Genomic DNA, 110,952 nt, shown 5'->3' with positions numbered 1-110,952 from the left:
CTTATAAATTAGGGAGGAATAGCTCCGATACGTATACTATAAAAGGTAGATGTGACCTGGATGTGAACATGGAGTGAAAGAGAGAGGGAGTTTCAAATAAAAGATAGAAAGAACAAAAAATAAGACCATCACATATAGGATGGTCAAGGAAGGGGACAATTTATGTCAATTTAATTAGGGATGGAAGCTATTCAAAGACACTGGGGAATGTCTTATAAATTAGGGAGGAACAGCTCCGATACGTATACTATAAAAGGTAGATGTGACCCTCGTGTGAATTTGGAGTGAAAGATATGGGGATTTGAAAAGGGATAAAATAGTTGTTGTAAGAGTTATAGTATAAGTGGAGATATAATAGAGAATATTCTTTTGTAAAACGATAGGAATCTGAATATAAATAAAAGTTGAAATCTATGAAAAAAAGGATTATGCTCAACTATATTATAAGAATATAAGGTTTATCCCGCTACTTGTAGGCTCTTAAAGAGTCTTTATTTATGAGGGGATAAAAGCTTCACTTGATAAAGGGAGTTAGTGATATGGAAGTAGCAAAAAAACAAGGGTTGTATAATCGCCTTGTACGATTAAATCCACCACAAATTTTAGCATTAGGCTTTTTTTGTTTAATTGTGGTCGGAGGATTGTTATTAAAGTTACCGTTTGCAACGAAAGTACATATTAGTTGGGTAGATGCTTTCTTTACAGCTACGTCGGCAGCGACTGTAACCGGTTTAGGTGTTGTAGATACTGCAAGTACGTTTACGATGTTTGGTGAAATTGTTATTATGTTTTTAATTCAAACGGGTGGTCTCGGTCTTATGACGATTGCCATTTTAATAGTTTGGGTATTAGGTAAAAAAATCGGTTTACGCCACCGGTTATTAATTGGAGAAGCATTTAATCAAACAAATATTGGTGGTCTTGTGAAATTAGTGAAACGTGTCTTTATTTTTTCTATTTGTATTGAGCTAATTGGAGTTATCTTTTTATCGATTCGCTTTATTCCAGAGTTTGGTTTTGGAAAAGGTTTATACTATAGTATTTTTCACGTTATTGCGTCATATAATAATGCTGGCTTTGCGCTTTGGCCAGATAATTTAACAAGATATGTAGGAGATCCTATTATTAATATTGGGATTTGTTCTTTAATTGTAATAGGAGGATTAGGGTTTACGGTATTAATTGATATATGGTATAGCCGTAGTTTCCGAAAATTATCACTGCACTCCAAAATCATGATTGTTGGAACGATAGCACTTAATGTTATTGCGATGATTGTGATTTTTGTATTGGAATATAATAATGTGAAGACTTTGGGACACTTATCTTTAAATGAAAAGTTATGGGCTTCGTTCTTCCAAGGAATTACACCTCGTACAGCCGGTTTTAACACGGTAGATTATGGGGGGATGGAAGAGTCATCGATACTATTTACGATGGTATTAATGTTTATTGGTGCGGGAAGTGTATCGACAGGCGGTGGGATTAAGTTAACGACATTTGTTATTTTAATTACATCAGTTCTTTCTTTCTTTAGAAAGAAAGAGGATTTTGTTTTATTTCAGCGTACTATTAAAATGTCGACAGTAACGAGAGCGTTAGCAATTGTCGTTGCTAGTCAAATACTTATTTTTACAGCGGTATTTGTATTAATGCTTACAGAAGATTTCAGTTTTATTCAGTTATTATTTGAGACAATTTCAGCGTTTGGCACAGTAGGGTTAACGATGGGGATTACTGCGAAGCTATCGGCGTTTGGAAAATGTATTATTATGTTTGTTATGTTTTGTGGATTAATCGGACCGTTAACACTTGTGTTCTCTTTGGCTCGACCAGCGAAACAAAAAATTAAATATCCATCAGAAGATGTATTTACAGGATAAGGTATCCCGCATAAAGCGAGATACCTTTTTCTTTTTAAAAAAGAGAGAACAATAAACCAATAAGCGCCACTCGGAATAAAATCGCAATGAGTGCAGCGATACCGCCAATAATCGCTGCGGTGCCACCAGTTACAGTAGCCCCGCGATTATAAGCGTAAATACCGAGTAAAACAGACACAAGACCAAATAGTGTTGGGAATGTGAATAGTGATAATATTGCTAAAGCAAGAGCGATAAAACCAGCAGTCGATCCAGCTGCAGATGATCTTACATCATCGTTATCTTTATCATCATAATCAATACGCTGTGGTGCAACTTCAGCTGCGTATTCTTCTTTATAGTCACTATAATCACTATCTATTCGATCTCTTTTTTTATATTCATCAAATTTCTCAGTCAAAGTAAGGACTCCTTTCATAACAAGGTTCAATAGTAGTATGTTTCTCTTTACTGTTTTTATCCCGCTATTTGCGAGCAGTAAGACTCCCACCTCAAAATTCGGCTGGAGCGAAGAAGTTAGGTGGGGGTCCGGCTGCCCATAAACGCCCGATTGGTGAGGGCTAATAATCAGTGGGGGATGAACAAAACCTCCACTGATTAAAGTTTCACTTTATCCGAACCTGTACAGGGAGTAATATCCAATTGGAAAGTGAAAAATGTTTTTTCAAAATAGGAAAACTTAGTATGACTTCCTCTATTTTGGAAAGTATAAAAAAGAATAATGAGGAAAGGGTGTAGTACATAATGGAACATCCAATTGAAAATTTAATGAAAACAGCAATGACCAATTTAAAAGAGATGGTAGATGTAAATACGATTGTTGGAAGTCCAGTTTCAACAGCTGATGGAAATGTAGTATTAACAGTATCTCAAGTGGCTTTTGGTTTTGGTGCCGGCGGAAGTGACTTTAAAGGTGATTTTATTTCCGAAAAACATAATAACGGACAAGGGCAGCATAAAGAGAACAAGCAAAGTCATCCATTCGGAGGCGGAAGCGGGGCTGGGGTTTCTATTAGCCCAGTTGCTTTTTTAGTAGTTGGCTCTAACGGTGTGCAAGTATTACACCTCAATAGTAGTACACATTTAATTGAAAAGGCTTTAAATACTGTACCAAGCACTGTAGATAAATTTGTAAATGGTCGCCAAAAGTGAACTTGCATTTTTTAGGAATTATGATATATTAGAAAAAGTGCGCTTTAGGATGATCGGAATAATTGAACTGTAAATATATATGATGTGTGGAATAAGGGAGAGGAATTTATGATTAATATCAAAAACTTAGTAGTTGGCTTATTTATGTTAGTAAGCGGTTTTGTTGTATATGTAATAAAAGAAAAAGCTCCATTCTAAAACAGACAAACCGTTAATGTCTGTTTTAAATTTGTAAAAAATGTTGACAAGTTATTGTATTGGTGTTAGAATTTTAATTCGTGTCTCGGTTAAAGCTAGTGTAAAGTAAATAAATCTTATGAATATAATACGAAAAGTTTGCGAAAGATCGGGTAGTCTTACCAACAACTTTTGTGAACAAACCCTATAAATTGTATATGTAAGCTTTATATGTATACTAGTGAATCAAGGAGCGGTCAGTGGAACCGTAATGATGAGAGAGAGGTAGGGCTTTCATCCAGTATATGTTACTTTCCCGTTAGGTGAATATAAAAAAGAGGGCTCCTTTTCAAAAGGAGCCCTCTTTCTATAGATAAATTGAAACTATAATCAGTGAGACCATTCCCGTTAAATGTTAGCTCACAAATAATGTGATAAAAATGATTAAGTGCGGTTTTCAACTTGTTGACAAATTTCATCTGTTGTTAAACCATGTGCTTTAATTACAGATCCTTTTATCGATGCATCTGCAATGCCCATCATATTAGAATCTTGCCCGGTTACAACGCAACAATCACACCCATGTGCATCATTTTCAGAGTTAAGTGAAACGACTTCATGTCCTTGTTGCTGAAGAGCTTGTTGAACATCTGTTAAAGAGTTCTCAACACCAATTCTAGCCATAATTTTCACCTCCTACCACCTAGTTGCTAGTATGCTCAAGTCCATAGCATATATTTATGAAAAGATGGTAGGAAGAGAATATTTGTTTAGTCGTTATATACACCAGTAAGCATTTGACTAACGAATTGATCATTTAATGTATCTTGTGCTGAACTGTTATTGGATTGAATATCGATTGAAGCTGTATAGTTGTTATGTTTCCTGCTATTTGGTTCTACTTCAACGTAATTATCGAATTTACAAAATCCTTTCGTATCCATTAGATCAAATAGTTGTAGCATTTCTACGACCTCTTGTCTTGTTCCTTTAATTTGTACACACGCCATTGTTATTTCCTCCTTCAATTTGACAAATTGTTTTTTAAAAATAGGATTATGATTACTAAATGAAAAATATGAATGTTATTTTTAGACAGCGTTATTTTTGTTATTTTCCCCCTTTTTCACCAAAAGTCGTCGTATATTCCCGAATTTATAAAATCGGACGTCCGTTTATTGAATACAATAGATTCGTATCAATTGGCGAAAACCCTTCTTTTAAACAAATATTTTTTTAGTAGAATTTGGCGAAAAAATTTTTTTGACTTTTTGTAAACGTTAACAATGTTGTTAAATCAATATAATCAAAGATGTACGTACGATTAAAAATTAAAAATTTTCTAAAAATTCACTTGATTTATTTGAAAAGGAGAGTAAACTAGGAAACAATAAAAAACTCATAGAACATAGGGGGCGCTTTCAAGTGAACGAGCAGTGGATTTTCTTAAATGGAGAATTTGTTCCAAAAGACGAAGCAAAGGTTTCAGTATATGATCATGGCTATTTATATGGCGATGGAGTGTTCGAAGGAATTAGGGTATATAGCGGTAATGTTTTCCGTTTGAGAGAGCATCTTGTCCGGTTATATGAATCAGCGAAATCCATCATGTTAGAAATTCCATATACGTTAGAAGAAGCAACGAAAATCGTTGTTGAAACGATTCGACAAAACAAACTATCTAATGGATATATCCGCCTCGTTGTATCAAGAGGACCTGGGAATTTGGGATTAGATCCCGATTCTTGTACGAAACCAAATGTAGTAGTAATTGCAGAGCAATTATCTTTATTTCCACAAGAATATTATGAAAAAGGGATTCCGATTATAACAGTTGCAACGCGTCGTAATCGCCCGGATGTTTTATCGCCTCAAGTAAAATCTTTAAATTACTTAAATAATATTTTAGTTCGCATTGAGGCGAAACTAGCTGGAGTACAAGAAGCACTTATGTTAAATGACCAAGGATATGTAGCTGAAGGCTCTGGAGATAACGTATTTATTGTGAAGGGAAATAAATTAATTACACCACCAAGTTCTGCTGGAGCGTTAGAAGGTATTACACGAAACGCGATTTTAGAAATCGGCGAAAAACTTGGATATGACGTAAGAGAAGAATTATTTACAAGGCACGATGTATATGTAGCTGATGAAGTGTTTTTAACAGGAACAGCTGCTGAAGTAATTGCTGTTACGACAGTAGATGGAAGAACGATTGGTTTAGGGAGAACAGGGCCACATACGAATCGTTTATTAGAAGAATTCCGTAAATTAGTTGTAGAAGATGGAGAGAAAATTTACGAAGAAAATAAAGTTGGATAATAGCTCTTTATGACATGATAAAGCGTTGATAGGGAGGAGTAGTTGACTGTGAAGCCTCACAGAGAGTCGGTGGTTGCTGGAAACCGATGGTTCACGTCGACGAACATCACCCTTGAGTGCTAAGCTGAAGTGTTTATTTAGGCTTAGACGGTAGCTCCGTTATTAGCTAGACTCATATCCCGAGTCACTGAGGCAAGAGTAATCTTGCAAAGAAGGGTGGTACCGCGAAATCTTTCGTCCCTTCAGCACATAGCTGGAGTGTGGACGTAGGATTTTTTTATTTTATAAATGGTTTAAAAAAGGGGGCTTATAAGAAAAATGTCTTCAAAAACGGAAGAGAAACTGGCAACTGGTGCACAGCTATTGTTAGAAGCGCTAGAAAAGGAAGAAGTAGAAGTGATTTTCGGGTATCCAGGTGGTGCGGTTTTACCTCTATATGATGCGCTTTATGATTGTGAAATCCCGCATATTTTAACGAGGCATGAGCAAGGTGCAATTCATGCTGCTGAAGGATATGCAAGAATTACAGGGAATCCAGGAGTGGTAATTGCAACAAGTGGACCGGGTGCTACAAATGTTATTACTGGTTTAGCTGACGCGATGATTGATTCATTACCGCTTGTTGTATTTACAGGGCAAGTAGCAACAACGTTAATCGGAAGTGATGCTTTCCAAGAAGCAGATATTATGGGGCTTACGATGCCGGTGACAAAACATAATTATCAAGTGCGAAAAGCATCGGATTTACCCCGAATTATTAAAGAAGCATTTCATATCGCTAGAACAGGAAGACCGGGCCCAGTCGTAATTGACCTTCCGAAAGATATGGTAGTAGAGCAAGGCGAGAGATGTAGCGACGTACAAATGGATTTACCAGGATACCAGCCTAATTATGAACCGAATCTACTACAAATAAACAAATTATTACAAGCGATTGAGGTCTCAAAAAAGCCATTAATTTTAGCTGGAGCAGGTGTATTGCATGCGAAAGCATCGAAAGAATTAACAAGCTTTGCTCGCAAATATCATATTCCAGTTGTTCATACATTACTTGGTCTTGGCGGGTTTCCGCCAGATGATGAACTATTTCTAGGGATGGGAGGAATGCACGGTTCATACACCGCAAATATGGCGTTATATGAATGTGACTTACTTATTAATATAGGTGCAAGATTTGATGATCGTCTTACTGGGAATTTAGCTTATTTTGCTAAAGAAGCGATTGTCGCACATATAGATATTGATCCAGCGGAAATTGGGAAAAATGTGCCGACTGAAATCCCTATTGTTGCGAGTGCGAAGCAAGCATTAGAAGCTATACTCACTTTTAAAGAAGGGGAAGTAGATTACAATGATTGGCTTTCGTTATTGAATAGTAGAAAAGAAAAATATCCTCTTTCTTACAAAGAACATGCAGAACGTATTAAACCTCAATATGCAATTGATATGCTATACGAAATTACGAAAGGAGAAGCGATTGTAACAACAGATGTTGGGCAACATCAAATGTGGGCAGCTCAATATTATCCATTGAAAAACCCAGATAGATGGGTAACTTCTGGGGGATTGGGAACAATGGGCTTCGGGTTTCCAGCAGCAATAGGTGCACAAATCGCAAAGCCTGAAGAACTAGTTATTGCAATTGTCGGTGATGCTGGATTTCAAATGACCTTGCAAGAACTTAGTGTGTTGAAAGAGCATTCTTTACCGGTTAAAGTTTTTATTTTAAATAATGAAGCTTTAGGGATGGTAAGACAATGGCAAGAGGAATTTTATAATAGGCGATATTCGCACTCCTTACTTTCATGCCAACCAGATTTTGTCGCACTTGCCAATGCATATGGCATAAAAGGTGTTCGTATTGAAGACCCACTTCTTGCAAAGCAACAATTACAGTATGCAATTGAATTAAGAGAGCCAGTCGTAATTGATTGCCGCGTACTTCAATCTGAAAAGGTTATGCCGATGGTTGCACCAGGGAAAGGGGTTCACCAAATGGAGGGGGTGGAGAAAAGGTGAAGAGAATTGTAACAGCGACAGTTCGAAATCAAAGCGGTGTGTTAAATCGAATTACAGGTGTTATGACACGTAGACATTTTAATATTGAAAGTATTTCAGTAGGTCATACGGAATCATCGGATATTTCGAGAATGACGATTGTTGTACACGTTGAAAATGAACAGCAAGTTGAGCAGTTAATTAAACAACTTCATAAGCAAATCGACGTATTGAAAGTATCAGATATTACAGAAGAAGCGATGATCGCTAGAGAACTTGCACTTATTAAAGTAGCAACGTCTGTAGCAAGAGCAGAATTATATAGTTTAATTGAACCATTTCGAGCCACTGTAATAGATGTTGGGAAGGATTCCATAGTGGTGCAAGTAACAGGTACTCAGGAGAAAGTAGAAGCGTTAATTGAATTACTTCGTCCATACGGTTTGAAAGAAATTGCTAGAACAGGTGTAACAGCATTTACACGTAGTATGAAAAAACAAGATAAACAAGTTATGTTAATTCAATAATTATTTAAAAAATAGGGGGAAATGAAAATGGCGAAAGTTTATTATGAAAAAGACGTAACGGTAAATGTATTAAAGGAAAAGAAAGTAGCAATCATCGGATATGGATCGCAAGGCCATGCGCATGCACAAAACTTACGTGATAACGGATTTGATGTAGTAGTTGGACTGAGGAAAGGGAAGTCATGGGATAAGGCGAAAGAAGACGGATTTTCTGTATATACAGTAGCGGAAGCAGCAGAAAAAGCGGATGTAGTAATGATTCTACTACCTGATGAATTACAGCCAGAAGTATATGAAGCTGAAATTGCACCAAACTTACAGGCAGGTAATTCTCTTGTGTTCGCACATGGCTTTAATGTTCACTTTGATCAAGTAAAACCGCCAGCTAATGTAGACGTATTTCTAGTAGCACCGAAAGGTCCAGGACATCTAGTACGTCGTACGTTTGCAGAAGGGGGAGCTGTTCCTGCATTATTTGCAGTATATCAAGATGCAACAGGAGTTGCGACTGAAAAGGCACTTTCATATGCAGATGGAATTGGGGCGACGAGAGCAGGTGTATTAGAAACAACGTTTAAAGAAGAAACAGAAACAGATTTATTCGGAGAGCAAGCTGTACTTTGCGGCGGAGTGACTGCACTTGTAAAAGCGGGATTTGAAACGCTAGTTGATGCTGGCTATCAACCTGAACTTGCATATTTTGAATGTTTACATGAACTGAAATTAATTGTTGACCTTATGTATGAAGGCGGACTTGAAAATATGAGATACTCAGTTTCAGATACAGCGCAGTGGGGTGACTTCGTATCAGGGCCACGTGTTGTTACTGAAGATACGAAGAAAGCGATGGGGGAAGTATTGGCAGAAATTCAAGATGGTACATTTGCAAGAGGCTGGATTGCAGAGCATAAAGCAGGAAGACCAAATTTCCAGGCGACAAATGAGAAAGAAAATGAACATGAAATCGAAGTAGTTGGACGTAAATTACGTGAAATGATGCCTTTTGTACAGCCGCGAGTAAAGGTAGGGATTAAATAATATGAAGCAGATTTTGTTCATGGATACGACGCTTCGTGATGGCGAACAATCACCAGGAGTTAATTTAAATGAACAAGAGAAATTACAAATTGCGAGGCAACTAGAGAGACTTGGTATTAATGTAATGGAAGCTGGATTCGCAGCGGCTTCTGAAGGTGATTTTCAATCGGTAAAACGTATCGCAAATACCATTCAAAATGCTACTGTTATGAGTTTAGCTAGAGCAAAGGAAAGCGATATTCGAAGAGCATATGACGCAGTGAAAGGTGCTGTCTCTCCTCGATTACACGTATTTTTAGCTACGAGTGATATTCATATGAAATATAAGCTGTGTATGTCGAAAGAAGATGTATTAGATAGTATTCATCGCTCGGTTACACTTGGAAAATCATTATTTCCAACAGTGCAATTTTCAGCAGAAGATGCGACAAGAACATCGAGAGCATTTTTAGCTGAAGCAGTAGAAGTAGCGATTCGTGCAGGAGCGAATGTAATCAATATTCCTGATACAGTTGGATATACGAATCCAGAAGAATATTATTCTCTTTTTAAATACTTAAAAGAATCCGTTCCTTCGTATGAAAAAGCAATTTTCTCTTGTCATTGTCACGATGATCTTGGGATGGCAGTAGCGAACTCGTTAGCTGCAGTTGAAGGCGGAGCGTTACAAGTAGAAGGAACGATTAATGGAATTGGAGAAAGAGCAGGAAATGCAGCCTTAGAAGAAGTCGCAGTTGCTCTCCATATTAGAAAAGATTTCTATGAAGCAGAGCCCTCTATGACGTTAAAAGAAATTAAAGCGACAAGTACATTAGTAAGTCGTTTAACAGGTATGGTTGTACCGAAAAATAAAGCGATTGTTGGAGCAAATGCGTTCGCTCATGAATCAGGTATTCATCAAGATGGTGTTTTAAAAGAAGTGACGACATATGAAATTATTGAACCGGCGCTTATAGGTGAATCTCAAAATCTATTTGTACTTGGAAAACATTCTGGACGTCACGCATTTACGGAAAAAATGAAAGAATTAGGCTACGAATTTACAAACGAAGAACGAGATGCGGTGTTTGCAGCATTTAAAAAATTAGCTGATCGAAAAAAGGAAATTACAGAAGAAGATTTACGTGCGCTTATGCTTGGTGAAGCAGCATTTTCGGCACAACAATATAGCATTACGCAATTGCAAGTACACTTCGTATCAAATAGTACACAGTGTGCAACGGTTGTACTAAAAGATGAGGAAGGGAATATGTACGAAGATGCAGCAACTGGTTCTGGAAGTATTGAAGCAATCTATAATGCAATTCAAAGAATTTTAGGATTAGAATGTGACTTAGCGGATTATCGCATACAATCTATAACGCAAGGTCAAGATGCACTTGCACATGTTCATGTTGAATTAAAAGAAGGAACTCATCAAGTATCAGGTTTTGGTGTTGCGCAAGACGTATTAGAAGCATCGGCGAGAGCGTACGTTCATGCGGCGGGAAAATTAAAATCTTTTATTACTCTTGTGAAGTAACTGTTTGATAAGTGAGGGACTCGTCCCTTACTTATCAAAATATATTTCTGAAAATTCAGATAAAAAGGAGTGTTTTAATTGGAAAAACGTATCGTTTGTTTAGCGGGTGATGGTGTTGGTCCGGAAGTTATGGAAAGCGCGAAGGAAGTATTGCATATGGTAGAGAGGCTATATGGACATCATTTTCATTTACAAGATGAGTACTTTGGCGGAGCTGCTATCGATTTAACTGGGCAACCATTACCACAGCGAACACTTGCCGCTTGTTTAGCGAGTGATGCGGTTTTACTTGGAGCGGTTGGTGGACCTCGGTGGGATGATGCGAAAGAAAGGCCAGAGAAAGGATTATTAGCTTTAAGAAAAGGACTTGGTGTATTTGCAAATGTTCGCCCTGTAACAGTAGAAAGCGCAACTGCACATTTATCGCCATTAAAAAACGCAGATGAAATTGACTTCGTTGTCGTTCGTGAACTAACAGGTGGTATTTATTTCTCTTATCCAAAAGAAAGAACGGAAGAATCGGCAACTGATACACTTACGTACCATCGTCATGAAATTGAACGTATCGTGTCGTATGCTTTTCAATTAGCGAGTAAGAGAGAGAAAAAAGTAACGTCTATTGATAAAGCGAATGTTTTAGAATCTAGTAAACTGTGGAGAGCTGTTACGGAAGAAGTAGCCCTTCGTTATCCTGATGTTGAATTAGAGCACATTTTAGTAGATGCAGCTGCTATGGAGTTAATTCGGAATCCAGGACGTTTTGATGTAATTGTAACCGAAAATTTATTTGGTGACATTTTAAGTGACGAGGCCTCTGTATTGGCAGGGTCATTAGGAATGCTTCCATCAGCGAGTCATGCGGAAAACGGGCCGTCTTTATATGAGCCTATTCACGGATCAGCACCAGATATTGCAGGGAAAAATAAAGCGAATCCAATTGCGATGATGCGTTCAGTTGCGATGATGCTCGGACAATCATTTGGATTAACGAGAGAAGGGTATGCAATTGAATCCGCAATATCTGCAGTTCTTAAATCTGGAAAATGTACAGCTGATATTGGGGGAGATGAGACGACAACTTCATTTACGAAGGCGGTTATTCAAGAGATGGAAGAGCAAGCGCTAGTAGGGAGAGGACGATAATGGGCAAAAGATTACTAGATAAGCTTTGGGAGAGACATGTAGTTGCAACGAATGAAAATGGATTGGATTTATTATATATCGATCTTCATCTCGTTCATGAAGTAACGTCACCGCAAGCCTTTGAAGGCTTGCGGCTTGCAAATCGAACTGTTCGAAGACCGGAATTAACGTTTGCAACGATGGATCATAATATTCCAACGATAGATGTTTGGAATATTACCGATCGTATTGCGAAGCAGCAATTGGATACACTTCGTGAGAACTGTAAACAATTTCAGGTTTCATTAGCTGATATTGGTGATGAAGAGCAAGGAATCGTTCACGTTATAGGACCAGAACTTGGACTCACGCAGCCAGGGAAAACGATTGTTTGTGGTGATAGTCATACAGCAACCCACGGTGCTTTCGGAGCGTTAGCATTTGGTATTGGTACGAGTGAAGTAGAACATGTATTAGCAACGCAAACGTTGTGGCAACGAAAGCCGAAAGCGATGGGAATTGAATTAAAAGGAAAGTTACCAAAAGGCGTTTATGCAAAGGATATTATTTTGCATCTCCTTTCAAAGTACGGTGTAGCAGTTGGAACTGGATATGTAATGGAATTTTACGGTGAGACGATTCATGCTATGGAAATGGAAGAGAGGATGACACTTTGCAATATGGCAATTGAAGGGGGAGCGAAAGCTGGCATCATTGCACCAGATGAGAAAACATTTTCTTATGTAAAAGGGCGTGAATATGCACCGAAAGACTATGAAATGTTTACGAGAAAATGGTCGGAGCTTTATACAGATTCAGATGCAATTTATGATTTACATATTTCGGTAAATGTTACGGATTTAGCACCGTATGTCACTTGGGGAACAAATCCTAGTATGGGTGTTCGAATTGATGAAAAATTACCAGAAAAACATGATGAAAATGATGAAAGAGCATATTCGTATATGGGATTGAGTCCTGGACAAAGTACTTTTGAAATTCCAGTTCAGCATGTCTTCATTGGGTCTTGTACAAATTCTCGATTATCTGATTTAGAAATTGCAGCATCTGTTGTAAAAGGGAAAAAAGTGAAAGACGGTGTGCGAGCCCTCGTTGTGCCTGGTTCTAAAAGGATAAGAGAAGCAGCGATGCAAAAAGGATTACATCACATATTTGAAGAAGCGGGGTTTGAATGGAGAGAGCCTGGATGTTCAATGTGTCTTGGAATGAATCCGGATCAAGTGCCTGAAGGGGAGCATTGTGCATCTACTTCAAATCGTAATTTTGAAGGAAGGCAAGGGAAAGGAGCACGAACACATTTAGTAAGCCCAGCTATGGCAGCAGCGGCTGCGTTATATGGTCATTTTGTTGATATTAGAAAGGAGAATTATGATGGAGCCATTTCGTATTCATAAAGGTACTGCCGCAGTACTTATGAATGATAACATTGATACAGATCAAATTATTCCGAAGCAATATTTAAAGAGAATTGAAAGGACGGGATTTGGAAAATATTTATTTGATGAGTGGCGTTACGATAATGAGCGCCATGAAAATCCTAATTTCCCTCTTAATGCGCAAGAACGGAAAGGAGCAAGTATATTAATTACGGGTGATAATTTTGGATGCGGTTCATCAAGAGAACATGCTCCGTGGGCGCTTGCTGATTATGGTTTTCGCGTTATTATCGCCGGGGGATTTGCAGATATTTTTTATATGAATTGCATGAAAAATGGTATGTTACCGATTGTAATGGATAAAGAAATGCGTGAACAACTTGCTAAAACGGATGCGAGAGAACAAATAGAAGTAGATTTAGAGAATGAGGTAATTACAACGAATACGCATAGGTTTCATTTTACAATCGAAAAAATGTGGAAAGAGAAATTATTAAATGGTCTAGATGAAATTAGCATTACGATGCAATACGAACGAGAAATTGGAGAGTATGAAAGAGAGATAGCCTTATATTAAGAAATAACGGAATATTAAAAAATCTGTTTACATTCAGAATTAACTGTTATATACTATGTGAAAATCAGAGGAGAAAGGGAGTAAGTATTATGAATATCGTGCAATCTATTAAAATGCTTACACAACTACATCATCATACATGAAACCCTTGAACCTAACGTGAAAACGTGTAGGCACAAGGGTTATTCCCGTTGTACCTACACTCTACTAAAGAGCCTTGTAGGTATTTTTTCTACAAGGCTCTTTTTATTTTCGGTTTAGGTGAATGGAATGAGCATACATTAGAGAGGGAAAGGTGTGTGAAATGAGATGGCAAAGTGGAAGCGTGCAAATCCGAATGGAACGAGGGATTACTTATTCGAAGAATGTACGTTAATTGAAGAAGTGGAACAAAAATTAAGACGGACCTTTTTAGGCAGAGGTTATGAAGAAATAAGGACACCTACAATTGAATTTTACGATGTTTTTGCATTTCAAAATAGGCCAATAGATGAAGAAAAGATGTATAAATTTTTTGATGAAAAAGGGCGGATTATCGTTTTACGCCCAGATATGACAATTCCTTTAGCTAGAGTAATAGGAACGCAGAGATGGGACACTCCTCTTAAAGTGACATATAGTGGAAATGTATTTCGGGCAAATGAGTCGCTTTCTGGAAAATATAATGAAATGGTACAAAGTGGTATTGAAATTATCGGGATTGATAATGTAAGAGCGGAAATTGAGTGTGTCATAAGCGTAATTCAAGCACTTCAAAAATTGAAGGTACAATCTTTTACAATTGAGATTGGGCAAGTGCAGTTATATAAATGTATTGTAAAAAAACTCTCCATTCATGATGAAGAAGAGAGGTTACTTAGAACATATATTGAGAGTAAAAATTATGCCGGTCTCTCAAATTTTATCGAAGAAAAAAAATTAGATCGGTGTGATGAAACAGTAAGGTTACTTGAGAAACTACCAAGGTTATTCGGGAGTTTAGATGTTATTGAGGAAGCAGAAAAACTCGCCTCAAGTAATGAAATGAAAATGGCTATTGCAAGAGTGAAAGAAATATATGAAACAATTGAACAGTTAGGATATGGCTCTTACATATCAATTGATTTAGGTATGGTTCAACATTTGGATTATTATACGGGTGTCATTTTCAAAGGGTATATATATGAAATTGGAGAAGAGATTGTTAGTGGCGGAAGATATGATGAGTTAATTGGAAATTTTGGAGAGATGATGCCAGCTGTTGGGCTCGCGGTGCAAGTAAATCAAATAGTTAAGGCACTTCAAGAGCAGCAAGAACCATATAAACGAAAGAGAATAGATATTATGATTCATTATGAGTTAAATAGATTAGCAGAAGCGGAAAGGTTACGAAATTTACTTCAAAAGGACGGGAAGAATGCCCAGTTATCTTTATTCTCTAATTTAAACGATACTTTTCAATTTGCAAACAAGAATAAAATAATGACAGTCGTTGAGGCGAAGAGTGAATCACTAGTGGAATATGTATGGAGAGAGAAATGGATCATCCAGAAAGAAGGAGAGGCTTCATGCGTAACATTCAAATTGCGTTAACGAAAGGAAGATTAGAAAAGCATGTTATTCCACTGTTTGAGAAAATTGGAATTGATTGTTCGGAGCTCAAAGATAAAGGAAGAAAACTTGTGTTTAAAAGTAAAAACACAAACATTTCATTTATTTTAGTGAAAGCGGTAGATGTTGCTACTTATGTAGAACATGGCGTAGCTGATATTGGAGTCGTTGGAAAAGATATATTAATGGAATTTGAGAAAGATATATATGAGATGGTGGATTTAGGAGTAGGCGTGTGTAAATTTTGTGTCGCTTCTATTCCTACGTATAATCCGAAGAGTTATCGGAAAAAACGAATTGCTACGAAATATCCGCACATTACTTCTACATATTTTCATGATAAAGGGGAGGATGTAGAAATTATTAAAATAGAAGGATCTGTAGAGATTGCTCCACTTCTAGGTTTGGCAGATGCAATTGTTGATATTGTTGAAACAGGAAAAACATTACAAGAAAACGGGTTAATTGTATTTGAGGAAATGTGCTCTATATCAGCTCGAATGATTGTGAATAAGGCTGCATTGAAAACTAAAAAAGACGAAATATTCGGTATTATAAATATGATGGAACAAGAAATTTTGTCAGGGAAATAGGGGGACTTTCAATGGAGATAGTTTGTGAAGATTTCCAAGAGGCTTTATCGAAAATAAAATTGCTACGAGAAAGCGCTAATTTAATAGAAGAAACTGTTCAAAGAAGTGTAAGCGAAATTGTTAAAAACGTAAGGGAGAGTAAAGATAAAGCTGTATCGTTCTATACAAAAAAGTTTGATGGTGTAGAGATAAAAGATTTTCGTGTAAGTGCAGAAGAAATAAAACAAGCAAGTAAGTTTGTAGAACAAGCTTTTTTAGAAGCGTTAGAAGAGGCAAAAAAAAACATTGTCTCGTATCACGAAAAGCAAACAAGACAATCTATGTTCGATTGCGTGAGTGAAGGGGTAATTAGAGGACAGCTCATTCGGCCGTTAGAAAATGTAGGTGTATATGTGCCGGGCGGGACAGCTTCGTATCCTTCATCAGTATTAATGAATGTATTGCCAGCAAAACTCGCAGGAGTGAAAAAAATTGTAATGGTAACACCGCCGAGGCAAGGAGGAATTGATCCGCATATTTTAGCTGCTGCAAGTCTTGCAGGTGTAGATGAAATTTATATGGCCGGTGGTGCTCAAGCAATTGCTGCTCTAGCATATGGAACGGAATCGATTCCTAAAGTAGATAAAATAGTTGGACCGGGAAATTTATATGTTGCTCTAGCGAAGCGAGAAGTATATGGGATAGTCAATATCGATATGATTGCTGGACCATCAGAAATTGTAGTTATCGCAGATGAAACAGGAAATGCCGAATATATTGCTGCTGATTTATTATCACAAGCAGAGCATGACGTGAGAGCGACTGCTATTTGTATTACAACGAATGTACAGCTTGCTAAAGAAGTAGAAAGAGAAATAGAAAGACAGCTAGAGACGTTACCAAGAAGTGAAATAGCTCGTGAGTCAATAAAAAGAAATGGAGCAATTTTTATTGTCCCTTCTTTAGAAGAGGCGTTTCATTTATCAAATGAAATCGCTCCAGAACATTTAGAGTTACACATAAAAGAGCCAATGAATGCTCTAGCTTATGTAAAGCATGCTGGATCAATTTTTCTTGGGCCATATGCACCTGAACCGCTCGGAGATTATTTGGCGGGGCCGAATCACGTATTACCGACAAGTGGAACAGCAAGGTTTTTCTCTCCGTTATCCGTCGATGATTTTGTGAAAAAATCAAGCTTCGTTTCTTATACGGAAGAAGCGTTAAGAAGTGTACAGCATCATATTGTAGAACTTGCAAATAAAGAAGGTTTACATGCACACGCAAGAGCGATCCAAATTAGGTTTAAGGAGGAAGAATAATGCGCCAATCTAGTCAAGTACGTGAGACGACTGAAACAAAGATTAAATTAAGTTTGCAGCTCGATGAAAGTACGAATGTTTCTGTGCAAACGGGAGTTGGTTTTTTTGATCATATGCTAACTTTATTTGCTAGGCATGGAAGATTCGGTTTGCAAGTTGAAGCTGAAGGTGATGTATTCGTCGATGCGCATCATACGGTTGAAGATGTTGGCATTGTACTTGGAACTTGTTTGAAAGAAGCATTGCAAAATAAAGAAGGGATTAATCGTTACGGCTCAGCGTATGTACCGATGGATGAATCTTTAGGATTTGTCGCGATTGATATAAGCGGGCGCTCATATATTGTATTTCAAGGTGAATTAACAAATCCGAAGCTTGGAGATTTTGACACAGAATTAACGGAAGAATTTTTTAGAGCAGTTGCCCATGCTGCAAATATTACGTTACATGCTCGCATTTTATACGGAAGCAATACCCATCACAAAATTGAAGCTCTATTTAAAGCATTTGGTCGAGCGCTTAGAGAGGCAGTCGATAAAAATGCCAACATTACTGGTGTAAATTCAACGAAAGGGATGTTGTAATTGATTACTATTATAGATTATGGAATGGGGAATATTCGCAGTGTGGAACAAGCATTAAAATATATTAGAGCAGAGTACATCGTAACGGATGACAAAGAAGAAATATTGAGAAGTGATGGCGTTATTTTACCGGGAGTAGGTGCATTTCCGAAGGCGATGGACATTTTAGAAGAAAAAGATTTAGTATGTGTGCTAAAAGAAGTTGGAAGTTCAGGAAAACCACTTCTAGGTATTTGCTTAGGAATGCAGCTTTTATTTGAAAAAAGTGAGGAACTACAAGACTGTAACGGATTAAATTTATTGCCAGGTGTCATTAGAAAGTTAAAAGTTCCTTATAAAATTCCACATATTGGGTGGAATGAGTTGAAGAAAGATGGAGAAATACCGCTTTGGAATGGAGTAGAGGACGGTTCTTTCGTATATTATGTCCACTCTTATTATGCAGATTGTCCAAATGAAATTGTGTATGGGGCAAGTGAGTATGGAGTGCAAGTACCTGGTTTTGTAGCAAAAGGAAATATATTTGGCACACAGTTTCATCCTGAAAAAAGTGGTGAAATTGGAATGCAAATGTTAAAAAATTTCAAAGGAGTGGTAGAAGCATGGAAATCTTCCCAGCTATCGATGTAAAAGAAGGGCGATGCGTAAGGCTGTATCAAGGAGAGTTTAGTAAAGAAACGGTGATGAATGAAGACCCAGTCGCACAAGCAACAGTATTTGAAAAAATTGGAGCGAAAATACTACACGTTGTTGATTTAGATGGAGCAATTGCTGGGGAGTCAGTAAATTTACCTGTCATTGAAAAAATATGCAAGGCGGTACGTATTCCGGTGCAAGTTGGAGGAGGAGTTCGGTCACTCGCGGCAGTGGAGAAGTTGTTGTCAGTAGGTGTAGAAAAAGTGATATTAGGAACGGCTGCCCTTTACGATAAATCATTTTTAGAAGAAGCGGTTCGTCTATATAAGGAGAAAATCATAGTTGGAATTGATGCGAAAAATGGTTTCGTAGCAACAAGGGGGTGGCTCGATGTGTCTGAAATTTCGTACATCGATTTAGCGAAGCAAATGGAAAGTTTAGGTGTTCAAACGATTGTGTTTACGGACATTTCAAAAGATGGGACACTTGCAGGACCAAATTTTGAGCAATTGGAGTTACTGCAAAAAAGCGTGGGTATTCGTGTGATTGCATCTGGAGGTGTCGCATCTATTCAAGATGTGAAAAGATTAAATGATATGAATATATATGGCGTCATAATTGGAAAGGCACTTTACGAAAAAACGATTGATTTAGAAGAAGTGTTACAGGTAACAAAACTATGTTAGCGAAACGAATTATTCCATGTCTAGATGTGAAAGATGGGCGGGTCGTAAAGGGTGTAAATTTTATAGGGTTACAAGACGTCGGTGATCCTGTTGAAATAGCCGCACTATATAATGATGCGGGAGCAGATGAAATCGTATTTTTAGATATTACTGCGACGCATGAAGGGCGAAAAACGATTATAGATGTTGTAGAAAAAACTGCTTCAAAAGTATTCATTCCTCTCACAGTTGGCGGTGGGATTTCAAATGTGAGAGGAATGTACAATTTACTAAGAGCTGGAGCGGATAAAGTCTCAATAAACTCAGCGGCAGTGAGAAATCCGAAGTTAATCCAGGAAGGTGCAGAACATTTTGGCTCACAATGTATTGTCGTAGCAATTGATGCTAGAAAAGTAGCAGAAGATAAATGGAATGTATACGTAAATGGCGGAAGACTTAATACAGGGATGGATGCAATCGAATGGGCGAGACGCGTTGCCCAGCTCGGAGCAGGAGAAATTTTGTTGACGAGTATGGATGCAGATGGAACGAAAAACGGATATGATCTTCGTTTAACAGAAGCAATTTCAAACAGCGTCTCTGTCCCAGTAATCGCATCAGGTGGATGTGGTCATGTGGATCACATTATAGAAGTATTTCAAAAGACAACAGTTGATGCAGCATTAGCAGCATCAATCTTTCATTATGGTGAAGCGACTGTACAGGATGTAAAGCGAAAATTAAGAGAAGCAAACGTTGAGGTGCGGTTATGAAACCTAACTTTGCAAAAGGGTTGATACCAGCTGTTGTTATCGAGGAAGATACGAAAGAAGTTTTAATGTTAGCTTATATGAATGAAGAAGCGTATGACAAGACGCTGGAAACGAAAAGAACATGGTTTTATTCCCGTTCGAGACAATCGTTATGGAATAAAGGAGGTACATCGGGAAATATCCAATATGTGCAATCACTTTATTTAGACTGTGATCAAGATTCAATCGTTGTTGTCGTAAAGCAAGTAGGGCCTGCTTGCCATACGGGAGAAAAAACGTGTTTTCACTATAAAATTATATAGGGGGATACATATGGAAGATATTCTTAAGTTATTATTTGAAACAATTGAAGAACGAAAGAAAAATCCACTTTCTGAATCATATACGAATTATTTATTTTCAAAAGGTGAAGATAAAATTTTAAAGAAAATTGGTGAGGAGTGCACAGAAGTAATTATCGCGTCTAAAAATAATGATAAAGAAGAACTAGTGAAAGAAATGGTTGATGTATTTTATCACTGTTTTGTTTTATTAGCCGAAAAAAATATATCATTAGAAGATGTTATGAAGGAAGTGAAAGAACGAAACGGAAAGCTTTCGAGAGTAGGGGACAGAAGAGAAATAGATACATTATAGGGGGGATATGTATGAAAGTGGACTATCATATTCATTTAGAAGAAGGACCGTATTCAATAGGTTGGCTTGCTAAAATAAATGAAGCACTACAATATTATGAACCGCTTAAAGAAGAAAAACATTCTATGGAGTGGCTTATAAAAACGCAAGAACGTTTGCAAAAACGTGTGAAGGAAGGGCCGTTTACAGCAAAATGGATTGATTTATATTTAGAAGAAGCTTTACGAAAAGGTATAAAAGAAGTTGGTATTGTTGATCATTTATATCGTTTTCGCGAGGCGCAAGGATATTATGAGAAATATGTAGATATTAGTCATTCAAAGCTTGGTCGTTTACAGAAGGAATGGTTAGATCAAGTAAGAGTAACGTCTATTTCTGAATTTACAAAGGCGATTGAAGATGCAAAAGAGCGATGGAGTAAACGGGGGATAACGCTTAAGCTTGGAATTGAAGCAGATTATTTTATCGGCGGGGAACAAGAGTTAAAAGGTTTGCTAGCACTAGGAGACTTTGATTATGTAATCGGTTCGGTCCATTTTATAGGTGGATGGGGATTTGATAATCCAGATACGAAAGAGTATTTTGATACGCATGAGTTACATACTTTATATCATACGTTTTTCGCTACAGTTGAAAGTGCTGTTCGTTCTGAGCTCTTTGATATAATAGCTCATCTTGATAACATAAAAGTATTTAATTACCGGTTAGATGAGAATGAACAGCTTTCTTATTATAAGGAAATTGCGCGTGCGTTAGTGGAAACAAATACCGCAACAGAAATAAATGCGGGATTGTACTATCGCTATCCTGTGCACGAAATGTGTCCAAGTCCGCTTTATTTGCAAGTATTAGCTAAGTATGGAGTTCCGATTACTCTATCCTCAGATGCTCATTATCCGAATGATTTAGGAAAGTATGTGGAAGAGAATATAAAGACATTACGCAATCATGATATTTCTCACATAGCTACATTTACGAAACGAGTAAGAACGATGAGATTGCTTGAAGAAGAAGTAACAATTTCAAAATAAAACACGATTTTTTGATGAAAACGCCTCTTTTTGTTCAAAATAAGAAAGAATGAAAAGGAGGGTGGAAAATGGCGAAACAACAAAATAAACAAAACGTACAAGCGGCAGATCAAGCTTATACTTCTGAAACGAATAATACAGCTAACTCAGTTATCGAGGAACAAATTAGTGATACAGTTGCAGAAGGAACAATCGATGCAAAGCTTGGGCAAGAATCGCAAGAGAAAGCGTAAGAAGAGGGGAGAGATGAATCTCCTCTTTTCTTATGGGTAAAAAAGTGTCGATTTTCAAAACTATAATCAAATTCCTTGGTTTTTACATGTGGATTTCTTACAATGAAATATAAGAGATATCTTATTTTGTATAGAAGAGGTGTTAGTAGTGGCGAAAATATTAGTTGCAGGGAAAATTCCAGAAATCGGATTAGAACTATTAAAAGATCATGATGTAGAAATGTACGATAAAGAGGAGTTAATTTCTTTAGATGAATTAACAGAGCGTGTAAAAGATAAAGATGCATTGTTAAGTTTACTTTCTACAAAGGTGCCGAAAGAAGTTATTGATGCAGCACCTAATTTAAAGATTGTTGCAAACTACGGTGCTGGTTACGACAATATTGATTTTACGTATGCAGGAGAAAAAGGAATTGCAGTATCGAATACACCGAAAGTATCAACTGAAGCGACAGCAGAATTAACATTTGCACTTCTTTTAGCAGCGGCACGTAGAATTCCTGAAGGGGATACGTTATGTCGTACAACTGGATTTAACGGCTGGGCACCATTATTTTTCTTGGGCCGCGAGGTACACGGTAAGACAATTGGAATTATTGGCCTTGGAGAAATAGGGAAGGCAGTTGCAAAGCGTGCGAAAGCATTTGGAATGGATATTTTATATACAGGGCCAAATCGTAAGCCTGAAGCGGAAAGTGAATTGGGAGCAACATATGTAACATTGGAAGAACTATTACAAACAGCGGACTTTATTACAATTAACTGTGCTTATAATCCGAAATTACATCATATGATTGATGAAGAACAGTTTAAAATGATGAAGAAAACAGCATATATTATAAATGCTTCACGTGGACCAATTATGCATGAATTTGCACTTGCTCATGCACTGAAAACGAATGAAATTGAAGGTGCAGCTCTTGATGTATTTGAATTTGAACCGAAAATTACAGAAGAGCTAAAAGGATTAAAGAATGTGGTACTTGCGCCTCACGTAGGGAATGCAACGTTTGAAACGCGTGATGCGATGGCTGAAATGGCAGTAAGAAATATTTTAGCTGTATTAAACGGTGAAGAACCTGTAACACCTGTAAATCAAAAAGTATTGGTTACAAAATAAAAAGAAACCTTCCAATTTCGGAAGGTTTCTTTTATTTTTCTTTATTTGCTTTTTTAGAAGGTCGTTGTCTAAGGAATTGAGATAGCATATACAAAATATATAGTGGAATGGCAATGAATAAGAAAACAGAAAAATTACCAAAACCTGTTTGGTACATTGTGATAATACTTCCAACTAAAAATAGTGTAATAATTATGCTATATCGTGGAATTGGTACATCTTTTAAACTTGGGATACGAATGCGGCTCACCATTAAAAATGCGAACGTTACAAATACTGTAATAAGAACGATTTTTGGAATGGTATTTGAAAATAATGTTAGGAAAGCGACAAGCCCTCCAGCTGCAGTAATCGGAACTCCAGTGAAATATTTCATGGAAGTAGAAGATGGTGTTACATTAAATCGTGCTAAGCGATATGCTCCGAACAGTGGGAATAATCCCGCTATGTATAGCCCAATGATTCCGTAGTTGGAAAAAGATGTGTAATACATTAAAACAGCAGGTGCTGCGCCAAATGTTACAACATCTGCGAGTGAATCAAGCTCTTTTCCCATTTGTGAATCAACGCGTAATAAACGAGCAACACGACCATCAAGACTATCTAACATCATCCCGATAAGTACTAAAATAGCAGCTGATTTATAATATCCTAAAGATGCATAGCCGATTGACAAGAATCCGCTATATAAATTTCCGAGCGTAAATAAGTTTGGAATAGCTGCTCTATACAAAATCTGATCCCTTGCTTTCTGTTATAAATTCTTAATTAGTGTACGAAAGTTTACTTATTTTATCATACCATAAATTTCTTTCTCATACGAAAGAAATTCCCAATTTGTGAAAGATTTGAAGTGTAAGTAAAAAAGAAGCAACTTTTCACAAAGTTGCTTCCTACATTATTCAAATTTCGTTGTCATCGTTCCAGTTTTAAATCGATTGTTAGCATCGAATCGTAATAAATCTCCATAAATCAGTTTGTCAGAGAGTTTTAAATCTGTTTTTGCTTTTTCAATATACGGCTGACATAGTGCTACATCTGCCTCTTCACCTGAGCTTCTTTTGTAGCACATATTTTTTGTATACACATAATCCTCTGTTACAAAACTACCATCTCGCATTACCATAAGTGGATCTTTTTCTTTTATAAATAAGTCAGTTCCAAATTCAACTGATTGATTCGTTTTAATACCAAGTAAATGAAGCAGCGTTGGTTTAATATCAATTTGTCCTGATACTTTAGAGATAACTTTTCCTTCTTGACCCGGTACATGAATAATGAGGGGGACGCGCTGTAATTGCATAGAATCAAATGGTGTAATAGCGTCTTTCCCAAGGAACTGAGCCATAGCTGCATTATGGTTTTCGGAAATGCCATAGTGATCCCCATAAATGACAATAACGGAATTGTCGTATAGTCCTTCTTCTTTTAATTGGTTAATGAATAATTTGAGAGCTTCATCCGTGTAGCGAACCGTTGGGAAATAGCGGTTTAGAACACCGCTTTCCGAATTAAACTCATCAACATATTGATCTTCTGGACTTAAGAGAAACGGAAAATGATTTGTTAAAGTAATAAATTTCGTATAGAACGGTTGCGGTAAAGATTTTAACTTTGGAATAGATTGTTCAAAGAACTCTTTATCTTTTAATCCCCAACCGACAGACATTTGTTCAGTGCCTACATAATCATTTAAATTAAAATAACGATCATATCCAAGTGCAGGATACATTACATCACGATTCCAAAATGTTTTATCGTTTGAATGGAAGACAGCGGAAGAATATCCGTATTTCTTTAACTGTTCGGGTGTGGCAGTATATTCATTTGTTGCATGAGTAAAGAATACAGAACCACGGTCTAACGGATAAAGTGAGTTTTCAACGATAAATTCAGCATCGGAAGTTTTACCTTGTCCTGTTTGATGATAGAAGTTATCGAAGTAAAAACTATCTTTTATAAACTGATTTAAAAATGGAGTAATCTCTTTTCCATTTATTTTTTTATTAATAACAAAATTTTGTGTAGACTCCATTGAAATTAAAATTACATTTTTACCTTTTGCAGCTCCAAATAAGTTTTTATCGACTTGCTTATCTTTTGCGTCAGTATAATTTTTAATTTCGGAGAATCCGTCGCCACTTGCAAATACACGTTCAGCCGAAGATTTAGATTGAAGTGTAATATCGAATAGATGATATGTGTATAAACCTAAGTTTTTCACGACAGTTTGACGATCAAATGAGCGTGAGAACATTTGTGGTTTATAAATAACTGAAACAGTAATTTGCAGTGCCAATAGCGCTGTTACACCACTAAAGAAAGTCCGTTTCTCAGAACGAGAAAGTGGCGTCCTGTCACAAAATGATGGGAATTTACGTGAAATAAACATTAAAATAATTGCATCTGCAAATAAAAGTAATGTCTTGTACGTAAAGAGCTCTTTAATGCTCGTTCCTAAGTCAGCCATATTATTTGTTTGGAATAAAACAGGAAAAGTAACAAAATCGTTATAGAACCCGTAAAACATTGCATTTCCAAATAAAATAAATGACAGTATAAAACTAATTCCAATAATAATTCGGTTTCGGTACTTAGATGCAAGTAAAGCTAAACCGAAAAATAAAAGTAATGAAGCTAGTGGATTAATAAAAAGCATAAATTCTTCAAAGAAATTATCAATTTTAATATCAAATGCTAGCTTGTACACAATATATGTTTTAATCCATAATAAAACGACTGCAACGAGTGCAAATCGTAATTTTGGAAACAGATGTTGTAGCATAATATACTCCTCTCTTAAAAGTATGACAGTTCCTGTGAGTTTGTTTGAAAATCGTCTCACTATATATATACGAACAGTCCTTTATTATTATGATTATTATACTATGAGTATCATTATACGAAAATAAAGGAGAGTTGTGGGCTTTTTTTGCAACAATTGAGTAGAAAAAGCGAAGTGGGAGACAATAAAATGGAATTTCTATGTATGATTATTATCATTCGTTAAACATGGAAAGTATCGCGTAATGATACGGAGGTTATGATGCGGAAATTATTATATTTTATAGTATGCATTAGTTTTATGCTTTTTGTTTCACCGAGTGTATCAGTAGCACAATATGATGCACCGCTCATGGAAGATGCTCTTTATTCTGTGTTATTTCCAAAAATGAATGAAGCGATTGAGAAACAATATGGAAAATTAAAACCGTTTGATTGTCCCAAAATTATTAGTCTAAAAAAACTTTATAGCGGTACATATTTATTTCAAGCAGTAATTGAAATAACGAAATATGAATCAGGAATAGGTGGAAAAGTACTTCCGCCGTTTGAGAAGATAAGTATGACGTTTAACAATGAAGAAGGAGAATGGACTGTTACAAAAATTTCTATAAAGCGCTTACCAAATGATACGAAATTAAATTGTAAAAAAACAATATAAAAAATTGTTTGACAAATAAAATGGTCCTTTGGTATTGTTAATAGCAACAATTAGATGTTTGAAAATTAAATAGACTTACCTCATCTACTCTCAAAGGTAGAGGCCGCGATAGGAAAGAGTAAGCTATGGGAGATTTAGTGGAATCTGTGATCATAGGTTGAAAGGGACTATTGCCGAAATATAAGAATGACCACGTTATTCATATATTGGGACTGCATTGAATAAATGTAGTACTGTCATAATATTTATTTTATGGAGAGCTATTTGGAGATGTTGATGCGGTTTCTTATTTTGAGAAGATAACAACTTGTTTATTTTTTCAATATATATTTTTCCTAATAAGAAACGCGTGTGAACATTGTTCCGCGCGTTTTTTGTCTATCTAAAAACGTGCTGCAATGAATAGAAGATTGGGGTTATGAGTTTTAGAGGAAATAAGGGAGGAATTCAAATGTATTTACACGGCACAAGCCGAATCAATGGGCAAGGACACTTAGAAATTGGAGGGTGCGATACGACGCAACTAGCAAAACAATACGGAACACCACTTTATGTATACGATGAAGAGTCTATTCGAGGAAAATGTCGTGCGTTTCATCGTGCTTTTAAAGAAAGTGGTTTCTCTTATCAAGTAGCATATGCTAGCAAGGCGTTCTTGTGCATGGAGATGTGCCGAGTAGCTCGTGAAGAAAATATGTCTTTAGACGTTGTCTCTGGAGGAGAATTATATACTGCACTCCAAGCAGGATTTCCGGCTTCGCGCATTCATTTTCACGGAAATAATAAAACAGAAGAAGAAATGATTATGGCTCTTCAGGCAAATATTGGTTGTTTTGTGGTAGATAATTTCTTAGAATTAGAAATTTTACATGATTTAGCAGTGCAACATGGGAAATTTGTGAACATATTAATCCGTGTAACGCCTGGAGTAGAGGCACATACACACGAATATATAACAACAGGTCAAGAGGATTCGAAGTTTGGATTTGGTGTTTCAAATGGTCAAGCGATGCAAGCAATTGAGCTAGCTTTGCAAAAATCAAATTATAATGTGCTAGGAATTCACTCGCACATCGGATCACAAATATTCGAAACGGCTGGTTTTGTTCGAGCAATTGAAGTACTACGTCAATTTTTAGAAGAAGTGAGAGAGCGAACAAACTATGTGGTGAAAGTATTAAATGTCGGCGGAGGTTTCGGTATACGTTATACGGAGTCTGATACACCGTTAACACTTGAAACGTATGTGCACGCTGTAACAAGTACGGTGAGAGAGCAGTTTACATTATGTGAATATCCGCTTCCTGAAATATGGATTGAGCCAGGGCGTAGTATTGTAGGGGATGCGGGAACAACAATTTATACAGTCGGAGCGGTGAAAGAGATTCCAGGCATAAGAAAATATGTTTCAGTCGATGGTGGGATGACAGATAATTTAAGGCCGGCTCTATATGGAGCACGTTATGAGGCGATGTTGGCGAATCGAGGGAATGATGAAAATGAGGAACTTGTTTCGATTGCTGGGAAATGTTGTGAAAGTGGAGATATGCTGATTTGGGATATTAATCTTCCTAAAGTTGCTTCTTCTGATTTACTAGCGATTTCTTGTACAGGGGCATATGGGTACTCGATGGCTAATAATTATAATCGTATTCGTAGACCGGCTGTAGTCTTTGCAAAAGGCGGAACATCACAAATTGTTGTAGAACGTGAAACATATGAAAATATTATTGGGAACGATCGCATACGTATTAAAGAACTTGTTTAAATATGAAAAAAGGAGTTGTTCAGATGGGCAATTCCTTTTTTATAAAACAAAATAATTAAAATATATCGGAAAACTAGGATTGAAAAAAATCAGAATTGTGATAAAATACAAATACAAAGCTTATCAAGAGAAGCTGAGGGAACTGGCCCTACGAAGCTCGGCAACCTGCTTATAGAAAGCAAGGTGCTAAATCCAGCAAAATGGAATCCATTTTGAAAGATAAGGTAAAATATATTACCGAACAGTCTTTTCGAAATGGGAAAGATTTTTTTTATGAATAAAAAGGGGGGCTGTTTGCGTGAGCGTACGGGAACATTTTGATGAAGTGTCCGACAAAATTCAAACGATGCTTGCTGATATGAAATATGGTTCAATTACAATTGTGGTGCAAGATGGAAAAGTGATTCAATTAGAGAAAAGTGAAAAGGTCCGTTTAAAGTAAAAAGCGCTGACTAGAAAAACTAGAGGCGGTTTTAATCTATTTTATAGATTAAAACCGTCTTTTTGCTTTTACAGGGGGAAAAAACATGTTGACGTATGAAACGTGGGAAGAAAATGGTATTTCATTTTCAGAAGAAGATGAAACGAAAGGCGCGCTATCAGTATTAAGTTGGGCTTATAAAGAATATAAAGGTGAAATTGTATATGCATGTAGCTTTGGAGTGGAAGGGATGGTTTTATTACATCTTATAAACCAAGTAAATCCATCTGCTAAAGTTGTATTTTTAGATACAAATGTTCATTTTCAAGAAACGTACGAATTAATTAAAAAGGTACGAGAGAGATTTCCTTCATTAAATATTATAGAAAAACAGCCAGCACTTACACTTGAAGAACAGGCAAAGCTTCATGGAGAAAAATTATGGGAAAGTAATCCGAATCTCTGTTGTAAGATCAGAAAAATTTTGCCGCTAGAAAAATCATTAGCAGCCGAAAAAGCGTGGATATCAGGCCTTAGAAGGGAACAATCAGAAACGCGTAAGCATACAAAATTTGTGAATCAAGATCATCGTTTTCGGTCTATTAAAATTTGTCCGCTCATTCATTGGACTTGGAAAGAAGTTTGGCGATATGTATACAAACATAGTTTGCCGTATAATCCGCTACATGATGTTGGCTATCCAAGTATTGGGTGTGAAAAATGTACATTGCCTGTAGGAGATGGTGGCGACTCAAGAGATGGAAGATGGGCTGGGAAAATGAAGACAGAATGCGGACTTCATTTTCAATAAGATAAATTTTGAAATAAAGCTAAGAGGGGATATAAAAAGATGAGTACAACAAATAAATTAGTAAACCGTATTGATGAAACATATGACATATCGAATATTGTAAAAGAAATTGAGCTAGACAAAATTGCGCTTAGTGATTTAGAACTTCTGGCGATAGGGGGATATAGTCCACTTACAGGATTTTTAGGGAAGAGAGATTATGACTCAGTTGTAGAAACACTGCGCTTAGTAAACGGTAGTGTTTGGAGTATACCGATTGCATTACCAGTAACAGAAGAAGAAGCGGATAGATTGAAAATTGGAGAAGAAGTAAAACTGGTTAAAGATGGAACTGTATATGGTGTTATTCAAATAGAAGATATTTTTGTACCGGATAAAGAAAAAGAAGCGTTACTCGTGTATAAAACGACGGATGAGGCTCATCCAGGTGTGAAAAAATTGTACGATCGACCGAACGTTTACGTTGGAGGAGCTATTATTCTAATACAACGCTCTGAAAATAATCAGTTTGCTTCTTATTATTTAGATCCAATCGAAACAAGAGAAGAATTTAAAAAACGGGGATGGAAAACAGTAGTTGGTTTCCAAACACGCAATCCTGTACATCGTGCACATGAATATATTCAAAAATCTGCACTTGAAATTGTAGATGGTCTCTTTTTAAACCCGCTCGTTGGTGAAACGAAATCAGATGATATTCCAGCTGATGTAAGGATGGAAAGTTATGAAGTATTACTGCAAAATTATTATCCAAAAGATCGCGTTTTTTTAGGGGTATTTCCCGCAGCGATGCGTTATGCAGGACCACGTGAAGCGATATTTCATGCGCTTGTAAGAAAAAATTTCGGCTGTACACATTTTATTGTAGGGCGGGATCACGCTGGAGTGGGAAATTATTACGGAACATATGAAGCGCAGGAAATCTTTACTGACTTTACGGTGGAAGAGTTAGGAATTACGCCGCTATTTTTTGAACATAGTTTTTATTGCGTTAAATGTGAGGCGATGGCTTCGACAAAAACGTGCCCACACGAGAAAGCGGACCATGTTATTTTGTCAGGTACGAAAGTAAGAGAAATGTTACGAAATGGAGAGATTCCACCAAGTGCATTTAGCCGTAAAGAAGTAGTGGAAGTGTTAATTAAAGGTTTGAAGAAAGAAGCAGTAACAGAATAGGGAGAGAACGAGATGGATACAAATATTACTTGGCATGCAGCGTCTGTTTCAAAGGAAGAGAGAAGAGTGAAGAATGGTCATCATAGTTTTGTAATTTGGTTTACAGGCTTATCAGCTTCGGGTAAATCAACAGTAGCAAATGCGGTGGCTCGGAAACTATTTGAAAACAATATCGGAAACTATGTATTAGATGGGGATAACATTCGTCACGGTTTAAATAAGGATTTAGGTTTTTCTGAAAGTGAACGTATGGAAAATATAAGGCGTATTGGTGAAGTGGCGAAGTTGTTTGTAGATGAAGGAACAGTTGTCCTTACAGCGTTTATTTCGCCATATCGAATAGATCGTAAACAAGTTAGAGACCTTTTGGCAGCAAATGAATTTATTGAAGTCTTTGTGAAGTGTCCGATTGAAGAATGTGAGAAACGTGATCCGAAAGGACTTTATAAAAAAGCGAGACAAGGTGATATTAAGCAGTTTACGGGCATTGATTCACCGTATGAGGAACCAGAACGAGAAGAATTAATTGTAGAAACGCACAAGTATTCTATTGAAGAATGTGCAGAACAAATTGTGAAGTACTTACAAGAGCGTAGTTTCATATAGGGGGATAAAAGATGAGTTATGAAAAAGTGTGGGCTAATACTGAAAAATTAAATCAAACAGAGAAAAAGAAATTAGAGAAAGACGGATTAGAAATCTTTAATGATATTCCTTACTATGCGGAGAATGGATTTGAATCTATTCCGAAAGAAGAGTGGGACGCCTTTAAATGGGCGGGATTGTATTTGCAACGACCGAAAGAAGCGGGCTATTTTATGATGCGTGTCAATATTCCTTCTGGGATTATTACAAATGCGCAGGCAGAGGTGCTAGCTTCCATCGCTGAAGATTATGGGCGTGATGTCTTAGATATTACGACAAGACAGGCGATTCAGTTTCATTGGTTAGAAATTGGGCAAATTCCGGATATTTTTAAAAGGTTAGCGAGAGTTGGTTTATCTTCAGCGGGGGCATGCGGTGATATTACGCGTAATATTACAGGTAATCCACTTGCTGGAATTGATGCGAATGAACTATTTGATACAACATCGATTGTTAAAGAAATATACGATTACTTCCAACATAATGAAGAGTTTTCTAATCTACCACGTAAATTTAAAATGTCTATTAGTTCTAACATTTATAATTCAGCAAATGCAGAGATTAACTGTGTGGCATTTACACCTGCTACGAAAGAAATAGATGGTGAGAAAAAAGTTGGTTTTCACATAAAAGTAGGTGGAGGCTTATCAGCTCGTCCGTACTTAGCGGAAGAATTAGATGTATTCGTTTTACCAGAAGAAGTGAAGGCAGTATCGATTGCAATTGCTACTATATTCCGTGATTTTGGATATCGTGAAAAACGCCACTTAGCACGCTTGAAATTTCTTGTCGCTGACTGGGGCGCTGAGAAATTTAAAGAGAAACTAGTAGCATACACAGGCCCATTGCAAAGTAAAGGGGAAAGTGCTCTCAAAGGCTGGAATGCAGGATACTTTTATGGTGTTCAAGATCAAAAACAAGAAGGATTAAAGTATGTCGGCTTTAATGTACCAGTAGGGCGTTTACATGCAGAGGAAATGTTTGAGATTGCTAGAATTGCAAAGCAATATGGAAACGGGCAAATTCGTACTTGTAACTCACAAAACTTCATTATTCAGAATGTTCCGCCAAAAAATGTTGCAGGATTATTAAGTGAACCTTTGTTTGAAGCAATTTCTGCAAATCCGAAATCATTTATTGGTCATGCGGTTTCATGTACTGGTATTGAGTATTGCAATCTTGCATTAGTAGAAACGAAAGAAAGATTACGCAAAATCGCAGAGTACTTAGATACACAAATTGCACTCGATGTTCCAGTTCGAATTCATATGGTAGGATGCCCGAATTCCTGTGGTCAACGTCAAATTGCTGATATTGGTTTGCAAGGGATAAAACTGAAAACGAAGGAAAAGGGAATCGTTGAGGCGTTTGAAATATATGTGGGCGGAACGCTATTAGACGGAGGAGCATATAACGAAAAATTAAAAGGGAAAATAGATGGAGAAGATTTGCCGGATGTTCTCGTGTCCTTTTTAAGTTATTTCCAAAAGAATAAATTACTAGCCGAAACGTTTTATGATTTCGTAGGACGTGTTGGAGTGGAAGAATTACAAATTGTACTAAATCGTGTATTAGAAGAAGTAATAGCGTCTTAGGAGGGACAATATGGATTTATATCGATTTGAAGCTGTAATAGCGAATAGTGTTGTTCCAATAGTCGTTGTTGCTCAAAGTGAAGAACAGGCATTTAAGCTTGCGGAGATTGAGCTTGAAAAGCATTTTTTACCGTTGCCAGAAGTAAAGGAGATTTCTTTGTTTGAAAAAAAGAAGATTCGAAAAGGTGCGGCATTTGTTGTTCATGAGTAAATAACATTGTAATACGAAAGTATTCTAACTTCCATTCATATAAAAGGATGGAAGTTTCACTTTAATAGTAGAAATGAGGAGAGATGATGGGGAAGGTTTATATCGTTGGAGCGGGTCCTGGCGATCCGGATTTAATCACTGTTAAAGGGTTGAAATGTATCGAGAAGGCAGATGTTATTTTATACGACCGCCTCGTGAATAAAGAGTTGCTTTCATACGCAAAGCCTGAAGCGGATTTAATTTATTGCGGGAAACTCCCGAATTATCACACGATGAAGCAAGAGACAATTAACACATTTCTTATTAAATATGCGAAGAAAGGAAAAGTTGTAACGAGACTAAAGGGCGGGGATCCATTTGTATTTGGAAGAGGTGGAGAAGAAGCCGAAGCGTTAGCAAAGCAAAGTATCCCATTTGAAATTATTCCTGGTATTTCAGCTGGTATAGCCGCTCCTGCTTACGCTGGTATTCCAGTAACGCATCGCGATGCAAGTGCAAGTTTTGCTGTTGTGACAGGGCACCGGAAAGAAGGGGCTGAAGAGGAAGTGAAGTGGGAAAGTTTAGCGAAAGGTGTAGATACATTAGCGGTCTATATGGGGGTTAGTAATTTACCTTACATATGTGAACAACTAATAAAACATGGAAAAGATCAAAGCACACCTGCCGCTATTATTGAGTGGGGAACGACATCTATGCAGCGTACTGTTACAGCGACGTTAGGAACAATTGTAGATGTTGCTAAAAAAGAACAAATTCAAAATCCGAGTATGATTGTTATTGGAGAAGTTGTCCGTTTTAGAGAAAAGATACATTGGTTTGAGAAACAAGCGGAAAATGCATATCCAGTAAGCGGAGTATTGTAAAATGAAGGCTGTATTATATATATGTCATGGAAGCCGTTTGAAAGCAGCAAAAGAAGAAGCCGTTGCATTTATTACGTCATGTATGAACCGTGTAGAGGCAAATATTCAAGAAATTTGTTTTTTAGAGCTAGCGAGTCCTTCTATTGAAGAAGGATTTCGTACATGTGTGAAGCGTGGTGCTACAGAGATTGTCGCTATTCCTGTTTTTTTATTAGCGGCAGGACATGTAAAGAAAGATATTCCGCTTGAATTACGAAAGTTAAACGAGGAATATCCGGATATCAAAATAGTGTATGGTAATCCATTTGGTGTATCAGAAGTGCTTGTAAAAGCGGTATATAACGGAAGTGGCATTCAAGACTATGAAGAAGAAGTAACACTTTTGCTTGTTGCAAGAGGGAGTAGTGATCCGGAAACTTTACAAGACATAAATTGGATTTCTTCTTTATTTCAAAAAGAAGAGAACATTAAAGAGGTGGAAGTTTGTTATTTAGCAGCTGCAGAGCCGAAGTTTGATGAGAAGTTGAAAGAAATTGTAGAACAAAAAGAACGGAACATTGTTGTGTTACCTTACTTATTATTTACAGGCTTACTCATGAAACATGTTGAGAAAGAAGTGCGTCAATATGAGTCGGAAGAGATAAAAATAAGTCCATATTTAGGAAAGAATGTAGCGTTTCGAGAGATGTTAATTCAGAAAACAGAGGAAATATTGAAGGGAGATCAATATGTATCCACTTACAGTGCGAGTTGATAAGAAACGTGTTGTTGTCATTGGTGGAGGGAAAGTAGCAGGGTTTAAAATTATTCCTTTACTAAAACAAGGTGCGGATATTGTTGTGGTAAGTACAGAATTAGAAGCAAATTTAGTGAAACTTGTAGAAGAAAAGCAAATTCGTTGGTATCAAAGAGAGTATGAGAAAAGTGATATTAAAGATGCTTTTTTAGTAGTTGCAGCGACTAGCAATTCGGTACTAAATGAACAAATTGCTGAAGATGCCTCGGTAAATCAATTGGTAAATGTTATTACGAATCCGGAAAGTGGGAATGTTCATTTTCCAGCAGCGTTTCATCGTGGTTTGCTTAATGTAGCTGTTTCTACAGGAGGAGCAAGCCCGAAATTGGCGAAAAAAATTCGTGACGATATCGCAAATAAATATGATGAGACATATGAAACGTATCTTGATTTTTTATATGAAGTAAGAATAAAAGTGAAAGAATTACAAGTAGATAAGCGGCAGAGAAATATATTATTACAAGAAGTATTAAAGTCAGTATATGTTCTAAATGGAGAAAAAAGAGAATTGTTTTTACAAGAATTAGAGAGAAAGGTTCATATAGGATAATGAATAAATTGTGCTTTACAACTATAAGAATATAATTTATAATCACAAGTAACTTCAATAGATGAAATCGATGAGCAAGAAGAGTACGTATATTTGATGCGTTCAGAGAGCTGGGGTAAGGTGTGAGCCCGGTACGATAAAATATACAGAATGGGCTTGCGAGAGGTATGCTGAACATTGCAGTAGGCAACCCGGGTTCCGCCGTTAAAAGGATAGAGTATCGGAATTTTCCTGTGCTTGAACAAGTGGGATTTATCAATCCAATTGAGGTGGTACCACGGTATTTATATTACATATATCGTCCTTTACATGCATATTTGCGTGTAGGGGACTTTTTTATTTTCTAAAGGAGGTGTGCGAGTATGAAATGAAAGTGTATAATTAATAAAAATCACAATATTCAGAAAAGGAGAAATTATAATGAAAGAAACACAGCAATGGACGTCGAAAATAGGCTTTGTACTCGCAGCAGCGGGAGCCGCAGTAGGTCTTGGGGCAATATGGAAGTTTCCATATGTTGCAGGTAATGGCGGGGGAGGCGCATTCTTCCTTGTATTCTTACTATTAACTATATTTATTGGTATGCCTCTTCTTGTAGCTGAATTTGTTATTGGCCGTAGTACTCAAAAAGAGGCAGTTACAGCTTATAAAGTATTAGTACCAAATAGCAAGTTATATCCTTGGATTGGTCGTATGGGGGTTGTTACTTGTTTTAGCGTACTGTCTTTTTATAGCGTTGTAGGTGGATGGATTTTACTTTATTTATACTATAGTGTCACAGGTAGTTTCTGGAACGGAGTAGTCGATTATGGGCAATTGTTTGCTGAAACAATTGCAAATCCAGTAAGTGCGATTGGGGCGCAATTCATCTTTATGCTTTGTACCATTTTTGTTGTTAGTAAAGGTGTGGAAAAAGGCATAGAAAAGGCAAGTAAGTACATGATGCCGCTATTATTCATTTTATTTATTGCTATCATTATTCGTGCGTTAACACTTGATGGTGCTATGGCTGGGGTAGAGTTCTTCTTAAAACCAGATTTTTCAAAGCTTACAGCAGATACGATTTTATATGCGATGGGACAATCTTTCTTCTCACTAACGGTAGGTGCCTCGGTAATGGTAACGTATAGTTCGTATTTAAAGAAAGAAGAGCATTTAGCTAAATCAGCAACATCTATTGTAAGTTTAACTGTATTTGTTACAGTACTTGCAGGATTAGCGATTTTTCCGGCGATTTTCGCATTAGGAGTTAAACCGACAGAAGGACCAGGGCTACTGTTTATCATTCTTCCTGCTGTCTTTGCGAAAATTCCATTTGGACAATTTTTCTTCATTATGTTTTTAGTTTTATTCTTCTTTGCGACTTTAACATCTGCGATTTCAATGCTTGAAATTGTAGTAGCATCTGTTGCGAAAGATAATGAGAAGAAGCGTCCGTCAGCTTCGTTATTAATTGGTATTCTTATTTTTGCAGTTGGAATTCCATCAGCGTTATCGTTTGGAATTATGAGTGATGTGAAAATATTTGGTAAGACATTCTTTGATTTCGTCGATTTTTCGGTAAGTAATGTGTTACTGCCACTCGGAGTACTAGCCATTTCGCTATTCGTACCAAATAAAATGAGTAAAGAGTTATTAATGAAAGAATTAGAAGTTACGGAAACGAAAGGGAAAACATTATTTAACATTTGGTTCTTCTTACTTCGTTATGTTATTCCGGTAACTGTAATTATCGTATTTTTAAATGCGGTAGGCGTATTTAAAATGTTTGCATAATAAAAAAGACGGAGATTTCTCCGTCTTTTTATTATGTTGTAGAAGTATTTAATAAGCGATTATATGCTTTATAAGCTGTGACAACTGCGATAAATGATCCAATTAAAAATAACGCTGAGCCGCCGAATGTAAATAACCGACCGATGTATGTTTCTCTAGCTTCTTCTATTTCTTCTTGTAATTGTGTATTCATATTTACCACCCCGCAAAATATAGGCATTTAGTTGTAGTTTATGTAAAATGCCTAAAAAGTGTGAAATGGTAGTAAAAAAACTCGGTATGCACCGAGTTTTTTATAGTCCGATATAAGGAGATGGATCGACAGCGTTTGTCTTACCGACATTCCATTCTCCAAGGTGAAGTTCGAAGTGTAAATGTTGTCCGAAAGATTGGCCAGTATTTCCCATAAACCCAAGTTGATCACCTTGTTTTACAGTTTGTCCATTAGATACAGAACGGCTACTCATATGTGCATATACAGTTGTATATGTTTTTCCGTTTATACGGTGAGATAAGTATACAACGTTTCCGTAACTAGATGATAATTCTGAACGGATAACGACGCCATCTGCAGCAGCCATGATTGGCACTGTCCCTGAAGCGGCAATATCGATTCCTTTATGGTTATCTAAAGAACGTGTACCAAATCCTGAAGTTTTCGATCCAGCTGCTGGTTTAATAAATCCACCTTTGTTCGTATCTTGCGGTGTTGGTGCGGATTGTGTGCTTTCTTTAGCAGAAGCGGCGGCTTGTTTTTTTGCTTCCTCAGCCTTGCGTGCCTCTTCAACTTTACGCGCTTCTTCTGCACGTTTTTCTTCTTCAATTGCTTTTTGAACAGCTTGACGCTGGTTTTCTAAAATACCTTTTGACTCTTCTAATCCTTCAATCTCAGAATCTACTTTTGCTACTTTCGTATGTAGATCGTTAATAAAAGTTTGTTGCTGTTGTTGGTTATTTTGTAACTCTTGTTGTTTTTGTACTAATTTTTGCTCGGATTCTTTCAGTTGTTGCTCTTTTTTCTCAACAGCTTCTTTTTCTGTCGTCACAGCATTTTGATCACTTGTTTGCTTTTTCACAATATCTGTATCGTTATTTAAAATTAAACTTACAGAATACATATTATCAACAAGATCGGCAATATTTGCAGAATTTGTTAATACTTCTGTAATGATACTCGTACGAGGCTTCTCTTGCATAGATTGTAGTCGTTGTTTAATAACTTCCTGCCGTGTATCTATGTTCGTTTGTAATTGCTCTATATGTTTCTTTTTTTCAGTAATAACTTGCTGTGTGTTGTTAATTTCTTTTTGTGTATCTTTTAATTCAGCTTCGTTTTTATTAATAGAAGTAGTTAATTCGTCGATTTTCTTTTGTAATTCCTGGATTTCTTTTTCTATTTGTTCTTTCTCAGCTGATTTATTTTGTAAGTCATTTTGTTTGCCTTCTAATTCGGATTGAATATTAGATAATTTATTTTCATTCGTTTCAGCGTATACGGGTGAAAGTAATGGGGAAACGAAAATCGTTCCAGCTGCTAAAACACTAAATGCTGCAAATTTCTTTTTCATTGTTGTCTTGCTCCTTTCCCTATGAATGTATATATCATAAGAAGAAGAAGGGTGTCTATTGTTGTAATCATAATGTAAAGAAAACTTTATAAATTTGCTAAGTTTTGTCGGAATTTAGTATCTTTTCGTAGTGTTTGTCATAAAGTGAAATTTTTGCATGCATACAAAAATGCACCATTTTCTATTTTGTTCTAAAAAAAACATGGAAAATGATGGAGCTTTCGATGGTGAAACATTACTTTAAAAACCTATAAATCACTAGTGAGGAATCGTTCTCATGTGAGGTTTTCTGACATGGGTTTTGTTTTTGTCAAGAAAATTATTTGCATTCGGGCAAACTTATTTTGTTGTCAGATTTTAAATTTTGATTTATGATTTTTAACAGGGACAAAATGTAGTGAATTGTCGAATAATATGTAATACTCTTAATTTCATGTTTTATAGAGATAGAATGAGAGATAGAGTGACACATCGAAGAGGGGGTTACCACAAGTATGAAAAGAATAGGACTTGCATGGCAAATTTTAATAGGACTTGCGCTTGGTATTGCAGTTGGGGCGATTTTCTTTGGCAATCAGGAAGTGGTGAAGTACTTACAACCAATTGGTGATATTTTCATCCGATTAATTAAAATGATTGTTGTACCGATTGTTGTAGCAAGTATCGTTGTTGGTGTTGCTGGTGTTGGTGATGTTAAGAAGTTAGGCCGACTAGGCGGAAAAACAATTCTTTACTTTGAAATTATTACAACGATTGCAATTGTTGTTGGTCTATTAATAGCGAACATTTTCCAACCTGGAAAAGGCGTGAATATGGATCAATTGACGAAGACTGATATTTCTAAATATGCAGAAACAACAGCTCAAGTACAAAGTCATTCGTTTGCAGATACATTTGTGAATATCGTTCCAACGAATATTATGAAATCATTAGCTGAGGGTGATATGCTTGCGATTATCTTCTTCTCTGTACTATTTGGTTTAGGAGTTGCGGCGATTGGTGAAAGAGGAAGACCGGTTCTTCAATTTTTCCAAGGTGTAGCTGACGCAATGTTTTACGTGACTAACCAAGTTATGAAATTTGCACCGTTTGGTGTATTCGCATTAATTGGTGTTACAGTTTCTACATTCGGTTTATCTTCATTAATTCCATTAGGGAAATTACTCATTGTAGTATACGGAGCAATGATCTTCTTCGTTGTAGTTGTATTAGGACTTACAGCGAAAATATTCGGTATTAACATTTTCCAATTCTTTAAAATTTTAAAAGACGAGCTTATTTTAGCGTATTCTACTGCAAGCTCAGAAACAGTTTTACCGAAAATTATGGAGAAAATGGAGAAATTCGGTTGTCCGAAAGCAATTACATCTTTCGTTATTCCAACAGGTTATTCATTTAACTTAGATGGATCAACTTTATATCAAGCAATTGCGGCAATTTTCTTAGCACAAATGTACGGTATTGATTTATCCATTACAGAACAAATTACATTATTACTTGTATTAATGGTTACATCAAAAGGTATCGCGGGTGTACCGGGCGTATCATTCGTTGTATTATTAGCAACACTTGGTACAGTAGGTATTCCAGCTGAAGGTTTAGCGTTTATTGCAGGTATTGACCGTATTCTAGATATGGCTCGTACAGCAGTTAACGTAGTAGGTAACTCTTTAGCGGCTGTAGTTATGTCTAAGTGGGAAGGTCAATATGACGCTGAAAAAGGACAAGCCTATTTAAAAGAGATATCTGAAAAGGGTCAAGCGGCTTAATTATGATTTGAAAAGCTCTCACATATTATGTGAGAGCTTTTCTGTATGTAGAAGAGGAGAGAAAGTTATGAAACGTAAGTACGGTGATGGTTCTACGTGGAAGCGATTACTAGAGAAGACATACACAGTAAAACAAGCTGAAGCAGGTATGTTAGGAATATTGGATATAAAAAAGGTGAGAGAGCCTAGTTATAAAGAATACAATAGTAAAGAGCTTTGCATTGCAGGTGATGGGTATACATGGATGCAATATTTTATAAACGGGAAAAACTTTGCAATTACAGCTATGTTAGACAATCAAAAACAATTAGTGCAATATTATATCGATGTGACGAAAGAATTTAAAATAGACGATCGTGGTTTACCTTATTTTGATGATTTATATTTAGATGTAGTATTGTTACCGAACGGTGAGGTCTATGTACTGGATGAAGACGAGTTAGAGGATGCTTACAAAATTGGTGATGTTACAAAGGAAGAATATGAGTTAGCATGGAATACAACAAAATGGATTATCGCGACGATAAAAAATAGAAAATTTTATTGGATCTCAATATTGGATAAAGAAATTAAAAAGTTGAAATGATTGGTTTATTCACCTTTTTGTATAATTACCAAAAAAATCTATACAAAAAATAATTGACTTTTGTTTTGTAAGCGAGTAAAGTTAGGAAAGAAATTATTATTTAAAAATAAATATGAAACCTTCTTATAAAGAGAGGCGGAGGGACTGGCCCTACGATGCCTCGGCAGCGGACTCGATTTCAGAGTGCTGTGCCAAATCCAGCAAGCATGTGCTTGAAAGATGAGAAGAGTGTTTCTTATAGATGTATAAGACCTCTTCTCATTGGAAGAGGTCTTTTGTTATTCATTAGAAAAAGGTTGAAACTAGGGAGAGATGGTACTTTGAAAGAAACGAGAGGAAATGGTTTAGCTTTATTACCGCTTGGGATATTTTTGGCACTATTTATTGGTTCTGGAATTATTACAGGTGATTTCTATAAATTGCCGATACTTATAGCGATTTCAATTGCTGTAGGAATTGCTTTAGTGATGAATCGTAAGGAAAGCTTTAATGTGAAAGTAGAACGATTTGCAAAAGGTGCAGGAAACCCTGATATTATGATCATGGTTTTAATTTTTGTACTTGCAGGGGCGTTTTCTGAAACAGCAAAAGGAATGGGCGGAGTCGATTCCACTGTTAACTTAGCGTTATCTATTTTACCCCAAGGATTTATCGTTGCTGGAATTTTTGTTATAGGGGCATTTATTTCATTAGCGATGGGAACCTCAATGGGAACTATTGCTGCATTAGCGCCAATTGCTGTAGGTATTAGTGGACAAACTGATATTTCAATTGCACTAACGATGGCTACTGTTGTGGGCGGAGCGATGTTTGGTGATAATTTATCATTTATTTCTGATACAACAATTGCAGCTGTAAGGTCGCAAGGAACAGAAATGAAAGATAAGTTTAAAACGAACTTTTTAATTGTATTGCCAGCTGCAATCATTACAATTGTACTATTAGTAATGATTACTTTAGGAAGTGATACAGAAATTAAAGCTCAAACATTTGATTGGGTGAAGATATTACCATATGCAGGTGTACTTGTTACAGCATTACTTGGTTGGAATGTACTTATCGTATTGACAGGTGGAACTGTACTATCTGGTGTTATCGGTCTTATAGATGGAAGTTATACGTTAGAGAGTTTCTTTAAAAGTGTAACGACTGGAATGGGCAGTATGATGGAATTAGTATTACTTGCCATTTTAATCGGTGGTATGGTTGAGCTTATTCAGTATAATGGTGGTATTCAATATTTAATGAATCTTTTAACACGTAATATTCGTTCGAAAAAAGGAGCAGAGTTCGGCATTGCTGGTTTAGTGAGTATGACGAATATCTGTACAGCAAATAATACAATCTCTATCATTTTTACAGGTCCGCTTGCGAAAAATATTGCGGATCGGTATGAAATTGATCCCCGTAAATCAGCGAGTGTACTGGATCTTTTCTCTTGCTGTATACAAGGGTTAATCCCATATGGTGCTCAAATGTTAACAGCTGCAGGATTTGCTGCGTTATCTCCGATCGAATTGTTACCATATGCATTTTATCCGATCTTAGTTGGAGTATGTGGAATCATTTCTATATTAATTGGTTTCCCGAGGTTTTCTAAAGTGGCGGAAAAGAAAGAGTATCATAAAACAGCATAATTAAATATGAATTTTATTCGTAGCAACAAAAAGCCGTACAGAGAATATTCTCTGTACGGCTTTTTCTGTGCGATAAAAGAGTGAGTTATCCTATCTTTCCTTATATTTTTACAAAAGGCTGAATTCAACTCGGTCTTAAGTCTGAGTCGAAAACAGTTCTTAAGCTCGTTATGAAAAAATGAAAAAATAGTTAAGATAAGAGTATCAAATCGAAGGGAGGCAAGCACAAGATGAAACAATTTCTAGCGTTTATCGCAGCCGGTATTTTGGCTTTAATTGCTCTTGGTAGTCTTGCTGGTATTGTAGGATTCGCCATTGGAGCAGGAGTTGTGTACTGGAGCTATAAATCATTTGTGCGAGCTAAATCATTCTTTGGAAAGTTAGCTTGGGGTATTGTTGGTTTAATCGGTTTGTCCATTGCACTTTCTCATTCCCCAGCATTAATCGGTATCGCAGCATTAGTAGTTTTATACTACGGATACCGTGAGTGGAAAAAAGGAAAAAATGTAGTTGTTGATTCTGCTCCAGAAAGTGCTAAACCATATAGCAACTTTGAAGATGAGTGGAACAAGTTAATGAAAAACTAATATAAAATAAATCAAATTATAAAGTAGAAGAGAGGAAGATTATAATGAAACAATCTTTATTCGGACGTGTACGCGATGCAATTTTAGCTGATTTTCATAATGTGTTAGATGAGAAAGAAAGAAAAAATCCAATTGCTATGTTAAACCAATATTTACGAGATAGTGAGCGTGAAATAACAAAAATTGAGAAGTTAATTCAGCGTCATAAAACATTAAAATCTAACTTCGCTCGTGAGCTTGAGCAAGCACGTTATTTCGTTAATAAAAGATCAAAGCAAGCTATCATCGCACAAGAAGCAGGCGAATTGCAATTGCATGAACGTGCATTAGAAGAAGTAGCGTATTATGAAGGGCAAGTAACTCGCTTAGAAGAAATGTATGCTGGTGTTGTAGAGCAAATTGATGAGTTAGAGCGTCGTCTTTCAGAAATGAAAAATAAATTAAAAGAAATGAACGCAAAGCGTATGGAATTAATGGCACGTGAAAATATGGCGCATGCAAACCGCCGTATGAATACTGCTATGCATAAAATGGATGAAAATAATCCGTTCTTACGATTCGAAGAAATTGAAGATCACATTCGTGACATAGAGCTTCGTATAAATGAAGAGCATGAGCGTGATACATTTGATATGAAAATTGCAAAACTAGAGAGTGAAATGAAAGAGAAAAATGAAGTATCGTTAACGAAAGAAGTAACAAAATAATTGTAGTATATAATAAAACAGGCTTATGATATAGTGATAGGAGAAAAGGTGTTGGAAAGCAATGCCTTTTCTTCTATGTATATGTGACAAGGAGGGGGGAGCTGAAATGAAGAAGCAATTTTCAAAAACACAATTTATGGGGATGCTCCTCATCATATTTGGATTCGGTCTTTTTCTTGATATGATACTTGGACATTTTGAACCAGGTGGTCTAATATTTGCATTTATTATGATTATGTTTGGAAGGCATTATCGAAAGAAGAACCGTTATGTAAGAGGGAATGTATTTTTATTTGTCGGTGGTATTGTCTTCTTATTCTTCTTATTTTCATCAGCGGCATTCGTACTTGTTGTGTTTGCTTGTTTAGCTTTAATTGGTTATCAACTTATTCAACAAGGACATCGGCAAAAAGCAATGAAAGTTGAAATTAAAGAAAAGGGATATATAAATGAAGAAAAACAAATATATCGTACAGAACCGTATATAAAAAATATGTTTGTAGGTAATGTACGAATGATGGATCATATTTATGAAATAGAGGATATTAACGTCCAATATGGTGCTTGTGACGTCGAGATTGATTTAACAACTGCTATGATTCCAGAGGGGGAAACGGTTATTGTTATTCGGGGCGTCATTGGTAATATTCGTTTATATGTACCATATGATATTGAATTGTCTTTAAATCATTCTGTTATTGTTGGGCGAGTGCTCCTGCCAGGACATGAAGAAACTGGATTTAACCGTAATGTTACGTTTAGAACAGAACAGTATAAAGAAGCCCCTCGTCGTATTAAAATTATTTCTTCGCTTGTCGTAGGCGATACGGAAGTGAGGAAAGTATAATGAAAAAACAAAGGAATATTTCGTGGATGTATATTCGTTATTCTATGTTGTCCTCTGTGAGTATCGCACTTATTTGTACAATTGTATATGTATGGAAAAGCGAGCAACAAGTTTATGATTTACTATGGAAAGAATCCATTGCTTCTGTTCCAATTGGCTTGTTTATTATAAGTACGAGTCTTCTTATCGGAGGAATTGTAGGATATGCAATCGGTTATTATATAGAGCAGCGTATACAAGGATTAAATACTTTTCTATTTGAAGTAGAGCGAGGGAATTTTCCGAGTGATGTTTCATTTACTGCGGATGATGAATTTCATGAAGTGGAACGAAAAGTAATTGGTCTTGCTCGTCGCTTAGAGGAGCAAGCTGGGCTATTTCAAAAAGTAACGAATGAACGAGCCCATTGGAATGAAGAGATGAGACAAGAAGCGATTTCTCAAGAAAGGCATCGATTAGCGAGAGAGCTGCATGATTCTGTAAGTCAGCAGCTTTTTGCAATGTCGATGATGATGTCAGCCATTAATGAACAAGTAGCTGAAATTCCAGACACGACGCAAAAACAGTTGCAGCTTGTTGAAAATATGGTTGTAAATGCACAATCAGAAATGAGAGCATTGCTCCTTCATCTACGCCCAGTGCAGTTAGAAGGTAAGAAACTAACAGAGGGTATAGAAGAATTATTAACAGAACTGTCTAGAAAGCAACATATGAAAATTGAATGGTTAATTGAACCGATTCAATTGAAAAAAGGTGTAGAGGATCATTTATTCCGTATTGTACAAGAGGCGCTGTCTAATACTTTACGGCATGCGAAGGCAAAGAAAACCGAAGTACGCCTTCGTAAAATTGATCAATATGCGATTTTGAAAATTATTGATGACGGTGTTGGGTTTAAAGTTGGTGTTAATAAGGCTGGTTCATACGGTTTAAGGTCAATGCAAGAGCGAGTTCATGAAATTGGTGGTACATTAAAAGTTCTTAGTTTTCCGAATAAAGGTACGCAAATAGAAGTGAAAGTACCGATTATGATTGAGAGAGGGGGAGAATCATGATAAAAGTATTATTAGTTGATGATCATGAAATGGTTCGAATGGGTGTATCAGCATATTTATCAACGCAGCCAGATATTGAAGTAGTTGGAGAAGCTGAAAATGGAAGAAAAGGTTCAGAATTAGCTTTGCAATTAAGACCGGATATTATTTTAATGGACCTTGTTATGGATGAGATGGATGGGGTTGAAGCGACACGTGCTATTATTCAAGAATGGCCAGAAGCGAAAATTGTAGTTGTCACGAGCTTTTTAGATGATGAAAAGTTATATCCTGTTATTGAGGCGGGGGCGACAAGTTATTTATTAAAAACATCAAGAGCGAGTGATATTGCAGATGCTGTACGAGCTACTTATGATGGGGAAACGGTATTAGAGCCGAAAGTTACTGGTAAAATGATGTCTCGTATGCGTCAGAAGAAAGAACAACCTTTGCATGAGGAGTTAACAGAAAGAGAGTCTGAAATTTTGTTATTAATTGCAGAGGGGAAAAGTAATCAAGAGATTGCAGATGAGTTGTTTATTGCCCTTAAAACAGTAAAGACACATGTGAGTAATATATTAAATAAGCTAAATGTAAGTGACCGGACACAGGCGGTTATTTATGCGTTTAGACACCAATTGACGAAATAAGAAGGAAGCTTTGGCTATATATGGTCAAAGCTTTTTGTTGACGGTTAATTATGTAAGCGTTATCATTAAGGTGTTAACAGTACATACAAAGGGGAGAGAGTGTATGTTAGTTCAAACGATATTTGGAATGGATGAAACGAAAAAATTAGGTAACTATGTGAATGCGTTGCAAGCACTTTGTGAACAATATGATATTGAAACAGATCGTATTGCAATTATTGAGGCGACAGAAGAATATTATTTATTTCTAGTAAAACAAGAAGATTGCTATGATGTTGTAAAAGTAGAAACAGTGGATACGAATATTGATTACTATACGAAAGCTTATAAAGTAAGTAGCTTTAATCATACTTCTTATCAAATGTAAAAAACTCCCGAAATGGGAGTTTTTTTATGATACTTTCGATTCAGGTGAATGATCCGTTAATGGTACTGCTTTGGCACCACTTAATTTTGCGATAGCAAAACCGATAATAGCCCCAATTAATGCTGGTATTAACCAGCCAATTCCTTCATTATATAATGGAATAAACTCGAAATAAGATGTGATAGATGAAACAGGAATATTCCCTTGTTTTAAACCATCAAATACGCTCACAACTGCAGATCCAATTAACGCACCTACATAAACAGAACGATATCCACCGAAATATTTATGAAGTAATGATAGTAATACGAGTACAATCGCAATTGGATATACAACAAGTAAAATAGGAACAGAGATTGCGATAATTTTTGTTAAACCTAAGTTGGCAACTAATAATCCCAACGAGCAAATGACACTTGCTAACGTTTTATATGAAAATTTCGTTAATAATGTTGAGAAGTATTGACTGCATGCAGATACAAGTCCAATACATGTTGTTAAGCAAGCGAGTGTAACGATAAGAGATAATAGAATTAAACCATATGGACCGAGTAATTGTTGTACGATAACGGTAAGTAGCTGTCCGCCATTTGTTGCGTATCCGAGAGAGACACTAGTTGTACCGAGCCAGCCAAGTGCACCATATACAAGTACGAGACCGGTAGCGGCAATAAGTCCTGCTTTTGCTGTTGCGATGGCAATGGATTTACGGTCATTCACACCTTTTGAGCGAATTGCATTTACAACGATAATTCCAAATGCAAGTGCTGAAATGGTATCCATTGTTAAGTATCCTTCCATAAAACCTTTGAAAATTGGAGAAATTTGATACTCTTGCATTGCTGGTCCGGATTGCCCGAGGGGTGTAAATACACCCTTAACGAATAATAAGAAAATAGAGAGTAATAAAATAGGTGTTAATACGCTTCCGATACGATCGACGAGTTTAGAAGGATTTAAACTAAGCCAAAATACGATAGCAAAGAAGATGACTGTGTATAAAAATAGCGCTAGGCTGCTAGAGCGAATAGTTTCTGGTAAGAAAGAACTAACTCCCATTTCATAAGCGACATTAGCAACACGTGGGATGCCCATAGATGGACCGATTGCAATGTATACAACTACTGTAAAGAATATTCCGAATGATGGGTGAACATGACTTGCAAGTTGTTGCATTCCATTTCCTGATAGAGAAATGGCGATAACAGTAAGTAGCGGTAAGCCGACTCCTGTTAGTAAAAAACCAATCATTGCTGGCCAAAAGTTTTCACCAGCATTTTGTCCAAGCATTGGAGGGAAAATTAAATTACCTGCTCCAAAAAATAAAGAAAATAGCATAAGACCTGTGAAAAAAATATGTTTTTTTGATACAGTGTTCATTGTTTTTGCCTCCTTTTTTGTAAATTCATTGTAAGAACACAAAAAACTCGTCCCTTAAGAAAGGGACGAGTTATATTTACCCGCGATACCACCCTAATTTATACATGTAGAAATATATTTATATGTATACGGCTTACAACGTACAACATGATACGTGTTCCTTGTAACGGAGGACGACCGGTAAGAACTTACTTCAGCATTCGGTTCTACTTCTCGGAGATGATTTTCGGTTACGAACTGAGCATTGGCTTTCAGCAAAATACCAATTCTCTGGGGAACAGCCCTGTAACGTACTCGTTCTCGTCAATGAATTTTTATTTAAGTATTCTGACAATATTTTCACATGTTTTTTTTAGAAAGTCAACATATTTTTTTGGAAATACACCTTCCTGTAGAAATATAGCTGAGAATATAAGGGTTAATGCTGTTTGTAAAAATGCTGTAAAACATTATAGAGAATTGTAAAGTTTATGGAGAAAATCGATATTTATAGGAGTAAGGAAGGAATTATTTGAATTTGCAGAGAATAATACAACAATCCACTTGCTGGAAAGAACAAACCAAAAGAGGTGACTGAAATGCTTGCGATGGGAGTATTATTTGGCATTATTGCTATAATTGGTTTTATGTGGTTATATTATTCGCGTTCGTTTAAACAAGCAGAAGTTTTACTCTTTCAAAAAGGTAGTTTGTTGACAAATCAGTCTAGATATTTAGTATGTCCGAAGTGTGGAAGTGCGCAGGCCAGGAGTGGAGGATATCAAGAGTGTTGCAAAATTAGATTATGAAAGAAGGAAGCCTCACATTATTTTGTGAGGCTTCCTTCCTTACAATTTTTTCGCGCTCCAAATTGTCCAACGATCTCTTTCGATGATAGGAGAGACGTTTTGTAATGCCGTTTGGATATGATGTAGAAGTTGAGAAAGTTCATTATCTGTTAATTCATATAGAATGGATCGTCCGGTTCGAGGAGATAAATCTTGCAGCAATGCTTCTACAGAATCATGTGTTTTTCGTACTTCCCATTGTGTTTGTATGGGGAACACTTGAAGAGAATATTTTTGTAATTCTTGCTGTATAGTAGTGGTTTTTGGTCTTCTTTTTGATTCTATTTCAATGAGTTTTGGAAATACAGAGAAAAAATATCCACGAATGTGTTCAGGATTTCCTGGAATGGTACAATCTTCAATAGTTCGGTCTTGTAAAATAAGTGTACCGTCCTTTTTTAATATGCGAGAAGCCTCTCGTATAAATGTAGGAACATCTTGTAAATGATGGATGACTGCGCGAGAAATGACAAGGTCGAATGATTCGTTAGGATATGGAATGTTATGCGCATCACCGTGAATGAATGAAATGTTTGGGAAGGCATTACAATTTTCTTTTGCAGCTTGTAATATTTCTTTTGAAAAATCAAGCCCAACAACATTTTTGGCTCCCATAAGAGCAAGTTCTTTCGTATAAATGCCTCCACCACAACCTATATCAATTACTTGTTTGTTTTGTACATCTACAATATTGTTTATTGTTTCCTGCCATGAAATATGTGCGTTACGATTTGCATACGTATACTTATTATTTGCATCATGAAAATTAATGGACATTGTAAAATCCTCCCTTCAGTGTATAGTATAGCTCATTCTATATAATGTAACGTTTTTGTTTTATGCATGAGGATTATAAGAATTTCTTATTGGAAAAGGAGAATCAATTTGAAAGGGAAATATTTAATGTTTTTATGTGTTATTTTACTCGCGTCGTGTGGTCAAGCCGAGCAAAAGAAGGAATCGAAACAAGTAGAGGAGACAGTGAATGAAGTGAAAGAACCATTACAAATAACTGTTATACAAAAAGGTAAAGAAGAAAAAAATTTAAAGAAAATGGATGCGGAGTTGGTGGTGGATATTATAAACAAAGCGGAAAAACAAGAAGTAACGGGTAGTTTTGGTGAACCGGAATATGAAATGCAAATTAGTAGAGATGGGAAAATAGAAACATATTATGCATGGTTAAGAGGAGAAGATCGCCGAGGATGGATTCAATATAAGAAAGATATGTATATGCTGAACGAAAAAGATACTGAAAAACTTTTGGCTATATTTCCAAAGATTCCAGAACAAAAAGAAGATGAGATACAAGTAGGGCCTTTAACGGAAGTAACGAAAAAAGATTTGCAGATCACCGCGTTTCATATTAAAGCAGGCGATCAAAAAATAAATTATACGGTACGTTATACGATTTCACAATCACTATATAATAAGTTAGCAAAGGAACAAGAATATTATTTGCAATTGATTTTCCCGGAAAAGGTTCAAAAATTAATTGGAGCAAAAGATAGTGAAATGATTTCAGCTGAAAAAGTAAAGGAAGGGTATAAACAGTATGAATTGAATGTTACTGTTCCGATAAAAGATGCTTCAGAATCACAATTAAAATCACTAGAAACCTATTATGATAATTACGATTTACAAATATTAAATAGTAAGAAAGAAAAAGTAGGAGCATTTCAAAACATTATTCAAATTGTTAAAGAGTATGGTGAAAAAATGAATTTACAAAGATAAAGTGAAACTTTAATCAGTGGGGGGGAATCCCCCGCTGATTTTAGCACGACTCCCACCTAACTTCTTTGCTCCAGCTGAATTTTGAGGTGGGAGTCTTACTGCCCGCAAATAGCGGGATAAATATGAATCGTAAAGTCTATATGGCCTTTCCTAGGAAATGATAATAGAGGGGAAAGGTCCCCCTCTATTATTTTGCTTTTGCAGATGGCTCATTCATTGATTTTCGTGTAATTAGAAAAGAAATCATAAGAGCAGAAAGAATAATAAGGGCTATAAATAAGTGATTTGGCAACCAATCTAATAACAATACGTAGCTGACGGTATAAAAAATAAGAGTTGAAGCTAAAAACGATAGAGTGCCTATCATAAGAGATTGTAATTTCATTTGTATTTACCTCCTTTTATTTTTATTTTTGGCTAAAAATGGATGAAATAAACATTATTTCTAACAATAGAAAAAAATATGTCATAATAGAGAAAAGAATAAGTTTTGATGAGTGTATATGACTCAGTAAAGCGAGATAAAGGAGAGGGAAATGAAAAATAATAAAAAAGGATTATGGGGAGTTATCGTTGCAATAGGGTTATTTTTACTGTCTAAGTTAAAATGGGTATTTGCCATTTTTAAGTTAGCAAAATTTTCAACTGTATTTAGTATGTTTTTATCGCTTGGTGCATACGCAGTCATATATGGTTGGAAGTTTGGGGTAGCACTCGTTTATTTGTTGTTTGTACATGAGATGGGGCATTTATGGGCAGCGCGAAAGAAAGGTATACCAACATCGCCAGCAATCTTCATACCTTTTATGGGGGCTCTTATTGGGATGAAAGAGATGCCGAAAAATGCAAAAGATGAAGCATACATTGCCTATATGGGACCTCTTTTCGGATTGCTTTCATTTTTACCCGCGATTCCACTTTATCTGGTAACGAAAGAGCCGTTTTGGGCGCTTATTATTTTACTTGGCAGTATGATTAATTTCTTTAACTTAATTCCAGTTTCTCCGTTAGATGGTGGACGAATAATTTCAGTTGTAAGTACGAAAATTTGGGGAGCAGGGCTAGTTTTACTACTCGGCTATTCTATTTACTATAAGAGTATTTTGGGAGGATTTATTGTTATTATCGGCTGCATGGAACTATATAGAGTAATAAAGAGAGATGAGCCGATTAAGGAATTAGGATATAGAATCGATGGAATGAAAGCATATGTTGCTAGGCTTGAAGAGGAATTAAAAGAAACTGGTGCGGTGCATCGAACGATTTATATGATTCACCATGAGATGAATGTATTAAGACAAAGAGAACGTGAAAAAGAATTAAAAACAGGAGAACTTCAAAAGATTGAAGTGCTAGAGTACCTTTTACCAAAGTTTGAGCCGCTTGATTATGTCCCATATGAAGATGAAAAAGAAATGCATACAATTCATATAAGAGAAGCATTTGAAATGTCAGAAAGAAAATTAAATGAATGGGAAACAGAAAAAGAACAACAAGAAAATTATTATAAAGTCGATACGAAAACGAAATGGACAGTATTTGCTTGTTATATCGGATTAATGGCTATACTCGGTTATACAGCTTATGAAGGTTATGTTGTTTTACAAGAGCATTTACCAAGGAGAAGTTTGTAGGGAAATAGTGTCGAAATGACAAGAAGGATTTAAACAGGAATTATATTTCTACGAGAGAATGTTACAAGTGTAACAGTACATTGTAATATTCATAGTAGAAAAGGGGTTCTGTATATGAAGAGATTGTTAAGTGTATTGGTAACTATTACTGTGATGGCAATAGCGAGCTATAGTCTTATGAAAGTACTATTATATTATGCGAATAAGTCTGCTGGAGTAAATACAGTAGCACAAATAGAAGAGGTACAAGAGAAGAAGAAGACACTCGATTTTGTTCGTACGACACATGAAAGTTATAATAATTTCTTGAATTATGGTAAGGCAGAGAAATATACAGATGGGGACTGGAAACATTTTAAACAATGGTTTCAAGAGCAAGAAGCCTCTTTAAAAAATATACATAAAGAAATACAAAATGAAAAAATAAAACGCGATGTGAATAGAAGTTATGAAATTGTAAAGAAAGGTGTGGAGCTTCAGAATGTTGAGTATGTAGTCTATGCTCATCGCGTATACCATGACCTGGATATACTTGTGAATAAATATAAAGGTGAAACGAATGTATGGGGGTATACAGAGTTTGGAGATGGACAGAATATAAGAGTAATTGAACAAGCGATACAAACAAAGTAGTAGGCTAGCTAGAATTCTAGTTAGCTTTTTTTGAGCACAATTAATGAGGGCTAATTAAAATTTACTTAATATGTGCATTGTTCATATATTTTTCACAAAAACACCGTGTTAATAGTGATTAAAATCACAATATGTATTATACAATTCAGTTAAACTAAAAACAGTTAAGGAAATAGAGGAGTGGGATACAATGTTAAGTGCAAAAACAATTGAAATCGTAAAGTCAACAGTACCGTTATTACAGGAAAAAGGCGTTGAAATTACAACGAGATTTTATCAAATTTTATTTTCGGAACATCCGGAGTTATTGAATATTTTCAACCATACGAATCAGAAAAAGGGAAGACAACAACAAGCGTTAGCAAACGCTGTTTATGCAGCTGCAACGTACATTGATAATTTAGAAGCTATTATTCCAGTTGTAAAACAAATCGGTCATAAGCATAGAAGTTTAGGTATTAAAGCAGAGCATTATCCAATAGTAGGTACATGCTTACTACGAGCGATTAAAGAGGTCGCAGGCGCACCTGATGAAGTTTTAAATGCATGGGGAGAAGCGTATGGCGTCATTGCTGATGCATTCATTAGCATTGAAGCGGGTATGTATGAAGAAGCTGCACATAAAGAAGGTGGATGGAAAGATTTCCGCAACTTTGTGATTGTTAAAAAAGTGAAGGAAAGCGACGTTATTACATCATTTTATTTAAAACCTGAAGATGGCGGGAAAGTTTCTTCATTCATCCCAGGACAATATGTAACGATTCAAATAAATATTAAAGGTGAAACATATACACATAATCGTCAATATAGCTTGTCTGATGCTCCAGGAAAAGAATATTATCGTATTAGTGTAAAGAAAGAAAAAGGTGTAGATACACCAGATGGTAAAGTATCTAATTACTTACATGATCATGTAGGGGAAGGAGATGTCTTACCAGTAAGTGCACCAGCGGGAGATTTCGTATTAAATATGGATTCAACATTACCTGTTGTACTAATTAGTGGTGGGGTAGGGATTACACCGATGATGAGCATGTTAAATACGCTAATTGAACAAGAATCAAAGCGTAATGTATGCTTTGTTCATGCGGCGATAAATAGTAATACACATGCGATGAAAGAGCATGTTGAGGCAGTAGAAAAAGAGTATGAACAAGTTAAAGCATATACTTGCTATTCTTCACCGACAGAGCAAGATGTGGAAATGAAGAATTTTGATAAAGAAGGATTCATTGAACGTGAATGGTTACAAACTATTATTCCAACAACTGAAGCAGAATTTTATTTCTGCGGTCCAGTACCATTTATGAAGCATATAAATGCTGCATTAATTGATTTGGGTGTTAAACAAGAGAACATTCATTATGAATTTTTCGGTCCCGCAGCAAGCTTACAATAGATTAATGTTGCCAAGCAAAAAACGAGGTATTATTTTACCTCGTTTTTTGCTTGTTCTCTTAATAAGCGATTAACTGTTTCGCGGCGTACACCTATGAGCTGACCAATTTCAGTTTGTGTTAATATTTCATAAATAGGGATGTCACCTAAATATAAGGTGAACCATTCTTGTAAACGATGAAGGCGCTCTTTAGGAGAGACAGTTGTCAATTGATCGATACGCTGTTGCATCATTCTTAACTTCGATTGTAATTGTATAGCGATATTTTCATATGATGCAGGATTTGCTTGAAGTTTGTCGTACCATTCATTGCTAATTATAGGCTCCACTTCTGTTTTCATTAAAGCGATAGCTGTACCATGATATTCCTTCGGTGAAATTAAAGAATGGTGAGGTATCGTTTCACCAGGAACGATAATATTAAATAAAAATGGTGTTCCGTTTTCTTCTAATCGAATAACTTTTAATAAACCTGTTTTTATAAAGTATAAAGGACCGTCCTCACCTTGACGGAATAATATATCTCCCTTATGTAGAATCAATGTTAGCCCCCCATTAAAATATTTCTATTTCTTATATTTTAGCGTATATGTATAAAGATAATATGCTTTTTAAACAGTAATTTCATTGACGAAATGTATGCTATTACAGTAGTATACTATTTAGTGTGTAATAGTACTAGCAATGAATACGCTGTAGGGGGTTTAGTATATTGTTAGATGCGATGAAGATGACGGATATGAGAATTCCGGCGAATGCTATCATTCATGTAGAAGAGATGAAAGGTGGAGTCGTTTTATCCGTTGAAATAGACGGCCAAATTATTTATACGATGGCTTATGATGAAGAAACAGATAGTTATGCTGAATTATATGATCGAAACGATAAGAGGGCGTGCCAAGTACATGAAGACTTTATGGGATGGTCACTTCTTCACTAAAAAGATGTCAATATGACATCTTTTTTTATTGAATCGATAGATTATACAAAGAAATGAAATATAAGGATAAAATTTGTAATAAATGATTTTGCATTGTTAGCACTTTGTAACTGTAAGATAACTGTTTTTTCGCTATCATAAAGATAACAGTCATAGCTATAGGAGTGATCAACTTGAAGAAAGTACATATTTCAAATTTTATGCTATTAAGTGTTTGTTTAGTTTTATTTGTTCTCCTAGGAGCCTTTTTATATTCATGTGTATAAGAAAAAACGCATTCTAGAAAGAACGCGTTATAAAAATGAAGTAATGATTAATCTAGTTCCAAGAATAATTAATGTGATACGTAATAAATTAATTACTGCATTACCACTTAATTTTGTGTTAATATAAGCCCCGATTTTTCCGCCAATCCATGCACCAGGAATAAGAATTAATGCATAAGCCCAGCTGACATTTCCTAGAGAGATGTGAGTTAAAGAACTTACAATTGCTGAGAGAAATACGATAAACATTGAAGTTGCTACAGCAATGTGTGCTGGGAACGCAAAAAGAAGCATCATCGCTGGCACAAGTAAGGCGCCACCACCGATTCCGAATAATCCGGATATAAATCCAACTATAAAGGCAATAAAGATAGCGAGAAATGGTGGGAATTGATAGTCTACAGTATTTCCTTCGTTATCTGTAAAAGATCGCTTAATTACAGTCATATTTGATAGGGAAAGAGGTTTCAATTTGTCTCGTAGTATAAGAAGAATGGAGACGAATATAAGAAAAATCCCAAAGTATAAAGAAAATGTATCTTGGTTTAAAAATTTGTTTGCCCATGATCCGATAATACCACCAGGGCCACTCCCGATAAATAAAATAAGTCCACTTTTATAATCTACCCGTTTATGTTTCATATAAGTAAGGGTAGAAGACAGCCCCGTAAAAACGACGGTTACCATAGAAGTTCCTACTGCGAGTTGTGGTGATAAACTGTGTAATCCAATTAATAACGGAACGATAATAATTCCGCCTCCAAGTCCGACTAGGCTCCCGACTGTCCCGGCGATTAATCCGATGAAAAGTAACATGATGTATTCCAAAATTGCCAACTCCTCTATATAACTTATCCATCAATCATTATACACGCTTTTTAATAAGAAATAGGCTTGTTCACAAAAAAGTCGTCTTCCTAGAAAAATAAGGAAGACGACTTTTGATTAAAAGATTAAGTGTAATAAGTAGTAAAATAATGCAGCTAAAGAAGCTGAAATAGGAAGTGTAATAACCCATGTAATTAACATGCGTTTTGCAGTTCCCCATTTTACACCTTTCACACGATGTGAAGCACCAACCCCTAAAATAGAAGAAGAGATAACGTGCGTTGTACTAACCGGTAAGTGAATGAATGTTGCACCGAAAATAACAAGTGATGATGATAAATCGGCAGCTACACCATTTACAGGACGAATTTTCATAATTTGTCCACCGACAGTTTTAATAATTTTCCATCCACCGACAGAAGTACCAAGACCCATTGCGATTGCACAACATAATTGTACCCAGAACGGGATGTCGTCAGAAGTATGATAGTTATTGGCCATAAGAGCCATCGTAATGATTCCCATTGCTTTTTGTGCATCATTCGTACCATGTGTGTAAGCTTGTAATGCTGCAGTGAAGATCTGGAATATACGGAAGTTCTTGTTCGTTTTCGTTAAGTTAAAGTTTTTAAAGACCACTTTAAAAATACTATATACGATGTAACCAATAACAAAAGCGATAATCGGTGAAATGATTAAAGCTTCAAGAATTTTTATAAACCCTTTATAGTTTAATGAGCTAATACCAGCAGCAGCAATTGCTGCACCAGCGATTGCGCCAATGATTGCATGCGAAGAACTACTTGGAATGCCATAGTACCAAGTGAGCAAATTCCAGACTATTGCCGCAAGCAAAGCAGCTAAAATTACAAGAGAACCATTTGGCAAGGCAAACGGGTCAACGATATCTTTTGTAATAGTTTTTGCTACACCTGTAAATGTCATCGCACCTAAAAAGTTCATAATAGCTGCCATAACAATTGCATGTCTAGGCTTTAGAGCTTTAGTTGAAACAGCCGTTGCAATAGCGTTTGCTGTATCGTGAAATCCATTGATAAAGTCAAAAGCTAAAGCGCAAATGACTACTAAAACGGTCAGTATCAAGAGTGTATCCATGATCAAACTCCTTACGCGTTCTTCATAATGATTGTTTCTAATACGTTTGCAACGCTTTGACAGCTATCAGCTACTTCTTCAAGCTCTTCGTAAATCTCTTTAAATTGAATAATCTTAATCGGATCTTTCTCACGAGAGAATAGATGCTTAATCGCATGACGGCGAATATCATCACATTGTGACTCGTAATCCTTAATCTTAATCGCATTTGTACGAATATCGACTAATTTCTTTTTAGACAGTAGTTCAACAGAATTTGCAATCTCAATTGCACATTGATTAATTGCTTCAACGAATTTAATCATGTATTCATCAGCTTCTGTAATAGAATACATTTCGAATAGACCAGCACTGTGATCTAATCCGTCTAATACATCATCCATACTCATTGCAAGCTGTAGGATGTCTTCACGTTCAATAGGAGTAATAAACGCTTTGTTTAGCTCCATAATGATTTCGTGAATGAATGAGTCACCTTTTGACTCATACTCTTTCATGCGCATAGAAAACTCTTTTAAATCGCTAGCATTTTTAATTTTATACTCCACGAAAAACTGCGCGCCTTCTTTTAAATTTTCGGAAACATTCATTAGCATTTCAGAAAATTTATCTTTCTTTGATTTAAAGACCATTATTGTTACCCCCACAAAAGTAATATATGTAAAATATATTGGCTAATCAATTCTAACAAAAAACTGTCGTTTTTTAAAACATTTTATCGAAAAGTTTACAAAAACTTAACATAACTCACATTGTTGTATTAATAATATTAATACTGAATAGTGAATATCTTACTTGTAGAATGTCCTTTTCTTGTGAAAAGTATGAATGTGAAAGAAAAGCTTTACACTATAGGAATGACTACGTTATTATAATAAATTTAAAAGGAGGTATATTCTTCCTTTTAAAAAAAAGAGTGTAAACAAATGAAGGAAGTGAACGAATGAAATTGAAGAACACTCATTTTAAAAAAATGCTTGAGTGGTTCAATAAGAGGAAGAAACTACGCAATTCATTAATTGTATTGGGAAGTTTACTTGCTACTCTATTTATTGTTGTAAATATAATAATTTCCATTCAAGATATATCTGAATTAAAACAAGCTGTTCCACAACCAACTTTAATTTATGATGCAAATAATGAAGTTGCGACTAAATTAGCTTCTTCTAAAACAGAAGGAGTTAAAAGGAAAGATATTCCTGATATTATGGTTCAAGCAATTGTTGCAGTAGAAGATAAGGAATTTTTTAGTCATCATGGTATTTACTATAGTGGAATCATAAGTGCTGTATTTAAGAACATTACAGCTGGTGAAGTTGTGGCAGGTGGTAGTACAATTACACAACAACTTGCAAAAAATGTATTTTTGACACAAGATCGCACATACTCACGTAAAATAAAGGAATACTTTTTAACAAAAAAAATAGAGCGTACTTATTCAAAAGATGAAATTATAGAAATGTATATGAATCAAATTTATTTTGGTGAAGGTGCTTGGGGGATAAAAAGAGCAGCTAAATCGTATTTTGATAAAGAGGTAAAAGACTTAACAATTTCAGAAGCTGCAACGATTGCAGGATTAATTAAAGCGCCATCTGCGTATTCGCCGTATAAAAACTTTAATAAATCAATTGAAAGACGTAATGTCGTATTAGGTTTAATGAAGGAGCAAGGGTATATTTCTGAAGAACAATATAGTCAGGAGAAAGAATCAGGTCTTGTATTACGACGTGGTGTTGACGATAAATATAAGGGGAAATATTCTCAATACGTAGATTATATTGTTAGAGAAGCGATGGACAAGTATGAATTAACACAAAATGAAATTTTAGCAGGTGGTTATCGTATTTATACGGAACTTGACCCGAAAAAACAACAAGCGGTTGAAGATGTTGTGAATAATGATAGTTATTTTAAAGATAGTGGTTCAGATCAGCTTATGCAAACTGGAGTGGTCCTTATGAATCCAAAAACTGGCGGTGTTCCGGCTTTAGTTGGAGGTAGAGGTCCTTATCAATTTTTACAGTTTAATCATGCAACACAATTAAAAAGACAGCCAGGTTCAACGTTAAAGCCTCTTGCAGTGTATGTACCAGCGTTAGAGCAAGGATATGAAGTATACGATGTCTTAAAAGATGAACCGTTTAATATTAAAGAATATGCACCACAAAATAGTGATCATACGTTCCATGGTAATGTAACGATGTATGAAGCAGTGGCAAAGTCATATAATGTTTCAGCAGTTTGGCTATTAGAGCAAATTGGATTAGATAAAGGATTGAAATCTTTAGAGCGGTTTGGTATTCCATTAGATCCTGAAGACCGTACGTATCCGATTGCTTTAGGGGGTATGCATGTAGGGACTTCACCATTTGTAATGGCTCAAGCGTATAGCGCATTTGCAAATGATGGTGTCCAAGTAGAAGCTCATGCCATTAGAGAAATCCAAAATGCTGAAGGGGAAACAATTGGAAAATGGTATAAGAAAGAAACTCGTGTGACGAATGAGAAAGTTGCCCAAAAGATGACATACTTATTAAAAGGTGTTATTGAAAGGGGAACAGGTGAAAAAGCGAAAGTTAATAATATCGATACCGCAGGCAAGACAGGGACTACCCAGCTTGTAAATGGACCAAGCACTGGTGCGAAGGATTCGTGGTTTGTTGGATACACACCGGATTTAGTAGGTGCGATTTGGGTAGGGTATGATAAAACGGATAGTGAGCATTATGTGCCAGGAGGCAGCCAAATTACAACGACAATGTTTCGGGACATTATGAAGAAAGCGAATGGAAATCCAACTCAAAAGGCATTTCAGTTATCACTAATACCTGAGGCGGATTATACAAAACAATTAAAAACGATTGAGGAAGAAAAACGAAGGAAAGAAGAAGAGAAAAAACGAAAAGAAGAGGAAGAACAAAGAAAAGAACAGCAAAATGAATGGATAGATAAAGTAAAAGAGTGGATTCCATTTTGGTAAAAAAAGAGGCGAATAACGAGTTCGCCTCTTTTTTATGAGAAATGAGTGATTTTATCTCGATTCAAAATGTGGCAACAGAAAAGAAGTTAGGTGAGAATCGAGCTGCCTATAAAAATTTGATTGGTTTAACTTAATAATAAGTGGGGATGGGAAAAGCTCCACTTATTAAAGCTTCAGTTTATTTATTTAGCGTAACATTGGTCCTGCCGAAGGATTGAGAATCAAACGTGACGGTTATTATTCCTTTACTAATAGGTTCATATGGTAATTCCTCTTCGAAACTTCCAGTATTTTCATTATGGATAGAGAGTGTTATTTCATCAACGTCTTTATTTTTATATTGATCTTTAATCGTTTCAGCGATTTGAAGTAGGTTTTCATAACTAGAAGCTTCTGTAATAAGCATTCCTTTTATAACTTTTTTTTCATTTTGTGTGGAAGAGGAATACGGGATGTTGTTTTGTTTTGTATACAGAAGTTCGTATGGAATTGTTTTTCTTTCTGCTTTTGAAACATTTGAATATTTTAGAGTTAAAAGAAACCCTATACATAAAATTATGCAAACCATAAGAACAAACCAAAAACGTGTCAGTGATATAATTCTCATTATCATCCCTCTTTCATGTCTTTGTCTTCACTATTTATCATACAAAAAGAGGATTAAGCTAGAGTAAATTTGAAGTAAAGAAACGTAAAGAAGGAGCACTTATCCTCCAAAATAAGTGCTCCTTTTTATTAAAAGAGAGATTTAACATGCAATCAAAATAATACAAATTACTATAAATTAAACATTCTTTGTCTTTCAAAAATAAGATAAAAACTAAAAGTTAGTAAATTCGGAAGACTGATAGTGTAGCTGTTGTGTCACCAGTGTTAGGGATGGAAATAGTATTTACTGTAGGTTGTACAGAGATTGTTGTACCAGCTGTTAAAGTAATAATTGTGGAGAAAGAAATCGCACTACCGATAACGTTAGTTGAAAAATTACGAGTAGGTGGTTGACCGTTGAATGAAATACCGAATCCAAACGGTGAAGAACCCGGGAAGGTTGTAGATGCAGAGAAACTAATATCGTATACTCCTGTTTCAAAAATAGTTAAAGTATCTGAAGTGTCATTAAAAGAGAGATTATTTAGTTCGAAAACTTGATCGAATTGGATATTTGTTCCAGTTGATATGGTTTGTGGATTAGAATTTCCTATTGCTGCTATAGTTACAGGGAGTGGTGTGCCCGACGGTCCAGTAGCACCTTGGGATCCAGCCGGTCCTTGAATCCCTTGAGAACCTTGAGGTCCAGTAGCGCCTTGAGCCCCCGCTGGTCCTTGAATCCCTTGAGAACCTTGAGGTCCGGTAGCGCCTTGGGATCCAGCCGGTCCTTGAGAACCTTGAGATCTAGTAGCGCCTTGAGCGCCAGCCGGTCCCTGAGCCCCTTGAGGTCCAGTAGCTCCCGTAGGACCTATTGTTCCTCCGCCAAGGCAACCTGATCCATATTGCACTAGAATAGCTTGAATTTCTGTAATGAGCTTAACGAGTTTATCGATAGTACAGCAATCGATTTTGAATAACTTAGCAATATACAATAAATAATTAAGCAGACTTTGTAGTTCAACGTATAATGCTCCGCATGAGAAAGGTGATGTCTTTAGGATAGTTAATAAGTTAGCAATAATAGAGTTTCCGACTTGTTCTTGTGCAGGTGATAAATCTAAGCAATTGAGGAATTTTTGAAGATTATTTAGGATATCAATTAGTTTATCAATATTATCTTGAGAAGGGTTTTGAAATACAGCTTGAATATTTTGACCAAGAGCTTGAAGAAGTCTAACATACTCTTTAAGTTCGGACTTAGAGATATTAATATAACTGCAAGCTCTTACTTCGCAACAATCATTACCATAGAATACTTTCCCTTTATTCTTGTTGGACATTTGTTCATTCATTTCTTTTATAGAATAAATAGCCTTTACTATATAATAAAATGAAAATTAAACTGAATTCGTGATGGACAAACTACTATTTCAAAAAATAAGAAGTTTACCCATCTTGCGAAAACAAAGAAAAATTAAGAGGTAGAGAAAGATTTATATAAGTAAAAAAAAGAATAGGCTGTAATAAAAAAACTGCACGCCAATTGTTAGGTTATATCTAACAATTGGCGTGCAGTTCGTGGAACAGTCCAACATTGTTAATGATTAATTCTTTCATGGTTTGTTTTAGGCAAAATTGGGATAGAAATAGTGAAAGTTGTACCATTTTGATTACTAGTAACTTTTAATGTGCCATTATGATTTTGAATAATTTTCTTCGTTACTGATAATCCCAGTCCCGTTCCTGAGTCTTTTGTAGAGAAAAACGGATCAAATATATATTCTTGAATAGCTGGAGGAATGCCGGTTCCATTATCTTTGAAAGTAATACGAACAAAATTATCTAAGCGATAACTAGTAATTTGAATAGAAAGAGGTTCTTCACCTTGAGCGTCGACAGCATTTTGAAATAAATTTAAAAAAACTTGCACGAGTTCATGGCGATCAATATTGACGAGTACACCATCTAATTCGGTAGAAAAATCATAGTCAATAGAAATGTTGTGCAAAAAAACTTCACTAGCAAGTAGTTGTTGAATATACTCGCGTAAAAACGTATTGATTGGAAAATGTTCTCTAGTAAATTCACGCGTTTTTGAAATAGCTAAAAATTTTGTAATAATACTATTGGCACGATCTAATTCAGGGATGAGTAGACTTTTAAACAATTCTTTATTGGATGGAGAAACGCTATCTTGTAGAAATTGCAAGTACCCACGTACCGTTGTAAGGGGATTTCGTACTTCATGTGCAATCCCAGCTGCAATTCGCCCAGCTAGGGAAAACTTTTCGGCATCACGTTCTGTATTTAAATAATGAAATACACTAATAACTCGAAAAATCTCCCCATTATAATCACGAATAATACGGTTATTTACGATGCCATAGTTTTTGTCTAACACTTCCTCATTATATATTTCGGTTCCCGTTTTTAACGTTTCAATAGCTTTAATTTGTTCTTCAGATAAGTTTAGTAATTGTTGAATTGGTTTTCCAATTATAGAATTTCGTATTACACCAAAATCATCTGCTGCAGCTTGATTACATAATGTAATGTTACCTTTATTATCAATAAAAGTGACGTGATGCGAGAATGCATCGAAAATATGAACAAAATGTTTTTCTAGTTGTTCAAATAAAAATAGTGAATCGCAAGTAAGCTGAAAGGTAGGCTCTTTATCTTTTTGTTGTATGTGTTGAATAGAATGAGATGTTCTCGTTTTTTTTATTTGCAAACCAATATGTGGATTTTTATATGTGAAATGATGTGGTAATTGATTTACAAGTTCTTCATATAACCGTACTTTATTTTCCAATTCTTTTATTCGATTTTCATGAGATAAAATAATATCGTCTTGAAGCATAAATAAATAACTCCTCAATTTAAAAATTCTTCCATCTAGTATATCATATTTTTATACGGATACTCTTAAAGAAAGAGCGACTTTATGAAAGTGATCGGATGGTATTTTTGTGAAGTAATATAGAATGAGTGTAAGCTGAAGTTGGGAAGGGAGGAATACGTTTGTTTTTTATTGGAGTGACGGGATGGGGAGATCATGATTCTTTATATAGTAATCCCTATGAAAATAGAAATAAATTGCGAACTTATAGTGAACATTTTCCCATTGTGGAAGTAGATAGTTCATTTTATGCGATACAACCTGCGCGGAATTATACAAAATGGGCGATGGAAACGCCGAAAGATTTTTCTTTTATAGTAAAAGCTTATCAAGGAATGACAGGACATATGAAAGGAGAAATCCCTTTTTCTACGTTCGATGAGATGTTTGATGTGTATAAACAATCAATTCTTCCTTTAATAGCAGCGAATAAATTAAAAATGATTTTATTTCAATATCCACCATGGTTCGATTGTAAAGTGAAAAATGTAGATTTACTTCGGTACACGAAAGAAAAAATGGAAGATTTCCCATGTGCAATAGAATTTCGAAATCAAACATGGTTTTATCCAGAGATGAGAGATAAGACGTTACAATTTTTAGAACAAGAAAAATGGATTCATACAATTTGCGATGAGCCTCAGGCAGGAATAGGATCAGTACCGCTTGTATTAGAGGCAACAAATTCAGACATGGCGTTAATACGTTTTCATGGCCGGAATGTTCATGGATGGCTTGACAAAGGAGAAAATTGGAGAGCGGTTCGTTGTTTATATCGCTACAATAATAATGAGTTGAAAGAATGGGTAAACCGATTAGAGCAATTGAAAAAAAAGACTAAGGACATATACGTTTTGTTTAACAATAATTCGGGTGGGGATGCGGCGGACAATGCGAAACAGTTGATGGAAATGGCGAATATTACATATGGCGAGCCGAAACCAGAGCAATTAAATTTATTTGAATAAATACAAACAAGAAAAGCACTGTACAAACAGGGGGAATGTACAATGCTTTTCTATATGAAAAAGAGGGGTAACAATGTTACTGAGCGTTTGGTTGATTCATCAATTGTTGGCTTCATAATAAATGATAATGGTTATCATTATCATAGTCAATAGTTTTTCGAAAAATAAATAAAAAACTTTTGATATTTTGAAAATAAATAAAAAAAGAACAGCGATTACTGCTGTTCTTTTCCATTGACGAATTGTTGTAAATCAAAAGGAGTTATCGCTTGGATAAATTCCTTTGAGATAAGTGTTTGAACAAGAGTGCTTTCAGAAATTGTAGCACCTGTTTTCTTTTCATAAGATTTCTTTAATAAATCAAGTTTTTCAGCCGTTTCTTTCGGTAATTCAATTGTTAATGTGTTCATAATTTCTCCCCCTTACTATTAGATTACCACTACAGTATAGGAGAGACAAGAAAAGAGAATATGAAACATAAAAAAGGTTACCAAATTTACAAATGGTAACCTTTTTTATGTATAAGAGTTATTAAGCAATACCGATATACTTTAAAGTTTTTGATGGAGTACTGTGATCAAAGAAGTGTTGTAAAAATGCAATATCAACACCTGATTTGTATGCACAATAGCCCCAAGTTTTTCGAAGTGTATGTGAGCTAATCCCTTCTAATCCAACTTCTTTTGCAGCTTTGTTTAAAATGTACCATGCATGTTGTCTCGTAATAGACTTTGTTCCTTTTTGAGACTTTAATAATGGTTCATTACGTTTCCAAGTTTTACGTTCTTTCATGTAGTCTTCGATTGCGTGCTGTAAGTCTTCATTTACAGCAAACCATTTATGTTTCTTTACTTTTTCATTGTAAAATAAAATGGAATGGCGAACATTTTCGTCTTCATCGATTACATCACTAACTTTTAATTGTAAGATTTCACTTACTTTTAAGCCAGAATTTACAGCTAATACGAATAATAAGCCATCACGTTTCGAAGATTGTAAAAGTATATTTTTGATAGTTTCTAATTGTTTTTCGTTTTGAATAGGTTGTCCTGCTTGTTTCATTTCACGCACTCTCCTCTTTTATATGTGTAAAGGAAAGGATTAACTTGTTTCTTACTATAAAGGGAGAGTGTGAATTTCATGTGAACTCCTAGTGAAATTAAGACAAATTATTTGACTTCTTTCACTTTTTGTAAATTAAAATAAAATACAACGCTATTAGTGGTATTATACACACCGTACTCGGCGTGATGGAGATCTAAAATGTTTTTTACAATGGATAACCCAAGGCCAGTACCTCCAGTATGACGGCTACGAGAAGCGTCTAAACGGTAGAAGCGATCCCAAATTTTTTCAAGGCTTTCCTCTGGAATAGGATTGCCTGTGTTTTCAATTTCGATTTTCACTGTATCTTCCGTTTCTACAACAGAGACGTGTATTTTTTCACCATCTGGAGTATATCGAATTGCATTGCTAAGTAAGTTTACAACTACTTGCTCAATACGGCTACGATTTGCTTTAACAAATAGAGAAGAGTCAGCATGGATGTCCACTTGTAAATGTTTTTCCTCCATACTAAATAATAATTTTGTATAGATTTGTTGAATTAATTCACCGATTGAGAATGTCGAAATTTCTAGTTTGTACGTACCAGATTCTAGTTTTGCTAATTCTAACATTTCAACAATGAGCCTGTTCATATTATCTGTCTCTTCCAAAATAACATTTGTATAATATGTCGTATCTTTACTTACGCCATCTTGAATACCCTCAGCGAAGCTACGAATAACACTAAGTGGTGTTTTTAATTCATGAGATACACCAGAAATGAATTCTTTTCTCGTTTTTTCTAATTGACGTTCGCGTTCAATATCTTGTTGTAATTTTGTATTGGCAACATTTAATCGGTCGATGCGATCTTTTAAATTTACAGAGAGTGTATTAATACTACTTGATAACCCGCCAATTTCATCGTCTGCTGTAACAGGTAACTTCTCGCTAAAATCAAAGTTGGCCATTTTTTTTGTAACGCGATTTATCTTAATTAATGGTTTAACAATGATTTTTGAGTAGTAGAAGGATAACAAAATAATAACGAGAAATACGATAATTAAGGCATAGACATAATAATCTTTTAAAACGAGCATCGCTTCATTAACAGGTTGTAAAGATGCTATCGCAAAAGCGTACTCCTTAATTTCTCCGTTTTCCATAATAGGCTTTACAAAGACACTGTTTTTTATATTTTCCCCACTATCTAAAATATACGTGTTTAATTGATTTGAATTAGAAGTACCTTGTCTAATAGTTCTTGCAAAATATTGAACGGCTTGTAATGTTTCAAAATCCTTTGCAAGACGAACCTCAGTCTTGGAAGGAAGCTGTAATTTAGATATTACCCCAGTAAAATGGATTGGAGAACCAGTATTATCATATCGATTTTTAAGTTTATTTTTAGATGGATTACCACTAATGGATTGAAAATCTGAATTGAATTGTTCATTTTCCCATCTAGTATTATTAGTTATTAATTCTTGAGGTGTTATTATATTATTCGGTTGGAGTAGTCCGTCTACATAAATTATTCCATCTTTTTTTAATCCTAAGTTTGCGAATTTATTATATTCTTCTGGTGTTAAAAGATTGTTAAGGGGGATGGAATAGGTTTTATTATTGTTAGGGTTAATCACATCAATGTAAAAACTGTTTTCACTTTTAATAATTCCGTTAGAATCTAAAAATTGGATTTCGGCATTTGTTTTATCATGAAATTCTTGTTTTAATTTTCTAGTTTCCTCAAATCCTTGATCACTTTTTTCATAATTATCTACGAATTTTTCAAAAGCCGTTTGAACGGTTTTTACTTTCTTATTAATATAGAACTTCTCTAAAAATAGAGATTGTCCAAGGAAAAAAAGGAGAAATATGATTGTAAATAAAGTTGATGTTAATAAAAATAGTTTAAAGACGATGCTTCTGTTCTTCACTGTTTCACCTCGTATGAAAAATACTGTAATATAAATGATTTCTTAATTATAACAAAGGTTACAAAAAAGTAGAGGGGATAAATCTGTCTCTCTCTAAAGTAGTTTTTTATAGAAAGTCACATAAAGAGAAGGTGCAGTGACTGTCGAAGTATTGTAGCATAAAAAAGAACTCGCCAGACGTATGACAAGTTCTTTAGTGTGCTATTGCTGAATTGCTGCATCTAAAGCGATTTCAATCATTTCGTTAAATGTAGTTTGACGCTCTTCAGATGTTGTTTCTTCACCAGTGAAGATATGGTCGCTTACTGTTAATACAGATAATGCATTTACACCATATTTAGCTGCTAATGTGTAAAGAGCAGTCGTTTCCATCTCTACTGCTAATACACCGTAATCTCCAAGTTTTTTAACCATGTCCATGCTCTCACGATAAAATACATCTGCTGTTAATACGTTACCAACACGAACGTGTAATCCTTTTTCTGTTCCAGCATCGTAAGCTTTCTTTAAAAGATCAAAGTTTGCAGCAGGAGCAAAATCAAAACCTGGGAATGTTAAGCGGTTCATATTAGAATCTGTACAAGCCGTCATCGCAATAATAATGTCACGTACCTTAACATCTTTTTGAATTGCACCACATGTCCCAACACGAATTAAATTTTTCACTCCGTAGCTTTGAATTAATTCGTTTACATAAATAGAAATAGAAGGAACACCCATACCTGTACCTTGAACAGATACACGCTTTCCTTTATAAGTTCCAGTGAAACCTAACATGCCACGCACGTTGTTATAACAAGTAACATCCTCTAAAAATGTTTCAGCAATATATTTTGCACGTAATGGATCACCAGGTAATAGAATAGATTCAGCAATTTCGCCTTGTTTTGCTTCAATATGTACACTCATGAAAAATCCTCCTTATAATGTATTGATAGAAATCAATATCATTTGCATTATACACTACGACTCCTTTCAATTAAAATCTTTTTTATTTGTAATATGTGCAAAAGAGGAGGATTTCATAAATCATAATCTAGAATATATATTTAAGAGGTTTTGCATGGATAAAGACAATAAAAATGGTAGGTGATATTTTGAAAAATCTTGTCATTGGGCTTATTGCACTAGTACTTATTGTGGCAGGAGGATTTTACATAAAAAAATATCAAGAAACTGTAGAAACGACCGGAGATGTTCAAGAAGTGAAATGGGATGTGAAGAATAAAAAGGGAAATGAAAAAGTCGATATTTCGTTTCAATTGCTAAATAAAATGAATAATGAAGTTCGTGGTGTGAACGATCAAATTCGAGCAGTGATAGTGGATGGGAATTTGAAAAACATACAACAAACGAAGCCTATATTTGCTGGAAATGGATCGTATAAGCTATCTTCAGATGTAGCAAAAGGTGAAGAGTACACGATATTTTTGTATGAAGATGAAAACAAGTCCGTGGAATCATTTTCTAAGAAAGATTTTGGTGAAGAAAAAAAGGAGAAAAACAAGGACAAGAATAAAAAGAAACTACCTGTCGATACTGTACTTACAAAAAATATAGGAGAGCATCAAGTGTCTCTTTTATTTGGTGCATTACATCCGAATGAGGCAACGACATTAACATTTCAGTTTCAAGCGAAAAAGGGAGAAAAGTTGAAATTAAATTCAGGGAGAGGTGAAGTCAACGCTATATATATCGTTGATGAAACGAGGAAACATTTTTTATATGCCATTCCTGTTGATACGGATGAACAATTACAATATCGTATTACATTTCCAGAAGAAGGAACATATAAAATATGGGGGGATTTCTATATAAATGGTAAGAAGTATGAAAAGGAGTTTAGTATACAAGTGCAAAAACGAAAAAACAGCTAAGTACTTAGCTGTTTTTTCGTTTTCCTATTAATTTTGTTACAGAGAGCATTGTAATTGGTAAAGAATGATTCTTTCGAAATGCTAAATATTTTCCACTCCATGCAGGTTTGTATTTTTCTTTGAAATGTCGTAAACCGCTGAAGCTATATGTGTAACGAACGTTATTAAATATTGCAGCAGCAACTCGTTCAGACCAGAACGCTTGCGTTGATAAACCGACATTTGAGAGTGGTGCCATACCAATATTAAAGGAATGGTATTCATTTTCTTTTGCCCAGTGGAATAAGTGGATAAAAATTGCATCCATAATTCCGCTAGGGGCATCTGGATAATAACGCATTAAATCAACAGATAATATGCCACTTTGATATACTGGCATAAAGGTTGTGAATGCAATGATTTTTCCCTCTGCATCAGATAATGTAGCGATAGGGGCACGACTAATATACTCACGATCGAAGTACCCAAGTGAAAATCCTTTCTCTTTTTTTCCGCCGAGCCAAGCATCAGACACTTTCTTTAATTCCTTGTATAATTCGTCTGAGAATGGTGGCTCATGAATAGAGAATGTATAACCTTCTCGTTCAAAACGGTTGAAAGTAGCTCGCATACCAGCACGTTTTTTTCCTGTTATTGTAAAGGTATTTAAATCAACGACAGCCTCTTCGCCAAGTTTAAAGAAGTTGTAGCCGAAATCGTGGTATAAGCTCATCCATTTGCTTTCAATTTGATAGAATACGCAAATATACCCAAATCGATCAGCTTCAGCTAAAAATTCTTGTAACACAGTGCGGTAGGAGGATGGATCACCAATTGGATCACCTAGTACAACAAGACGTTTTCCAGTAATTGAAAAGAGAAGAAGTGCTTTTCCGTCACTACTGAAGAAGAACTGTTTATCTCCTAAAAAACCTAAATGACTAAGTACGTTCCCACCATGTTCATCTAAGAAGTTTTCTAACCTTTTATCATTTGCTGGTTGCCCGGGAAATTGACTACGGTAACGATTGGCAATTAGTGAACCGATAAGTAAAAAAGTAGGAACGAAAAAGGCTGCTGCTAATGCACTTCGTTTAACTTGTGTAATATTTCGAACGACAAAATCAGGTTGGAACGCTTCTTTTGCACCCGCAAATAAAATACCTAAGTTTTTATATAAATATAACGTAAGTAATAAGAAGATAAACACTTTTACGATGTCAGAAAGAGAGACTTCCATTTTCTCGCGTACAAATCTTTTACGAAGCATATACAACACAGCAAGTACGATTAATAAAATAAAGGTTTCTTCAATATCAATTCCTTTTAGGGTATTAAAAATTGCTGCTCCAATTAAAGAAACAATCGTCATATAGTAAGAACGCTTTGTTCCATAATATATGCCTCGCGAAAGAATCAGGAGGAGAATACCGAATGTTAATGATAAGCTAAAAGAAAATTGAATAAGGTGCTTTGGAGCTAAAATATGTAAGGCGTGAGCTCGATTTATACTAGTCGGTAAAATTGTTGATAGAATAACCATTAAGCCAGCGAATACGGTTAAAGCGGCGGATGCCCATGAACCTAATTTCCCTAAAAAATCACGTTGTAAAGTCCAAATTACACCAGTTGTTTCTAATGCAGGTGCAATAAATGGTTTATCTTCAATTTTTTTTATGGCCGCTCCTGTCATTTCAAATGCTGCAAAAATGAGACCAAGGCAGAATGGTAAGATGTAATAGACAAGTCGATATAATAACATAGCGGGTAGTAATACGCCTGTATCAACTCCGTATTGTCCTAGTCCGGTTAAGAAAACAAGATCAAATGAACCAAGGCCACCAGGGACAAGACTTACGACACCAGCTAAAGCAGCAATTACATAAACACCTAAAAACTTTTGAAATTCGATATCAATTCCAAACAATATTAAAATGACGTACATAACGATACCAGCAGATACCCACTCGACTAATGAAACTAATGAATATAAAACAGTTGGATTTTTCTCTTCTTCTTCAGTCTCTTGTCCGTCTAGCTGTTTTGTTTTTCTATTTTTAATTTTAGAAAACCCAATATATATAGGAACGAAAAGAGCAAAGAAGATAAGAACAGGCCATAACCACGGTTTTTCGTGCAGAATAAAACTAGTGTCTAATATCCCAATAAGGCCGAGGAATGACAGAATGGCTAATCCGTTAATAAAAGCGGTTGTCATCCAAGCAATGCTTTTAATAAGTTTCCCATTCTCTTTTATATGTGGACGATAGAGCATTGTACGTACACCGGCACCAACAAGACCACCAAAACCGATAAATCCATTTAAAGTATTTGCAATCCATGAGATGCGGAAAATCTTTTGTACAGGTATATCTGCTTTTAAGTAACGAAGCATAACAAAGTCATAAAAGAACATTGTTGAAACAGCAAATGCACCGAGTGTAATCGCTAAAAATACCCCACCAGTTGGAATGTTTTTAATTGTTTCAATTGCTTCTAAAAAAGAAATGCCTGCTAATTCTTTTTTAGCTTGAAAGAAAACAATTGTTAAGACAACAAATGGGAAGATTATTTTCCCGATTTGTAAGAAACGTTTCCATGAAAACGACATAAATACAACTCTCCTTGTGTAAGAAAACTGAGACAATAATATTATTATGACAAACTTCAAGAAAAATAAAAAGGTAAATTCCTGTATAGGGAAGCTATTTTTTATATAGGTTTTATTTAAAAGAATATTTCGTTTATCAGAAAATTAAGTTAAGATAAGATGAAAGAAGGAAGAGAGGGGAAGTAGATGATTATAATAGGTTATGCAGGATATGAGTTAGAAAAAGCAAAACCGAATACATCAGAAGATTTTTTCAACAGATCTGAAGTGACATATATATTAAATAATCAAGAAAAAACCTTTTCTGTCTTATATGTTCGATATTTTGAAGAAATTTTACAAGAAATTACCCCTTTTGAAGGAAATCCAGTTTATAAAGTAGAAGAACAAGACGTATATTTACGAGATATTGTAGCGATCGCTTGTTTAGTGAACAATAAAGAGCTACGCGCGCAGAAGCGCTTGTATCTCAATGAAGTAACAGACTTTCAACGATACTTTGACGAGGGAACAGTGGTGAAAGTACAAGAAATATTAGCTGAATTACATAAAAATAAAAGAGTAGAAATAGCGTAAAACGGCAAAGGAGAGAGAAGCCATGTCTAATTTGATGGTTGAAAATCAAACAGAACAAGTTTCTATATTTTTAGAAGATGTAATTTCCTTGATAACTAATTATGTGAATTATCATACGTTACCTTCTTTATTGGAGGAGACACCAACAGGAAACGAGCAATATTATAAAGGTATATTAGCATCAATAAGAAGACTTCTTGTTTTTTGTGAAGAAGGACTTGATGCATGTTTTGTTTTGTTGAATGGCCAACCATTTCGAAAGACCGCAGCTGAAAAAGTTTTATATAAGATTTACCATCAAGTAATTGCAGAGTTTTTTTCGCCAAAGAATGATCATTGGTATGAAAATAGTCGTTCTGCTTATACAGGGAAAAATTCTATTGTTTTTCAGCAAATCCCTCCTGTATCTATAGAACGAGTGATGAAGGAGTTAGAAGGGAAATTTCAATTGATGCGTGAAGAACTAGAATATTATGAGACAGATTACCAAACAAAAATGTTGCACAAATATTAATTAAGGAAAAGAAGCTAGGGACACTTAGCTTCTTTTCCTTTTGTACAGTTATATAAGGGATTTTCATTGAATATATTTAAGTGGATAGCAATAAGGAGGTGTAACATGAGTCAGCAAGGTGTATTTACAGATTACTTTCATGAAGTAGAAAGTTGGTGTGAAAGTGTTCTTCACGTATTAGATAGCCGTGCAATGGAAGTGTATGATGTCCATATGCTTGCTTATAAAATTCAGACGTTATTAGAGCGTATGAAAGAGCATGAATACGACACAGATGCCGAGTTTATGTATGAAATAAGTGAGGATGTAGAACATATTCAACACCATTTACAGGAAGTATTTATGCAAGAAGGAGAGGAATATGAACTATGTGAAAGAGGGGATAGCGAACGAGCTGTTCCGATTGGGGGGCATACCCTTCCACCATTACCTTATCCATATAATGCGCTAGAACCGTACATTTCACGAGAAATTATGATGTTACACCATGATAAACATCATCGTAGTTACGTGGAAGGATTAAATAAAGCAGAGAAGATGATGGAAGAAGCGAGAAAAACAAATCAATTTGATTTAATTAAGCATTGGGAAAGAGAAGCGGCTTTTCATGGATCAGGTCATTACTTACACACGATATTTTGGAATAATATGAAAAAAGATGGGGGCGGGGGTCCACGAGGGGCATTATCACAAGAAATTGAGAAGGATTTTGGGAGTTACTTACGTTTCCAAAAACATTTTACAGAGGCGGCCTCGAAAGTTGAGGGGTCTGGATGGGCAATCCTTGTATGGGTGCCTCGGTCCGGAAGATTAGAAATTTTGCAAAGCACGCTTCATCAATTGTTTACACAGTGGGATACGATACCACTCCTTGTACTGGATGTATGGGAACATGCGTATTATTTACAATATCAAAATCGAAAAGATGAATATATTAAAAATTGGTGGAATGTTGTAAATTGGCCAGATGTAGAAAAGAGATTTGAAAGTGCGAAGCAAATTGAATGGACACCGTATTAGACGCATATCCCATGCGTCTTTTTTAGTGAAGGTGGAAGGAAGATTTCGTTCATATTTTAAAAGGCCAAGCATAAACTTGTACAAAAAGTGCCAAAAGGACGTGGGGGGGAAATATGAGACGGATTTGTATAATAATTACGCTAATTATAATGTACGCAAGCGTTATGCCGATTCCTGCATATGCAAAAATGAACGGTGGTGTCAGTGCTCGTAACGCAGTCTTAATGGAACAACAATCCGGTCGTGTGCTATATGGAAAATTAGAACATGAGCCACAAAAAATTGCTAGTATAACAAAAATTATGACAGCATTGTTAGCTGCTGAATCAGGAAAAATGAAAGAGTTAGTATCGGTTAGTAATGAAGCGGTACGAGTAGAAGGATCGGCAATTTATTTAAAACCTGGACAAAAAGTGAAGCTAGAAGATTTAGTTTACGGATTAATGCTTAGATCTGGTAATGATGCAGCACAAGTAATTGCTGAAAATGTGGGAGGGAGTATAGAAGGGTTCGTATATTTAATGAATGAAAAGGCGAAAGAAATCGGAATGAAAGATACACATTTCTCAAACCCGCATGGCTTGGATGGGGATGGATCGCATTATTCGTCGGCTTATGACATGGCATTATTAACGAAATATGCAATGGGGAACGAGACCTTTAAGAAAATTTTTGGAACAAAAACGTATAAATCAGATTCTTGGGATTATCCGTGGAAAAATAAACATAAGCTTGTGACATCTTATTATGAATTTGCAACAGGGGGAAAGACAGGTTTTACGAAGAAAGCAGGACGGACGCTTGTCACAACAGCTTCAAAAGATGGACTAGATTTAATTGTCGTAACTTTGAGTGCTTCTAGTGACTGGGATGATCATATGAATTTGTTTGATAAAGGCTTTGAACGCTATAAGCAAGCGAAAGTTTTAGGACAAGGCGCACTCGCTGAAATAAATGAAAAGAAATATGCCAATCATGTTTATACGAAAAATAGTTTTTCTGTACCTTTAACTGAAGAGGAAAGAAAGAGCGTGTTATTGAAAGTTGAGCTCGATAAAAGTGAAAAACTTACGGATGGAGTAAAGATTGGGAAGACAGAAATTTATGTAGGGAACGAGAAAGTTGGAGAACGAAATTTGTTTTACAGTAAACGAAAGTTAGTAGCTACAACGGGAATGTATTGGAATAACGTAAAAGAAATCTTCTCTTACATGATAGGTGTTGGGATAGATGGTTAATCTCGTATGGGCAGCGATGGCAGTTATAGGGATTGTGTATGCCATGATAAATGGAACGATGGAAGAAGTGACCAAAGCAGTGTTTGAAGGGTCAAAAGATGCTGTAACGATTTGTATTGGACTTATTAGTGTTTTAGTATTTTGGCTCGGTTTAATGAAAATTGCTGAGGAAGCTGGATTGTTAAAGAAGTTAGTATCACTTTTTATGCCGATAGTAAAAAGATTATTTCCAGAAATACCGAAGGATCACCCGTCAATGGGATTCATTTTATCAAATATGATGGCGAACTTTTTTGGGTTAGGTAATGCAGCAACACCTTTAGGTATTAAAGCAATGGAACAACTGAAAGAGTTAAATGGTGGAAAGGATTCAGCAAGTCGTTCTATGGTGACGTTTCTAGCATTAAATACTTCAGCAATTACATTAATTCCGACTACTGTCATTTCAATTCGAATGACTTATGAATCAGCAAACCCTACTGAAATCGTTGGCGTAACATTTATAGCACAAGTGTTATCGATGATTGGAGCGATTTGGATTGACCGCTATTTTTACCGGAGAAGGAGTAGAAAGGGGCGGAAAAAATGAGTATTGTAAATACAATTTCATTATGGGTAATTCCTTGTGTAATTGGTTTTATCCTTTTGTATGGCACGATAAAGAAAGTTCCAACGTATGAATCGTTCGTTGAGGGCGGAAAAGAAGGGATTCAAATTGCGGTTTCCATTTTGCCGTTTATGGTTGGAATGCTTGTATCTATTTCTATTTTCCGGGCATCAGGTGCTTTAGATGCGATGATATCGGTAATGAAGCCGATGTTAGACTTTATTCATGTACCAGCCGAAATCGTTCCACTTGCACTTATACGTCCGATTTCGGGATCTGCTGGTTTAAGTATTACGACCGATTTAATCGCTACATATGGGCCAGACTCGTTTATTGGTAGGTTAGCTTCAACGATGCAAGGTAGCACAGATACGACTTTTTATATATTAACAGTATACTTTGGGGCTGTCGGTATTAGAAAAATGGGAGATGCATTAAAGGTGGGACTTTTTGCGGATTTAATCGGAATTATTTGTTCGATTGTGTTTGTTTCCCTATTGTTTCGGTAATGCTATTCATTTTTTTCGCTATTTCGCTTATAATACGTATACGACCACTATTAACGTGTAGTTTAATAGTGGTTTTTTTATGCGGTATTTTTGACAAAATGGTGAACTTTTATCGTGGACAACATGAAAAAGTGTAAATAATAATAAAGGGTGAAAACGTGGTATAGCCTTTATACGTTTATTATCATTGCTATGTTGTTAAAGATAGGCGAAGTAAATGGCATAAAGCTTAGGCGGTTGCCAAGTCTTTCTAATGTAAGGTAAGATAAATTTGAGGTGAAAAAAAGAGATGGAACGATTACAAAAAGTGATTGCGCAAGCAGGTATTGCATCGAGAAGAAAGGCTGAGGAATTAATTCAGCAAGGGAAAGTGAAAGTTAATGGAAAAATAGTGAAGGAGTTAGGAACAAAAGTAACTCCTCAAGATAAAGTGGAAGTAAATAACATCCCTCTTGAAAAAGAAGAACCTGTTTATTTTTTACTATATAAACCAACTGGTGTAATTTCAAGTGTATCAGATGATAAAGGAAGAAATGTTGTAACAGACTTTTTCCCTGAAATTAGACAACGTTTATTCCCAATCGGACGCTTAGATTATGATACGTCTGGCGTATTATTGATGACAAATGATGGTGAATTTGCAAATGTATTAATGCATCCGAGATATAAGGTTGAAAAAACGTATGTTGCGAAAATTAAAGGGCCATTAACAGGTGATAAAATTCGCATGTTAGAACGAGGTGTTGCATTAGAAGATGGGAAAACAGCACCAGCACAAGTGAAAATTATTTCTTGGGACAAGCGTAAAGAGATGGCGATTGTACAATTAACGATTCATGAAGGACGTAACCGTCAAGTACGCCGCATGTTTGAAGCGTTAGATTGTAAAGTAATGAAACTAAAACGTGAACGTTATGCCTTTTTAGAAGTGGGTAGCTTGCGTCCTGGTGATGCAAGAGAATTGACACCACATGAGGTGAAACAATTACGTGCATTGGCTTCTACAAAGCCTCGCTAATTTATATTGTGAAACTTTCACCAGTGGAATGCTCCGCTGGTGATTTATTAAAAAATACATATATTTATCACTCGTCGAAGAGAGGGGAGACAATATGAAAAAAAATCGCTTATTATTTCGTGTTATCATTTTGCTCATTTTAAGCGGTGCGGTAGGGTTTACGCTATATCAAGGATTTTTTACTGATAAAGAGAAAATGCAAATTGGAAAAGAAGCACCTAACTTTGTTGTAACTGATTTAGAAGGAAAGAATATAGAATTAAAAGATTTAAAGGGAAAAGGTGTATTTTTAAATTTTTGGGGAACTTGGTGTAAACCTTGTGAAAAAGAAATGCCTTATATGAATGAGTTATATCCGAAATATAAAGAAAAAGGCGTTGAAATTATTGCCTTAGATGCAGATGAAACGGATATCGCAGTGAAGAACTTTGTGAAACAATATGATTTGAAATTCCCAGTTGCAATTGATAAAGGGCAAAAGATCATAGGTACATATGGAGTAGGCCCATTACCAACAACCTTTTTAATTGATAAAGAAGGCAAAGTAGTAGAGCAAATTATAGGTGAGCAAACGAAGGAACAATTGGAAGAGTACTTAAAGAAAATTACTCCATAATTAAGAAAGCCTTTACATAAGAGGTGCTTACGTATAGCGCCTTCGCTTTAAAAATTCTGAGTATTGCGGTAACTCTAAGCTGGAATATACAATAGTACATATAGATAAAAGGGCGGTGAGAGCTTTGAAAGAAATTAAGTGTGAATGTGGACATGTTAATCCGATAGGAACCATTTTTTGTGAAGCATGTGGGAAACCATTTGAAAGTAATGAAAATATGAAATTATTGGATATGAGATATGAGGGGAGTGCCCGGAGATCTCTCACACATACAAAAACGATAGTCGATAAAATTTGGAGTTTTTTCTCTTCTGTAAAAGTAGGTGTATGGTTAATCGTAATAACTTTAGCTGCATCGGCAATAGGAACTATCTTTCCCCAAGAAATGTACATAACTCCAGGAATCGAACCAGCTGAATATTATAAGACCGAGTATGGATTTTTAGGACAATTATACTATCAATTAGGATTTAATAATTTATATGGATCATGGTGGTACATGATTTTAATTGCTTCCATTGGTATTTCACTTGTTATATGTAGTTTAGACCGTGTCATTCCTCTTTATAAAGCTTTAAAAAAACAAGGGGTGAAAAGACACCCAAGTTTTTTAAAAAGACAGAGAGTGTACGGGACTGGTACGCCGCATGAAGGTGACTTAGAACGAGTTCAAATTAATTTAAAGAAACGTAATTATAATGTGAAAGAGGAAGACGGGAACGTTTTAGCGGAAAAGGGACGTTTTTCCCGTTGGGGTCCATATGTAAACCATATTGGTCTTATTATCTTTCTATTCGGTGCAATGCTACGTTTTTTACCGAGTATGTATGTAGATGAAGCACTTTGGTTACGTGACGGTGAAACGAAAGAAATACCAGGAACAGATGGTCAATACTATTTGAAAAACGAAAAGTTTATCAAGGAAGTTTATGATAAGAGTAAGGATAAAGAAGTTTTTGATGAAGCAATTGATCGTGTTGGTGATAAAATGATTGCGAAAAACTTCCAAACAAATGCTGTATTATATAAAGCGGTAGGAGAAAATATAGCGGGTCAAAAACCAAAGTTAGAAAAGGTAAAAGAAGCTGAAATTCGAGTGAATGAGCCACTGAAATTTGATCAATTTGCTGTTTATCAAGTGGATTACAAAGAAAGTGAATTTAAAAGCATGTCTTTCCATTTGCAAAACAAAGAAAATAATCAAAAGTGGGGACCGATTAAAGTAGATTTAGCGAATCCTACAGAAAAATATGATTTAGGAAATGGGCATTCTCTAGAACTATTAAGCTATTTTCCTGATTTTTATTTTGATGAGAACGGAAGGCCGAATACGAAAACAAAATTACCGAATAATCCTGCATTCGTCTTTAAAATGTTTACCCCGGAAACACCAGATGGTGAAGTTAGTTTCGTCGGTATTCAGCAAAACATAGAGCCTGACGGGAATAATAAATATAAAATGTCATTTGCAGGTGTGGAAATGCAAAATGCAACAGCTCTTACAGTAAGAAAAGATTTGACGCTTTGGATTCTCGGTATTGGAGGATTTATATTTATGGTTGGTGTGATTCAAGGTATGTATTGGAACCATCGCCGTATTTGGATACAACGTGTTAATGATGAATGGTGGGTTGCAGGCCATACGAATAAAAATTGGTTCGGCTTAAAGAAAGATATTGAAAGAGTACTAGAAGGAACAGCGATTCCACAACCACACGATAAAATGAATGATAAAAAAATTAGTTAAGGTGGGGAAACGATATGGTACAAATAAGTAGTAATTTTCTGTTCGCCGCGTTCATCTTATATTTAATTGCAACTTTATTTTTTGGAGGATCAATTAAAGAAAAAGGTCATAAGTGGGCAAATATAGGTATAACTATAGCAATTTTAGGATTTATTGCGCAAATAGTATATTTTATTACAAGATGGATTGCATCAGGACATGCACCCGTTAGTAATTTCTTCGAGTTTGGTACCTTCTTCGGTATGATGCTTGTGGGAGCTTTTATCATTATGTACTTTGTATATCGTGTAAGTATTATTGGTTTATTTGCTTTACCGGTAGCTCTTTTATTAATCGCTTATGCAAGTATGTTCCCGAGAGAAATTTCGCCGCTTATTCCATCTTTAAAGAGTAATTGGCTACATATTCATGTAACGACAGCGGCAGCGGGACAAGCAATATTAGCAATTAGTTTTATTACAGGCGTAATGTATTTACTGAAAAATGTAGATCAATCAACAAGAAGTAAGCGTACATTTTGGTTAGAGACAGTAGTTTTCACACTTGTTTGTACAGTTGGATTTATTGGAGTAACAACGGTATTTTCTAGTATGAAATACGAAGCGAAGTTTCAATGGATTGATAAAAATGAACAACAAGTTGAGATGAAGTATAATCTCCCTGCTTTAGTTGGACCGCATGAAGGGAAATTAATGACGGAAAATAAATTAGAGCCAACAGTTGAAGTCCCAGCGATTGTAAATGCGAAAAAATTAAATACTGTTATTTGGTCAGTGTTAGTCGGAACACTACTTTATATTGTATTAAGACTTGTTTTACGTAAGCGAGTGTCAGCTGCACTTCAGCCGTTAGTAAAGAATACGAATAGTGATTTATTAGATGAAATCGGATATCGTTCTATTGCGATAGGATTCCCAGTGTTTACATTAGGAGCGTTAATCTTTGCAATGATCTGGGCTCAAATCGCTTGGACGCGCTTTTGGGGGTGGGATCCAAAAGAAGTTTGGGCGCTTATTACTTGGCTCTTTTATGCTGCAGTATTGCATTTACGTTTATCTAAAGGATGGCATGGAGAAAAATCCGCCTGGCTTGCAGTAATTGGTTTTGCAATCATTATGTTTAACTTTATTGTAGTAAACTTAATTATCGCGGGTTTACATTCATATGCATAGAGAAATAAAATAGGAGAGTGTATGTCACTTTCCTATTTTATTTTTGTCAATTTTTCTTCTTTTTTGAGAAAAACATGACAAAGTAGTGGTTGATTCTGTAAAATGATGTCGAGGACCAAATATACTGTTCAAAAAAAATACATAGTTTTGGAAAAAAAATGAACAAACTTTATTATTCTTGTGAAGCATAATATGGGAAGTGGAACGTTAAAAAATGCTTAATTAAACGAGGATAGGTGCAACATTATATTGTAGAAGGGTAGGTGTAAACCGTTGTGGTAAAAATACGCAGCGGGTAGAAATGGAAAATGAATCAAGAATTTTAATTGTAGACGATGAGGATCGTATTCGTCGTTTATTAAAGATGTATTTAGAAAGAGAGCAATACACAATTGAAGAAGCGGATAATGGTGATACAGCTTTAGAAATGGCATTACAAAATGATTATGATTTAATCCTATTGGATATTATGATGCCTGGTAAAGATGGTATCGAAGTGTGTAAAGGGATTCGTGAGAAGAAAGCGACGCCAATTATTATGCTGACAGCAAAAGGTGAGGAAGTAAATAGGGTACAAGGGTTTGAAGTTGGAACTGATGATTATATTGTAAAACCGTTTAGCCCGCGTGAAGTAGTACTTCGTGTGAAAGCGGTATTACGCCGCGCTGTACCAACGACATTCTTTACACAAGATACAACGACGAAAGATGTTACTGTGTTCCCTCATTTAACAATTGATAATGATGCACACCGTGTTACAGCGGATGGCAATGAAGTAAACTTAACACCGAAAGAATATGAATTACTATTATTCTTAGCGAAAGCTCCGGATAAAGTTTTTGACCGTGAGCAATTGTTAAAAGAAGTATGGCAATATGAGTTCTTCGGAGATTTACGTACAGTTGATACACATGTAAAGCGTTTACGTGAAAAGTTAAGTAAACAATCACCAGATGCAGCGAAGATGATTGTTACCGTTTGGGGCGTTGGTTACAAGTTTGAGGTTGTGAACGACTGATGCTTTGGAGAAGTGTAGTAGGGAAGTTATGGATGACCATATTACTTCTCGTTTCGTTTGTTCTTGGATTTGTTGCTATTTTACTTTCACAGTTTTTTAGAACGTATTATGTTGATATGAGTGAAGCTAGGCTTCAGAAAGTTGCAACAAGTGTCACGGAATTAATTGAAGAAGGTGCCGATGTAAAAACGATTGAGGATATTGCTTACAAATTTTCTGATCCACTTTCAAGGATTATCATTGTAGAAGATGGTAAGGAAATTTCTTCTTCGCCGAAACAAGAAGGATTAGTTACTCTTACAATAGATGATTTGAAAAATGATAAAGAATTAGCAGCTGTTTTTACAGATAAAAAGGATATTAAGAATAATATTAGAAAAGCTTCTAATAGTAGGAAGAATAAGAACACTGAAAATGATATTATGATCGTCGGGAAACCAGTACAGTCAAAAAATCAAAGTGCGGTGTTTGTATATGAATCATTGCAAGTTCCAATACAAGGTATGGAGAGAACGACTGATTTTATTTTCTTATCAGCCGGGATTGCGATTATTTTAACAACTTTCTTTGCATTTTTCTTATCTACTCGAATTACGGCACCGCTTCGTAAAATGCGTGAGGTTGCATTTGAGGTAGCGCGCGGGAAATTTGATACGAAAGCCCCTATGGTGTCGCAGGACGAAATTGGTGAGCTTGCAACTGCTTTAAATCAAATGGGGAAACAGTTGAAGTTTAATATGAATGCCCTACAGCAAGAAAAAGAGCAGTTAGCTAGCATTTTGAGTAGTATGGCAGATGGTGTTATTACGTTAAATCAAGAAGGTGAAGTTGTTGTTATCAACCCACCGGCAGAGCATTTCTTACAAGTTTGGCAAGAAGAAAAAGAAGTGGAGTTAAGTAAAAAACTGCCTTCTGAACTTGTTGAACTATTCCATCTCGTTGTAGAAAGTGAGCAACAACAAGTTGTTGAAATTAATTTGCAAAAAGGTAACTACGTAGTTCTTATGACACCGCTTTACAATCAAACAAAAATTCGCGGAGCTGTAGCAGTATTGCGAGATATGACAGAGGAGCGTCGTCTTGAGAAAATGCGTCAAGACTTTATTGCGAATGTATCACATGAACTCCGTACACCGATGGTAATGCTTCAAGGATATAGTGAAGCAATTTTAGATGATATTGTGCAAACGAAAGAAGAAATTAATGAGTTTGTTCAAATTATTTATGATGAATCTGTTCGTTTAGGTAAACTTGTAAATGAGCTATTAGATTTAGCCCGTATGGAAAGTGGGCATGTAGAGTTACATATAGGTGAAGTAGATATTCACCCATTTGTCGAAAAAATTGGCCGTAAATTCCAGGGGATTGCAAAGGATAAAGAAGTCCAATTAACAGTGGATTTCCAAAGTCCAATTGAACAATATCCGTTTGATGCAGACCGTATGGAACAGGTATTGACGAATTTAATTGATAATGCAATCCGTCATACAAATGCAGGTGGACATGTTACACTTGTAATTAATACGAAAAATAGTGGCCTTACTTTCGAAGTGCAAGATTCAGGTGCTGGTATTCCAGAAGAAGATATTCCGTTCTTGTTCGATCGATTCTATAAAGCTGATAAAGCGAGAACGCGCGGGAAAAAAGTTGGAACTGGACTCGGGCTTGCGATTGCTAAAAATATTGTTCAAGGTCATGACGGGAAGATTTCTGTATCAAGTGTCATTGGAGAAGGAACTATATTCTCTGTATATTTACCAAATCGTATAATTTAGATATGCATGTTTTTTAAAGGTGATCATGAATATAAGCTCTACTGTTTTTTATTTTTTTGTAAGTGCAATTAAATAAAGAATGGTAGAGTTTTTTTCTTTAATAATCAGAATGAAAATAAAAAGAGAGGTGCCATAATGAAATGAAACTTTATACAAAAACAGGTGATAAAGGGGAAACGAGTGTCATAGGTGGCCGAGTGGATAAAGATCATATACGTGTAGAAGCTTATGGCACAATTGATGAGGCGAATTCTCATATCGGATATGCTATGTCTAAATTACAAGAGGAATGTTTTCGTAACATTTATAACGAACTTGAAAATATTCAACATGAACTATTTGATTGTGGAGGGGATTTAGCAATAGTAGAGAAGAAAATCCCCTATAAAGTAACGATAGAGATGGTCGAGTATTTAGAGAGACGAATTGATTCGTATACAGAAGAAGCGCCGCCGTTAGAGCGTTTTATTTTACCAGGCGGTAGCGAGGTATCGGCTGCACTACACATTGCACGTACAGTTATACGAAGAGCAGAACGTTGTATAGTGTCATTGCAAAAAGAAGGAGAAACCAATGAAATTGTTCTAAAGTATGTAAATAGGTTATCTGATTATTTATTTGCGCTTGCTAGAGTAATAAATGCACGTTTACAAGTGAAAGATGTGGAATATAACCGCAGTGCACTTGTTTTTTGTAATAAAGAAGAGAAGGAAGTGGAGTAATACACTTTCTTTTTTTTGTATACTTTTTTCTGTAATATCCCACAATAGAGAAGGTATGACGGTTATTAGAAAACGGAGGATGTATATGAAAGCGTTAAAATGTGGCGTGGTGATATTGAGTGTATTATTTTTATCTCAATTACATGTTTACGCTGAAGGGAATCAGTGGATATGGCCTGTTGATGGGCAGATAAGTGATTATTTTGGGACAAGACATGGGAAACACTATGGTATTGATATAGCTGCGCCTATTGGAACGCCTGTTGCAGCTATTCAAAATGGTAAGGTGACAAAGTCTTATTTTTCAAGTAGTTATGGAAATGTTGTGTTTATTAAACATGGAGAATATGAGGCTGTTTATGCACATTTAAATAAGAGATATGTAGTTCAAGGGGATAACATTTCAAAAGGAGAGCTAATTGGAGAGGTAGGGAATACAGGAGAATCGCGAGGAGCGCATTTACATTTAGAAGTGCATCAAGGGAGATGGACGATGGAGAAAAGGAATGCGATGAATCCGTTGCTTGTTTTGAATGAACAAAAAAATCAAGTTGTGTCATCATCACTATATATTGTACAAAAAGGTGATACTTTAGTTGGTATTGCTCGGAAATTTAGTATGACAGTTGAGGAAATTAAAGTGAGGAATGGATTGCGACAAGAGCAAATCTATCCGAATCAACAACTATACGTTAAGTAAAGGAAATGTCCCAAAAGCATAACTTTTGAATAGATTTATTTGCTTTTTTGTTAAGATTGCGATAGTAAATGAAATTATATCGACTTAATAACAAAATGCGACAATAAGAGCAACCTATTCTTAACGAAAAACCGTCCCAAAAGATCTTTTGGGACGGTTTCTTTTACCAAAAAATAAAGACACATATAAATCCAGAAATAGCTAAGTAGCTATATAAGTAAAAGACTTTTGTTCTTGTTTTTTCTTTTGTCCGAAATAGTACGATAGTTGGTTCGATTAGACCAATTGTAAGACAAAGTAAACCAAGAAGCATAAAGCCAATTGAAAGAGAATACAGGGCGATTTGTGGTGCTTGAAATGGAATCATCCATTTTAATAAAAATGCAATAAGTGCAGTGTAACAAATGCTACCGATGTATTTATTCAATGGTGTATCAGAACGGAAACCAGGAAGTTTCTTGGAAAACGGACGGGAAACAACTTCCGTTTGTAAAGATGTATGTTCTTCAATTATTTTTTGAGCTTCTTTTCCTTTTTGGAAAAGGGATAAAATCCAATTTCGCTCACCTTGGAAAATAAATTGAGAAGTTGTTAAATAGTGATCAACTTTTACCTTATTCCAACTCTTCCATGGATGACGCTCACACAATTTTAATTTACTTTCTGTTTTTTTATCATACTGATAAATACTTATGCCATCTTGGTCAAAAGTAGCGTAGTATGTCTCTCTTGAGAATGTGCCTAGATCAATTGGACAGTAGAAAAGTAATTCTTTTTTCAAATAAAAGTATTCTTTTCTTAAGTTCTTTTTCATTGCTTCTCGAATAGAGTGTCTTTTATCTTTCTTCATGACATTTCCTCCATAACTCAGAAAATGTTCTTATCTTAACAATTCAACATCTTATCACTTTTGACGACATATGACTAGGGGATTCATAAGAGAAATACCGAATTATAAAAAATATGGGTTGTATTGTAAAATATAGTGATTGCTTCTTTAATAATATAAAATAAATAACTTATTTTTAATAAGTTACGCTTTTTTTGTTCACAATACGATCATGTTGTTGTATAATGAAATGGAAAATAGAATATCGGTCTATCTTCGGGGCAGGGTGAAAATCCCGACCGGCGGTGATGAACAGTTAATAATTTCGTTCTAAGCCCGCGAGCCGTTAAGGCAGGATTTGGTGTGATTCCAAAGCCGACAGTACAGTCTGGATGGGAGAAGATGGAGGTTCAAGCGTTCAAAAAAGATAAGTATTTGAACGTCTGTTTGATGTGCCTTAAAATTCTCCCTTTGTGTAAATCACAAAGGGTTTTTTCGTTCTATGAAAAAATAGGCATAGCAGAACCTTTCCACTTTCCATGAGAAGATCGATGGAAAAGGAGAGAGAAAGATGAAACAAAAAAACAGTGTAGTGCAGATGGTGAGTGTAGCGATGCTAAGTAGTATTGCGTATTTACTAATGATGTTGGATTTTCCATTCCCAGGGCTTCCGCCATTTTTAAAAATTGATTTTAGTGATGTGCCAGCTTTAATTGCGGCGATAATTTTTAGTCCAATTGCAGGTGTAATTGTAGAAGCGATAAAAAATATTTTGCATTACGGGATTCAAGGAAGTTTAACGGGAGTACCAGTAGGAGAAGTAGCAAACTTTATAGCAGGATGTTTATTTATTGGTCCAGCAGCATTCTTATTCCGAAAGTATCGCACAGTAAAAAGTTTAACGACAGGATTAATGCTAGGCACAATTACTATGACAGTTATTATGAGTGTGTTAAACTACTTTATTATTTTACCAGCGTACACTTGGTTTTTAAATTCACCAGCTATGTCTAGTGATATTATGCGACAAACTATTGTAACGGCGATATTACCGTTTAATGTAATTAAAGGAATTGTTGTAACAATTGTATTTGTAGCATTATTTTCACGCTTGAAAGTATGGGTATTTGCAAAAATGAAAAATGCTTAAAAATATTAAACCATTAGCAGTTACGCTGCCAATGGTTTTTTTGTTAGTGAGAATGAAAAAGAGAGCAAAAACCCCCCTCATACTTATGAGGGGGGTTTGAAGTTAATAAAAGACTATTCGAATTTTAAAGAGTCGCCATCAAATGATTCGTCAGCAACTTTAATTGAGTCAGTTGGACAACCTTCGAATGCATCCATCATATCTTCAATTAATACATCCGGAATTTCAACGATACCTTGGTTATCGTCTAATGTTACAAATGCAATACCTTCATCATCATAGTCATAAATGTCTGGTGCAGCAGCACCACAAGCACCGCATGCGATACAAGTATCTTTGTCAACGATTGTATATTTTGCCATCTTTTTTCCCTCCTGGTAATATGTATGTGAAAAGTTCGCCAAAAAATTATAACCTTATTGTAAAACGGTTTTTAAAACTTTTCAACATAAAATTATAATGATAATGCTTATCAATTAGGGTGTCAACTTATTTTTGAATTATTTCATAAGATTTTCAAAATACTTAAATGTTATTTCGTTTGATACAATAGAATATATACAAGCATGTAGTGTGAATATGATAAGTTAAATGAATAGCAGTTAATGTGCAATCGTATTGAAAAAGGAATGAAGTTAGACAGAGAGGTGGAAGCGGTAATGCAGCTACAATATACTTTATTGTATTGTTTAAAACAATTGAATGGTGAAAGAACCGTTTCTTCGATTTATTATTTATTAAAAGGAAAGAGATCGTCGCAAACATTACAAGATGGGAATATGTTTCAAATTTCTTTTTTGTTTGGGATTTATAAGTCATTAAATAGAGCTGATTATGATCAAGAAGTTGCAAGGTTGTTACGAACGGATTTAGTTCAAGGTATACATGATAATACATATGTGTTAACGACTGCTGGTAACATGCAATTAAACAAATGGGAAAGTGACTTTGCCTTTCCGACGTATTTAAATGGTTTACACTATGGTGAAATAGGTGAAACGTTTTGGAGGAGATTATCATTGATCGTTCAAACCATTTCGAATTTACAACAGGCGAATACGAAATTTATTCCAATTCAACAGGATACAGAAATAATGATGTGGGTGAAACGCTTCCTCACTGGAATACCATATATGAGAAGTGAATTGGCTAAAAGATTATGGAAGGAAATGCATACTCTTTTACAAAAAAATAATCCAGTAGAGGCGACAATCGTAACATATCGGTTAACTGGGTATGAACGTATTGGGTGTACTTTACAACAATTAGCGGAAATTACGAAACAAGATATATTTCGAGTTTATTTTTTATTTTGGGGTACAATTCATTTCCTTATTCAAGAAGTTCGCAATAAAGAAAATGAGTTTCCATTATTAGCTGAAATTATATCTTATCCAAATGAGAAAGCTGATTTATTTAGCTTATCAACGAAAAAAACATATAATCTTTGGAAACAAGGACGCTCTTTAGAAGAAATAGCAACAATTCGGAATTTGAAGGTTGCCACGATAGAAGACCATTTTGTAGAAATTGCTTTACGAGAAAAAGAATTTTCTATTGAGATGTTTATGGAAAAAGAAAAAATAGAAAAAGTAACAAAAGTAATTGAAGCATTACAAACACGTAAATTGCGTGTGTTGAAGCAAGCGGTTGGAGAGGAAATCTCTTATTTTGAAGTCCGTCTTGTATTGGCGCGGATGGAGGGTATAAATGAAGCTTGAGGAATATTTATATAAGTGGTTTGGATATTCTGAATTTCGTCCGGGGCAAAAAGGGGTTATTACGGACTTATTGGAAGGGAAAGATGTTGTAGCAATGCTTCCGACTGGAAGAGGAAAGTCAATGTGTTATCAACTTCCGGGGCTTCTGCAAGAGGGTACGGTGCTTGTTGTATCACCATTATTATCTTTAATGGAAGACCAAGTTACGCAATTAAAGTATGTCGTGAAAAATCGAGTTATTGCATTGAATAGTTTCCGGACGTTAAGTGAAAAAAGAGAAGCAATGAAAAAGCTATCTTTTTATAAATTTGTTTTCGTATCACCAGAGATGTTACAGTCGGAACTTCTAATAAGAGAATTGAAAAAAATTCATATTTCATTATTTGTCGTAGATGAAGCGCATTGTATTTCACAATGGGGCTATGATTTTCGGCCAGATTATAAAAAATTAGATAAAGTAATTGAGAGTATCGGATCTCCGACAGTACTAGCATTAACAGCAACTGCGACAAAGGATGTACTGCGAGATATAGCGGAAAGTTTAAATCTAAAAAATATCGCTGAGCATGTGTACTCAATTGATCGTCCAAATATTGCGATGGAAGTGCAATTTGTGGAAACAATAGAAGAAAAAAAAGAGGCGCTTTTTGAGCATGTAATGTATTTGCAAGGGCCTGGTATTGTTTATTGTTCAAGTAGGGCCTGGACCGAGCGTTTAACCGAGTATTTAAGAGGAAAAGGAATTACAGGTGTAGCTTTTTATCATGGTGGTATGGAACATGAAGAGCGTATGTTAATTCAACAACAGTTTATGAATGACCAGTTGCAAATTGTAATATGTACAAGTGCTTTTGGGATGGGGGTAAATAAGGCGAATACAAGATATATTATTCATTTTCAATATCCGACAAATGTAGCTTCCTATTTACAAGAAATTGGAAGAGGGGGAAGAGATGGAGAATTGAGTATAGCCATTTTATTATGTAGTCCATTGGATCACGATTTGCCAATTTCAATCATTGAAGATGAATTACCAAGTAAATCGCAAATACAATTTTTATTTTCGTTACTACAAGAAAGAATGTTTCAAACGAAAGTATTACCATTAGAAGATGTAGAAGAAATTTGTTATAATGCAGCAAGATTTAATGAACAGTATTGGCGTTTTACACGTTATCATCTCGAACATCTTGGAATCATACAACAGCGAAATCTCATGCTAGAGAGCTTGTCAGATGAAATAATGCACAGATTAATAGCGGAAGTGGAAGTGAGACTGCGTAATAAATATAGTGAGCTAGAAAATATGAAGTCATGGATACAAGTTCAAGGATGTAGACGTGAATATTTATTACAACAATTCGGTTATAGAAAAGAAAAAGAGATAGAAAACTGTTGTGATTACTGTGGTATTACAAAAACGGATTATAAAAAAAGACGAGCGCAACAGTTAGTTTTCGACTATAATTGGGAAACAGAGTTACAAAAGCTTTTCGGCCTAGGGAAGATGGAGGAATGATGAACATTCAAAGGCATAATGTTGAAGATATGAGTCCGAGAGAAATAAGACTGAATCTCTACATAACACAACTAATCATTATTGGTATCGGTTGTTTACTAGCATATATATTATTTCAAGATAAAAGAGAAGTTTATAGTTTATGGAAATGGGAACCGGTTTCTATACTTGTAATAGGTAGCGTGTTAGCGATTTGTATTGTGTTATTAGATTATGTTGCAATGCGAGTGTTTCCAGAATCTTGGTTTGATGATGGTGGCATTAACGATAGAATGTTTCAAGGGATTTCTGTCATGCATTTACTCGTTATCACGTTTATTATTGGCTTTGCGGAAGAGTTTTTATTTAGAGGTGTAGTGCAGACTCATTTCGGAATTGTAATAGCGAGTTTAATTTTTGCTGTGTTACATATTCGGTATATAACGAAGCCTTTTTTGTTTTGTTTCGTCTGCTTTATTAGTTTTGTTTTTGGTTATGTATTCGAGTGGACAGGAAATTTGTTTATAACAATCTTTGCACACTTTCTTGTTGATTTTATAATGGGGCTCCAATTAAGAAAATAAATGGAAGGTGGTGGTGAACAACATGAGAAAACGAATTCCTGATTTTGAAGAGGAGTTAGAAGTTGAGCAAGTGGAAGAAGATGAAGGTTTACCGCCGCGTAGTGAAATTCATAGAAATAAAGAGAACAAACCAAAGTTTAAAATGAATCACATTTTCGTCCGAGTGTTAACATTTTTGTTCATATTGTTACCTATTAGTATCCTATGGTATACGGATAAGTATATACAGGTAAAAAGTGATAGTAATAATGCTGAGAAAAGTGCGTTTGAAGTGATTTTCTTTGATTCAGCTCAGACTGAATCAAAGAAGCAGTCTGAGAAAGTAGCAACTCATGTTGTGAAAGATGGAGAAACTTTAGAAAGTATAGCGAAGCAATATTTCTCAGATGAAAATGGGATAGAAATAATAAAAAAGTATAATGATTTACAAGAAGATGAAGTGAAAGTAGGACAAGAATTGAAAATTCCTATAAAAGATAAGTCCACGAAGCATGAGAGCTAGCTAAATGAGTGATATAGCTGCACATAAAATTAAGGACTATACTTTACGAGGAGGGAGAGTAAAAAATATATGTCATGGATTATATTATTATGTACTCTCATATGCATTGGTTTTGTATGTCTTCTTGGAATGTATAAAGAAGCGATGCGTAATACAGTGTTGGAACATACTTTAGTATTCGAAGAATTTCCGGAAAGTTTTCAAAAAGTTAAAGTTTTTTTTATTTCGGATATTCATAGAAGGATCGTTTCTAGCTCGCTAATTGAACGAGTGAAAGGAAAAGCAGATATCGTAATTATTGGCGGCGATTTAGCTGAAAAAGGAGTACCTTTATCGCAAATCTCTTTAAATATTCAAAAGTTAAGAGAAATAGCCCCTGTATATTTTGTATGGGGAAATAATGATTATGAAATTGAATATCACGAATTAGATGCTTTATTAATAGAAAATAATGTGAAGGTATTAGATAATACAAGAGTTGTATTTGAGTCTGAATTAGGAGAGAAAATTTGCTTACTCGGTATCGATGATGTTGGATTAGAACGAGATCGTTTAGATTTAGCGTTGTCTGATTGTAAAGAAGAAGGTTTTCGCATTTTAATTAGTCACAACCCAGATATAATAAAGAAAATGTCTGGTAAAGAACAAATTTCGCTCGTATTAAGTGGACATACACATGGAGGTCAGATTCGGTTGTTTCCATCTGAAAAGCATTTAAAGGGTGGTGTATATAAGCATTCTAATACGACTCTCTTTGTTAGTAATGGGTATGGAACAACATTACTCCCTCTTCGTTTTCGGGCACCTTCCCAAACACATATCATTACGTTATGCGGAGGAAAATAATGCCGACTTTAAATGGGACATATAATATAAAAGCTGTTTCGAATATACTCGGAATTCAACCGAGTACACTTCGCGCATGGGAAAGACGCTATCATATTATTGCCCCAAAGAGAAATCGTGCGGGGCATCGTTTATATACAGAAGAGCATATTCATATTTTGAAATGGTTAATGAATAAAGTTTCTGAGGGGATGATGATTGGACAAGCAGTTCAGTTATTAGAAGGGAATCGGTTGCAGAACAACGTTCAAAAAGAAAAAATTACAGATACAGAAGTTGTTTTAGTGGACGATATACTACAAGCTTTGTTAAAATTTGATGAAATTACAACTTCTGCATTATTAAACGAGGTTTTTAGTATATATTCAACGGAAAAGGTTGTTACAAGCATCATCCTTCAAGTGGCAAACAAGTTGTTATCTTTAAAAAATAATAATGAGATTACAATGTCACAATTCAAATATGTTGTATCATTCTTACAAACACGTCTAGGAATGATATATCATAATGCGTCAGTGTATTCTTCCGTTAACAAAGTTTTCGTTTTAGAAAATAATATATTAAAAGGATTTATTTTCGCGACGTATTTACGACTAAAAGGATATCAAGCAATGTATATGGGGACAAGTTTAGATGAAGAAGGTATTTTACTAGCTATTGAACAATTACAACCTAAATATTTGTTTATATCTTTTGATGATGAACGAGAACTTGAAGAGGCAGTAGAATTTATTGACTTATTGCAAGAAAAAAATGAAAACCTCTCTGGTGGTTTTATAGGAAGAAAAGGCATTGGAGATCAATTAAATCTTCAAAATATCCTAATTGGTAACACGAAAGAAGAATGGGATGGATGGTTAAAAATGTCAGAATAGTCGTTCGAAAAGAACCATCTATTTTCTATTTCATATAATAAAAATTAGATGCAATGGTTACGTAGGGAGGGTATGAGATGAGACTGGAACGTTTAAATTATAATAAGATTAAAATTTTCCTAACATTTGATGATTTATCTGAACGAGGATTAACGAAAGAAGATTTGTGGAGAAATGCACCGAAAGTACAGCAACTATTCCGTGATATGATGCAAGAAGCGAATAAAGAATTAGGGTTTGAAGCGGATGGACCGATTGCTGTTGAAGTATTTTCTCTACAAGCTCAAGGTATGGTTGTAATTGTAACAAAAGAAAATCACGAAGTAGATACAGAAGATGAGTTCCGTGACGAGTTTATTGAAATGCAAGTGACTCTTGATGAAAGTGAACATATACTTTACGAGTTTGCTACATTAGATGATGTAATCAATTTGTCAAATCGCTTATATAACCTTGGTGTAACTGATGGGAAGTTGTATACGTGGGATGATCGTTTTTATCTTTGGATAGAAGAAGAAGAGCAATTTCAATTATTGAAGGCGGATTTTATAGCTATTTTAGCGGAATACGGTAATCCGTCAACAGCAACAATTTACCGCATAATGGAATATGGTAAAGAATTAATGGATTCTCAAGCAATTGAACAAATATACAATTACTTTGTAAAAAAACAAAACCTCAGCTAATGTAACGTAGCTTGAGGTTTTATTTTTATTCAGCGGAAGATTGGAAAATCTAAAATCTATAAAGCGAAGTGTAGGAAACAAGACTAGCCGATCTATATTTAAAAATATAACCAGTATTTTTTGATGAAATAATTGTTTTATCGAACGTATTTTGATGAAAATAAAAAATATTTAAATATTTAAGTATTTTACTTTTCTAAAAGCAATAAAAGGACTATAATAATAGTGAAAACGCTTGCAACGCAAAATAGTTTGTATATATTTGTTAGCGTTTTCTATTGCATTCCAAATTTAACGGTGTATACTAGGCAATGAAGGTTTACTAAACAAGTGAAATTACAGGGGGTTTACTTACTATGGTAGCCGAAAAGGGAACTCAAACGAAAACACAACAACAAGGGGAACAACATTTTGAATTGTTAAATTCAACACAAATTGTAATTAATGAAGCATTAGAAAAATTGGGTTATCCAAACGAAGTATATGAATTATTGAAAGAACCAATTCGTATGATGACAGTGAAAATTCCAGTTCGTATGGATGACGGGACTGTTAAAATATTTACAGGATATCGTGCGCAACATAATGATGCTGTTGGTCCAACGAAAGGTGGAATTCGCTTCCATCCAAACGTAACAGAAAATGAAGTGAAAGCACTTTCTATTTGGATGAGTTTAAAATGTGGTATTGTTGATTTACCATATGGTGGAGGTAAAGGTGGAATCATTTGTGACCCACGTGAGATGTCTTTCCGTGAATTAGAAAGATTAAGCCGCGGTTATGTACGAGCAATTAGCCAAATTGTTGGTCCGACAAAAGATATTCCAGCTCCAGATGTATTTACAAACTCACAAATTATGGCATGGATGATGGATGAGTATAGCCGTATCGATGAATTTAATTCACCAGGATTTATTACAGGTAAACCACTTGTATTAGGTGGATCACACGGACGTGAAACAGCGACTGCAAAAGGTGTAACAATTTGTATTCGTGAAGCTGCGAAAAAACGTGACATTGATATTAAAGGTGCACGCGTTGTTGTTCAAGGATTTGGGAATGCGGGTAGCTTCTTAGCTAAATTTATGCATGATGCAGGCGCGAAAGTAATTGCAATTTCAGATGCGTACGGTGCACTACATGATCCGAATGGATTAGATATTGACTACTTACTAGATCGTCGCGATAGCTTCGGTACTGTAACAAAACTATTTAATAATACAATTTCAAACACAGAATTGTTAGAACTTGATTGCGATATTTTAGTTCCAGCTGCAATTGAGAACCAAATTACAGAAGAAAATGCTGATAAGATTAAAGCGAAAATTGTAGTTGAAGCTGCAAATGGTCCAACTACATTAGAAGCAACAAAAATCTTAACAGATCGTGGTATCTTACTTGTTCCAGACGTATTAGCAAGTGCTGGTGGCGTTACGGTATCTTACTTTGAGTGGGTACAAAATAACCAAGGTTACTACTGGACTGAGGAAGAAGTAGAACAACGTTTAGAAAAAGTAATGGTAAAATCATTCGATTCAATCTATGAAACATCACAAGTTCGTAAAGTAAACATGCGCTTAGCTGCATACATGATTGGTGTTCGTAAAATGGCTGAGGCTAGTCGCTTCAGAGGTTGGGTATAATATATAATGTTTTGAGAAAACGTGATTTCCTTTTGAGGGAATCGCGTTTTTTGTTGAAGTTACTAGTTAGAGGTGTTGGATATGAATAATGAAATGATGAATCGAGTAGATTGATTAGAAGAAAGGGTAAACCAACTAGAAAGTAAAATAGTAAGGATTGAAAATACTCAGAAAATAAGTGTTTTTAGAATGTTTGGAGAGGGTTTATTGCATCTGGTTGTTGGAGGGCTGATTATCGCAGTAGTAATTGGAATTATTACGTAGCTTGGTGAAAAATAAAATAAAAATAAAAAGAACGCTTGTTCTACACGAACAAACGTGCTATACTTTCCTTAGATAAGCAAAACGGAAACGATTTTAAGGAGAGATAAATGATGAAAATGACAGTAGACCAAAGATTTATGATGCCAGCAGATGTTGTGGAACGAGTGGAAGTTTTACGAAATAATCATAGTAAGCGTGGATCATTATTACAATCAGTAAATAAGTTTTTCGGTTTAGATACGAAAGAAGATTGTGTTTGGTTTTACGGTTTTTACGGAGTGGCTGTAAGTATTGTATTATTTATGGTATTCACATCAAATATTTTCGATTTTCTCTTCGCATAAGAAATAATGCCATAAGGACATTGCCACCGAATACATATATAAGGAAGTAAGGTAATTTTTTAGAGCGGGAGTTGGTAGTAATGGCGATGTTCCCTATTGAGCGTAATTATATTGGGTATGGAAATTCACGACCAGGAATTCCTCTTTCAAAAGTAAGATTTATTGTAAGTCATGACACGGGGAACCCTGGTAGCAATGCGATAGGAAATCGGGATTACTTTAACGAAATACAACCGAAAGCTTCAGCGCATACATTTATTGATGATAAAACAATATTAGAAATTGTCCCTATAAATGAAGTTGCGTACCATGTTCGATACAATGTGCCAACGGATAATGATTTATTCGGTTATGATGCGAATAAGGCTGCAATTGGGGTTGAACTTTGCTATGGTGGCGACGTAAACTTTTGGGAGGCGTATACTCGTTTTACGTGGTATCACGCTTATTTATGTCAAAATTTCGGTTTAAATCCTAAAAAGGCTATTGTGTCACACAAAACGTTGGATCCTACTCGGAAAATCGATCCTGAAAATGTATTAGGGCAACAAGGAATTAAATTTCAGCAGTTTTTAGCAGATGTCTATCGGATGTATGTTTCGTTTAGATGACAAATATATGAAAAATGAATACAATAAAGATAGGTGCCTACTGCTGTAAGTAGGTTTTTTCTTGTTTATATAAATAAAGCAGAGGTAGAAGACTAGGAGTGAACCGAGTATGCAAAAAGAAACAGTTATTATTATCGGAGGCGGTCCATGCGGATTAGCAGCGGCGATTTCGTTGCAAAAAGTGGGGTTAAATCCGTTAGTGATCGAAAAAGGGAACATTGTAAATGCGATTTATAATTATCCAACTCATCAAACATTTTTCTCCTCTAGTGAAAAATTAGAAATTGGTGAAGTTGCTTTTATTACAGAAAATCGTAAGCCATTTCGTAATCAAGCGCTCGCGTATTATCGTGAAGTAGTAAAGCGTAAATCTATACGTGTAAACGCATTTGAACGAGTGGAACAAGTTCAAAAAGATGGTGATGTTTTTAAAGTTGAAACGACGAAGCGTGACGGAAACAAAGAAATATATGTGGCGAAATACATTGTTGTCGCAACTGGATATTATGATAATCCGAATTATATGAATGTACCTGGTGAGAAACTTGAGAAAGTAGCTCATTATTTCAAAGAAGGACATCCTTATTTTGATCGAGATGTCGTTGTAATAGGTGGTAAAAATTCAAGTATAGATGCGGCGTTAGAGCTTGTTAAATCGGGTGCACGTGTAACAGTTCTATACCGTGGTGGGGAATACTCGCCAAGTATTAAGCCGTGGATTTTGCCGGAATTTGAGGCGTTAGTACGAAATGGGACAGTTCAAATGCATTTCGGGGCTCATGTGAAAGAAATTACTGAACATACATTAACATATACGGTTGATGGTGAATCATTTACAATCAAAAATGATTTTGTATTTGCGATGACTGGTTACCATCCTGATCATAGCTTCTTAACGAAGATGGGTGTTCGGATTGATGAAGAAACAGGGCGTCCGATTTATACAGAGGATAGAATGGAAACAAACGCTGAAAATATTTTCATTGCAGGTGTAATTGCTGCTGGGAATAACGCAAATGAAATATTTATCGAGAACGGTAGATTCCATGGAGATGCGATTGCGCAAACCATTGCATCAAGAGAAGAATAAAAAGAAGCTGTCGGAATTCGACAGCTTCTTTTTTAATCGTGCATATACATATTTTGGATTGCTTCATGAGAATTTGTATTCTCTAATGCGACTAATAATTTAATACGCGCCTTTTGAGCATTTAAACCGTATGTGAATATAACGCCCATATCTTTTAATTGCTTGCCGCCACCTTCATACGAATATACATCTTGAACGATACCGTTGAAACAGCGAGACACTAATACGACAGGAATGCCTTTGCCTATTAATCGTTCTAGACTTGGAAGTGTTCTTGGAGGTAAATTACCTTGTCCAAGTGCTTCGATAACAATTCCGTCTACTGGTAGTGTTTCGATTGCTGATAATAATGTATCATCCATACCTGCGTATGCTTTTAGAACGACAACGTTTTTAGAAATCTGTCGTACTGTGCATGTTTCGTGATGCACTAAAGCATGATGGAAAACAACACCACGTTTTGTTACCATGCCAATTGGTCCGTACTGTGGACTTTGGAATGTCGCGACATTACTTGTGTGCGTTTTTGTTACATTTGTAGCACAATGTATTTCGTCGTTTAATACGACTAGAACGCCTTTTTCAGCAGCTTCATTACTACTAGCAACTTTTACAGCTGATAAGAAATTATATAGACCATCAGCACCTAATTCATTACTAGAGCGCATTGCTCCTGTCACAACGATTGGGATCGTTGCTTGAACTGTTAAATCAAGAAAATAAGCTGTCTCTTCTAATGTATCGGTACCATGCGTAATGACTACGCCGTGAATATCGTCTTGTTTTACTCTTTCGTCAATGATGACTTGTAATTGTAGCATTTCGCTAGGAGTCATGTGAGGAGATGGAAGATGGAACACATCTTCGACAATTAAATCAACATCGCCTTCTAAATCAGGAATAAATTTTAAAAGAGGATTCTTTTCACCTGGTTGTACGACCCCAGTTTCTTTATCTTCCTCCATTGCAATTGTTCCACCTGTGTGTAAAACTAGGATTCTTTTCAATGCTTATACCCCTTTCAAGTTGAAAAATACATTTAGAACATAACATGTTTTGAGTAAATTCGACAATGAAAATGTATAAAAGTATGGTTAGAAAATGACAATAAAATAAATTACTTTAAGTGTGCTTCGGTAAGTGGTTATTAGGTTAGGTTTTGTTTATGGAAATTTATGAGAGGAGATGTGTAAGTGTAGAGAGGGAAGGAGTGAGTTTTTTGAAAAAAGTGGAGAAAATTATAATTCGTATATTACTGATTCAATTTATTTGTCTTGCTTTCGTCCAACTGCTTTTTATACATAAATCTTCAGTGAAATATTTATCGAAAATTGTTTATTACGAAGGTGTCGTCACGCAAAATAAGGCGGAAATCTTACAGGTGAATAAGTAGTTTTCATTTTCTTCTATGATGGATTATGCTACAATAATTGAGGATTTAATGACGTGAGGCAAATGAGAAGAAGCAGGGGGAGAATACCTGCTTTTCGTTTTGTTTTTATAAGTGAAAAATGAGGTGTTACAATGGATAAACGAATTTCGATTGCTATAGATGGTCCAGCGGCTGCTGGGAAAAGTACAGTTGCAAAAGTTGTTGCGAAAAAACTTTCATATGTTTACATTGATACAGGCGCAATGTACCGTGCTATTACATATGCAGCCCTTGAACAAAAAGTGGATATTGAAAATGAAGAAAAGTTAATGGAAGTTGTAAAAAATGTAAATATTGAATTTCAGCAAGGGGAAAATACACAACTTGTATTTTTAAATGGACAAGATGTTTCCGAAGTGATTCGTACGCCAGATGTGACGAATCGCGTATCTATTGTAGCAAAGCATCGCCTTGTTCGTGAAGAAATGGTACGTCGTCAACAAGAATTAGCTGAAAAAGGCGGCGTAGTAATGGATGGCCGTGATATTGGTACACATGTACTACCAGATGCTGAAGTGAAAATCTTTATGCTTGCTTCTGTAGAAGAAAGAGCGGAAAGAAGATATTTAGAAAATATGAATAAAGGTTTCGATTCTAATTTAGAGCAGTTAAAAGAAGACATTGCTAGGCGTGATAAATTAGATTCAGAACGCGAAGTTTCTCCTTTGAAAAAAGCTGATGATGCATTGGAATTAGATACAACTTCTTTATCAATTGAAGAAGTTGTCCAAAAAATTATGGGTATTGTTTCAGGAGTATTTGCGAAATAAAGAAAGAGGACTATCCTCTTTCTTTTTTTTTTTTTTTGAAATGTAAAGGATAAGTGAATTATAAGTCTCTTTTCTTGACAAATGGGCTAATTTGTAAGAAGTTAGTTACAGAGGAAAAAAACTGTCAGAATATATTCGCTATTATATTTCAAATCATACTTTCTTCAAGATGATTTTGCTGTATACTATTTATATAGGTTTAATATAGTTTCTTGTGAACTGTATTGAACCAGAATATGTGATGATAAATTCTTAAACATGCAAATGAAAACATTTTTTTTATTTCGTATATACATAAAAATGCTTTGTCAATTCTGTAGGGAGGTATTTCCATGGTAGAGAAAATGAATGAAGAAGTTATGAATTCAAAAGAATTACAAGTTGGTGACGTTGTTACAGGTTCTGTAACGAAAGTTGAAGAGAAACAAGTGCTTGTAAATGTTGGATACAAAACAGATGGCGTAATTCCGATTAGTGAGTTAGCTAACGTTCATATTGAAAAAGCAAGCGATGTTGTAGAATTAGATCAAACACTTGAATTGAAAATTATTAAATTAGAAGAAGATGATCTTGTTTTATCTAAGAGAGCTGTTGACGCAGAAAAAGCGTGGGTAGAATTACAAGAGAAATTTAATTCTGGTCATGTATTTGATGTTACTGTAAAAGATATCGTGAATGGTGGGTTAGTTGTGGACCTTGGTGTTCGTGGTTTTATCCCAGCTTCACTTGTAGAGGTACATTATGTAGAAGATTTTGCTGACTATAAAGGAAAAACATTAGCGGTGAAAATTGTTGAATTAGACCGTGAAAAAAATCGTGTTATTCTTTCACATAAAGCGGTAGTAGAACTAGAACTAGATTCTAAGAAAAAAGAAGCAATCTCTTCGTTAAAAGAAGGGGATATTGTTGAAGGAACAGTACAACGATTAACGGATTTTGGTGCTTTCGTTAACGTTGGTGGTGTGGACGGTTTAGTACACATTTCACAAATTTCACACGAGCGTGTAGAGCAACCTTCTGAGGTATTAGAGCAAGGTCAAAAGGTGAAGGTAAAAGTGTTATCTGTTGATGCTGATACGCAACGTATTTCTTTATCAATTAAAGCAGCTCAGCCGGGACCTTGGGAAAATGTTGCTGGCGAAATAAAGGCTGGAGATATTCGTGAGGGCGTAGTAAAACGCCTTGTTACATTCGGTGCATTTGTTGAAATTTTACCTGGTGTTGAAGGGCTTGTGCATGTATCTCAAATTGCAAATCGTCACGTGAAAAATCCAAATGAAGTATTGGAAATGGGACAAGAAGTAAAAGTGAAAGTACTTGAAGTCCATGTAGCAGAAAAACGTATTTCTTTAAGCATAAAAGAAACGCTTGAAGAAAATAATGTAACAGAAGATTATAGCCAATATGAGCCAAATGCTGATTCTGCTACTTTCCAGTTAAGTGATATTATTGGTGAACAACTGAAAAAATTAAAGAAATAAAGAGGGGTACAAGTGGTAAGGGCAAAACGTAAATTAGATCATATTGAATATGCTCTTTCTACTGGTCAGTCTCGTACGCATGGCTTTCATGATATTGATTTTGTGCATCAAAGCTTGCCAAATTCAAGTTATGATACTGTAACATGTGAAACAAAAATCGGCGAACTTTCACTAAGTTCGCCGATTTTTATCAATGCGATGACTGGTGGTGGAGGAGAGCAAACATTACATATTAATGAGCAATTAGCATATGTAGCGAAACATCATAACCTTGCTATGGCTGTAGGATCGCAAATGGCAGCTTTAAAAAATGAAAGCGAGGCGGCTTCTTATAAGATCGTCAGAAAGGTAAACCCAAATGGTATTTTCTTTGCTAATTTGGGGAGTGAGGCAACTGTCGAACAGGCAGAGCGTGCCGTTGATATGATTGAAGCGAATGCACTGCAAATTCATTTAAATGTCATACAAGAGTTAACGATGCCAGAAGGAGACCGTGATTTTACTGGTGTACTTCGGCGAATTGAACAAATTGTTTTAAACAGTAAAGTTCCTGTCATTGTAAAAGAAGTGGGATTTGGAATGAGTAAGGAAACAGTACAACAGTTAGCGAGTATAGGTATAACAGCAATTGATATTGGCGGACAAGGTGGTACGAATTTTGCTGCTGTTGAAAATGAAAGAAGACAGCGAATGCTTTCTTATTTTAATAACTGGGGCATACAAACAGCTACCTCGATTATTGAAGCAACCTCTATAAATAATAACCTCTCTTTTATTGCATCTGGGGGTATACAAACAGCAATTGACGTGGCGAAGGCAATCGCATTAGGGGCGAATACAACTGCGTTTGCTGGATACTTTTTACGTATTTTAATGCAAGATGGTGTTGAGAAGTTAGTGGATGAAATCGATCTTTTACATACAGATTTAAAATTTATTATGACAGCTCTTGGCGTGAAGACGATAGAAGAGTTGCAATCTGTACCTCTTGTTGTAAAAGGCGAAACATATCATTGGTTAGCGCAGCGAGGGATTGACACTGCACATTATAGTAGGCGATAAAAAATCAACCGTCCGGTTGATTTTTTTCAGAGTGTTGAGAAACCCTTTAGGGTTTCCAACACTCTGATATCTTTTGAATTTTATTAAATGAAAACAATAATAAATGATAGAAACTAAGAAAATAGTCCTTCACCTGACCCTTTTGGGTCAGGTGAAGGGCTATTTTTTTCATGTTGACACAGAACGGAAAAAGAGGTTAAGACACAGTCTATAAAAAATCAATGGTCCGGGCGGGAAGTTAGCAATCTATATAATTCTATAAATGGAAAAAAGAGAGAATTTATATTATAATAAATGTATATAGGAATATTTTACGAAAAAGCTATGATTGAAAAAGGGGTTATAGAAATGAAGAAATGAAGAAATGAAGAAATGAAGAAAATGTGCTGCTGAATTATTGGAGGGTTCTTACTTTTGCCATGTTTGTGGAGAGAAACATGGCAAAAGTAAGAAAGTATTCCTCTCTATATAGCTGATTAGCGATAAAACAAGATAAGAGATTGTTATTTAAGAATCAAAATAGACAAGAAAAAATTTACGGTAATTTAGGGGATGAGGATGTTAATAAAAAAGGAGATAATGTATCTTCAAATAGTAAAAATACGATAGGACGCATTACATATAATAGTGAAGATGTTAATATCCATGCACGAAATATAAGAGAATATACAGCGATTTCTGGATATAATAAAAAGATTGAAATTTCATTAACTTCAAATGTAAGAGAAGGGGGTTCTAGTTCAACAACAGTACAATCAACAATTAAAACGGCGAATATTGCAATCGCAGTCGGGAATAAATTGTATAGGAATCCAATGGTGAATGCAGGAAGTGGAATAGAAGCACTAATTTTGCCAAGGGAATTAGGAGAAGACAAAAATCCATCGGAAGATTCGTATGTGAATTACTATTTTAATATACCAAATGAAGTGGGTTTAAGTAATGCTGAAGTAGTATTACTTTCTGATCAAGGAAATACCATTGTGAGTAGGGAAATTAAAGAGGAAAAAGAAGATATTGTAGGCGTGAAAAAAGAGGTTGAGCGAAAGTTAAATGAAATAGGAGAGACGGATTATATACGTGTTGAGGTAAAGAGTAAAAATCCTTCTCTTCATACGTATTATGTTATTACAGAATTTACGACGTGGGATGAAAGCATCGTTTTTGCATAGCGAAACATGGTATATTTTATTCATAGTCATGCAAAAGACTCTAAAACGACTGTTCTCTGAAAACAGAATACATATGAGGTTGGGTAGTCAATTCTTCTACTCCGTAAAATGTATTAAGTCGTCATGAAAAAGACGTAAAAACATTTGAGAACGAACAATCTGTACGGTATGGTCACAGTACCGTAGCCCACGAACCTATATGGTCTGTTGTGGGAGTGGTGATGGCACACCGCAATCTTGCACGTCAGCGATACCAGAAATGGACTTCGCCTTTGGTAGCAAGAATCCCATTGACGTTAGTCAGCTGGCCCCTTTAGGGGTGGGAGTGTCAAATATTCTAAAAAACCAACAGGTATAGTTACGATTGATGCCTCATCAAGTGATAGGGTTTATAATGCGAAAACAAAAGAATTATATTACGAGTAGAAATAAAATAATTGTGTAAAAAGACGGTTTCGTACATTATCGAAACCGTCTTTTTGTATTGCCCGTAAAAGCCCGATTGCTGTGGGCTAATAATCAGTGTGGATGGATACCCCCGCTGAAGTTTCACTTTATTTAATGCTGATTCTGTTTTCGAGCTTGCTCCGGTGTATCAAGACTTGTTGCACCGGGATATTGAAGTGATTGGTCGCGATCAGATTCAACGCGGCGTGATTCTCTTAGTTTTCGTTCTTGGCGATCTTTACCCATTGTGAGTTACACCTCCTTATTAAAAGTTTTGCTGTTATGAGAAAAACTATGCACAAAGAAAAGGGGGATTAACTTTCATAAAAAGTTCCCATAATGGAAAACATAGGAGGTGAAGTGATGGATGGGAGTACTTTTTATTTTGTTGCTTGGATAGGGTGGATTGTCGTGACCTTTTTTATGAAAAAAGAATCTATTCGTTGGAAGATAAGTGCTTGTATATTAATTTTTATTATTTGTTCGCCGTTAAATGTGACGATTGCGTCTTTCACGATATCGGTAAATGCTCTTTTGCTTTGTATTATTTCTTTTGTAGGCATCACGTTATATTCTATTTGGAAAAAATTATATACCTTACTTTCGGCACTTATTATTGCAATGTTATATACAAGCTTTCATTTGTTAGAAGTATATGATCCAATTTGGATTGTGGTTGATAGGTTGTTGCTGTTAAGTGGTGCACTTGTGTATGCATCGGTTTTATTGCACGGGGACCGCATATTACGATTATGCTCCTTATATATAGGGATGTTACAAGGTGAATTGTTGGTGACGCTTATTTTTCGTAAATTACATTTTCCTTATGAATATGGCAGTTTAGCTTTTTTAGATGTTGCTGCTGTTTCCACTTTATTTATGGCGATTTTACTTTGGATTACGAAAGCATCAGTATATATGGAACAATTTAAGAGGAAAACACGTAAAAGAAAGGCGAGGGTAATGCATGACTGAATATACACCAGCTATTTTATGTGGCGTAATTGCAGGTACAATAACTAGGGTGTTAATGCTTCGTACCGATACGAGGCAATATCCGACGAGGCTCCACGGAAAAATTATTCATATCGCGATGGGATTAATTGCGGCTGCCTTAGGAGCAATTGCGATTCCGTCTGTTTTGAAAAAAGATTTCTCTGCAATTACATTTCTTACGTTAGCAGCGACGCAATTTCGTGATGTGCGCAATATGGAAAGAAATACGCTTCAACAATTAGATGGATATGAGCTCGTACCACGTGGTAATACATACATTGAAGGAATTGCATTAGTATTTGAAAGTCGTAACTATTTGGCGATGTTAACGTCGTTTGTAACAACGTTTGCGTATATAGGATTCCATTCATGGATTGCTGGGGTAATTACTGGTACAGTAAGTTTTTTCATTGCGAAAAAATTAATGTCAGGTAAAAGACTTCATGACCTTGTAGAAATAGAACACGTTCCACTTCGTTTTGAAGGAGCGGGACTTTATATTGATAATATTTACATTATGAATATTGGATTGCCAGCAAGGCAAGAAGAAATTATGAAGTATGGAATGGGATTTATTTTAAAACCGAAATCGATAGATGCGATGGTTACAATCTCAAACTTAGGACAACGTCAAGCTATTTTACATGATGTTTCGGTTGCTTTAGGAATATATAGAGATTCTGGAACGCCGGCACTTGTACCGTTAGCGAAGCGTGATTTAGAGGATGGGAGAGTTGGGATTTTTGTTCTGCCGCAAGATCAAGATGCAGAAAAAGCGATAGGGGTAATTGGAAATGTACCAACATTAGAGAGTGCTGTTCATATGTCATCAGAAGCTCCGAAAGGAAGGGGAGATAAGAGATGATGTTAGAAAGTGTTATTCTTGCAGTCATTACAACAACGCCAGAGAAATTTGCAGGTGGTGCCCCTTTATTTATTTGCGAGTCGACAGAGGAACTGGAATTTGTTGCAAATAATTTAGAGGCTATTTTAGATGGGATTGCACATCGCTTACAAGATAATGTATATATTATTGTGAAACATTAGTAACGTGTGGTATAATGTGAGGTGTTTTGATACGTTGAGAAATATTCTGGAATGCAAATCCCTTCTTGCACAAAGAAGGGTTTTTTACATAATAAACAGAAGCAAGTTGAAAGGATGAAAGTATATGCCGAAACCAGTAATAGCAATAGTAGGCCGCCCGAACGTAGGAAAATCTACTATTTTCAATAGAATTGTTGGAGAAAGAGTTTCAATCGTAGAAGATATACCAGGTATAACGCGAGACCGTATTTATAGTGCGGGAGAATGGTTAAATCATGAGTTTAACATTATTGATACAGGTGGAATTGATATTGGAGACGAGCCGTTCTTGACACAAATTCGTCAACAGGCGGAAGTAGCGATTGATGAAGCAGATGTTATCATTTTTATGACGAATGGTCGCGATGGTGTAACTGCAGCAGATGAAGAAGTTGCTAAAATTTTATACCGTTCTAAAAAACCAATTGTACTTGCGGTAAATAAGGTTGATAATCCAGACATGCGTAGTGATATTTATGATTTTTATGCATTAGGATTTGGCGAGCCATTCCCGATTTCAGGTACACACGGTTTAGGACTTGGTGATTTGTTAGATGAAGCTGCAAATCATTTTCCAAAGATTGAAGAAGAAGCGTATGACGATGAAACAATCCGTTTCTCTTTAATTGGACGTCCAAACGTAGGGAAATCATCACTTGTAAATGCACTTCTTGGTCAAGAACGTGTAATTGTAAGTAATATAGCGGGAACGACACGTGATGCTGTCGATACACCATATAGTAAAGATGATCAAGATTATGTAATCATCGATACAGCTGGTATGCGTAAAAAAGGGAAAGTATACGAAAGTACAGAAAAGTATAGTGTACTTCGTGCACTTAGAGCGATTGAACGTTCTGACGTTGTTTTAGTCGTTTTAGACGGAGAAGAAGGAATTATTGAGCAAGATAAAAAAATCGCTGGATATGCTCATGATTCAGGACGAGCTGTTATTATCGTTGTAAACAAATGGGATGCAGTGAAAAAAGATGAAAAAACAATGAAAGCATTTGAAGAAAACATCCGTGCTCATTTCCAATTTTTAGAGTATGCACCGATTGTATTCTTATCTGCGAAAACGAAAAAGCGTACACAAACGTTATTACCGGTTATCAATGAGGTAAATGAAAGCCATAGCATTCGTGTACAAACGAATGTATTAAATGATGTAATTATGGATGCGGTAGCGATGAATCCAACGCCGACACATAATGGTAGCCGTCTGAAAATCTTCTATGCGACACAGGTTGCGGTAAAACCACCAACATTTGTTATATTTGTAAACGATACAGAATTAATGCACTTTTCATATGAGCGCTTCTTAAAGAATCGTTTACGTGAAGCGTTCGGTTTTGTAGGAACGCCGATTCACATTATCGCTAGAGCAAGAGACTAATGGAGAGGATGTGATTTTATGACAAAAATCACAGTAATAGGAGCAGGTAGCTGGGGAACAGCGTTAGCGATGGTATTAGCTGACAATGGGCATGATGTACGTATTTGGGGAAATCGTTCTGAACTTATGGATGAGATTAATACGAAGCGTGAGAACAGTAGATATCTTCCAGGGATTACATTGCCAAGCACAATCGTAGCCTACTCTTCTTTAGAAGAAGCATTAGTAGATGTAAATACAGTACTGCTAGTAGTACCGACGAAAGCGTACCGAGACGTATTGCAAGAGATGAAAGAAATTGTTACAGAGCCAATTACTTGGATTCATGCAAGTAAAGGAATAGAACCAGGTACGTCAAAACGTATTTCGGAAGTGATTGAGGAAGAAATTCCAGAGAGCTTGATTAAGGATGTTGTTGTACTGTCTGGACCGAGTCATGCTGAAGAAGTAGGTTTGCGTCAAGCGACGACTGTTACGTCTGCAGCAAAACGTATGGAAGCGGCTGAGGACGTACAGGATCTGTTTATGAATAGCTATTTCCGTGTATATACAAACCCAGATATCGTTGGAGTTGAACTAGGTGGTGCTTTAAAAAATATTATTGCACTAGCTGCGGGAATAACTGACGGACTTGGATTAGGTGATAATGCGAAAGCCGCATTAATGACACGTGGTTTAACGGAAATTGCTCGTTTAGGAAGAAAGATGGGCGGAAATCCACTGACATTTGCTGGTCTAACTGGTATGGGGGACTTAATTGTAACTTGTACAAGTGTGCATAGTCGAAATTGGCGTGCGGGAAATATGCTTGGAAAAGGACATTCTTTAGAAGAAGTATTAGAAAGCATGGGTATGGTTGTTGAAGGTGTAAGAACAACGAAAGCTGCTCATGAATTGGCAGAGAAAATGGAAGTTGAGATGCCAATTACAGCCGCTTTATATGACGTGTTATTCAATGGGAAAAATGTAAAAGATACAGTAGGCTCATTGATGGGGCGTGTTCGAAAACATGAAGTTGAAGCGATACCTGATTTGTTATAAAAAAAGCGGTAGGAGTACATTTTGTGCTTCTACCGCTTTTTTGTTTTCTGGGTCTTTTCACCAATTTTTCATTTATGCATAGGATGAAGAGTAACTTGAGGAGAGGGTGAAAAAAATGGATAACAACATTTTTAGTAACATTGAAAAGGAAGCGAAAGTGAATAAAGAAGATATTTTTAAATTAGCATCATCTGTTCAAAATGCGAACTTACGTGATGAGAAAGTGCTTCGCCAATTGATTCATCAAGTTGCTTTAATGGCAGGACGTGAAGTGCCGAAAGAGCAAGAGGATCAAATTGTAAAAGCGATTATTAACAATAATATGCCGGCGGATTTTGGTTCGTTAAGTAAAATGTTTAAAAAATAAATTATGAGAAACAAAGAGTTTAGAGAATGCATATGATAGTTATGAAAGAATGGGAATAGAGCTGTTAAGGGCATATTTGGTCAACCGAAGCGCATCATTTCGTGCTTCGGTTTTATTATTTTAAATAAAAATCATCAATTCACGAAAAAATGATGATTTTTATTTGTTTAAAGATTTTAATTTGTTAAAATAGTATAAAAATAGATTGAAAGTAAAGGGGTGTATATATGTCGGAAGGGCTTATGAAAATGTGGTTTGCTTTAGGGGCAATTGGATTTATGTTTCTTGCAGTAAGTTTTATTTTATTAAGTAGGCATAAAATGAAGAATAAATTTTTGAAAGGGATTACAGCTTTAGTAGCGTACACCCTCATGATTGTATCGGGAATTGTTATTTTCCTTGTTGTATTTAGTGGCCCTATTGAGCAATAAAGGATGTGTAGTCGGTAAATGTTACAAAAGGAACAGTCCATACTAGCATGAAAAGGTGATTGTCAGTGAAAAAAATCCATATTATTTTAATATTTTGTTGCATGAGCATTTTAACAGGGTGTATGTATCCAAGAGAAAATATGAAACAAAGTGCTATTCCTTATGAAGACCAGTTGCAAGTTGTACAAAAAGCCATTAATACATATAAGGAGCAAACGGATGGTTTATTACCAATTAAGACGCGTGATATGAGTACGCCGATTTATCAGAAGTATCCAATTGATTTTCAAAAAATTGCTCCAAGGTACATACAAGAGGCGCCAGGGAATGCGTATGAAAGTGGTGGAGTATATCAATATGTATTAATAGATGTTGAAAAAAATCCGACAGTAAAGTTAATTGATGTGAGAATGGCGGAACAAATTCAAGAAGTGGCATTGAAGCTAAGGATGTATCGGGATGAACATCAATATCCACCTTTTAAAAAAGTGATTACAGATGGTGTTTATGAATTAGACTTCAAAAAACTAGGATATAAAGATGTACCACAAGTGACAAGTCCGTACTCAGGAAAAGGTCTCCCTCTTGTAATCAATGAAAAAGGAGAATTGTTTGTTGATTATAGAATCGACTTATATGAAGTGTTGAAAAAAAATGAAGGGCAATTTAAAGAAGGCGAAGATATCCGGAGTATACTATCGAAGGATTCCCCGTTTGTTCCTGCATATTCTTTGCCGTACACAGTAAAAAATGGAGAACCAATTTTTTTAAAATCATAAGTCATGAACCTTTCTTTTAGTGAATAAGTTCTAGAAGAAAGGTTTTTTATGTTATACAACTTGCGATGCAAACAAAAGGTATTTTTAAATAGTCATATGAAATTGGACAAAATTATATGATATATTGTCCGAACTTCTAGAATACCATTATATTATATCAGATATTATAGGCAACGTTAGAGAAGGTATTAGTTGACTATAAACGTGGAATTATTCCCAAAAATATTGAGGGAGGGAATCACTTGGAAAAGGTAGATATTTTTAAAGATATTGCGG

At 35.6% G+C, this 110,952-nt stretch carries 119 protein-coding genes, 4 riboswitches and 3 other annotated features (1 of these 126 running past the window's edge); of the genes, 93 read left to right on the top strand and 26 right to left on the bottom strand.

All coding sequences use genetic code 11. The annotated features are described in order from the left end of the window. Positions 1-539: 539 nt before the first annotated feature. Entirely contained in the window at positions 540-1,883 is a 1,344-nt protein-coding gene (locus JTF23_RS02300; RefSeq protein ID WP_002201206.1) for a TrkH family potassium uptake protein, read from the top strand. Positions 1,884-1,917: 34 nt separating this feature from the next. Here the strand turns inward: JTF23_RS02300 and JTF23_RS02295 are convergent, their stop codons facing one another. After that, entirely contained in the window at positions 1,918-2,283 is a 366-nt protein-coding gene (locus JTF23_RS02295; RefSeq protein ID WP_002158683.1) for a hypothetical protein, read from the bottom strand. Positions 2,284-2,627: 344 nt separating this feature from the next. Between JTF23_RS02295 and ytfJ the strand changes: the two genes are divergently transcribed. Then, positions 2,628-3,035, top strand: a complete 408-nt coding sequence (ytfJ, locus tag JTF23_RS02290) for a GerW family sporulation protein (protein ID WP_000400919.1) — start codon at positions 2,628-2,630, stop codon at positions 3,033-3,035. Positions 3,036-3,143: 108 nt separating this feature from the next. Continuing rightward, positions 3,144-3,233 carry a hypothetical protein gene (locus JTF23_RS02285; RefSeq protein ID WP_000608227.1) on the top strand — a complete coding sequence of 30 codons (90 nt, stop codon included), beginning with the start codon at positions 3,144-3,146 and terminating at the stop codon, positions 3,231-3,233. A 423-nt stretch (positions 3,234-3,656) separates the two neighbouring features. On the opposite strand, the gene JTF23_RS02280 is transcribed toward JTF23_RS02285, so the two are convergent. Together JTF23_RS02280 and JTF23_RS02275 are read right to left on the bottom strand one after the other, a co-directional pair. Beyond that, on the bottom strand, positions 3,657-3,896 hold the full coding sequence (locus JTF23_RS02280; RefSeq protein ID WP_002158681.1) for a YkuS family protein: 240 nt from the start codon (positions 3,894-3,896) through the stop codon (positions 3,657-3,659). Between the two features lie 86 nt (positions 3,897-3,982). Continuing rightward, positions 3,983-4,222 carry a DUF3911 family protein gene (locus tag JTF23_RS02275; RefSeq protein ID WP_002011724.1) on the bottom strand — a complete coding sequence of 80 codons (240 nt, stop codon included), beginning with the start codon at positions 4,220-4,222 and terminating at the stop codon, positions 3,983-3,985. Positions 4,223-4,637: 415 nt separating this feature from the next. On the opposite strand from JTF23_RS02275, the gene ilvE reads away from it, so the two are divergent. The 20 genes from ilvE to JTF23_RS02175 all read left to right on the top strand — a co-directional run bounded on the left by ilvE (position 4,638) and on the right by JTF23_RS02175 (position 22,877). After that, the gene (gene ilvE / locus JTF23_RS02270) at positions 4,638-5,534 is read left to right on the top strand and encodes a branched-chain-amino-acid transaminase (RefSeq protein ID WP_002011723.1); all 897 of its coding nucleotides are present in this window, start codon (positions 4,638-4,640) and stop codon (positions 5,532-5,534) included. A 16-nt stretch (positions 5,535-5,550) separates the two neighbouring features. Beyond that, positions 5,551-5,779 (top strand) — a binding site (T-box leader). A gap of 73 nt (positions 5,780-5,852) precedes the next feature. Continuing rightward, complete coding sequence (gene ilvB, locus JTF23_RS02265) at positions 5,853-7,553, top strand: acetolactate synthase large subunit (protein ID WP_002158679.1); 1,701 nt, start codon at positions 5,853-5,855, stop codon at positions 7,551-7,553. Then, a complete protein-coding gene (gene ilvN, locus JTF23_RS02260; RefSeq protein WP_000822949.1) occupies positions 7,550-8,059 on the top strand; it encodes an acetolactate synthase small subunit in 510 nt (169 codons plus the stop codon). The genes ilvB and ilvN overlap by 4 nt, the downstream gene beginning before the upstream one ends. A gap of 27 nt (positions 8,060-8,086) precedes the next feature. Beyond that, a complete protein-coding gene (ilvC, locus tag JTF23_RS02255; protein WP_002158678.1) occupies positions 8,087-9,097 on the top strand; it encodes a ketol-acid reductoisomerase in 1,011 nt (336 codons plus the stop codon). Between the two features lies 1 nt (position 9,098). Beyond that, positions 9,099-10,619, top strand: coding sequence for a 2-isopropylmalate synthase (leuA, locus tag JTF23_RS02250; protein WP_204207986.1), 1,521 nt, complete (start codon positions 9,099-9,101; stop codon positions 10,617-10,619). A gap of 78 nt (positions 10,620-10,697) precedes the next feature. Next, a complete protein-coding gene (gene leuB, locus JTF23_RS02245; protein ID WP_002158676.1) occupies positions 10,698-11,762 on the top strand; it encodes a 3-isopropylmalate dehydrogenase in 1,065 nt (354 codons plus the stop codon). Continuing rightward, the gene (leuC, locus tag JTF23_RS02240; RefSeq protein ID WP_204207985.1) at positions 11,762-13,156 is read left to right on the top strand and encodes a 3-isopropylmalate dehydratase large subunit; all 1,395 of its coding nucleotides are present in this window, start codon (positions 11,762-11,764) and stop codon (positions 13,154-13,156) included. The genes leuB and leuC overlap by 1 nt, the downstream gene beginning before the upstream one ends. Continuing rightward, positions 13,134-13,715, top strand: a complete 582-nt coding sequence (gene leuD, locus JTF23_RS02235; protein ID WP_002158674.1) for a 3-isopropylmalate dehydratase small subunit — start codon at positions 13,134-13,136, stop codon at positions 13,713-13,715. Before leuC ends, leuD begins: the two co-directional genes overlap by 23 nt. 309 nt (positions 13,716-14,024) lie before the next feature. Continuing rightward, on the top strand, positions 14,025-15,287 hold the full coding sequence (locus tag JTF23_RS02230; protein ID WP_204207984.1) for an ATP phosphoribosyltransferase regulatory subunit: 1,263 nt from the start codon (positions 14,025-14,027) through the stop codon (positions 15,285-15,287). Beyond that, positions 15,263-15,898, top strand: a complete 636-nt coding sequence (hisG, locus tag JTF23_RS02225; RefSeq protein WP_002158672.1) for an ATP phosphoribosyltransferase — start codon at positions 15,263-15,265, stop codon at positions 15,896-15,898. Before JTF23_RS02230 ends, hisG begins: the two co-directional genes overlap by 25 nt. Before the next feature lie 11 nt (positions 15,899-15,909). After that, positions 15,910-17,199 (top strand): histidinol dehydrogenase, encoded by a 1,290-nt coding sequence (hisD, locus tag JTF23_RS02220; protein WP_204207983.1) that lies wholly within the window; start codon positions 15,910-15,912, stop codon positions 17,197-17,199. Continuing rightward, positions 17,199-17,783, top strand: coding sequence for an imidazoleglycerol-phosphate dehydratase HisB (gene hisB, locus JTF23_RS02215; RefSeq protein WP_002158670.1), 585 nt, complete (start codon positions 17,199-17,201; stop codon positions 17,781-17,783). Before hisD ends, hisB begins: the two co-directional genes overlap by 1 nt. Then, positions 17,784-18,413 carry an imidazole glycerol phosphate synthase subunit HisH gene (gene hisH / locus JTF23_RS02210; protein ID WP_078179578.1) on the top strand — a complete coding sequence of 210 codons (630 nt, stop codon included), beginning with the start codon at positions 17,784-17,786 and terminating at the stop codon, positions 18,411-18,413. Beyond that, positions 18,386-19,105 (top strand): 1-(5-phosphoribosyl)-5-[(5-phosphoribosylamino)methylideneamino]imidazole-4-carboxamide isomerase, encoded by a 720-nt coding sequence (hisA, locus tag JTF23_RS02205; protein WP_002158668.1) that lies wholly within the window; start codon positions 18,386-18,388, stop codon positions 19,103-19,105. Before hisH ends, hisA begins: the two co-directional genes overlap by 28 nt. After that, positions 19,099-19,857: an imidazole glycerol phosphate synthase subunit HisF gene (hisF, locus tag JTF23_RS02200; protein WP_016104289.1), complete on the top strand. Its 759-nt coding sequence runs from the start codon at positions 19,099-19,101 to the stop codon at positions 19,855-19,857. The genes hisA and hisF overlap by 7 nt, the downstream gene beginning before the upstream one ends. Then, the gene (gene hisI, locus JTF23_RS02195; protein WP_002158666.1) at positions 19,854-20,159 is read left to right on the top strand and encodes a phosphoribosyl-AMP cyclohydrolase; all 306 of its coding nucleotides are present in this window, start codon (positions 19,854-19,856) and stop codon (positions 20,157-20,159) included. Before hisF ends, hisI begins: the two co-directional genes overlap by 4 nt. A 10-nt stretch (positions 20,160-20,169) precedes the next feature. After that, positions 20,170-20,493, top strand: coding sequence for a phosphoribosyl-ATP diphosphatase (hisE, locus tag JTF23_RS02190; protein ID WP_002158665.1), 324 nt, complete (start codon positions 20,170-20,172; stop codon positions 20,491-20,493). A gap of 11 nt (positions 20,494-20,504) precedes the next feature. Then, positions 20,505-21,524, top strand: a complete 1,020-nt coding sequence (locus tag JTF23_RS02185; RefSeq protein ID WP_204207982.1) for a histidinol phosphate phosphatase domain-containing protein — start codon at positions 20,505-20,507, stop codon at positions 21,522-21,524. A gap of 68 nt (positions 21,525-21,592) precedes the next feature. Beyond that, positions 21,593-21,757, top strand: coding sequence for a YozQ family protein (locus JTF23_RS02180; RefSeq protein WP_002158663.1), 165 nt, complete (start codon positions 21,593-21,595; stop codon positions 21,755-21,757). Between the two features lie 148 nt (positions 21,758-21,905). Further along, positions 21,906-22,877 carry an NAD(P)-dependent oxidoreductase gene (locus tag JTF23_RS02175; protein ID WP_002201194.1) on the top strand — a complete coding sequence of 324 codons (972 nt, stop codon included), beginning with the start codon at positions 21,906-21,908 and terminating at the stop codon, positions 22,875-22,877. Between the two features lie 31 nt (positions 22,878-22,908). Here the strand turns inward: JTF23_RS02175 and pssA are convergent, their stop codons facing one another. Both pssA and JTF23_RS02165 read right to left on the bottom strand, forming a co-directional pair. Continuing rightward, entirely contained in the window at positions 22,909-23,610 is a 702-nt protein-coding gene (gene pssA, locus JTF23_RS02170; protein WP_002158661.1) for a CDP-diacylglycerol--serine O-phosphatidyltransferase, read from the bottom strand. 165 nt (positions 23,611-23,775) lie between these two features. Further along, entirely contained in the window at positions 23,776-25,662 is a 1,887-nt protein-coding gene (locus JTF23_RS02165) for an LTA synthase family protein (protein ID WP_204207981.1), read from the bottom strand. Positions 25,663-25,923: 261 nt separating this feature from the next. Between JTF23_RS02165 and JTF23_RS02160 the strand changes: the two genes are divergently transcribed. The 12 genes from JTF23_RS02160 (at position 25,924) to JTF23_RS02105 (ending at position 36,934) form a co-directional block, all read left to right on the top strand. Further along, on the top strand, positions 25,924-26,322 hold the full coding sequence (locus JTF23_RS02160; RefSeq protein ID WP_002158658.1) for a DUF3888 domain-containing protein: 399 nt from the start codon (positions 25,924-25,926) through the stop codon (positions 26,320-26,322). 89 nt (positions 26,323-26,411) lie between these two features. Further along, positions 26,412-26,593, top strand: a riboswitch (Lysine riboswitch). Between the two features lie 180 nt (positions 26,594-26,773). Then, complete coding sequence (gene lysA / locus JTF23_RS02155) at positions 26,774-28,090, top strand: diaminopimelate decarboxylase (protein WP_002158657.1); 1,317 nt, start codon at positions 26,774-26,776, stop codon at positions 28,088-28,090. 117 nt (positions 28,091-28,207) lie between these two features. Next, positions 28,208-28,316, top strand: a riboswitch (SAM riboswitch). Positions 28,317-28,388: 72 nt separating this feature from the next. Continuing rightward, a complete protein-coding gene (locus JTF23_RS02150; protein WP_204207980.1) occupies positions 28,389-28,532 on the top strand; it encodes a YezD family protein in 144 nt (47 codons plus the stop codon). Between the two features lie 85 nt (positions 28,533-28,617). Continuing rightward, positions 28,618-29,322 carry a phosphoadenylyl-sulfate reductase gene (locus JTF23_RS02145; protein ID WP_002158656.1) on the top strand — a complete coding sequence of 235 codons (705 nt, stop codon included), beginning with the start codon at positions 28,618-28,620 and terminating at the stop codon, positions 29,320-29,322. Positions 29,323-29,361: 39 nt separating this feature from the next. Beyond that, on the top strand, positions 29,362-30,498 hold the full coding sequence (gene sat / locus JTF23_RS02140; RefSeq protein ID WP_002158655.1) for a sulfate adenylyltransferase: 1,137 nt from the start codon (positions 29,362-29,364) through the stop codon (positions 30,496-30,498). A 12-nt stretch (positions 30,499-30,510) separates the two neighbouring features. After that, positions 30,511-31,104, top strand: a complete 594-nt coding sequence (cysC, locus tag JTF23_RS02135; protein ID WP_204207979.1) for an adenylyl-sulfate kinase — start codon at positions 30,511-30,513, stop codon at positions 31,102-31,104. A gap of 11 nt (positions 31,105-31,115) precedes the next feature. Continuing rightward, positions 31,116-32,738, top strand: a complete 1,623-nt coding sequence (locus tag JTF23_RS02130) for a nitrite/sulfite reductase (RefSeq protein ID WP_204207978.1) — start codon at positions 31,116-31,118, stop codon at positions 32,736-32,738. 10 nt (positions 32,739-32,748) lie between these two features. Continuing rightward, positions 32,749-32,949: a DUF3906 family protein gene (locus JTF23_RS02125; protein ID WP_002158652.1), complete on the top strand. Its 201-nt coding sequence runs from the start codon at positions 32,749-32,751 to the stop codon at positions 32,947-32,949. Positions 32,950-33,035: 86 nt separating this feature from the next. Further along, on the top strand, positions 33,036-33,812 hold the full coding sequence (gene cobA, locus JTF23_RS02120) for a uroporphyrinogen-III C-methyltransferase (RefSeq protein ID WP_204207977.1): 777 nt from the start codon (positions 33,036-33,038) through the stop codon (positions 33,810-33,812). Position 33,813: 1 nt separating this feature from the next. Continuing rightward, positions 33,814-34,566, top strand: a complete 753-nt coding sequence (locus tag JTF23_RS02115) for a sirohydrochlorin chelatase (protein WP_002158650.1) — start codon at positions 33,814-33,816, stop codon at positions 34,564-34,566. Next, positions 34,541-35,158, top strand: coding sequence for an NAD(P)-binding protein (locus tag JTF23_RS02110; protein ID WP_078174440.1), 618 nt, complete (start codon positions 34,541-34,543; stop codon positions 35,156-35,158). Before JTF23_RS02115 ends, JTF23_RS02110 begins: the two co-directional genes overlap by 26 nt. Positions 35,159-35,219: 61 nt before the next feature. Next, positions 35,220-35,467: a binding site (T-box leader), on the top strand. 111 nt (positions 35,468-35,578) lie between these two features. Further along, the gene (locus JTF23_RS02105; RefSeq protein ID WP_002201186.1) at positions 35,579-36,934 is read left to right on the top strand and encodes a sodium-dependent transporter; all 1,356 of its coding nucleotides are present in this window, start codon (positions 35,579-35,581) and stop codon (positions 36,932-36,934) included. 31 nt (positions 36,935-36,965) lie between these two features. Here the strand turns inward: JTF23_RS02105 and JTF23_RS02100 are convergent, their stop codons facing one another. Further along, on the bottom strand, positions 36,966-37,127 hold the full coding sequence (locus JTF23_RS02100) for a hypothetical protein (protein WP_002158647.1): 162 nt from the start codon (positions 37,125-37,127) through the stop codon (positions 36,966-36,968). 100 nt (positions 37,128-37,227) lie between these two features. Beyond that, positions 37,228-38,502 carry a murein hydrolase activator EnvC family protein gene (locus JTF23_RS02095; RefSeq protein WP_204207976.1) on the bottom strand — a complete coding sequence of 425 codons (1,275 nt, stop codon included), beginning with the start codon at positions 38,500-38,502 and terminating at the stop codon, positions 37,228-37,230. 494 nt (positions 38,503-38,996) lie between these two features. Here JTF23_RS02095 and gltP point away from each other — a divergent pair, with 494 nt between their 5' ends. From gltP to JTF23_RS02050, 9 genes are all read left to right on the top strand, one after another. After that, entirely contained in the window at positions 38,997-40,271 is a 1,275-nt protein-coding gene (gene gltP, locus JTF23_RS02090) for a glutamate/aspartate:proton symporter GltP (RefSeq protein ID WP_204207975.1), read from the top strand. A gap of 67 nt (positions 40,272-40,338) precedes the next feature. After that, positions 40,339-40,857, top strand: a complete 519-nt coding sequence (locus tag JTF23_RS02085; protein WP_204207974.1) for a ribonuclease FAU-1 family protein — start codon at positions 40,339-40,341, stop codon at positions 40,855-40,857. Between the two features lie 120 nt (positions 40,858-40,977). Continuing rightward, positions 40,978-41,083, top strand: a riboswitch (SAM riboswitch). A gap of 94 nt (positions 41,084-41,177) precedes the next feature. Continuing rightward, positions 41,178-42,494 carry a Na+/H+ antiporter NhaC family protein gene (locus JTF23_RS02080; RefSeq protein WP_204207973.1) on the top strand — a complete coding sequence of 439 codons (1,317 nt, stop codon included), beginning with the start codon at positions 41,178-41,180 and terminating at the stop codon, positions 42,492-42,494. Positions 42,495-42,724: 230 nt separating this feature from the next. After that, positions 42,725-43,081, top strand: a complete 357-nt coding sequence (locus JTF23_RS02075; RefSeq protein ID WP_002011676.1) for a lmo0954 family membrane protein — start codon at positions 42,725-42,727, stop codon at positions 43,079-43,081. Positions 43,082-43,125: 44 nt separating this feature from the next. Further along, complete coding sequence (locus JTF23_RS02070) at positions 43,126-43,788, top strand: PspA/IM30 family protein (RefSeq protein WP_002011675.1); 663 nt, start codon at positions 43,126-43,128, stop codon at positions 43,786-43,788. Positions 43,789-43,894: 106 nt separating this feature from the next. Next, complete coding sequence (gene liaF, locus JTF23_RS02065) at positions 43,895-44,635, top strand: cell wall-active antibiotics response protein LiaF (RefSeq protein WP_002126337.1); 741 nt, start codon at positions 43,895-43,897, stop codon at positions 44,633-44,635. Beyond that, complete coding sequence (locus tag JTF23_RS02060) at positions 44,635-45,690, top strand: sensor histidine kinase (protein WP_002202645.1); 1,056 nt, start codon at positions 44,635-44,637, stop codon at positions 45,688-45,690. Before liaF ends, JTF23_RS02060 begins: the two co-directional genes overlap by 1 nt. Next, a complete protein-coding gene (locus tag JTF23_RS02055) occupies positions 45,687-46,319 on the top strand; it encodes a response regulator (protein WP_000598709.1) in 633 nt (210 codons plus the stop codon). Before JTF23_RS02060 ends, JTF23_RS02055 begins: the two co-directional genes overlap by 4 nt. Before the next feature lie 10 nt (positions 46,320-46,329). Beyond that, positions 46,330-46,686, top strand: coding sequence for a DUF3992 domain-containing protein (locus JTF23_RS02050; protein ID WP_002158639.1), 357 nt, complete (start codon positions 46,330-46,332; stop codon positions 46,684-46,686). Positions 46,687-46,710: 24 nt separating this feature from the next. Here JTF23_RS02050 and brnQ3 read toward each other — a convergent pair whose 3' ends face one another. Continuing rightward, entirely contained in the window at positions 46,711-48,066 is a 1,356-nt protein-coding gene (brnQ3, locus tag JTF23_RS02045) for a branched-chain amino acid transport system II carrier protein BrnQ3 (RefSeq protein ID WP_204207972.1), read from the bottom strand. Positions 48,067-48,124: 58 nt separating this feature from the next. After that, positions 48,125-48,382, bottom strand: a binding site (T-box leader). 262 nt (positions 48,383-48,644) lie between these two features. Between brnQ3 and JTF23_RS02040 the strand changes: the two genes are divergently transcribed. Continuing rightward, positions 48,645-48,854, top strand: a complete 210-nt coding sequence (locus tag JTF23_RS02040; protein ID WP_000880630.1) for a hypothetical protein — start codon at positions 48,645-48,647, stop codon at positions 48,852-48,854. 39 nt (positions 48,855-48,893) lie between these two features. Here JTF23_RS02040 and JTF23_RS02035 read toward each other — a convergent pair whose 3' ends face one another. Beyond that, positions 48,894-49,670: a class I SAM-dependent methyltransferase gene (locus JTF23_RS02035; protein WP_002202642.1), complete on the bottom strand. Its 777-nt coding sequence runs from the start codon at positions 49,668-49,670 to the stop codon at positions 48,894-48,896. 108 nt (positions 49,671-49,778) lie between these two features. On the opposite strand from JTF23_RS02035, the gene JTF23_RS02030 reads away from it, so the two are divergent. After that, positions 49,779-50,630: a YhfM domain-containing protein gene (locus JTF23_RS02030; RefSeq protein WP_204207971.1), complete on the top strand. Its 852-nt coding sequence runs from the start codon at positions 49,779-49,781 to the stop codon at positions 50,628-50,630. Positions 50,631-50,817: 187 nt separating this feature from the next. Here JTF23_RS02030 and JTF23_RS02025 read toward each other — a convergent pair whose 3' ends face one another. Next, the gene (locus JTF23_RS02025; protein ID WP_204207970.1) at positions 50,818-51,015 is read right to left on the bottom strand and encodes a hypothetical protein; all 198 of its coding nucleotides are present in this window, start codon (positions 51,013-51,015) and stop codon (positions 50,818-50,820) included. A 151-nt stretch (positions 51,016-51,166) separates the two neighbouring features. Here JTF23_RS02025 and JTF23_RS02020 point away from each other — a divergent pair, with 151 nt between their 5' ends. The 3 genes from JTF23_RS02020 (at position 51,167) to hmpA (ending at position 54,296) form a co-directional block, all read left to right on the top strand. Then, entirely contained in the window at positions 51,167-52,264 is a 1,098-nt protein-coding gene (locus tag JTF23_RS02020) for a site-2 protease family protein (RefSeq protein WP_002158635.1), read from the top strand. Positions 52,265-52,378: 114 nt separating this feature from the next. Next, the gene (locus tag JTF23_RS02015) at positions 52,379-52,897 is read left to right on the top strand and encodes a hypothetical protein (protein ID WP_204207969.1); all 519 of its coding nucleotides are present in this window, start codon (positions 52,379-52,381) and stop codon (positions 52,895-52,897) included. Positions 52,898-53,087: 190 nt separating this feature from the next. Further along, the gene (gene hmpA, locus JTF23_RS02010) at positions 53,088-54,296 is read left to right on the top strand and encodes an NO-inducible flavohemoprotein (protein ID WP_204207968.1); all 1,209 of its coding nucleotides are present in this window, start codon (positions 53,088-53,090) and stop codon (positions 54,294-54,296) included. A gap of 29 nt (positions 54,297-54,325) precedes the next feature. Here the strand turns inward: hmpA and JTF23_RS02005 are convergent, their stop codons facing one another. Further along, positions 54,326-54,838 carry a Crp/Fnr family transcriptional regulator gene (locus JTF23_RS02005; RefSeq protein WP_078174430.1) on the bottom strand — a complete coding sequence of 171 codons (513 nt, stop codon included), beginning with the start codon at positions 54,836-54,838 and terminating at the stop codon, positions 54,326-54,328. A gap of 170 nt (positions 54,839-55,008) precedes the next feature. Between JTF23_RS02005 and JTF23_RS02000 the strand changes: the two genes are divergently transcribed. Next, complete coding sequence (locus tag JTF23_RS02000) at positions 55,009-55,236, top strand: hypothetical protein (protein ID WP_000883004.1); 228 nt, start codon at positions 55,009-55,011, stop codon at positions 55,234-55,236. Positions 55,237-55,529: 293 nt separating this feature from the next. Here JTF23_RS02000 and JTF23_RS01995 read toward each other — a convergent pair whose 3' ends face one another. From JTF23_RS01995 to JTF23_RS01985, 3 genes are all read right to left on the bottom strand, one after another. Beyond that, positions 55,530-56,330: a sulfite exporter TauE/SafE family protein gene (locus tag JTF23_RS01995; RefSeq protein WP_002158631.1), complete on the bottom strand. Its 801-nt coding sequence runs from the start codon at positions 56,328-56,330 to the stop codon at positions 55,530-55,532. Positions 56,331-56,447: 117 nt separating this feature from the next. Beyond that, a complete protein-coding gene (locus JTF23_RS01990; RefSeq protein WP_002149443.1) occupies positions 56,448-57,446 on the bottom strand; it encodes an inorganic phosphate transporter in 999 nt (332 codons plus the stop codon). Positions 57,447-57,457: 11 nt separating this feature from the next. Next, positions 57,458-58,078, bottom strand: a complete 621-nt coding sequence (locus JTF23_RS01985) for a DUF47 domain-containing protein (RefSeq protein WP_000231445.1) — start codon at positions 58,076-58,078, stop codon at positions 57,458-57,460. Positions 58,079-58,389: 311 nt separating this feature from the next. On the opposite strand from JTF23_RS01985, the gene JTF23_RS01980 reads away from it, so the two are divergent. Next, entirely contained in the window at positions 58,390-60,429 is a 2,040-nt protein-coding gene (locus tag JTF23_RS01980; RefSeq protein ID WP_002158630.1) for a transglycosylase domain-containing protein, read from the top strand. Positions 60,430-60,607: 178 nt separating this feature from the next. Here the strand turns inward: JTF23_RS01980 and JTF23_RS01975 are convergent, their stop codons facing one another. From JTF23_RS01975 to JTF23_RS01965, 3 genes are all read right to left on the bottom strand, one after another. Then, positions 60,608-61,036: a hypothetical protein gene (locus tag JTF23_RS01975; RefSeq protein ID WP_002158629.1), complete on the bottom strand. Its 429-nt coding sequence runs from the start codon at positions 61,034-61,036 to the stop codon at positions 60,608-60,610. A gap of 220 nt (positions 61,037-61,256) precedes the next feature. After that, complete coding sequence (locus tag JTF23_RS01970) at positions 61,257-62,357, bottom strand: Gly-Xaa-Xaa repeat protein (protein WP_204207967.1); 1,101 nt, start codon at positions 62,355-62,357, stop codon at positions 61,257-61,259. 257 nt (positions 62,358-62,614) lie between these two features. Beyond that, entirely contained in the window at positions 62,615-63,880 is a 1,266-nt protein-coding gene (locus JTF23_RS01965; protein WP_204207966.1) for a PAS domain-containing sensor histidine kinase, read from the bottom strand. 161 nt (positions 63,881-64,041) lie between these two features. Between JTF23_RS01965 and JTF23_RS01960 the strand changes: the two genes are divergently transcribed. Continuing rightward, positions 64,042-64,887: a DUF72 domain-containing protein gene (locus JTF23_RS01960; RefSeq protein WP_078174427.1), complete on the top strand. Its 846-nt coding sequence runs from the start codon at positions 64,042-64,044 to the stop codon at positions 64,885-64,887. A 215-nt stretch (positions 64,888-65,102) separates the two neighbouring features. On the opposite strand, the gene JTF23_RS01955 is transcribed toward JTF23_RS01960, so the two are convergent. From JTF23_RS01955 to deoD, 4 genes are all read right to left on the bottom strand, one after another. Then, positions 65,103-65,297 carry a DUF3924 family protein gene (locus JTF23_RS01955; protein WP_002149425.1) on the bottom strand — a complete coding sequence of 65 codons (195 nt, stop codon included), beginning with the start codon at positions 65,295-65,297 and terminating at the stop codon, positions 65,103-65,105. 121 nt (positions 65,298-65,418) lie between these two features. Next, complete coding sequence (locus JTF23_RS01950; RefSeq protein WP_000806230.1) at positions 65,419-65,949, bottom strand: tyrosine-type recombinase/integrase; 531 nt, start codon at positions 65,947-65,949, stop codon at positions 65,419-65,421. A 107-nt stretch (positions 65,950-66,056) separates the two neighbouring features. After that, positions 66,057-67,874 carry a sensor histidine kinase gene (locus JTF23_RS01945; protein WP_204207965.1) on the bottom strand — a complete coding sequence of 606 codons (1,818 nt, stop codon included), beginning with the start codon at positions 67,872-67,874 and terminating at the stop codon, positions 66,057-66,059. Between the two features lie 201 nt (positions 67,875-68,075). Beyond that, positions 68,076-68,783: a purine-nucleoside phosphorylase gene (deoD, locus tag JTF23_RS01940; protein WP_002158622.1), complete on the bottom strand. Its 708-nt coding sequence runs from the start codon at positions 68,781-68,783 to the stop codon at positions 68,076-68,078. Between the two features lie 173 nt (positions 68,784-68,956). Between deoD and JTF23_RS01935 the strand changes: the two genes are divergently transcribed. Next, positions 68,957-69,751: a hypothetical protein gene (locus JTF23_RS01935; protein WP_078174425.1), complete on the top strand. Its 795-nt coding sequence runs from the start codon at positions 68,957-68,959 to the stop codon at positions 69,749-69,751. A gap of 4 nt (positions 69,752-69,755) precedes the next feature. On the opposite strand, the gene mprF is transcribed toward JTF23_RS01935, so the two are convergent. Further along, positions 69,756-72,341: a bifunctional lysylphosphatidylglycerol flippase/synthetase MprF gene (gene mprF / locus JTF23_RS01930; RefSeq protein WP_204207964.1), complete on the bottom strand. Its 2,586-nt coding sequence runs from the start codon at positions 72,339-72,341 to the stop codon at positions 69,756-69,758. Between the two features lie 186 nt (positions 72,342-72,527). On the opposite strand from mprF, the gene JTF23_RS01925 reads away from it, so the two are divergent. From JTF23_RS01925 to JTF23_RS01860, 14 genes are all read left to right on the top strand, one after another. Then, a complete protein-coding gene (locus JTF23_RS01925; RefSeq protein ID WP_002149420.1) occupies positions 72,528-72,917 on the top strand; it encodes a hypothetical protein in 390 nt (129 codons plus the stop codon). A 22-nt stretch (positions 72,918-72,939) separates the two neighbouring features. After that, positions 72,940-73,431 (top strand): YpuI family protein, encoded by a 492-nt coding sequence (locus tag JTF23_RS01920; protein WP_002149419.1) that lies wholly within the window; start codon positions 72,940-72,942, stop codon positions 73,429-73,431. A gap of 105 nt (positions 73,432-73,536) precedes the next feature. Further along, positions 73,537-74,451, top strand: coding sequence for a superoxide dismutase (locus JTF23_RS01915; RefSeq protein ID WP_016104311.1), 915 nt, complete (start codon positions 73,537-73,539; stop codon positions 74,449-74,451). A 113-nt stretch (positions 74,452-74,564) separates the two neighbouring features. Then, positions 74,565-75,689, top strand: a complete 1,125-nt coding sequence (locus JTF23_RS01910; RefSeq protein ID WP_002158617.1) for a D-alanyl-D-alanine carboxypeptidase family protein — start codon at positions 74,565-74,567, stop codon at positions 75,687-75,689. Next, positions 75,682-76,278, top strand: coding sequence for a spore maturation protein SpmA (spmA, locus tag JTF23_RS01905; protein ID WP_002086662.1), 597 nt, complete (start codon positions 75,682-75,684; stop codon positions 76,276-76,278). Before JTF23_RS01910 ends, spmA begins: the two co-directional genes overlap by 8 nt. Continuing rightward, a complete protein-coding gene (gene spmB, locus JTF23_RS01900; RefSeq protein ID WP_002086660.1) occupies positions 76,275-76,805 on the top strand; it encodes a spore maturation protein SpmB in 531 nt (176 codons plus the stop codon). Before spmA ends, spmB begins: the two co-directional genes overlap by 4 nt. 289 nt (positions 76,806-77,094) lie before the next feature. Then, entirely contained in the window at positions 77,095-77,823 is a 729-nt protein-coding gene (rluB, locus tag JTF23_RS01895; RefSeq protein ID WP_002064494.1) for a 23S rRNA pseudouridine(2605) synthase RluB, read from the top strand. A gap of 94 nt (positions 77,824-77,917) precedes the next feature. Next, on the top strand, positions 77,918-78,439 hold the full coding sequence (gene resA, locus JTF23_RS01890; protein ID WP_002064495.1) for a thiol-disulfide oxidoreductase ResA: 522 nt from the start codon (positions 77,918-77,920) through the stop codon (positions 78,437-78,439). Between the two features lie 124 nt (positions 78,440-78,563). After that, positions 78,564-80,186, top strand: coding sequence for a cytochrome c biogenesis protein ResB (gene resB, locus JTF23_RS01885; protein WP_078174424.1), 1,623 nt, complete (start codon positions 78,564-78,566; stop codon positions 80,184-80,186). 14 nt (positions 80,187-80,200) lie between these two features. Further along, positions 80,201-81,358 carry a cytochrome c biogenesis protein ResC gene (gene resC, locus JTF23_RS01880; protein ID WP_002158615.1) on the top strand — a complete coding sequence of 386 codons (1,158 nt, stop codon included), beginning with the start codon at positions 80,201-80,203 and terminating at the stop codon, positions 81,356-81,358. Between the two features lie 301 nt (positions 81,359-81,659). Continuing rightward, positions 81,660-82,376 (top strand): DNA-binding response regulator ResD, encoded by a 717-nt coding sequence (gene resD, locus JTF23_RS01875; RefSeq protein WP_002158614.1) that lies wholly within the window; start codon positions 81,660-81,662, stop codon positions 82,374-82,376. Beyond that, positions 82,376-84,151 carry a sensor histidine kinase ResE gene (gene resE / locus JTF23_RS01870; protein WP_087947258.1) on the top strand — a complete coding sequence of 592 codons (1,776 nt, stop codon included), beginning with the start codon at positions 82,376-82,378 and terminating at the stop codon, positions 84,149-84,151. The genes resD and resE overlap by 1 nt, the downstream gene beginning before the upstream one ends. A 140-nt stretch (positions 84,152-84,291) precedes the next feature. After that, positions 84,292-84,873 (top strand): cob(I)yrinic acid a,c-diamide adenosyltransferase, encoded by a 582-nt coding sequence (locus JTF23_RS01865; RefSeq protein ID WP_088078167.1) that lies wholly within the window; start codon positions 84,292-84,294, stop codon positions 84,871-84,873. A gap of 85 nt (positions 84,874-84,958) precedes the next feature. Then, positions 84,959-85,573 (top strand): peptidoglycan DD-metalloendopeptidase family protein, encoded by a 615-nt coding sequence (locus JTF23_RS01860; protein ID WP_002141020.1) that lies wholly within the window; start codon positions 84,959-84,961, stop codon positions 85,571-85,573. A gap of 163 nt (positions 85,574-85,736) precedes the next feature. Here the strand turns inward: JTF23_RS01860 and JTF23_RS01855 are convergent, their stop codons facing one another. Continuing rightward, positions 85,737-86,423: a hypothetical protein gene (locus tag JTF23_RS01855; protein WP_002149409.1), complete on the bottom strand. Its 687-nt coding sequence runs from the start codon at positions 86,421-86,423 to the stop codon at positions 85,737-85,739. A gap of 247 nt (positions 86,424-86,670) precedes the next feature. Then, positions 86,671-86,810, top strand: a riboswitch (FMN riboswitch). 163 nt (positions 86,811-86,973) lie between these two features. Here JTF23_RS01855 and JTF23_RS01850 point away from each other — a divergent pair. Next, the gene (locus JTF23_RS01850) at positions 86,974-87,552 is read left to right on the top strand and encodes an ECF transporter S component (RefSeq protein WP_002011769.1); all 579 of its coding nucleotides are present in this window, start codon (positions 86,974-86,976) and stop codon (positions 87,550-87,552) included. A gap of 113 nt (positions 87,553-87,665) precedes the next feature. On the opposite strand, the gene JTF23_RS01845 is transcribed toward JTF23_RS01850, so the two are convergent. After that, positions 87,666-87,914, bottom strand: coding sequence for a ferredoxin (locus tag JTF23_RS01845; RefSeq protein WP_001151994.1), 249 nt, complete (start codon positions 87,912-87,914; stop codon positions 87,666-87,668). 297 nt (positions 87,915-88,211) lie between these two features. On the opposite strand from JTF23_RS01845, the gene JTF23_RS01840 reads away from it, so the two are divergent. From JTF23_RS01840 to JTF23_RS01790, 11 genes are all read left to right on the top strand, one after another. Continuing rightward, a complete protein-coding gene (locus tag JTF23_RS01840; RefSeq protein WP_078174420.1) occupies positions 88,212-89,273 on the top strand; it encodes a YpbB family protein in 1,062 nt (353 codons plus the stop codon). Next, positions 89,263-90,792, top strand: a complete 1,530-nt coding sequence (locus JTF23_RS01835) for a RecQ family ATP-dependent DNA helicase (RefSeq protein WP_002158609.1) — start codon at positions 89,263-89,265, stop codon at positions 90,790-90,792. Before JTF23_RS01840 ends, JTF23_RS01835 begins: the two co-directional genes overlap by 11 nt. After that, positions 90,792-91,355 carry a CPBP family intramembrane glutamic endopeptidase gene (locus tag JTF23_RS01830; RefSeq protein ID WP_204207995.1) on the top strand — a complete coding sequence of 188 codons (564 nt, stop codon included), beginning with the start codon at positions 90,792-90,794 and terminating at the stop codon, positions 91,353-91,355. The genes JTF23_RS01835 and JTF23_RS01830 overlap by 1 nt, the downstream gene beginning before the upstream one ends. A gap of 22 nt (positions 91,356-91,377) precedes the next feature. Beyond that, entirely contained in the window at positions 91,378-91,857 is a 480-nt protein-coding gene (locus tag JTF23_RS01825; protein WP_204207963.1) for a LysM peptidoglycan-binding domain-containing protein, read from the top strand. A gap of 69 nt (positions 91,858-91,926) precedes the next feature. Continuing rightward, on the top strand, positions 91,927-92,703 hold the full coding sequence (locus JTF23_RS01820) for a metallophosphoesterase (protein ID WP_016104317.1): 777 nt from the start codon (positions 91,927-91,929) through the stop codon (positions 92,701-92,703). After that, positions 92,703-93,578, top strand: coding sequence for a MerR family transcriptional regulator (locus JTF23_RS01815; RefSeq protein WP_002158606.1), 876 nt, complete (start codon positions 92,703-92,705; stop codon positions 93,576-93,578). Before JTF23_RS01820 ends, JTF23_RS01815 begins: the two co-directional genes overlap by 1 nt. A gap of 77 nt (positions 93,579-93,655) precedes the next feature. Then, complete coding sequence (locus tag JTF23_RS01810; RefSeq protein WP_002158605.1) at positions 93,656-94,264, top strand: genetic competence negative regulator; 609 nt, start codon at positions 93,656-93,658, stop codon at positions 94,262-94,264. Between the two features lie 356 nt (positions 94,265-94,620). Further along, positions 94,621-95,907: an NAD-specific glutamate dehydrogenase gene (gudB, locus tag JTF23_RS01805; protein WP_000225168.1), complete on the top strand. Its 1,287-nt coding sequence runs from the start codon at positions 94,621-94,623 to the stop codon at positions 95,905-95,907. 371 nt (positions 95,908-96,278) lie between these two features. Next, positions 96,279-96,515: a DUF3961 domain-containing protein gene (locus JTF23_RS01800; protein ID WP_002149379.1), complete on the top strand. Its 237-nt coding sequence runs from the start codon at positions 96,279-96,281 to the stop codon at positions 96,513-96,515. An 80-nt stretch (positions 96,516-96,595) separates the two neighbouring features. Continuing rightward, positions 96,596-97,126 carry a peptidoglycan recognition protein family protein gene (locus JTF23_RS01795; protein WP_002149378.1) on the top strand — a complete coding sequence of 177 codons (531 nt, stop codon included), beginning with the start codon at positions 96,596-96,598 and terminating at the stop codon, positions 97,124-97,126. 109 nt (positions 97,127-97,235) lie between these two features. Further along, positions 97,236-98,216 (top strand): YpdA family putative bacillithiol disulfide reductase, encoded by a 981-nt coding sequence (locus JTF23_RS01790; RefSeq protein WP_002158604.1) that lies wholly within the window; start codon positions 97,236-97,238, stop codon positions 98,214-98,216. A gap of 32 nt (positions 98,217-98,248) precedes the next feature. On the opposite strand, the gene ansA is transcribed toward JTF23_RS01790, so the two are convergent. Then, positions 98,249-99,223 (bottom strand): asparaginase, encoded by a 975-nt coding sequence (ansA, locus tag JTF23_RS01785; RefSeq protein WP_078182170.1) that lies wholly within the window; start codon positions 99,221-99,223, stop codon positions 98,249-98,251. Between the two features lie 212 nt (positions 99,224-99,435). Here ansA and JTF23_RS01780 point away from each other — a divergent pair, with 212 nt between their 5' ends. The 5 genes from JTF23_RS01780 to JTF23_RS27660 all read left to right on the top strand — a co-directional run bounded on the left by JTF23_RS01780 (position 99,436) and on the right by JTF23_RS27660 (position 104,133). Then, positions 99,436-99,609, top strand: coding sequence for a DUF5359 family protein (locus JTF23_RS01780; protein ID WP_088078171.1), 174 nt, complete (start codon positions 99,436-99,438; stop codon positions 99,607-99,609). Positions 99,610-99,740: 131 nt separating this feature from the next. Continuing rightward, positions 99,741-100,418, top strand: a complete 678-nt coding sequence (gene cmk, locus JTF23_RS01775; RefSeq protein WP_002158601.1) for a (d)CMP kinase — start codon at positions 99,741-99,743, stop codon at positions 100,416-100,418. A 332-nt stretch (positions 100,419-100,750) separates the two neighbouring features. Continuing rightward, positions 100,751-101,899, top strand: a complete 1,149-nt coding sequence (rpsA, locus tag JTF23_RS01770; protein ID WP_002201144.1) for a 30S ribosomal protein S1 — start codon at positions 100,751-100,753, stop codon at positions 101,897-101,899. 12 nt (positions 101,900-101,911) lie between these two features. Continuing rightward, on the top strand, positions 101,912-102,961 hold the full coding sequence (gene fni, locus JTF23_RS01765) for a type 2 isopentenyl-diphosphate Delta-isomerase (protein WP_088078177.1): 1,050 nt from the start codon (positions 101,912-101,914) through the stop codon (positions 102,959-102,961). A gap of 482 nt (positions 102,962-103,443) precedes the next feature. Continuing rightward, on the top strand, positions 103,444-104,133 hold the full coding sequence (locus JTF23_RS27660; RefSeq protein WP_307839133.1) for a hypothetical protein: 690 nt from the start codon (positions 103,444-103,446) through the stop codon (positions 104,131-104,133). Between the two features lie 558 nt (positions 104,134-104,691). Here the strand turns inward: JTF23_RS27660 and JTF23_RS01755 are convergent. Further along, positions 104,692-104,826: a YpzI family protein gene (locus tag JTF23_RS01755; protein WP_000513901.1), complete on the bottom strand. Its 135-nt coding sequence runs from the start codon at positions 104,824-104,826 to the stop codon at positions 104,692-104,694. A 117-nt stretch (positions 104,827-104,943) separates the two neighbouring features. Here JTF23_RS01755 and JTF23_RS01750 point away from each other — a divergent pair, with 117 nt between their 5' ends. From JTF23_RS01750 to spoIVA, 9 genes are all read left to right on the top strand, one after another. Next, the gene (locus tag JTF23_RS01750) at positions 104,944-105,555 is read left to right on the top strand and encodes a YphA family membrane protein (RefSeq protein ID WP_002158597.1); all 612 of its coding nucleotides are present in this window, start codon (positions 104,944-104,946) and stop codon (positions 105,553-105,555) included. After that, positions 105,548-106,441, top strand: coding sequence for a YIEGIA family protein (locus JTF23_RS01745; RefSeq protein WP_002158596.1), 894 nt, complete (start codon positions 105,548-105,550; stop codon positions 106,439-106,441). Before JTF23_RS01750 ends, JTF23_RS01745 begins: the two co-directional genes overlap by 8 nt. Then, entirely contained in the window at positions 106,438-106,623 is a 186-nt protein-coding gene (locus JTF23_RS01740) for a capping complex subunit for YIEGIA (RefSeq protein ID WP_002086624.1), read from the top strand. The genes JTF23_RS01745 and JTF23_RS01740 overlap by 4 nt, the downstream gene beginning before the upstream one ends. A gap of 124 nt (positions 106,624-106,747) precedes the next feature. After that, positions 106,748-108,058 (top strand): ribosome biogenesis GTPase Der, encoded by a 1,311-nt coding sequence (der, locus tag JTF23_RS01735; RefSeq protein WP_002011811.1) that lies wholly within the window; start codon positions 106,748-106,750, stop codon positions 108,056-108,058. Between the two features lie 18 nt (positions 108,059-108,076). Beyond that, positions 108,077-109,099 carry an NAD(P)H-dependent glycerol-3-phosphate dehydrogenase gene (locus tag JTF23_RS01730; protein WP_204207962.1) on the top strand — a complete coding sequence of 341 codons (1,023 nt, stop codon included), beginning with the start codon at positions 108,077-108,079 and terminating at the stop codon, positions 109,097-109,099. 115 nt (positions 109,100-109,214) lie between these two features. Then, entirely contained in the window at positions 109,215-109,466 is a 252-nt protein-coding gene (locus tag JTF23_RS01725) for a stage VI sporulation protein F (RefSeq protein ID WP_002158593.1), read from the top strand. 227 nt (positions 109,467-109,693) lie between these two features. Beyond that, entirely contained in the window at positions 109,694-109,897 is a 204-nt protein-coding gene (locus JTF23_RS01720; protein WP_002011815.1) for a DUF2768 domain-containing protein, read from the top strand. Positions 109,898-109,962: 65 nt separating this feature from the next. Continuing rightward, complete coding sequence (locus JTF23_RS01715; protein WP_002158592.1) at positions 109,963-110,676, top strand: hypothetical protein; 714 nt, start codon at positions 109,963-109,965, stop codon at positions 110,674-110,676. Between the two features lie 242 nt (positions 110,677-110,918). Continuing rightward, positions 110,919-110,952, top strand: partial view of a stage IV sporulation protein A gene (gene spoIVA, locus JTF23_RS01710; RefSeq protein WP_000416521.1) — the 5' portion only. Its footprint extends 1,445 nt past the window's final position; 34 of the gene's 1,479 nt are visible here — the first part of the coding sequence; the start codon lies at positions 110,919-110,921; its stop codon lies off the right edge, out of view.

Origin of the sequence: Bacillus sp. RIT 809 (assembly GCF_016892495.1) — a bacterium.
In the GTDB taxonomy this organism is placed as follows: domain Bacteria; phylum Bacillota; class Bacilli; order Bacillales; family Bacillaceae_G; genus Bacillus_A; species Bacillus_A cereus_U.
Note: the sequence above shows the minus strand (reverse complement) of the source record. Positions and strands in the feature narration are given on the sequence as shown.

Excerpts from the sequence above, each read along its gene's own strand:
- JTF23_RS01790 (WP_002158604.1), top strand. The coding sequence starts at position 97,236 with ATGCAAAAAGAAACAGTTATTATTATCGGAGGCGGTCCATGCGGATTA.
- JTF23_RS01825 (WP_204207963.1), top strand. The coding sequence starts at position 91,378 with ATGAGAAAACGAATTCCTGATTTTGAAGAGGAGTTAGAAGTTGAGCAA.
- JTF23_RS02185 (WP_204207982.1), top strand. The coding sequence starts at position 20,505 with ATGAAAGTGGACTATCATATTCATTTAGAAGAAGGACCGTATTCAATA.
- JTF23_RS01950 (WP_000806230.1), bottom strand. The coding sequence starts at position 65,949 with ATGAAACAAGCAGGACAACCTATTCAAAACGAAAAACAATTAGAAACT.
- JTF23_RS02160 (WP_002158658.1), top strand. The coding sequence starts at position 25,924 with ATGCGGAAATTATTATATTTTATAGTATGCATTAGTTTTATGCTTTTT.
- JTF23_RS02130 (WP_204207978.1), top strand. The coding sequence starts at position 31,116 with ATGAGTTATGAAAAAGTGTGGGCTAATACTGAAAAATTAAATCAAACA.
- JTF23_RS02060 (WP_002202645.1), top strand. The coding sequence starts at position 44,635 with ATGAAAAAACAAAGGAATATTTCGTGGATGTATATTCGTTATTCTATG.
- lysA (WP_002158657.1), top strand. The coding sequence starts at position 26,774 with ATGTATTTACACGGCACAAGCCGAATCAATGGGCAAGGACACTTAGAA.
- liaF (WP_002126337.1), top strand. The coding sequence starts at position 43,895 with ATGAAGAAGCAATTTTCAAAAACACAATTTATGGGGATGCTCCTCATC.
- hisG (WP_002158672.1), top strand. The coding sequence starts at position 15,263 with ATGCGTAACATTCAAATTGCGTTAACGAAAGGAAGATTAGAAAAGCAT.
- JTF23_RS01975 (WP_002158629.1), bottom strand. The coding sequence starts at position 61,036 with ATGAGAATTATATCACTGACACGTTTTTGGTTTGTTCTTATGGTTTGC.
- JTF23_RS02145 (WP_002158656.1), top strand. The coding sequence starts at position 28,618 with ATGTTGACGTATGAAACGTGGGAAGAAAATGGTATTTCATTTTCAGAA.
- resD (WP_002158614.1), top strand. The coding sequence starts at position 81,660 with ATGGAAAATGAATCAAGAATTTTAATTGTAGACGATGAGGATCGTATT.
- JTF23_RS01730 (WP_204207962.1), top strand. The coding sequence starts at position 108,077 with ATGACAAAAATCACAGTAATAGGAGCAGGTAGCTGGGGAACAGCGTTA.
- JTF23_RS01990 (WP_002149443.1), bottom strand. The coding sequence starts at position 57,446 with ATGGATACACTCTTGATACTGACCGTTTTAGTAGTCATTTGCGCTTTA.
- JTF23_RS01920 (WP_002149419.1), top strand. The coding sequence starts at position 72,940 with ATGTCTAATTTGATGGTTGAAAATCAAACAGAACAAGTTTCTATATTT.
- leuC (WP_204207985.1), top strand. The coding sequence starts at position 11,762 with ATGGGCAAAAGATTACTAGATAAGCTTTGGGAGAGACATGTAGTTGCA.
- ilvB (WP_002158679.1), top strand. The coding sequence starts at position 5,853 with ATGTCTTCAAAAACGGAAGAGAAACTGGCAACTGGTGCACAGCTATTG.
- JTF23_RS02105 (WP_002201186.1), top strand. The coding sequence starts at position 35,579 with ATGAAAGAAACACAGCAATGGACGTCGAAAATAGGCTTTGTACTCGCA.
- hmpA (WP_204207968.1), top strand. The coding sequence starts at position 53,088 with ATGTTAAGTGCAAAAACAATTGAAATCGTAAAGTCAACAGTACCGTTA.
- JTF23_RS01850 (WP_002011769.1), top strand. The coding sequence starts at position 86,974 with ATGAAACAAAAAAACAGTGTAGTGCAGATGGTGAGTGTAGCGATGCTA.
- JTF23_RS01820 (WP_016104317.1), top strand. The coding sequence starts at position 91,927 with ATGTCATGGATTATATTATTATGTACTCTCATATGCATTGGTTTTGTA.
- JTF23_RS01980 (WP_002158630.1), top strand. The coding sequence starts at position 58,390 with ATGAAATTGAAGAACACTCATTTTAAAAAAATGCTTGAGTGGTTCAAT.
- JTF23_RS01815 (WP_002158606.1), top strand. The coding sequence starts at position 92,703 with ATGCCGACTTTAAATGGGACATATAATATAAAAGCTGTTTCGAATATA.
- JTF23_RS02070 (WP_002011675.1), top strand. The coding sequence starts at position 43,126 with ATGAAACAATCTTTATTCGGACGTGTACGCGATGCAATTTTAGCTGAT.
- cysC (WP_204207979.1), top strand. The coding sequence starts at position 30,511 with ATGGATACAAATATTACTTGGCATGCAGCGTCTGTTTCAAAGGAAGAG.
- hisF (WP_016104289.1), top strand. The coding sequence starts at position 19,099 with ATGTTAGCGAAACGAATTATTCCATGTCTAGATGTGAAAGATGGGCGG.
- JTF23_RS01855 (WP_002149409.1), bottom strand. The coding sequence starts at position 86,423 with ATGAAGAAAGATAAAAGACACTCTATTCGAGAAGCAATGAAAAAGAAC.
- JTF23_RS01755 (WP_000513901.1), bottom strand. The coding sequence starts at position 104,826 with ATGGGTAAAGATCGCCAAGAACGAAAACTAAGAGAATCACGCCGCGTT.
- JTF23_RS01750 (WP_002158597.1), top strand. The coding sequence starts at position 104,944 with ATGGATGGGAGTACTTTTTATTTTGTTGCTTGGATAGGGTGGATTGTC.
- resE (WP_087947258.1), top strand. The coding sequence starts at position 82,376 with ATGCTTTGGAGAAGTGTAGTAGGGAAGTTATGGATGACCATATTACTT.
- JTF23_RS02055 (WP_000598709.1), top strand. The coding sequence starts at position 45,687 with ATGATAAAAGTATTATTAGTTGATGATCATGAAATGGTTCGAATGGGT.
- JTF23_RS02165 (WP_204207981.1), bottom strand. The coding sequence starts at position 25,662 with ATGCTACAACATCTGTTTCCAAAATTACGATTTGCACTCGTTGCAGTC.
- JTF23_RS02040 (WP_000880630.1), top strand. The coding sequence starts at position 48,645 with ATGCTTGCGATGGGAGTATTATTTGGCATTATTGCTATAATTGGTTTT.
- leuA (WP_204207986.1), top strand. The coding sequence starts at position 9,099 with ATGAAGCAGATTTTGTTCATGGATACGACGCTTCGTGATGGCGAACAA.
- gltP (WP_204207975.1), top strand. The coding sequence starts at position 38,997 with ATGAAAAGAATAGGACTTGCATGGCAAATTTTAATAGGACTTGCGCTT.
- hisD (WP_204207983.1), top strand. The coding sequence starts at position 15,910 with ATGGAGATAGTTTGTGAAGATTTCCAAGAGGCTTTATCGAAAATAAAA.
- JTF23_RS01745 (WP_002158596.1), top strand. The coding sequence starts at position 105,548 with ATGACTGAATATACACCAGCTATTTTATGTGGCGTAATTGCAGGTACA.
- JTF23_RS01740 (WP_002086624.1), top strand. The coding sequence starts at position 106,438 with ATGATGTTAGAAAGTGTTATTCTTGCAGTCATTACAACAACGCCAGAG.
- rpsA (WP_002201144.1), top strand. The coding sequence starts at position 100,751 with ATGGTAGAGAAAATGAATGAAGAAGTTATGAATTCAAAAGAATTACAA.
- JTF23_RS01910 (WP_002158617.1), top strand. The coding sequence starts at position 74,565 with ATGAGACGGATTTGTATAATAATTACGCTAATTATAATGTACGCAAGC.
- gudB (WP_000225168.1), top strand. The coding sequence starts at position 94,621 with ATGGTAGCCGAAAAGGGAACTCAAACGAAAACACAACAACAAGGGGAA.
- mprF (WP_204207964.1), bottom strand. The coding sequence starts at position 72,341 with ATGTCGTTTTCATGGAAACGTTTCTTACAAATCGGGAAAATAATCTTC.
- JTF23_RS02180 (WP_002158663.1), top strand. The coding sequence starts at position 21,593 with ATGGCGAAACAACAAAATAAACAAAACGTACAAGCGGCAGATCAAGCT.
- JTF23_RS01835 (WP_002158609.1), top strand. The coding sequence starts at position 89,263 with ATGAAGCTTGAGGAATATTTATATAAGTGGTTTGGATATTCTGAATTT.
- hisI (WP_002158666.1), top strand. The coding sequence starts at position 19,854 with ATGAAACCTAACTTTGCAAAAGGGTTGATACCAGCTGTTGTTATCGAG.
- leuD (WP_002158674.1), top strand. The coding sequence starts at position 13,134 with ATGGAGCCATTTCGTATTCATAAAGGTACTGCCGCAGTACTTATGAAT.
- ilvC (WP_002158678.1), top strand. The coding sequence starts at position 8,087 with ATGGCGAAAGTTTATTATGAAAAAGACGTAACGGTAAATGTATTAAAG.
- spmA (WP_002086662.1), top strand. The coding sequence starts at position 75,682 with ATGGTTAATCTCGTATGGGCAGCGATGGCAGTTATAGGGATTGTGTAT.
- JTF23_RS01965 (WP_204207966.1), bottom strand. The coding sequence starts at position 63,880 with ATGCTTCAAGACGATATTATTTTATCTCATGAAAATCGAATAAAAGAA.
- JTF23_RS02110 (WP_078174440.1), top strand. The coding sequence starts at position 34,541 with ATGTATCCACTTACAGTGCGAGTTGATAAGAAACGTGTTGTTGTCATT.
- JTF23_RS02035 (WP_002202642.1), bottom strand. The coding sequence starts at position 49,670 with ATGTCCATTAATTTTCATGATGCAAATAATAAGTATACGTATGCAAAT.
- deoD (WP_002158622.1), bottom strand. The coding sequence starts at position 68,783 with ATGAGTGTACATATTGAAGCAAAACAAGGCGAAATTGCTGAATCTATT.
- JTF23_RS01720 (WP_002011815.1), top strand. The coding sequence starts at position 109,694 with ATGTCGGAAGGGCTTATGAAAATGTGGTTTGCTTTAGGGGCAATTGGA.
- cobA (WP_204207977.1), top strand. The coding sequence starts at position 33,036 with ATGGGGAAGGTTTATATCGTTGGAGCGGGTCCTGGCGATCCGGATTTA.
- JTF23_RS01915 (WP_016104311.1), top strand. The coding sequence starts at position 73,537 with ATGAGTCAGCAAGGTGTATTTACAGATTACTTTCATGAAGTAGAAAGT.
- cmk (WP_002158601.1), top strand. The coding sequence starts at position 99,741 with ATGGATAAACGAATTTCGATTGCTATAGATGGTCCAGCGGCTGCTGGG.
- JTF23_RS02300 (WP_002201206.1), top strand. The coding sequence starts at position 540 with ATGGAAGTAGCAAAAAAACAAGGGTTGTATAATCGCCTTGTACGATTA.
- hisB (WP_002158670.1), top strand. The coding sequence starts at position 17,199 with ATGCGCCAATCTAGTCAAGTACGTGAGACGACTGAAACAAAGATTAAA.
- JTF23_RS01725 (WP_002158593.1), top strand. The coding sequence starts at position 109,215 with ATGGATAACAACATTTTTAGTAACATTGAAAAGGAAGCGAAAGTGAAT.
- JTF23_RS02085 (WP_204207974.1), top strand. The coding sequence starts at position 40,339 with ATGAAACGTAAGTACGGTGATGGTTCTACGTGGAAGCGATTACTAGAG.
- rluB (WP_002064494.1), top strand. The coding sequence starts at position 77,095 with ATGGAACGATTACAAAAAGTGATTGCGCAAGCAGGTATTGCATCGAGA.
- brnQ3 (WP_204207972.1), bottom strand. The coding sequence starts at position 48,066 with ATGAACACTGTATCAAAAAAACATATTTTTTTCACAGGTCTTATGCTA.
- JTF23_RS02115 (WP_002158650.1), top strand. The coding sequence starts at position 33,814 with ATGAAGGCTGTATTATATATATGTCATGGAAGCCGTTTGAAAGCAGCA.
- JTF23_RS02015 (WP_204207969.1), top strand. The coding sequence starts at position 52,379 with ATGAAGAGATTGTTAAGTGTATTGGTAACTATTACTGTGATGGCAATA.
- JTF23_RS02020 (WP_002158635.1), top strand. The coding sequence starts at position 51,167 with ATGAAAAATAATAAAAAAGGATTATGGGGAGTTATCGTTGCAATAGGG.
- JTF23_RS01860 (WP_002141020.1), top strand. The coding sequence starts at position 84,959 with ATGAAAGCGTTAAAATGTGGCGTGGTGATATTGAGTGTATTATTTTTA.
- JTF23_RS02230 (WP_204207984.1), top strand. The coding sequence starts at position 14,025 with ATGGCAAAGTGGAAGCGTGCAAATCCGAATGGAACGAGGGATTACTTA.
- JTF23_RS01830 (WP_204207995.1), top strand. The coding sequence starts at position 90,792 with ATGAACATTCAAAGGCATAATGTTGAAGATATGAGTCCGAGAGAAATA.
- JTF23_RS01845 (WP_001151994.1), bottom strand. The coding sequence starts at position 87,914 with ATGGCAAAATATACAATCGTTGACAAAGATACTTGTATCGCATGCGGT.
- JTF23_RS02275 (WP_002011724.1), bottom strand. The coding sequence starts at position 4,222 with ATGGCGTGTGTACAAATTAAAGGAACAAGACAAGAGGTCGTAGAAATG.
- hisE (WP_002158665.1), top strand. The coding sequence starts at position 20,170 with ATGGAAGATATTCTTAAGTTATTATTTGAAACAATTGAAGAACGAAAG.
- JTF23_RS02100 (WP_002158647.1), bottom strand. The coding sequence starts at position 37,127 with ATGAATACACAATTACAAGAAGAAATAGAAGAAGCTAGAGAAACATAC.
- JTF23_RS01925 (WP_002149420.1), top strand. The coding sequence starts at position 72,528 with ATGATTATAATAGGTTATGCAGGATATGAGTTAGAAAAAGCAAAACCG.
- JTF23_RS01955 (WP_002149425.1), bottom strand. The coding sequence starts at position 65,297 with ATGAACACATTAACAATTGAATTACCGAAAGAAACGGCTGAAAAACTT.
- JTF23_RS01865 (WP_088078167.1), top strand. The coding sequence starts at position 84,292 with ATGAAACTTTATACAAAAACAGGTGATAAAGGGGAAACGAGTGTCATA.
- JTF23_RS02075 (WP_002011676.1), top strand. The coding sequence starts at position 42,725 with ATGAAACAATTTCTAGCGTTTATCGCAGCCGGTATTTTGGCTTTAATT.
- JTF23_RS02025 (WP_204207970.1), bottom strand. The coding sequence starts at position 51,015 with ATGAAATTACAATCTCTTATGATAGGCACTCTATCGTTTTTAGCTTCA.
- JTF23_RS02095 (WP_204207976.1), bottom strand. The coding sequence starts at position 38,502 with ATGAAAAAGAAATTTGCAGCATTTAGTGTTTTAGCAGCTGGAACGATT.
- JTF23_RS01800 (WP_002149379.1), top strand. The coding sequence starts at position 96,279 with ATGATGAAAATGACAGTAGACCAAAGATTTATGATGCCAGCAGATGTT.
- JTF23_RS01840 (WP_078174420.1), top strand. The coding sequence starts at position 88,212 with ATGCAGCTACAATATACTTTATTGTATTGTTTAAAACAATTGAATGGT.
- JTF23_RS01985 (WP_000231445.1), bottom strand. The coding sequence starts at position 58,078 with ATGGTCTTTAAATCAAAGAAAGATAAATTTTCTGAAATGCTAATGAAT.
- JTF23_RS01810 (WP_002158605.1), top strand. The coding sequence starts at position 93,656 with ATGAGACTGGAACGTTTAAATTATAATAAGATTAAAATTTTCCTAACA.
- resC (WP_002158615.1), top strand. The coding sequence starts at position 80,201 with ATGGTACAAATAAGTAGTAATTTTCTGTTCGCCGCGTTCATCTTATAT.
- JTF23_RS02125 (WP_002158652.1), top strand. The coding sequence starts at position 32,749 with ATGGATTTATATCGATTTGAAGCTGTAATAGCGAATAGTGTTGTTCCA.
- JTF23_RS01970 (WP_204207967.1), bottom strand. The coding sequence starts at position 62,357 with ATGTCCAACAAGAATAAAGGGAAAGTATTCTATGGTAATGATTGTTGC.
- JTF23_RS01935 (WP_078174425.1), top strand. The coding sequence starts at position 68,957 with ATGGTAGGTGATATTTTGAAAAATCTTGTCATTGGGCTTATTGCACTA.
- JTF23_RS02280 (WP_002158681.1), bottom strand. The coding sequence starts at position 3,896 with ATGGCTAGAATTGGTGTTGAGAACTCTTTAACAGATGTTCAACAAGCT.
- resA (WP_002064495.1), top strand. The coding sequence starts at position 77,918 with ATGAAAAAAAATCGCTTATTATTTCGTGTTATCATTTTGCTCATTTTA.
- spmB (WP_002086660.1), top strand. The coding sequence starts at position 76,275 with ATGAGTATTGTAAATACAATTTCATTATGGGTAATTCCTTGTGTAATT.
- JTF23_RS02285 (WP_000608227.1), top strand. The coding sequence starts at position 3,144 with ATGATTAATATCAAAAACTTAGTAGTTGGCTTATTTATGTTAGTAAGC.
- sat (WP_002158655.1), top strand. The coding sequence starts at position 29,362 with ATGAGTACAACAAATAAATTAGTAAACCGTATTGATGAAACATATGAC.
- der (WP_002011811.1), top strand. The coding sequence starts at position 106,748 with ATGCCGAAACCAGTAATAGCAATAGTAGGCCGCCCGAACGTAGGAAAA.
- JTF23_RS01795 (WP_002149378.1), top strand. The coding sequence starts at position 96,596 with ATGGCGATGTTCCCTATTGAGCGTAATTATATTGGGTATGGAAATTCA.
- hisA (WP_002158668.1), top strand. The coding sequence starts at position 18,386 with ATGGAAATCTTCCCAGCTATCGATGTAAAAGAAGGGCGATGCGTAAGG.
- ytfJ (WP_000400919.1), top strand. The coding sequence starts at position 2,628 with ATGGAACATCCAATTGAAAATTTAATGAAAACAGCAATGACCAATTTA.